This is a genomic window from Rhizobium redzepovicii (assembly GCF_019793435.1).
Lineage (GTDB): Bacteria > Pseudomonadota > Alphaproteobacteria > Rhizobiales > Rhizobiaceae > Rhizobium > Rhizobium redzepovicii.
This window is the reverse complement of the sequence record NZ_JAILYH010000008.1, coordinates 227,810-328,856: the sequence shown is the minus strand read 5'-3', so window position 1 is coordinate 328,856 and position 101,047 is coordinate 227,810. Positions and strand designations below refer to the sequence as shown.

Here is a 101,047-nt window from a genome sequence, read left to right as displayed (position 1 = left end):
ACCTTCGGCGCTGTGAAATAAGATAAAGGGAGACAAACATGGGCAGCATTACCCTTCAGAAGGTTTCCAAGGTCTTCGGCGAAGCCAAGGTCATCCCTTCGATCGATCTCGATATCAAGGACGGCGAATTCGTCGTCTTCGTCGGCCCGTCGGGCTGCGGCAAGTCCACGCTGCTTAGGTTGATCGCCGGTCTCGAGGATGTCTCCGGCGGCAAGATCGTCATCGACGGCAGGGACGCCACCGAAAAGGCGCCGTCGGAGCGCGGCCTGGCTATGGTGTTCCAGTCCTATGCGCTCTATCCGCATATGAGCGTGCGCAACAACATCGCCTTTCCGCTGAAGATGGCGGGCGTCGACAAGGCTGAGATCGACCGCAAGGTGACGGATGCCGCCCGGGTGCTGAACCTTACCGATTATCTGGAGCGCAAGCCGCGCCAGCTGTCCGGCGGCCAGCGCCAGCGCGTGGCGATCGGCCGCGCCATCGTGCGCCAGCCTTCGGCCTTCCTGTTCGACGAACCGCTGTCGAACCTCGACGCAGCGCTGCGTGTCAACATGCGTCTCGAAATCAGCGAGCTGCACCAGCAGCTGAAGACGACGATGGTCTACGTCACCCACGACCAGGTCGAGGCGATGACCATGGCCGACAAGATCGTCGTCTTGAACAGGGGCAATATCGAGCAGGTCGGCTCGCCGCTCGAACTCTACAGCCGCCCCCGCAACCTCTTCGTCGCCGGCTTCATCGGTTCGCCGAAGATGAACTTCATAACGGGCCAGAACGCCGCACAGCTCGGCGCCCATACGATCGGCATCCGCCCCGAGCACATGCTGTTGTCGATGGAGAGCGGCGACTGGAAGGGTAGGGTCGTGGTCGCCGAGCATCTCGGATCCGACACTTTCCTGCATATCGATGCCGACGGCATCGGCATGGTGACGGCGCGCGGCAGCGGTGATTTTGCCGCCAAGGCTGGAGACACGGTCTATCTGACGCCGGACCGTTCGCGTATTCACAAATTCAACGAGGGCGGCCTTGCCATCTGAGGCAGGCCGCCGGCTGGGGGCAGGCATGCGAGCCGGGCGATGGCGCCCGGCCGTTTCGGCAAGACCTTCAAGAGGACTGAAACATGACGTGCAAACTATCGCTGGCAACGCTTTCCGACGCGGCGCGCACCGCCGCCGTCCCTGGATATGACAGGGCGTCGCTGAAAGCCGGCATCGTGCACTTCGGCGTCGGCAATTTCCATCGCGCCCATCAGGCGGTCTATCTTGACGACCTCTTCAACTCAAACGCGGATCACGACTGGGCGATCGTCGGCGCCGGTGTGCTGCCGTCGGATGCGTCCATGCGCGAAAAGCTTGCAGCCCAGGATTTTCTGACGACGGTGGTCGAGCAGGACAACAACAAGACGGCGGCGCGCGTCACCGCGCCGATGATCGACATCCTGCCGGTCGGCGATCCCGCCGCGATCATCGCCAAGCTCGCCGATCCCGATATCCGCATCGTTTCGATGACGATCACCGAGGGCGGTTATTTCATCGATGCATCGGGCACATTCAATCCGGCCCATCCGGCAATCGCCGCTGACGGAAACAGCCCCGACGCGCCGAAGACGGTGTTCGGCCTGATCGTCGCCGGCCTGAAGGTGCGCAAGGCTAGGGGTATCGGTCCTTTCACCGTCATGTCCTGCGACAACATTCCCCACAACGGCATCGTCACCGCCAATGCCGTGGTCGGCACGGCGGCATTGTCGGATCCCGGCTTTGCCGAGTGGATCCGGGCGAATGTCGCCTTTCCGAATGCGATGGTCGACCGCATCACGCCGGCAACCGGCCAGCGGGAGATCGATTTCCTCAAGGACAATTTCGAGATCGAGGACAATTGGCCAGTCTATTGCGAGGAATTCAAGCAATGGGTGCTCGAGGACAAGTTCACCGCCGGCCGGCCGGCGCTGGAAAAGGTCGGCGTGACCTTCGTTCCCGATGTCACGCCCTATGAGCATATGAAGATCCGCATCCTCAACGGCGGGCATGCGGCGATCGCCTATCCGGCGGCGCTGATGGACATTCATTTCGTTCATGATTCCATGGAAGATCCTTTGATTCGCGCCTTCCTCGCCAAGCTCGAGAAAGACGAGATCATCCCGATCGTGCCGCCGGTGCCGAACACGTCGCTCACGGATTATTTCGCGCTGATCGAACATCGGCTGCTCAATCCGAAGATTGCCGACACCATTCCGCGGTTGGCCCAGGACGGCTCCAACCGCCAGCCGAAATTCATCCTGCCATCGACGCTCGACAATCTCAACCAGGGCCGGGATGTCGTCGGGCTGGCACTGGTCTCGGCGCTCTGGTGCCGCTATTTCGCCGGCAAGAGCGACAGCGGCAAGGATATCGTCTTCAACGACGCCAGCGCCGAGCGCCTGCATGCGGCGGCGCTGAAGGCAAAAGACGATCCGTCGGCTTTCCTCGCCTTCGACGATATTTTCGGCGCGGTGGCGAAATCCGAACTTTTCCGCAAGCGTTTCGCCCATGCTCTCAAAACTCTGTGGGAAAAGGGCACGCGGGAGACGCTGCAGCTCTATCTCGACGGCAAGCTCGCAGTGTAGGGAATCCGGATGACGGCATTCATTGCCGCCGTCCATCCGGCCTTGCAAGGAAGCGGGACGGTCGTGCGTCCGAAATTGAACTCAGGTTGGGTCCTCCATGGCTGACGCTGAACCACAGCTGATCATCTTTGATTGCGACGGTGTGCTCGTCGACAGCGAGCCGATCTCGATTAGCGTGCTGGTCGGGGCGATGAACGATCTCGGCGTCTCGATCACCGAGGACCAGGCCTATGAGCGCTTTCTCGGCCGCAGTCTGTCGACGATGGTCGACACGCTGGATACCGAATTCAACGTCCATGCCGGCGAGGAATTCCTCGAGCGCATCCGCACCGATCTCTACGCCCGTTTTCGCACTGAATTGAAGCCGATCGACGGTATCGCCGCAGCAATCGATGGGCTCGGCGTTCGCTGCTGCGTTGCCTCCTCAAGCCAGATGGAGCGGATCCGGCTGTCGCTGTCCGTCACCGGGCTGCTCGGCAGGCTGCCCGACATCTTTAGTGCGACGATGGTCAAGCGCGGCAAACCGGCGCCCGATCTTTTCCTGCATGCGGCGCGTGAAATGCGGGTGGAACCTGCACATTGCATTGTCGTCGAGGACAGCCCGGCCGGCGTTGCCGCCGCCAAGGCGGCGGGGATGACGGTGTTTGCCTTCACCGGCGGATCGCATGCCAACTTCGCCGGCTATCGCGCCGAACTCGACCGGCTTTCGCCGGAAGTGGTGTTTGACGCCATGCCTGAATTGATACACCTTGTCCGCAACCATAAGCTGGACGGGATCAAGATTTGATGCGGGATCATGTGGTTGCGGTGGATGTCGGCACCGGCAGTGCGCGCGCCGGCGTCTTCGATGCCCGTGGCCGCTTGCTCGCCAAGGCCGAACATCCGATCGTGATGAACCGGCCGCGCGAAAATCATGCCGAACACGATTCCGAAGACATCTGGTCCGCCGCCTGCACGGCGGTGCGTAGCGCCATGGAGCAATCCGGCATCGCAGCAGCCTCGGTCGGCGCGATCGGCTTCGACGCCACCTGTTCGCTTGTCGTCCGCGATGTCGAGGGCCATCAGCTCAGCGTTTCCACCGGCGGCGAGAGGCGGTTCGACACGATCGTCTGGCTCGATCACCGGGCGCTGAAGGAAGCCGATTTCTGCACGGCGACGGAGCACGCTGTGCTCGAACATTCCGGGCTTGTCATGTCGCCCGAAATGGAGATGCCAAAGCTGATGTGGCTGAAGAAGAAGCTGCCCTCCACATGGGAAAAGGCCGGCTACTTCTTCGATCTCGCCGATTTCATGACGTGGAAATCGACCGGATCGGCTGCCCGGTCGCGCTGTACGCTGACTGCGAAATGGAACTATCTCGCCCATCTCGAAAAGGGCTGGCAGCAGGATTTCCTGGAGCGGATCGGTCTCGAGGATCTTCAGGCGCGCGGCCAGCTGCCGGATGAGACTGTGCCGGTCGGCGGCAGCGTCGGCCGGCTGACACCTGGTGCGGCAGAGGCGCTGGGGCTGACCACGGACTGCCATGTCTCGGCTGGGATGATCGACGCCTATGCCGGCGCGCTCGGTGCACTCGGCGGGTATGCCGCCGATCCTGCTAAGCGCGAACACCAATTGGCGCTGATCGCCGGCACGTCGAGCTGCATTGTCACCTTCTCCAGGGAACGCAAGCCGAGCCATGGCATGTGGGGGCCCTATTACGAGGCGGTCTTTCCACAATCCTGGCTGGTGGAGGCCGGGCAATCGGCGACCGGTGCGCTGCTCGACCACATCGTGCGCATGCATGCCGCCGGCGGCGAGCCGACGGCGGCGCTGCATCAGAGGATCGTCGCACGCATTGCCGAATTGCGGGCCGAGGAAGGTGATGCCTTCGGGGGCCGCATTTTCGTGCTGCCGGATTTCCATGGCAATCGCTCGCCGCTTGCCGATCCGCATGCCGTCGGCGTGGTCAGCGGGCTGAGCCTCGATACATCCTTCGATGGCCTCTGCACGCTCTACTGGCGCACTGCGGTAGCGATTGCGCTCGGGATCCGCCATATCCTCGAAATGATGAAGGAATACGGCTACGTGCCCGATACGCTGCATATTGCCGGCGGGCATGTGAAGAACCCGGTGCTGATGGAGCTCTACAGCGATGCCACCGGCTGCAAGGTCGTGGTGCCGAAGATGAACGAGGCGGTGCTGCTCGGCACGGCGATCGCCGCATCTGTCGCCTGCGGCTTGCACGGGAATTTAGCGGCGGCTGGCGAGGCGATGTATCCGGGCGGCGACGTTCGGCTTCCCGACAAGGGAAAACAGGCGCTCTACGACCGCGACTACCGCCGCCTTCTCGCCATGCACAGGCATCGCGCCGAGCTGGAAACGATGCAATAACGGTTCAGTGGTTGGCCGTCTCGCCAAGGACTGTCGCAAATTCCAGCATGCGGCGGCGGCGAAGGGCCGCCTCTTCGCCGACTTCGAGGATCACGGATTCCGACAGGCAATCAAGCAGCGCGATCAGTGGCGGTAGATTGTCGAGGTCGGGCGCGCGGGCAGGCGGCAAGGGCAGCATGACGTTCGACTGATCCGCCATCCAGTCCGCCTGCTGCGGTGAAATGAGCACGACCTTATAACCGTAGCGCCGCGCCGTCCTGGCAAGCAGCCGCGCCTTGGCGAAGCGGCGACAGTCGATGATGACGAGCAGCGCGTCGTCGACCGCCAGCCGGGCGAAGAGTTCGGCAAAACGATTGTCGGCACCGTCAAGCGTGCGCACGCCGTCGCGGGCTTGCGTCAGCCGCTGGCAGAAATGATGGGCAAGGCTTGCAAGCCGGGCATGTGTGGCGATCGACACTTCGCGGGCAGTGCTGATCAGGCTGACGGCTTCGGACCAATGCGGCTGCGCCGTCAGATGGTAGATATGGTGGAGCGCCTGAATCTGTTCGGCAACCAGCACGGCGAGCGGTTTGCCCTCGGCGGCGTCCTGATGCAGCTCGCTCATGGCGCTTTGCAATTGCGCCGGCGATGTCGTCACGGTCTCGCGAATCTCGACTTTGACACTATCCAATCCCTGATAGCCGAGCGCGCGCAGGAAGCGCCCGACGGTCATCGGCGAGAGATCCAGCCGGTCGGCGACAGACGCAGCCGTCTCGAAAGGCAGGTCGTTCAGATGTTCGGTGAAATATTTCGCGATACGGCGTTCGGCCGGAGTACCGTTTTTTGCGTATTGCCTGAGTTTTTGCACAAAGTCTTCCACGTCAGCCTCCCCCGTTTTTCCTTAGAGGCGTTCCGCGGATGCGCTGTTGCGACCCCTTGTCTTTGCAACTATTTCGGAAGCTGCTTCTCAGGCCCATGCATATTCAGATACGTGACAATACTATATTAGCATTTAATTTTCGACAAGTTTTCTATTACCGCCTGCAATTTTATTCTCTCTTGTGGGTGGCATCAATCTTTCCTACATCTTCGGCGCAACCGGAGAAAGCTGAGACATGATCCTTGACGCCGCTCGACAATCGCTGACCAATTTGTTCGCGCCGGAAACACGTTCGGTCTTCTGGAAAGTGCTCGGGCTGACGATTCTCGTGCTGGTCGGTCTATGGTTCGCGCTGCGCGGGGCCTTCATGGCCTTCCTCTTTCCCTGGTTCACCAGCTTCTTTCCCGATGTGCCGGATTGGGCCGGGTGGCTCGCCCTGATTTTCGCAATCCTTGCCGGTATCGGTCTTGCGCTGATGCTGGCATTGCTGCTGTCGCCGGTCACGGCGCTGATCGCCGGCCTGTTCCTCGACGATGTCGCCGATGTCATCGAAAAACGCGATTATCCCAAGGACGCGGCGGGGACCGCCATGCCGCTCGGCCCGGCGATGGCAAGCTCGATCAAATTCCTCGGCGTGGTGATCCTCGGCAATATCGTCGCCTTGCTGCTGCTGTTCATCCCCGGCGTCAATCTGGTCGCCTTCTTTCTGGTGAACGGCTATCTGCTCGGACGGGAATTTTTCGAATTCGCCGCCATGCGCTTCCGGTCGCCTGAGGAGGCGCGGCTCTTCCGCGCCAAACACGCCTCCACCGTATTTCTTGGCGGGCTGGTGATCGCGCTTTTTCTGGCGATCCCCTTCGTCAACCTTCTGACCCCGCTGTTTGCCGCCGGCATGATGGTGCATCTGCACAAGATGATTTCCGCCCGCGACGCGGGTTTTCGGGCGTGAGGTTAGCCGGGCAGGACGGCGACCTGCTCTACTCGACGGCCTCGCCGATCACCTGCGGCGGTAGTTCGACGAGCGGCGCCGGCACATCCCAACTCTTTTCCGGCGACTTGCAGAGATCGGCGATGACGCAGCGTTCGCATTCGGGGCGGCGCGCCTTGCAGGTGTAGCGGCCGTGCAGGATCAGCCAGTGATGGGCATGGTAGAGGTAATGTTGCGGGATCACCTTCATCAGCCGCGCCTCGACTTCGTCGGGCGTCTTGCCGGGGGCAAGCTTGATGCGATTGGCAATTCGGAAGATATGGGTGTCGACGGCCATCGTCGCCTGGCCGAAGGCCATGGAGAGCACGACATTGGCGGTCTTGCGGCCGACGCCCGGCAATTTCACCAGTTCGTCGCGTGTCTCCGGCACCTTGCCGGCGAAATCATCGACCAGCATCTGCGAGAGGGCGATGACGTTTTTCGCCTTGTTGCGATAGAGGCCGATCGTCCTGATATAGTCGCGCAACCGCTCCTCGCCAAGTTCGAGCATCTTTTCCGGCGTATCGGCAACCTTGAAGAGGGCGCGGGTCGCCTTGTTGACGCCGACATCGGTTGCCTGCGCCGACAGTGCGACGGCGACGACGAGGGTGAAGGGATTGCTATGCTCGAGTTCGCCCCTCGGCTCCGGCCGCTGCACCGAGAAGCGGTGGAAGATCTCCTCACGCTCGGCGAGCGAATAGGCGGTCTTCACCGTCGCCGCCGGTTTGCGGCGAGCGATCACATTCGAGTTTTGCGACGGTCTGGTAACGGATTTGAGTTTCGGATTCGCCATGGTGAATCTATACTCAGCAGCCATGATGGAAAGCAACGCCGACAGCCTCAACGAGCAGCCTGTTTTCGCTGCCGAGCTTTTCCCCCACCGATCGCTCGGCCGCCGGGGCTTCCGGGTGCTGCTGATCCTGTCCGGCGCCGTCTGCTTCCTCTATGGGATGTTCTTCATCGCGACCGGCGCCTGGCCGATCGGCTTTTTCTTCGGGCTGGATTTCGCATTGCTTTACGGCGCCTTCTGGCTGAACTACCGCTCCGGACGAGCGCGCGAGGAGATCACGGTGTCGCGTACCGACGTATCGGTACGCAAGTTTGCGCCATCGGGGCGGATGGTGGAGCACCATTTCAATCCGTTCTGGACGCGCTTCCTCGTTCGCCGGCATCAGGAGATCGGTATTCTCTCGATGCAGATCTTCGGCGAGGGTCGGCGCACCGATATCGGCTCGTTCCTCAACCCCGATGATCGTGAAAGCTTCGCCAAGGCCTTCAAGGGGGCGCTGGCCACGGTCAAGCAGCGTATCTGAACTTACCTCGCGGTGCGCAAGAAACGGGTGGTTTGCGAACAGCCAATTGATTATCTCCTTACGACAAGGAGAAAGACGATGAATATGATTGCGAACCTGCAGACAGACATAACGCCTGACGGCCCTGACTATGACATTGTCCGCCGGGTGATCGAACTCATCACCGAGGATTATCGCGACCAGCCTTCGCTGGAGGCGATCGCGGCGCGGCTCAACCAGTCGCCGACACAGCTGCAGAAGACCTTCACCCGCTGGGCCGGCCTGTCGCCCAAGGGCTTCCTGCAGGCAGTGACGCTCGACCACGCCAAGCGGCTGCTGCGCAAGGAAGACATGCCGCTGCTGGAGACCTCGATCGAGGTCGGCCTCTCCGGCCCGAGCCGGCTGCACGATCTTTTCGTAACCCATGAGGCGATGTCGCCTGGCGAATGGAAGGCGAAGGGCGGCGGTCTTACCATCCGCTACGGCTTCCACATCTGCCCTTTCGGCATCGCGCTGATCATGGTCACCGACCGCGGCCTTGCCGGCCTTGCCTTCAGCGATTCCGGCGACGAGAAAGCCTGCCTCGAGGATATGACCTGCCGTTGGCCGAATGCCCAATATGTCGAGGACCTGCAGGCGACGGTTCCCTATGCCGCCCGCATCTTCGAGCCCGGCAAATGGTCCTCGGAACAGCCGCTGCGGGTCGTGCTGATCGGCACGGATTTCCAGGTCAGCGTCTGGCAAAGTCTGATGAAAATCCCGTTCGGCAAGGCGGTTACCTATTCCGATATCGCCAAGGATATCGGCCGGCCGACGGCGCAGCGCGCCGTGGGGGCGGCGGTCGGGGCGAACCCGATCTCCTTCGTGGTGCCTTGCCATCGGGCGGTTGGCAAGAATGGCGCGCTGACCGGCTACCATTGGGGCTTGACCCGCAAGCGGGCGATGCTTGGCTGGGAGTCGGCGCACGCCTGATAGCAGGGTCCGGAGGATGGGGACCTAGCAGCAACGCGTTCGTCGCTTGTCGCTCCGACCGTTCGCTCCCGGCGTCGCTCACCCCACATCGCCTCGCTATCGCTCCGGCACTTCTCCCCGCTGGGGAGAAGAGGCAGCCGGAGATGTGTCGGCTAATTCCAGCAGCGCCCGTGCCGCGCTTTCATCGGTGATCAGCGTGTTGCAGCCGATGCGCTTGATCGTCGCGCGGATGGCGACGGCGCGGTGGGCGCCGCCGGAGGAGAGCACGATATGCTTGGCCTCCTTCAGCGTGTCGAGATCGACGGACATGACGCGCCGATTGATCGAGTGGTCGACCGAATTGCCGTCCTTGTCGAGAAAGTTGAACATGGTGTCGCAGACGCAGCCGGCAGCGATCAGCTCCCGCAGCTCGGCCTTCGAGATCCAGCCCTCCGACAGCGAGGTCGAATGCGGGCCGATATCGCCGCAGCTGACAATCGCCAGATCGAGGCTCTCGGCCAGACGGTAGATCGTATCCAGCCCGCATTTCTCGATCAGATTGCGCTTGGTCTCGACGGAATCGACGAGAAGCGGCGCCAAGAACATATAACATTCGGCGCCGAGCTGATTGGCCAGCCGCCATGTGTAATCGATCGGGTTCGTCTGGTGCACGGCGACGATGCCGCCGAGCAGCGAGACGACCTTGCAATTGGCGCGGCGCGGCGGCCGGAAGCTTGACAGCGAGGCGGTCATGGTTCGGCCCCAGCCGACGCCGATCGTATAGTCGTCCGGAATGGCTTCGGAGAGAAACTGGCCAAGCGCCAACCCGACATTCTTTGCCAGCGAATTGACGTCACTGCCGACCGGTGACGGCACGACGATTGCCTCGTCAAGGCCATAGGCGCGCTCCAGTCTCACCGAAAGCTCGACGCAGTCGCCGATTGAATCGTTGATCCAGATCTGGACTTCGCTACGCTTCATCGCTTCGTCGAGCAGGCGGATCACGGTGGTACGGCTGATGCCGAGCTGTTCGGCGACGTCCTTCTGGGTCAGACCCTCATTATAATAGAGCCATGCAGCCCTCAGCCGCAGCGAGGATGCTTCCGAAAAGGCCGTGTGCGTGCCGCGTTTAAGCTTGACCACATCTCCTCCGCACAATTCCTGCCCTGAATCCCTCACGAGATGAAAGGTCGCAGCGATACGCTTGTGCCTGGATAATGACGGGCGTGACACTTATGTCAATTGAAATGCACAAATGTCCTTGACTTTTCCCTGGCCGGATGGCGATAGTCCTGACGATAAAAGTCGTTCTGTCCGTCCGAGGAGGACATAGTGCGGGCATGCCGAAAGTCACGACCGGCCTTCCAGCCGCAGGCGGTATCGCTTACGTTCGGCGTGCGGTTTGCCCGGGAACAGGGCTACTTTGCTTCACGTTTATGAATCATCCGTGACGGATGCGCGCATTCTCGCCTGCAGCATGCAGACAATCTGTCGGTAGATCACCTTTGCCGGGCGGAACTCGCGCCGGTCGCAGCCCAAGTTCAACAAGGATTATTGACCATGACATCCAAGCTTGACCAACTCCGCGAGATTACCACTGTCGTCGCCGATACCGGCGATATCGAAGCCGTCGCCCGACTGAAGCCTGTGGATTGCACGACGAACCCGAGCATCGTGCTGAAGGCTCTGGGCACGCCGATGTTTGCCGATGCCATCAAGGAAGCCATCGCCTGGGGCAAGAAGCAGGGCGGCAATTCCGAAGCCGTTTCTTCCGCTGTCGCCGATCGCCTCGCCATCTCCGTCGGCGCAGCCCTGGTGAAGCTCGTCCCGGGCCGTGTCTCGACCGAAGTCGACGCCGATCTTTCGTTCGATACCGAGGCTTCGCTTGCCAAGGCGCGATCGATCATCGCCGCCTACAAGGAACGCGGCATCGATCAGGACCGCATTCTCATCAAGCTCGCTTCCACCTGGGAAGGCATCCGCGCCGCTGAGGTGCTGCAAAAAGAAGGCATCGACTGCAATCTGACGCTGCTCTTCAGCAAGGCCCAGGCAATCGCCTGCGCCGACGCCAAGGTGTTCCTGATCTCGCCCTTCGTCGGCCGCATCCTCGACTGGTACAAGAAATCAACGGGCAAGGACTACACCGCCGAGGAAGATCCGGGCGTCATCTCCGTCCGTGAAATCTACAATTACTACAAGGCGAACGATATCAAGACGATCGTCATGGGCGCCTCCTTCCGCAGCGCCGGCGAAATCGAAGCGCTTGCCGGTTGCGACCGCCTGACCATCAGCCCGAACCTGCTCGACGAACTCGCCAAGGATGAAGGCAAGCTGGAGCGCAAGCTTTCGCCGGAAGGCCGCAAGCCGGATCCGAAGGTTTCTGTCGACGAGAAGACCTTCCGCTGGATGATGAACGAAGATGCGATGGCGACGGAAAAACTCGCCGAAGGCATCCGCGCTTTCGCCAAGGATCTCGGAACGTTGCGCACCATGGTGCAGAAGGAACTGCAGCTCGCAGCCGCCTGATAGGGCGCGGGATGCAATCGAAGGCGCGGCTGCCGGCTGGCAGGCGCGCCTTTTTCGTGCTGTTATCAAGGACATATGCTGTCGGAGACTGGTATGGCGGATGAGGTACGGGCAAATTCGCTTGCAGTATTTGCCTACAAGCATGCGAGCTTCATCATATCAGTCCTTGCCGGACTGGTGGTCTTCTTGGCTGTGACCTCGCGCGACGTCAGCGCCGGCAACATCCTGTTCGGCTGGAATGTCAGCGCCGGCGTTTTTGTCGTGCTCAGCTGGCGCAAGATGCTGCGGGCGACAGTCGAAAGTATCCGGAAAAAGGCCGAGGATCTCGATTTTTCCGATACGGTTCTTTTGGCTCTTTCGATCGGCGCAGCCCTTGCCAGCATCGCCGGCATCGGCCTCGAGCTTCATTCCATCAAGGAAGCGGCGCCCGACGCGGCGCTGGCACGGGCAGGTGCTGCGGTGCTGACGATCCTGATCTCCTGGATGTTTCTGCATACGCTCTTCACCATCCACTACGCCCATTATTTCTATGGCGGGACAGACGGGGAGGGCGGCCTGAAGTTTCCTGATGGGATCGAAGAGCCCGGCTACTGGGATTTTCTCTATTTCTCTTTCACCATCGGCGTTGCCGCGCAGACGGCGGATGTCGCGGTCAGCTCGACCAGCATGCGTAAGCTGACCTTGCTGCATGCCGTGTTGTCGTTCCTTTTCAATACGACGATCCTGGCGCTGGCGATCAATGTCGGTGCGAGCCTGCTTTAGCTCATTGTATTGATGCATATCGTTATCCCCGAACCGCTGCACACTTCTGCACACTTCGGGGCGACATGCATTAACCCTTTGCCGCTGCCCTGAAGAGGGTCTCGAACTCGGCCAGATCGCCTGCAGCCACATCCGAAATCGCCCAGAACACCAACCCTCCGTCCGACCATTGCTTGATGTTGTAGCCGTCATCCACCGTCGTCGTCTGGGTGGCCGCGGCCGCCGGCCAGATGAACAGGTTGATGATATGGCCGTGGCGTCGGTAGACGAGAGCAGCAACGGCGCGATCACCGATGTAGTCGACACGTCCGCCGATCAGCGGAAAACCGCCCTTGGCGAGATCGCTGACCGGTGGTGAAAAATCGATCTTGCCGTTGAACCACGGTTTTACCGTGTGCTGATCCGAGGTCAGCACGTCGGTCAGATGATCGGCCATCATCGACCTGACATGGCTAGCCATGATCTGGTCCTGCAAAAGCAAGGCCGGCGACGGTGCGTTGATGAACAGGAAGGCGCCTGCTCCCAGCGCCGCGAGCGAAGGCACGAAGCTCCATTGCCGGAGGAAATCCAGCGTGCGCCGCCAGACTGGCGCTTGGCGCCGGAGCGGCAGGCCGGATGCGGCTGCCTGTTCGAAAGACAGCATTGACAGCACTTGCGAGCGCAGCGCCTCCGGCAGTTTCCATTTGATGCCATCCTGATCGATGATCTTTCTCACGGCACGAACCTTTTCCATCTCCGCCCTGCAATTCGCGCAGCTGGCAAGATGAGCCTCGAATTGCGCTGTATGGACGGAATCGAGTTCGTTATCGACAAAGCCGTGCAGCATGATGCGCCATTCCGGGCAGTCTTTCTCCTGGGCTTCACTCATGGTGCCGTCTCTCTTTTGCTGCATGCATCCCAGGCTTCGCCAAATTCACGGCGCGCCCTGGCAAGCCGCGACATGACCGTGCCGATCGGCGCATCGATGATCTCGGCGATCTGTCGGTAGGAAAGATCTTCAAGCTCGCGCAAGACAAGGATTTCCCGCATCGCCTCCGGAAGCCGGCTGATGACAGCGCGTACGCACTGCTGTTCGCTTCGTCGGATCGTCGCAGTCTCCGGCGAATCCTCCTCCGAGGCGATCTGGTATTCGCTGCCTTCGTCGAGGTCAGCATAGCCGTCATTGCCCAAAGACTGCTCGAACCGCGCTTTGCGGCGATCCTGCTGGCGCCAGACATGACAGCAGTTCCTGACAATGGCAAAGAGCCAGGCGCGCGGGTCGCCGCCACGATAGGTTTCGAAATTGCGATAGGCGCGCAGAAAGGCTTCCTGGACAATATCCTGCGCGGCATCAGCATCGCGGCTGAGGAAGCGGGCAAAATTATAAGCCGCATCAAGATGGGGAACGATGATGTCCTGAAAGGGCTGCATGAATTCATGCTGCACGCTCGTCTCGGTTGCCGAAGCGCCCCGATCGCTGCGCGATTTATCCGAGACCATGAAATGGAACAGCCACGCCGCACCGCCGAGAAAGACGGCCAGCGGTGATCGTGGAATGCGGGCTGCCGGCGCATGCCGGGCCAGCAGCAAATCGGTCGGTCCGAGAGGATAGGTGATCTGGATGTTTGTCATCATTCTCCCCGCCTCAACAGCAGCCGAATTCGGGCGTCGGACCCGCAGGCATGCAATGCGGCCCCTTGCGGTCTAGACCGATCGGCAAGCGGTTTTATTCCATGTCGACGCCAGTTTTTTGCATGCAGGCGGGCGTCAGTCGTGCGCGATAGAAATAGAACAACATTTTCAACAGCTTGAAGAAAATACTCCCGAGATTGGGAATAAGTGCGCCGTGCCGGCGATCTAGTTCGGCAGCGAGGACATCTGAACAATCCAGTCTTCGCCACCAGAAATGCCATCAACGAGAGGAGGCATAATCATGTTTACCATGTCACGTCGCGCCGTCCTGGGATCGGCTGCCGCGGCGGCTGCATTCGGTCTGTCGTCGAACCTCGAATTCGTCATGCCGGCGCTCGCCGCAACGCCGCTGGAGCCGATGGTCGGCTTCTACAAATACACGATCGGGGATGTCGAAGTCACGGCGATCTATGACGGCATCTGGAAAAAGCCGCATGACCCGACTTTCATCAAGAACGCTTCGATCGAGGACACCAAGGAGGCGCTTTCCAAGGCTGGGCTCACGACCGAATTCATGCCGATTCCGCTGACAGTGGTCGTCCTGAAGCTCGGCGACCGTCTGATCATGATGGACGCGGGCTCGGGCGTCGGTCAATGGCAGGCAAATGCCACGCATCTGCCGGCGAACATGGCGGCCGCCGGCATCGACTACAAGAAGATCGACACGATCATGCTCTCGCATTTCCATCCGGACCATGTCTGGGGGCTGATGGAAAAGGGAACGAACGATCCAGTCTTCCCGAACGCCGAACTCATCGTCAACGCCGTCGAATACAGTTGGTGGACCGAGCCCGGCCGGGTCGAGAAGCTTGCGGAGGGCCGCAGACCGGCCGGCAAACGCATCGCCGAGGTTTTTCCGACATGGAAGAACTGGAAGCAGGTTGACGACGGGGCCGAGGTTGCACCGGGAGTGCTTCTTCTCGCTGCGCCCGGCCACACGCCTGGCCATTCGGCCTATCTTGTCACCTCCGGCAACAAGCAACTGCTTGTCTCGGCCGACATCATGTATGTGCCGGCCCTGCTTGCGCCGCATCCCGAATGGCAAGGCAGCTACGACCAGGACGGGCCGATGGCCGTCGGCACGCGCCGGCGCCTGATCGACCGCATCATCGCCGACAATATCGCGATCTGCGGCTCGCATTTCCCTTTCCCCGGCTCGGGCAGGTTCGTCAAGGACGGAAATGCCTATGGCTTTACACCGACAGTCCAGGCCTGAAAGGCCGAAAGGAGACCATCATGAAATATGCAATTCTCGGATTCATCTGGCTTTGTGCCATATGCGCGGGCTTTTCCGCGGTGACGGCGCTTCCCGCCTTTGCCGTCGACAATATGGAATCGACGGACGCTCCCGACCTGTCGTCGGTGCGCGCCAAGATCGATACCAAGGATTACGACGGCGCCCTGGCAGAGCTTCGCGGCCTTGCCGAGGACAACCAGCAGGCGGATGTCTATAATCTGATGGGATATACGCTGCGCAAGACGGGCGACTACAAAACGTCCCTGACCTACTACACCAAGGCACTGGAGCTTCAGCCCGATCACAAGGCAGCGCGTGAATATCTCGGCGAACTCTATATCGAGACAGGCGAGATGACGAAGGCCGAGGAGCAGGTGTCATCATTGAAGCAACTTTGCCCGAGCGGCTGCGAAGAACTCGAAGACCTGCAAAAGGCCATTGCGGCCAAGGGCGGCAAATGACGAGCATATGAACGCAAGAGCAGGCGGCACGACCGCCTGCCCGTCTCAAACCGGAGGATATGATGGAAAGCGCCTCAAGCCGGCCCGGACTGGCCGATCTCATTCTTCTCCTCGGCAGGCTTCTGCTGTCACTGATCTTTCTGCATGAAGCCTGGTCGCTCGCGACGGATATCACCGCGACCGTCGATACTTTCGCAAAACTCGGGCTCTCGGCGCCGGTTGCCTTCGCCACCATCGCCCTTCAAATCGGTGCCGGCCTGTCCATTGCGACAGGCTTTCTCTGCCGGCTTGGCGCCTTGGCGCTGGCGTTCTTCTGCCTGGCGACCGCCTTGCTCTTCCACACCAATCTTGCGAGCCAGAACGAGCTTCTGCATTTCGAGAAGGACCTGGCGATTGCCGGCGGCATGTTCGTCCTGGCGGCGTCGGGCGCAGGATCGATATCGATCGACAATCTGCTGCGAAAGCGAACAAATGGACTGCATCCCTGGCTGCGCGCGGTGCTGTAGTCGAGGCTCTGCGAGCATCCTGCGGCGCAATAAAATCGAATAAAACCGAACAAACGGCGGCATCGTTGCGGCTACACTTATGGCGACAGGTCAGGAGTGTGCCAGTGATGCCTTCCGCGCAAAACAAACAGCAAAAGCCAACTCTCGTCTTTCTGGGAAAGGGCGCTGCAACGATATCGTCTCGAAATTGAATGCGAACGGATATGCCGCGGTTGCTGTATCGGCGCCAAGACTCTTCGACGTCTTGCGATCCGACGGCATATTTCTGCTATGTTGCGCAGCTTCGGCCGAACATGACTGATAAAAGCGGTCGCGTCCCCCAGTTGAAATAGACCGCAGGCTCGAAAAGCGGATGTGCAAAACAGTCAAGGAGTGTCCGCCAGAAGGCCGGGTATACGACGACAGGCACTATCCCGCCAGAGGCGCGTCAGTAGGCTCGCGGCGGCAAGCGCAAGTCATACGATCTTGCTGTCTCAAGCTGCCGCCCATCCATCTCTCCCCAAATCCTGTGTTTGGGGGAATCTAGAAGACCGCCTGGCCGGCCATCAGCGCGAGAACCAGGAAGATCAGGAAGATCACCAGCGCGATGCCGAAGAGAACGCGGGCGATCGTCGCCGTGGCTGCCGAGACGCCGGAGAAACCGAAAAAGCCGGCGATGATCGAAATTACGAAAAATATCAGAGCCCATTTCAGCATGACGTCATCCTTTGCGGTTGCCTGAGAAAGACGCTGCAACGGGCAATTTGTTCCGGATCGTTTGGAATGGAATGACGTTCTCTCCCTAAAGCGCGCCGCATCGAATTCGATTCATGCGACGCGCTTTAGTCCTCTGTTTTTATGCATGTCGTTATTTCCCGGAACCGCTGCACACTTCCGGGCGACATGCATTGGGAATACGGGTCTTTTCAAAGCCTGTCCGATCTGTTTGAAGAGACTGTCGATTGCCCCGTCGATGAAAGCTCGATCACCATGCCAGCTTTTCTGGATCAGCATACGTTTTCCGCCTATTTCGAAGTGATCATGATCAATCTCCTGCTGTCGGGAGACAATGTCATCGTCATCGGCATGGCTGCCGCCGGCCTCGTCAGCGAGCTGCGCGGCAAGGCGATCGCCGTCGGTATCGCGGCGGCCGCCGTCATCCGCATTGTCTTCGCGGTCATCGCCGCCAAGCTTCTGGCGATTACCGGCATCACGCTCGCCGGCGGCCTGATGCTGCTCTGGATCTGCTGGACGATGGGCCGCGAGCTCATTTCGGAGGGCGCGGAGGGGGCTCATGCCGGCGAAGCCGTCGTGCATATCAAGCCGAAACTCTTCCGGCAGGCGATTGGCCAGATCATCTTCGCCGACGTCTCGATGTCGCTCGACAATGTGCTCGCCGTCGCCGGGGCGGCCAAGGACAATATGAGCGCGCTGATCTTCGGGCTGATCCTCTCGGTGCTATTGATGGGCGTCGCGTCGAATTTCGTCGCCAGGCTGCTCAACTGCTATCGGTGGATCGGTTGGTTCGGCCTTGCGATCATCGTCTATGTCGCGATCGACATGATCTGGAGCGGCGGCGGTCAATTGCTGGCGCTTTATAACCACACAGCCTGAGATCCGCCGGGGCGAACCAATGCAGAACGCCCATCTCCGCCGGCAACGACGGATCGTGGGGTCTGGGTTTCCCTCCGAATCCTGTTCTAAATTAAAGAGTTAGAGCATGATGTCATGAGAAACATCATGCTCTAACGAAGGTCAGCCGTGATTGATCATCACATGGCGCACGGCGGTGTAATCCTCCAGCGCGTAGGTCGACATGTCCTTGCCGTAGCCCGATTGTTTCAGACCGCCATGCGGCATTTCGTTGACCAGCATGAAATGCGTGTTGATCCAGGTGCAGCCATATTGCAGCCGGGCGGCCGTCTTCATGCCGCGGCCAATATCCTTGGTCCAGACCGAGGAGGCGAGGCCGTAATCGCTGTCGTTTGCCCAGGCGACGGCATCGTCGGCATCGGAAAAGCGGGTGACCGAGACGACCGGGCCGAAGACCTCGCGGCGGACGATCTCGTCGTCCTGCAGGGCGCCAGCAATGACCGTCGGGGTGAAGAAGAAGCCCTTGTCGCCCGAGACCTTGCCGCCGGTGGTGACCTCCATGTGCTTGTGCTCGGAAGCGCGGGCGACGAAGCTTTCGACGCGGTCGCGCTGGCGCCTGGAGATCAGCGGACCGATCTCGTTTTGAGTATCGTCGGCCTGGTTGAAGCGGATGCTCGATACCGCCGAGGAAAGATCGGCGACGAAATTGTCGTAGACCCTGGCATCGGCATAGATGCGGCAGGCGGCCGTGCAGTCCTGGCCGGCATTGTAATAGCCGAAGGTGCGGATGCCTGACACGACGGCGTCGATATCGGCATCGTCGAAGACGATGACGGGGGCCTTGCCGCCGAGTTCCAGGTGGGTGCGCTTGACCGTCTTGGCGGCAGCCTGCAGCACCTTTTTGCCGGTGGCGACATCGCCCGTGATCGAGACCATGCCGATCTTGGCATGATTGATCAGCGCGTTGCCGACGCTCTCGCCGCGGCCGAGGATGACGTTGACGACGCCTTCGGGCAGGATTTCGGAAAGCAGCTTGGCCATCTTCAGTGCCGTCAGCGGCGTCTGCTCCGAGGGCTTGAAGACGACGGTATTGCCGCCGGCGATCGCCGGGGCCAGCTTCCAGGCCATCATCATCAGCGGATAGTTCCACGGCGCGATCGAGCCAACGATGCCGATCGGATCGCGACGGATCATCGAGGTGTGACCGGGCAGATATTCGCCGGCGGCCGGTGCGTGCAGATTGCGCACGGCGCCGGCGAAGAAGCGATAACAATCGACGATAGCCGGAATTTCATCGTTGAGCACTGAATTGATCGGTTTGCCGCAGTTCAGCGCCTCCAGCGTGGCGAAGCCGGCGGCATCCTTTTCGATGGCGTCGGCGATCTTCAGGAGGTAGCCGGAACGTTCGCCCGGCGTCGTCTGCGACCAGCTCCTGAAGGCTTTTTCGGCGGCATCGACGGCGGCGTCGACCTGGGAGAGCGAGGCCTCGGGAAGGTCGATCACCGTCTCGCCGGTCTTCGGGTTCAGGATGTGCTCTTCCGTCTCCGTGCCGTTTTCGAAGCGGGAACCGATCAGCATCTGCGTATCCATGATGTTCTCCCTGTTATTTGCCAGCGCCGGCAATCTGGTCGCCGTCGCGGGTGAGGTAATAGGCTGCCAGGATCGGCAGAAAGGTGACGAGCACCACGAGCATGGCGACCACATTGGTGACGGGCCGCTGGCGCGGGCGGATGAGCTCTTCGAGCATCCAGATCGGCAGAGTCGATTGCTGGCCCCCAGTGAAGGTGGTGACGATGACCTCGTCGAAGGACAATGCGAAAGCCAGCATGCCGCCAGCGAGAAGGGCGGTGCCGATATTCGGCAGGATGACATGGCGGAAGGTCTGGAAGCCGTCGGCGCCGAGATCCATCGACGCCTCGATCAGCGAGCCGGAGGTGCGCCGGAAGCGGGCGACCGCATTGTTGTAGACGACGACCACGCAGAAGGTGGCGTGGCCGAGCACGATGGTCCAGACCGAAAAGGGGATGTCGAACAGACTGAAGGCGGAGCGCAGCGCAATGCCGGTGATGATGCCGGGAAGCGCGATCGGCAGGATGACCAGCAGTGAGATCGCCTCGCGGCCGAAGAACTTCGTCTGGCTGACGGCAGCCGCGCAGAGTGTGCCGAGGATGAGCGCGATCGCGCTGGCGATGACGGCGACCTGCACGGAAAGGCCAAGCGCCGACCAGACGTCCGGCCGATTCCAGGCGACAGCGAACCATTGCAGCGTCAGGCCGGGCGGCGGCCATTGATAGCTCTTCTCCTCGATGGTGAAGGCATAGACGAAGATCAGCAGGATCGGCAGGTGCAGGAAGAGCAGCCCGCCGGTGGCAGCGATCTTCAAGGGCAGCGGCGATCTCTTGAGGTCAGAGCGCATCGAAGGCCCCCAGCTTTTTGGCGAGCGACAGGTAAAGCGCCATGATGACGATCGGCACGACGGAGAAGGCGGCAGCGAGCGGCACGTTGCCGGCGGTTCCCTGCTGGGCGTAGACGGCCTGGCCGATGAACAGCCTGGACGAGCCGATGATCTGCGGGATGATGTAGTCGCCCAATGTCAGCGAGAAGGTGAAGATCGAACCGGCGACGATGCCGGGCAGCGCCAAGGGCAGCAGCACGGTGCGGAAGGTCTGGCGCGGCGTGGCGCCGAGATCGGCCGAGGCCTCGATCAGGTTGCCTGGCACACGTTCGAGGGCCGCCTGCGTCGGCAGGATCATATAGGGAAGCCAGATGTAGACGAAGACGATGAAGGTGCCAAGGTAGCTCACCGAGAGCGAATTGCCGCCGACGACGGGCAGATTGAGGATGCCGTCGAGCAGCCAGGAGAGATGTAGCCTCTCGAAGATCCAGGTGAGGATGCCTTCCTTGGCGAGGATCAGCTTCCAGGCGTACACCTTGACGAGATAGCTCGACCAGAGCGGCAACATGACGCCGAGATAGAAGAGTACCTTCCATTTGCCTTGCGCATAACGTGCCGCGTAATAGGCGATCGGAAAGGCGATCAGTGCGGAAGCGATGGTGACGAGCGCGGCCATCACGACCGTGCGGATGATGATGTCGAAATTCGTCGGGCTCAGCAACTGGGCGTAGGTCGAGAGTGTGAATTCGTAATTTACCAGGCCGGAAAAATCGTCGATCGAAAAGAAGCTCTGCAAGAGCAGGGCGATCAGCGAGCCGATGTAGATGATGCCGAGCCAGAGCAGCGGCGGCGTCAGCATCAGGAAAAGCAACAACTTCGGGTGCCGCCAGAAGACATCCGACATCCGGCCGAAGAAACCGCTGCGGCCGGGAAGGATCGATGTCTTGGCGTTGGAGATGGTGAGCGCTGTCATGCCGCATCGTCCATGTAATGGATATCGGCAGGCTGCCAGGCGAGGCGGATACCGGTGCCGACATCAGGCACAGGCGCGCCAGCCGGCAGCATCACATGCAGCCGGCTGCCCCTGAGATCGACGCCGAGACGGGTGGCGGCACCGAGGAAACTCGCATGTTCGACTGTGGCCTCGATGCCGTCGCCTGCCAGGCGGATCGCTTCGGGCCGCAAGCTCGCCCAGCGTTTCTCGCCGCCGAGCGCGGCCATCAGCTCCGGCGCGATAACATTCGAGGAGCCGACGAAATCGGCGACGAAGCGGGTCTTCGGGCGGCGGTAGATATCCTGCGGCGTGCCTTCCTGGACGATGTTGCCATTGTTGAAGACGGCGACACGATCGGCCATGGACAATGCTTCGCCCTGATCATGCGTCACGAAGACGAAGGTGATGCCGAGCGCGCGCTGCAGGCTCTTCAACTCCTCCTGCATCTGCTCGCGCAGTTTCAGGTCCAGCGCGCCGAGCGGCTCGTCGAGCAGCAGCACCTTCGGCTTGTTGACGAGGGCGCGGGCGAGTGCCACGCGCTGCCGCTGGCCGCCGGACAGCTGACCGGGGCGGCGTGCGCCATAGCCCGGCAGCTTGACAAGCTCCAGGGCATCGCCCGCCGCCTTCATCCGCTCCGCCTTGCCGACGCCCTTGACCATCAGCCCGTAGGCGACATTGTCGAGAATGTTCAGATGCGGGAAGAGCGCGTAGTCCTGGAACACAGTGTTGACGTTGCGGCGATAGGGCGGAACGCCGTCGGCCGTCTCGCCGAAGATCTGGATATGGCCGGCACTCGGCTGCTCGAAGCCGGCGATCAATCTCAGGCACGTCGTCTTGCCGGAGCCGGACGGACCGAGCATGGCGAAGAATTCGCCCGGCGCGATCTCGAGATCGACGCCGTCGACGGCGCGAACCTGGCCAAAATGGCGCGATACCTGCTGGAAGCGGACGGCTGACGTCATTGGGAGCTCCGGGCCTTTCATGTTCATAGAGGGCTTTGGTCTTGGCCAGTGAAGACCCCGCCCCAAACCCCTCCCCACAAGGGGGAGGGGCTTAACCTGCCGTACCGTTTCGCAAATACCTTGGTGTTTCGGCAGGATTCGGCGGTGCCACTTGTCGCCCCTCCCGCTTGTGGGGAGGGGTTCGGGGCGGGGTCTTCAACCACACAAGCTGACCTGGCTATTACCGTCCGCCAATCACGCCAATATAATCCGACACCCAGCGATGATAGGGCACGCATTCGCTCTGTGTCGCGCATTTGGCGACCGGGGTTTTCCAGAACTTGATCTTGTCGAAGTGATCGAAGCCGTTGGTGGCGCAGCCGGCGTCGCCCATCAATTCGTTGCCCTTGCAGGCGGCGGGAACCGAGGGGACAGCGCCGAACCAGGCGGCGGCGTCGCCCTGGACCTTGGCCTGCAGCGAATGTTCCATCCACATATAGGCGCAGTTCGGGTGTTCGCTGTCGGCGTGCAGCATGGTGGTGTCGGCCCAGCCGGTGACGCCTTCATCCGGGAAGGTGGAGGCGATCTTCTGCTTGTCGGCCTGCAGCAGGTTCACCTGGAAGGGCCAGGAACCGGAAGCGACGACGCCTTCGTTCTTGAAGTCGTCGATCTGGATCATTGCATCGTGCCAGTAGCGGGAGACGAGCTTGCGCTGGCCGCGCAGCAGGTCGAGGGCCGCCTTGTACTGGTCTTCGGTCAGTTCGTAAGGATCCTTGATGCCCAGATCCGGCTTGTGGGCCATCAGATAGAGGGCGGCGTCGGCGAGATAGATCGCGCCGTCATAGGCCTGGACGCGGCCCTTGTTCGACTTGCCGTCCGGCAGGGTCTGCTCCTCGAAGACGACGTTCCAGCTGGTCGGCGCCTTGTCCTTGAAGGCGTCGGTATTATACATCAGCACATTCGGCCCCCAGAGATAGGGCACGCCGTAATGCACGTCGCCGACCGTATACCACGGGCCTTTCTGCAGGCGCTCGTCGACGGTCTTGAAGCTCGGGATCAGATCGGTGTTGATCGGCTGGACACGTTTGCCGGCGATGAGGCGCAGCGATGCGTCGCCCGATGCCGTGACAAGGTCGAAGCCGCCCTCGTTCATCAGCGATACCATTTCATCCGAGGTGGCGGCGGTCTTGACGGAGACCTTGCAGCCCGTCTCCTTTTCGAAATCGGTGACCCAGTCATAGTTCTTGTCGGTCTCGCCGCGTTCGATATAGCCGGCCCAGGCGACGATGCTGACTGCTCCTTCGCCCTTGCCGAGCGCCTTCAGCGGTTCGGCGGCGATCACCTGTGTCGCGAAGCTCAGGCAGGCGAGTCCTGCCGTGCAGGATTTCAAGAGATGCGTCATCATCAGTCTCCCGGTCTGGTGCCACTTTCCGTGGCGGTTTGTTCCCTAGGAAGAAGGTGAGCCGAAAAAACCGCTTTCGCAAATTCATTTATCAGAAAGGCGTTATCGGAAATTCCGATATCAGCGGATGCGGCCGGAGCGGAGACTCTCGGCGATGCCGACGAAATCGCGTGCGGCCTGCGGCAGGCTGGAGCCCTTGCGCCAGACCATGCCGACCTGGACGACCGGCAACGATCCGGAGACGTCGCGGCTTTCGATCCGGTCGCCTTCGAGCGACCACGGGCGGTAGACGAGATCGGGCAGCAGCGCCACGCCGGCGCCTGTGGCAACCAGGCTGCGCACCGCTTCCACCGAGCGGGTGCGGAAGGCGACGTGCGGGCGGGCGCCGAGGGCCGAAAGCAGCTTGCCGGTATTCTCCTCGATTTCGTCGACCGTCAGCATGATCAGCGGTTCGCGGGCGATGTCGGCGACCGAGATGATGTCGGCCGATACCAGCGGATGGCCCATCGGCAGCCAGAGCCGATAGGGCGAGGTTTCGAGGATCTCGGCCTGCAGCGCCATGCGGTCGCGCAGGTTCGAGATCACCATGACGGCGACGTCGAGTTCGCCGCCGACCAGGAGATGTTCGAGGTACCCGCCATTATCCTCGATGGCGCTGACCTCGATGCCCGGGCAGGCGCGCCGGTATCGCGCGAGGAGGTCGGAGAGCACATAGCCGGCGACAAGCGAGGTGACGCCGATGTTCAGCGTGCCGGAAAGCGCGCTTTGCTGGCCGGAAAAGCTGGTGCGCGCATCGGAGACGGAGGCCAGAATCTTCGTCGCGTGACGCAGGAACTGGTGGCCGTTATGGGTGATCGTCAGGCCGCGCGGATGGCGCTCGAAGAGCGCAACGCCGAGGTCGGTTTCAAGCTCTTTCAGCGCCTCCGTCACCGAGGATTGCGAGATCGACAGGTTCTGCGCGGCGCGCGTTACCGAGCCCTGTTCGGCGACGGCGACAAAATATTGAACCTGGCGAAGCGTGAAGGCCATCAGCGTTTAGAGCATGGCGAAACAGGCCGTGGCAAGCGGCTGAAAAAAGCGGACCTTTTTTGGTCTTTTCTCAAAATGGCGCAGGCTTCGCACCCTCACTTAAACTTTCGGAAACGTCATTTCCTTAGCATTATCAGCACTTGTCCTGCGTTGGAGTTTCAGATGGCGGAGCAGTTGGCGTGAAGGCCTTACTGCGCATGTTCCGGCCTTCCCGGAAATTGGCAATCATCATCGGTGGAGTCGCTCTTCTGGCGGGCGTTTCCGGCGGCGCGGCCGTCTATGTCGGCAAGGACAGGCTGATCGGTGCCGCCGGTGGCGGCTACGGACTCGAATGCAGCGACGTCAATCTGGTGACGATCCGGAAGCAGAACCACATCTGGGTGCGCAAATACATCAAGACCGAACCGACCGACGGGATGACCCGCGTCAGGACAGCGCTTCGTGTCGCCCAGGCGGTTTATGCCGCGCAGAAACCGGATCTGGTCCAGGTGGTCGTGCTCGACGAGAACGGCCCGACATTGCGCGCCGACATTCGCGGCCGGGCAATCGGCGCCGATGTCGTCTATATCCCGCATCCCGACAAGACCGTTCCCGGCCTCGACGACAAGTCCTATACCGCGCGCTACTATGACGGCAGGGCCAGTGAAAACGGGCTGTTCTTCGGCGAGCGGATCGATCTGCCGGTGGATGAGATCGCTATGATCAGCGCCGGTTTCAAGGATCCCGAGGATTGCGTCGACCCGGTCGCCGTCGGCTCGACCAAGAGTGAGGAAAATGGCAAGAAGGCCGCAGGCGGCGCGCATGGCGCAGCACCGGCCGCCGAAAGCGAAACGGTGCCGACCGCCGAGGGCGCCGGCACCGATGTGGTGGCCGAGGCACCGGCTGAAGAACCGCCGGCGGAAGCGCCAAAGACCCACTGAACGAGAGGCATAGAGCGGTTTAGCTTTTCACGGAAGCGCAGAACCGCTCTAAGCTTTTATTTTAACGCAATTCCGGACGGATAACCGCTTCGCACTTTTCCTGGAATTGCTCTAAAAAGCGGAGCGCCGGTCGGCACTCCGCTTATTTTGTTTTGACGTTTATTCCCGTCAGTCGGCCTTGTTGCGGCGGGCTGGGAAGAGGATGACGTCGCGGATCGACGGGGCGTTGGTCAAAAGCATGATCAGGCGGTCGACGCCGATGCCGAGGCCGCCCGCCGGGGGCATGCCCTGGTCGATCGCGTCGAGGAATTCCTCGTCCAGCTGCTTTTCCTTTTCGCCGCGGGCATGGGCCTGTTCGAGCTGCTCGACCATGCGGCGGCGCTGCTCTTCGGGATCGTTGAGCTCGGAGAAGGCGTTGCCGAGTTCCCAGGCGTTGCAATAGGTCTCGAAGCGCTCGACCAGGCGCGGCTCGCCCGGCACTTCCTTGGCGAAGGGCGAGATGTCCTTCGGGAAATGCGTGACATGGGACGGCTGGATCAGTGTGGATTCAACCTTTTCCTCGAAGATGAAGGCAAGGCACTCGCCCCAGGTCCAATCCTTCTCGACCGCGAAGCCGACAGCCTTGGCAGCAGTGCGTGCTTCCTCGTCGGTTTTGATCGCAAGGAAATCGATGCCGGTCGCTTGCTTGACGGCGTCAGGCATCGGCACGCGCTTGAACGGACCCTTGAAGGACAGCTGCTTGTCGCCGAAATCGAATTCGGCGGTGCCATGAATGGAGAGCGCCAGGGTTTCGAACAGCCGCTCGACGAGGTCCATCATGTCCTCGTAATCGGCATAGGCCCAATAACACTCCATCATCGTGAATTCGGGATTGTGCCGGGTGGAGACGCCTTCGTTGCGGAAGTTGCGGTTGATCTCGAAGACCTTGTCGGTGAGGCCGGAGACCAGCGTGCGCTTCAGGAACAGTTCCGGCGCGATGCGCAGATACATGTCGAGCTTTAGCGTGTTGTGATGCGTCTTGAACGGCTCGGCGGTGGCGCCGCCATAGATCGATTGCAGCATCGGCGTCTCGACTTCCATGAAGCCGTCATTCTCCATGAAGCGGCGGATGCCGGAGACGATCTTCGAGCGCTGCTGGAAGCGAAGCTTCGAATCCTCGTTGGTCATGATGTCGAGATGGCGCTTGCGATAACGCAGCTCGATGTCGGAGAGGCCGTGCCATTTCTCGGGCATCGGCAGCAGCGACTTGGTCAGCATCTCGATCTTCTGGGCGTTGATCGTCAGCTCGCCGCGCTTGGTGCGGCGCACGATGCCGGTGACGCCGATGATGTCGCCGATGTCGATCATCGGCAGCAAAGCGCGGGCTTCCTCGCCGGTGACGTCCTTGTGCGAGAAGATCTGGATCTTGCCGGAGGCGTCATGAATATCCATGAACATGCCGGAGTTGCGCGAGGAATAGACGCGGCCGGCGACAGTGACGACATCCTGCGTCTCGACGTCGGGTTCCAGAGATTCGTACTTGGCGCCAAGCTCGGCATTGGTCAGCGTCCGGTGGAAATGCGCCGGATAGACGTCGCCGATCTGCTCGCGCAGCAGCTTCAGCTTCTGGGCGCGCACCTCAGTCACGTCGGAGGAAAGGGTGTTTTCGGTCTTGTCGTTCATGTCATTCGCCTCATCGATGCGGCACGAATTCTAAATCAATGCTTCCGCGGTTCGAAGCGCGGCGGCTGGCTCGGCCTGACCCTCCCCACAAGGGGGAGGGCTTCGGCTGTCATTTCGAGCCGACGAGGGCGGCGACGGCCTGGGATGCGAGCTTCAGGCGCTGGCGCACGACGGAGCGGCCGAGGATCGCCATGGAATCGAAGAGCGGCAGCGAACGCGACGAGCCTGACACGGCGACGAAGAGCGGCGAAACCACGACCTTCAGCTTCTTGCCCATGCGGTCGGCAACGGCGCGCAGCTCCGCCTCGATCGTCTCGACATTCCATTCCAGGATCTTTTCCAGATCCGGCTGAACGGTGTTGAGGATCTCCAGGATCTCTTCCGGCGGAGACTTGATCTTGGCGAAGTCGGACGGCTGCAGGCCGAGATCGGACTTCAGCAGGAAACCGGCGAGATCGGGCAGCTCGCCGAGCTTGGAAATGCGCGTCTGCGACAGGCGGAGACCCGCCTTCAGGCGGTCGTTTTCCATCGCCCAGCTGAGCACCCGCGCCTGGAATTCCTCTTCGGACAGTTTCTCGCGGATCCAGCGGCCGTTCAGCCAGTCGAGCTTCTGGATATCGAAGATCGCGCCGGCCTTGGAAAGGTTCTCCGGGTCGAACTTTTCCGACAGCTCGTCCATCGTAAGCAGCTCTTCGCCTTCGGCGATCTGGATGAAGAACAGGCCGAGGAAGTTCATCAGCGCCTCGGGGATATAACCGAGCGCCGAATAATAGGAGATCGAGGTCGGGTTCTTGCGCTTCGACAGCTTGGACTTGTCGGCATTGCGCATCAGCGACAGATGCATGAAGACCGGCTGGTCCCAGCCGAAATAGCGATAGAGCAGGATGTGCTTCGGCACCGAAGCCAGCCATTCCTCGCCGCGCGCCACATGGGTGATCTTCATCAGATGGTCGTCGATGACGTTGGCCATGTGATAGGTCGGCATGCCGTCGGCCTTGATCAGCACCTGCATGTCGACGGAATCCCAGGGGATGGAGACATCGCCGTAGACGCCGTCGGTGAAGTCGCAGGAGCCTTCAGCCGGGATCTTCATGCGGATGACGGTCGTCTCGCCGGCTGCCATGCGCGAGGTCACTTCCTCGGCCGTCAGGCTGAGGCAGAGGCCGTCATATTTCGGCGGCTTGCCGGCGGCGCGCTGCGCCTCGCGCATCTGTTCTAGACGCGCGGGCGTGCAGAAACAGCGGAAGGCGTGGCCCTTGTCCAGCAGTTCCTCAGCGTAAGGCTGGTACATCGGCTTGCGGTCGGACTGGCGATAGGGACCGTAGGGACCGCCGATATCAGGGCCTTCCTTCCATTCCAGCCCGCACCATTTCAGGGCATCCAATACCTTTGTCTCGAATTCCGGGGTCGAGCGCGTCGCGTCGGTATCCTCGATGCGCAGGATGAACTCGCCGCCGTGCTTCTTGGCGAAAAGGTAGTTGAAGAGAGCGATGTAAGCGGTGCCGACATGCGGCTCGCCGGTCGGCGAGGGAGCGATGCGGACGCGGACGCCGGAAGTTGTCATTGGTATGGCCCGTCAATGAACGCCGGACGGCTTTCCGGGGAAAGCGACGTGCGGCCGAAGGATGCAGATATCTTCATCGGCAAACCGGCCGAAAAAGGGCATGCGCCCGCACTATCCGCCGATCGTCCGTTCGGCTGGCCTTAGGCCATATTCAACCGGGCGCGTCAAGAAAAACCACGTCTGCAAAGGCCCGGGGCAGTGAGGACGGTGCGCCGGTTGCGACGCGCCGTCCCGCTTCCGTCTCAGTGGGCGCCGTCGCGTTTCTGCTTGCGGGCGTTGCGCGCGATCATGTTCAGCACCTCGACCGCTGCCGAGAAGGCCATGGCGGCGTAGATGTAGCCCTTCGGCACATGGAAGCCCATGCCTTCGGCGATCAGCGTCGTGCCGATCATCAGCAGGAAGGCGAGCGCCAGCATGACGATCGTCGGGTTCCGCTCGATGAAGTTGGCAAGCGGGTTTGCGGCCACCAGCATGACGGTGACGGCGGCGATGACGGCGATCACCATGATCGGCAGATGCGGGGTCATGCCGACGGCGGTGATGATGCTGTCGACGGAGAAGACAAGATCGAGCAGCAGGATCTGGCCGATTGCCGATGCGAAGCCGGTTGTGACGGATTTCGCGATGAAATCCTCCTGATGGTCCACGGGGTCGACGGTGTGGTGAATTTCCTTGGTGGCTTTCCAGACGAGGAACAGGCCGCCGGCGATCAGGATCAGGTCCTTCCAGGAGAAGCCGTGTCCGAAGGCCTCGAACAACGGTTCGGTCAGTTGCACGATCCAGGCGACGGTGCCGAGCAGTCCCAGGCGCATGACCAGCGCCAGACCGATGCCGATCTTGCGGGCCTTCTCCCGGTGCTCGGGCGGCAGTTTGTTGGTGAGAATGGAAATGAAGATCAGATTGTCGATCCCGAGAACGACTTCCATCACCACCAGCGTGATGAGCGCCACCCAGGCGGCCGGATCCTGAATGAGCGTCATGATTTCCTGCATCAGCGTATACCTCTTTGCGTCACATGATGAATGACGCGCGCAATGTAATGTCGGCGGCCTGCCACGCAAGCGTCGCAAGGGGGTATACGAGATCGATGTGACTTTTATTCCCTAGAAGAGGATGATGTCGTCCGAAAACCGCTCACACTTTCCGGCATCATGCTCTGATCGGCAGCCAGATTTCGGTGACGCCCATGCCGGTATAGGGGTCGAAGCGCTCGTCGTAGCGTTCGAACATGTCGGGGGTCTCGCCATGCTCCAGGCCGGAGGTCGGCCACCATGTGCCGAAAATCCGGTGCATGGTCGCGGGGATGCCGGAGACATGGCCGCGATGGGTGAAGACGACGTAGCGCTGGCCCGGAAGCTTGAGCGTTGCAAAATCCGCCGGCAGATCACCGGCATCGGAGATTTCGGCCGCGGCCATATAGCGGAATTTCTCCGCTTCGCCGTCGATATGCGTGCAGATGCCGTAGGCGACGTTGCCTTTCTGGCCCGAAATATGGCCGAAATGGGCATTGAACTTCTGCCAGAGCGAGGGAATGGCGGCATTGCCGCCATAGGGGTAGATCTCCTGCAGGCCGGCAAAGAGCATCGGCTGAAGGGTTTCGAAGCGGGGCGGTTCGAGGTTGTTGAGGTGGGCGGGGTCCATTCTGATCGGCTCCAGCAAGACAAGGTTACGGGCGTGCCCCTGCCGGCGCACCGCATCCGGCGTCATGCCGAACTGGTCGCGGAAGGCACGGGTGAAGGCTTCGTGCGAGCCGTAGCCCGAGCAAAGCGCAACCTCGAGAATGGTGGATGAGCCGCCGACAAGCGCCGGCAAGGCGCGGCTGAGGCGCCGTCCTCTGATATAGCCGCTGATCGAGTGGCCGGTGACGAGCCCGAAGACGCGTGACAGGTGGTAACGCGACAATCCGGCTGCTTCCGATATCTCTTCCAGCGATAGATCGCTTTCGAAATGGCTCTCTATGAACCATATCGCCCGTGCGATGGCGCTCATCCTTACTCCCCTTGTTACCGCTTCTTTCTTAGAGAAATGCCGGCAGCCGGGTTTGATCGTAGTTGCGGAGTTTCGGCCGGTCGGCAGCGGCCGTCAAGGATGCGGTCAGGCGCTCTCGTGCCGGCGCGCGCCGTAGGCGGCCATGAAGACCCGGATCGCGCCGCGGATGACGCGCTCGATTTCGTCGCGATGCGGCGGCTCTTCCATGCTTCCGAACAGGCGGAGCTTGAAGAAACTGCCGCTGGCAAGGTCGAGAAACTGGCCGGCAGCCAGATCGATATCGTCGATCTCGAGCCTGCCTTCGGTGATCTGCCGTTCGAGGAAATCGCGCATGATGGTGCGCAGGTTTTCCGGGCCTTTGAAGAAGCGTTGACAGAGCACCGGCATGCGGTCGCGCACGCCAAGAACGGTGCGCATCGCGTTGATGACCTTTTCATCGGTCATATGGGTGACGAAGCTTATGCCGAATTCGTACAGGCCGGCTTCGGGATCGTCATGTTCGGCAAGGGCTGTCCGTACGGTCGCCACGAAGGCGGCGCGCTCGGCCTCGATCATCGCCGAAAACAGTTCTTCCTTGTTGGTGAAATAGACGTAGAGGGTGCCCTTGGAGACGCCGGCCTCGCGCGTCACGTCGTTCATGCTGGCGGCGTCGAAGCCCATCTTCATGAAGACACGCTTGGCGCCGGCGAGAATCTGCTGGCGCTTGGCCGGGTCTTCGCCCGCGGCAAACCTGCCTCCGCCAACGGGAGGGCTGAAGACGGCGGCGTGGTCGGGTTTCAACGTCATATCTCTATTAACCGTGTTCACGGTTTCGCATTTTCTTTAAAGAAATCGAACCGATTGGTTCTATACATCTTGATATGACGATAAAACAGGTTTAAGTCAACTGAACCGAACCGTTCAGTTCGATTATTTACTCCAAGATCGGTAAAGTGGTCATGTCGAGCAACCAGAAAAGCAACGTCGCGCGGATTGTCAGCGAAAACGCCGAAGCCGAAGAGGCAAAGGCCGAAGTCGCTACCGTTGCCGAAGCTCCGATGGCGGAAGCCCTGGAAAAGCCGTCTGCCCCCGCGCAGTCGGCGCCGGCTTCAGCTCCGGTCGCTGCACCTGCAGCTCCGAAGAAGCGCCGCAGCCCGGTACTGCCGATCGTCGTGCTCGCCATTCTGGCGGGTGGCGGCTGGTATGGTTACGAATGGTGGACGAACGGCCGCTTCATGGTGTCGACCGACGACGCCTATATCGAGGGCGATATCGCAACGATTTCGCCGAAGGTCACGGGCTACGTCGCGAAGGTGAATGTGGTCGCCAACCAGGAAGTCAAAGCGGGCGACGTGCTTGCCACGCTTGATAACGGCGACTATCAGAACGCCCTCGATCAGGCGCAGGCCCAGATCGCCACCGAACAGCTTTCGCTGCAGCGCATCGACGCGCAGATCGAAGGCGCCAATGCCAGCCTCGTACAGGCGCGGGCGCAAAAGGTGGCACTCGAAGCGGCCGTTCGCGGTGCCGAGATTACCCAGAAGCGCCAGAGCGAGCTGCAGGCGAAGTCGGTCGGCACTGCCGCCGATCTCGACAATGCCAATATCGCGCTCGACCAGGCCAAGGCCAATCTTGCCGGCGGCGATGCCAATATCACCGCCGCGCAGGCCAACATCACCATCCTTCAGGCGCAGCGCAAGGAGGCCGAAGGTTCGGTTCGGTCGCTGGAAATTTCGCGCGACAAGGCCGCCCGTGACCTCTCCTTCACCGTGCTTAAGGCGCCCTATGACGGTATCGTCGGCAACCGCTCGGTCCAGGAAGGCGATCTCGTTTCGCCCGGCCAACGCCTGATGGCGCTCGTTCCGGTGCGTGAGCTCTATATCGACGCCAACTTCAAGGAAACGCAGATCCAGCATCTGGTTGCGGGCTCGAAGGTCAACGTCCATGTCGATGCCTATAGCGACCATCCTGTCGTCGGTACCGTCGAATCGATCTCGCCGGCGTCCGGCTCGGTGTTCTCACTGCTGCCGCCGGAAAATGCGACGGGCAATTTCACCAAGGTGATACAACGCGTGCCGGTGCGCATCGCGCTACCGCAGGACGCGCTCGACAGCGGGCGTCTGCGCGCGGGCCTCAGCGTCGTCGTCGACGTCGATACCCGCACGGCGCCGAGCAAGTGAGCCTGTAGACAAGGCGGAGGTTCTCCGATGGCCGGAAGCGCGACAGCAACAGCGGGAACGATTCCGGCAGCGCCTGCCCACGCCGACGAGCGCATGGATCCGAGGAAGCTCATCGCCTTCTTCGCGATGGTGCTCGGCATGTTCATGTCGATCCTCGACATTCAGATCGTCTCGGCCTCGCTCGCCGAAATCCAGGCTGGCCTTTCGGCCGGCAGCGACGAGGTCGGCTGGGTGCAGACGGCCTATCTGATCGCTGAGGTGATCATGATCCCGCTTTCGGGCACGCTGGCGCGGATCATTTCGACGCGTTATCTTTTCGCGATCTCGGCCGCCGGTTTCACCATGGCGAGCGCGCTCGCCGCGACGGCGACCAATATCGACCAGATGATCGTCTACCGCGCCATTCAAGGCTTCATCGGCGGCGGCATGATCCCGTCGGTGTTCGCGGCCGCCTTCACCATCTTCCCGGCGTCGAAGCGCAGCATCGTTTCGCCGATCATCGGCCTGATCGCGACGCTGGCGCCGACCATCGGCCCGACGGTCGGCGGTTATCTTAGCCACGCTTTCTCCTGGCACTGGCTGTTCCTCGTCAATATCGTTCCCGGCATCATCGTTACCATCGTCACCTGGAACTTCATCGATTTCGACAAGCCGGAACTGTCGCTCTTCAAGAAGTTCGACTGGTGGGGACTGATCTCGATGGGCATCTTCCTGGGCACGATGGAATATGTGCTCGAAGAGGGCAATTCGAACGACTGGTTCAACGACAGTTCCATCGCAATTGCCGCCGTCGCCTCGGGCGTTGGAGCCATCATCTTCTTCTATCGCGCCTTCACGGTGGAGTTCCCCGTCGTCGATCTCAAGGCCTTTGCGAACCGGAATTTCTCCTTCGGCTCGATCTTCTCCTTCGTCATGGGTATCGGCCTCTATGGTCTCACCTATATTTACCCGGTCTATCTCGGCCGCATCCGCGGCTATGATTCGCTGATGATCGGCCAGACGATGTTCGTCTCCGGGCTTGCGATGTTCTTCACCGCACCGATCGCCGGCCGGCTGTCGACGAAGATGGACCTGCGCCTGATGATGGTGATCGGTTTCATCAGCTTTGCCGCCGGCACATACATCATGATCCACCTGACGGCGGATTGGGATTTTTACGAACTGTTCATCCCGCAGATCCTGCGCGGTTTCGGGCTGATGATGTGCATGGTGCCGATCAACAACATCGCGCTCGGCACGATGCCGCCCTCGCGCATCCGCGGCGCATCCGGCCTGTTCAACCTGACCAGAAACCTCGGCGGCGCCGTCGGCCTTGCTGTGATCAACACCGTGCTCACCAACCGGCAGGACGTGCATTACGAGCGCCTGCGGGAAAATATGGACTGGGGCAATCCGGCGGCGATCGACCAGATGAACAATATGACCGCCAATTTCAACACATACGGCATGGATGGCGCCTCGGTTGCGATCAAGCAGATGGTCGGCCTCGCCACCAAGCAGGCGGTGATCCTGTCCTTCAGCGACGTGTTCCTGATCCTGACCGCGCTTTTCGTTGCGATGATCTTCGGTGTCGCGATGATCAAGAAACCCGCACCGCAAGGTGGGGGAGGCGGTGGCGGCCACTGACCTCCGGCCTGCCGCCCCATGGAAAGGTCCTCTCCGGAGGACCTTTTTATTTGCCGTTTTCCAGCCCTTATGTCATCAGCATGTAATCCTCGGTCGGCTTGGTCCCAAGCAGACGGCCGGCGGGAAAAACAGTGCGCCAATCGGCCTGTTCGATTTTTTGATTTACGTACATCAAGTTTGGCGCTAATGGTCTCGTCAGGAGGAATGATGAGGCCAACAGTTCACGATATCGCAGCCGCCGCCGGGGTCAGCCTTGCGACTGTCGACCGGGTTCTCAACCAGCGCCCGGGCGTGCGTCACGTCACGCGGGAGAAGGTCGAGACCGCAATCCGCGACCTCGGTTATATCAGGGACGTGGCCGCCGCAAATCTTGCCAAGGGGCGCACCTATCCGCTGGTCTTTATCCTGCCCGCCAGCGACAATTCCTTCATGCATGGGCTGAATGCCGAGATCCGGCAGGCGGTTCTGCGCTCGCCGGCCGAGCGCACCGATATCCGCATCATCGAGGTGCCGGCCTTCGATCCGGCCGCCCTGGTCTCCGTGCTCGAAGGGCTTTCCCGGGAAAAGCCTTGCGGCATCGCGATGGTCGCGACCGATGCGCCTGAAGTGCGCGCCGTCGTCGACAGACTGGTGCGCGAGCGCTTTCCCATCGTCACCCTGGTTTCCGATCTCACCGGGTCGCTTCGCCATCATTATGCCGGCGTCGACAATATCGCGGCCGGCCGGACGGCGGCGCGTCTGCTCGGCCGATTTCTCGGGCCGCGAAAGGGTGAGATCGCCGTGCTCGCCGGCTCCATGCTGGTGCGCGACCATCGCGAGCGGCTGGAAGGTTTTGCCGCTGTGATGGCAGAAGAATTTCCCGATCTTGCGATCCTGCCGGTTCTCGAAGGCCGCGACGACCCCGAGGTCGCCCACAGGCTGGTTGCCGATGCACTCGGGAATGCCGGCATCGTCGGCATCTACAGCCTCGGCGCCGGCAATCGCGGCCTCATTCGGGCGCTGAAGGAGAAGGCTGCCGACCGGACGCTGACCGTGGTTGCCCACGAACTGACCGCACATACGCGCGCAGCGCTCATCGACAACACGATCGATGCGATCCTCAACCAGGACGCCGGCCATGAAGTGCGCAGCGCCATCCGCATATTGAAAGCCAAAGCGGACGGCCTTGCCGTCATCGCAGCGCAGGAGCGCATCCGCCTCGACATATTCCTGAAGGACAATCTGCCGTAACGGCAAAGGAGAATACCCCATGTATCTCGGTCTCGATCTCGGAACCTCCGGCGTCAAGGCGATGCTGATCGACGGCGATCAGAAGATCGTCGGCTCGGCCAATGGTTCGCTCGACGTCTCGCGCCCGCATTCCGGCTGGTCGGAGCAGGAGCCGTCCCACTGGGTGCGTGCCACCGAAGAGGCCGTCGCCGGCCTGAAGGCGAAACATCCGAAAGAGCTTGCCACGGTCAAGGGCATCGGCCTTTCCGGCCAGATGCACGGGGCGACGCTCATCGATGCCGCCGACAAGGTGCTTCGCCCCTGCATCCTCTGGAACGACACGCGCAGCCACGTCGAGGCTGTAGCCCTCGATGCCGATCCGCGCTTCCGCGCGCTGACCGGCAACATCGTCTTCCCCGGCTTCACGGCGCCGAAACTCGCCTGGGTCAGGAAGCATGAGCCTGAGGTTTTCGCGAAGGTCGCCAAGGTGCTCTTGCCGAAGGACTATCTGCGCCTTTGGCTGACCGGCGACTATATCTCCGAAATGTCGGATTCGGCCGGCACCTCCTGGCTCGACACCGGCAAACGCGCCTGGTCGTCCGACTTGCTCGCTGCCACCGATCTTTCCGAGGAGCAGATGCCGGCGCTTGTCGAAGGCACCGAGCAAGCTGGTCAGTTGCGGGCAGAACTTGCGGCGCAATGGGGCATATCCGGCAATGTCGTCGTGGCCGGCGGCGCCGGCGACAATGCTGCCTCGGCCTGCGGCATGGGCACGGTCAGCGATGGCGCTGCCTTCGTTTCGCTCGGCACGTCAGGTGTGCTTTTTGCCGCCAACGGCTCCTATCTGCCGAAGCCGGAAAGTGCTGTGCATGCCTTCTGCCACGCGCTGCCGAACACCTGGCACCAGATGGGCGTCATCCTCTCGGCCACCGATGCGCTCAACTGGCATTCCGGGGTGACCGGCAAGTCGGCGGCCGATCTCACTGGCGAACTCGGCGAGACGCTGAAGGCGCCGACCGGCGTCACCTTCCTGCCCTATCTTTCCGGCGAGCGCACGCCGCACAATGATGCCGTCATCCGCGGCGCCTTCATCGGCCTCGAACATGAAAGCAGTCGTGCCGTTCTCACCCAGGCGGTGCTCGAAGGCGTGGCCTTTGCCATCCGCGACAATCTCGAAGCGCTGCGTTCGGCCGGCACCGGCATCTCCCGCGTCACGGCGATCGGCGGCGGTTCGCGCTCGCATTACTGGCTGGCGTCGATCGCGACTGCGCTCGGCGTCCCGGTCGACCTGCCCGCCGATGGCGATTTCGGCGCGGCCTTCGGCGCCGCGCGCCTCGGCCTGATTGCTGCGACGGGTGCCGATCCGATTGCCGTCTGCACGCCGCCGGTGACATCAGGCACGATCGAGCCGGTGTCGGCGCTGAGCGGCGCTTACGAGGATGCCTTTAGGCGCTATCGCGCACTCTATCCGGCGATCAAGTCGCTGGCGCATTGAGAACTGGCCGGCGGCCCCTCATCCGCCTGCCGGCACCTTCTCCCCGCTGGGAGAAGAGATTCGCGGCGGCGCCTCAGTTCCCTTCGCACGTGGGGAGAAGGCTCGGATGAGGGGCCGGATGGCACAACCGATAAGACTGAATTACGAACCCCAAGGAGACCAAGATGAGCACCGGATTTTTCGGCGATATCCAGAAAGTAAAATACGAAGGCCCCGACAGCACCAATCCGCTGGCCTTCCGCTACTACCAGCCTGATGAAATCGTCATGGGCAAGCGCATGGAAGACCATTTGCGCTTTGCGGTGGCCTATTGGCACACCTTCACCTGGCCGGGCGGCGATCCCTTCGGCGGCCAGACCTTCCTGCGTCCCTGGTTCGAGGACACGATGAAGGCCGCCAAGCTCAAGGCCGACGTCGCCTTCGAATTCTTCTCGCTGCTTGGCTCGCCCTACTACTGCTTCCATGATGCCGACGTGCGTCCAGAGGGCAGAAATTTCGCCGAGAACACCAAAAACCTCAATGAGATCGTCGACTACTTCGCCGAAAAGCAGGCCGCGACCGGCACCAAGCTGCTCTGGGGCACGGCGAACCTCTTCTCCAACCGCCGCTATATGTCGGGCGCGGCGACCAACCCCGATCCCGATGTCTTCGCTTTCGCAGCGGCGACCGTGAAGACGTGCATCGACGCGACGCAGAAGCTCGGCGGTGAGAACTATGTGCTCTGGGGCGGCCGCGAAGGTTACGAGACGCTGCTCAACACCGATCTCAAGCGGGAGCTCGACCAGCTCGGGCGCTTCCTCAACCTCGTCGTCGAATACAAGCACAAGATCGGCTACAAGGGCACGATCCTGATCGAGCCGAAGCCGCAGGAGCCGACGAAGCACCAGTATGATTACGACGTCGCGACCGTCTACGGCTTCCTCAAGAAGCACGGCCTCGAAAACGAGGTGAAGCTCAATATCGAGCAAGGCCATGCGATCCTGGCCGGCCACTCCTTCGAGCACGAGCTGGCGCTTGCCAATGCGCTTGGCATCTTCGGCTCGATCGACATGAACCGCAACGACTACCAGTCCGGCTGGGATACCGACCAGTTCCCGAACAATGTTCCCGAAATGGCGCTTGCCTACTACCACGTTCTGGCAGGCGGCGGCTTCAAGACCGGCGGCACCAACTTCGACTCGAAGCTTCGCCGCCAGTCGCTCGACCCGGCGGATTTGCTGATCGGTCATATCGGCGGCATGGATTGCTGCGCCCGCGGCCTGAAGGCCGCCGCCAGGATGATCGAGGACAAGGCTCTGTCACAGCCGCTCGCCGATCGTTATGCCGGCTGGGAAACGGCTGAAGCGCAGAAGCTCTTCCGCGGCGAATATTCGCTGGATGAGATCACGAACTGGGTCGAGACCAAGGACGTCAACCCGCAGCCGAGATCCGGCAAGCAGGAACTGCTCGAAAACGTCGTCAACCGTTACGTCTGATCACGCGTGCCGGCGGTCATCGGCCGCCGGCGCAATTTTTTGTCGCCGGCTATATCTCTGTTCAGCGCTTCAACCAGTTGCGCGATGGTGCGGAGACGGAGTTTCGAACCACCAGATCCGGCCGCAGCAGGATTTCCGTCTCGGTCGGCCGGCCATCGGACAAGAGCTCCAGCAGCAGCGCCATCGCCTGTTTGCCGATTGCCGTTCGCGGCTGGCGGATGGTCGTCAGCGGCGGGGATATGAAGACGGCCTGCGGCACGTCGTCGAAACCGGTCACCGAGAAGTCCCTTGGAATGTCATAACCTCGCGCGCCGAGGCCGACCATGACGCCGATCGCCGTCTGATCGTTCACGCACATGAAAGCGGTGGGAAGCGTGTCGCGCATGAAAAGCTGCTCCACAGCATGCCGGCCGCTTTCGATCGTGCCGTCGCCTTCGAGCACGATCCTCAGATCGGGCGGGATGCCGGCGGCATCGAGACCGGCATCGTAGCCCATGCGGCGCCTGATATAGGCAAGCCGGGTGCGGGAATCACCGATGAAGGCGATCTTGCGATGACCTTCGGCCAATAGCAGGTCCACCGCCTTTCGCGCCCCCTCGGTATCGTCGACGCCGACATAGGGAATACCGCCGTTGAAGACGGGCTCGAAAACACCGACACTCGGCGGCAGCCGCGCCGTCATCGTCTGATGCCCGAAGGGCAGGATGCCGGTGAACAGGATCAGCCCGGCAGCTTGGTTGGAATTCAAGAATTTGAGATATTCGAGCCCGCGCTGGGCGTCGTTCTGCGTGTGGCCGATCAGGATACCGTAGCCATGCGCGCGCGCCTCGTTTTCCAGCCCGACGAGAATGTTGGAGAAATTGGGGTCGCCGATGTCGGGCGCCACCACGAGGATCATGTTGGAACGGCCGAGCCTCAGGCTGCGGGCCATGGCATTGGTGGTATAGCCGGTGACGGCGATCGCCTGGTTGACCTTGAGTCTGGTGGAGTTGGCGACCTTCTCCGGCATATGGATCGCCCGGGACACCGTCGCGATGGAGACCTCGGCGATCCGGGCGACGTCTTCGATTGTTGCGGGTGTGGAATTCGACACTGAGCTCTGCCTTGGGCTGTCTTCGCCGCGACACTACACAGACTTGTCGACAGGTCAAAGGCAGGCTTCAACGGATCTGCGTAAATCCACCATGTAAACCTTTACATGCCAGATGTAAAGGTTTACATAAACTTCAATGCGGACGGGAGCCGCAGCGCACAGCACCCGAAAACAGCAAGCGGTTTTCAGAATGGGAATGTGCGCTAGTTCAAGGTGATGGAGCGGCGCCGGCAGGTTCTGCCGGATGCAAGGCGCTCTTGGGGGAGGGCATAATGACCGTGGAGATCGCCGACACCGCACCCGTGGTGCTGTCCGCCAGGCGTATATGCAAATCCTTCAGCGGCGTGCAGGTGCTTTTCAGCGTCAATTTCGATCTCCGCGCCGGCGAAATCCATGCGTTGATGGGTGAAAACGGCGCCGGCAAATCCACGCTCGTCAAGGTGTTGTCCGGTTTCGAGCAGCCGAGTTCCGGTGAGATCCTGCTTGACGGCAAGCCCGTCGTTCTGCCGCCGAATGGCGCCGCCGAGGCGCTCGGCATCGTCATCATTCACCAGGAATTCAACCTCGCCGAACATCTGACCGTGACGGAGAGCCTCTTCCTCGGACGCGAAGTCACACGCTTCGGCGTGCTCGACCGCAAATATATGCGCTCGGAGACACGCAAAGTTCTCGATGTGCTCGGTTCGCATGTCGATGAAAATGCGCTGATCAGCACGCTGTCCATCGCCGACAAGCAGATGGTCGAAATCGCCAAGGCCATCAGCCGCGACGCGCGGGTCGTGTTCATGGATGAGCCGACCGCAGTCTTGTCGCGGGAAGAGACCAATATGCTGTTCAAGCAGGTCCGCAAGCTGCGCGATCAGGGCACCAGCTTCGTCTTCGTTTCGCATAAGCTCGATGAAGTGATGGAATTGACCGATCGTGTCACGGTGCTGCGCGACGGCCAATGGATCAAGACGTCGCCGACATCCATTCTGGACGGGGAATCGATTGCGCAGCTGATGGTCGGTCGCGAACTTTCCAGCCTTTATCCCGCCAAGGTCGAGCCGGATGTCGACGAGGAGATCGTCTTGAGCGTCGCCTCGGTGTCGACGGGTTATGTCAAAGATGCGAGTTTCGAGGTGCGCAAGGGCGAGATCATCGGTTTTTCCGGCATGATCGGCTCCGGCCGCACCGAGCTGATGGAAGCGATCGCCGGGTTGCGGACCCGTCTCGAGGGCGAGGTGGTGATCAAAGGGGCCGCCGTTCCCTCCGGCGACGTGCATGCCGCCAATCGCTGCGGCCTCGCCTATATGACCAAGGATCGCAAGTCGAAGGGCCTGCTGCTGCGTTCCGGCATGGTCACCAATCTGACGCTGCAATCGCTCGGAAGGCATTCTCGCCGAGGGTATCTCAGCCCCGGCAGCGAAGCGGCCGCGATGGCAAAGGCCAAGCGGCGCTTCGACATCCGGGTTCGCGACGGCAATATCGTCGCCGGCCGGATGTCCGGCGGAAACCAGCAGAAGCTGCTGCTGGCCAAGGTCATGGAGACCGAGCCCGACATCATCATCATCGACGAGCCGACGCGCGGCATCGATGTCGGCACCAAGCAGCAGATCTATCATTTCATCTCGGCGCTGGCCCGGGACGGCCGGTCGATCATCATCGTCTCGTCGGAGATGCCCGAGGTCATCGGGCTTTGCACGCGGGTCGTGGTGATGCGCGAAGGGCATATCGTCGGCGTACTCGAAGGGGACGAGATCTCCGAGCAGGAGATCATGCGTTATGCCGCCGGGCTGAAGAGGAAAGCGGCGGCCTGAGCGCCGCAGCGGACAGATAAGATGCCCAGAAAGAATGGGGCGGGAGGTTGGTTTTGGAAATGAGTGTCAACGAGGAGACCAGGGAAATCCGGCGCCGATCCTGGCGGGATGTCGATCTGCGTGCGGTCGCGCCTTTCGTCGCCCTGGCGCTGCTTCTGATCGTCGGAGCCCTGGTCAATCCCAATTTTATCGGCATCACCAATCTTGCCAATGTCGCGACGCGCAGCGCCTTCATCGCCATCATCGCGGTCGGCGCGACTTTCGTGATCTCGGCCGGTGATCTCGACCTGTCGGTGGGTTCGATGGTGGCCTTCGTCGCCAGCCTGATGATCCTGCTGATGAACTCTGGCGCCATCGAAAACCCCGCTCTGATGCTGACGGTCGCAGTCGTCTTCACGCTGGTCGCCGGCGCGCTTTGCGGCCTGGCGAATGGCCTGATCACCACGGTGGGCAAGATCGAACCCTTCATCGCGACGCTCGGCACGATGGGCATCTATCGCGGCCTGACGACATGGCTGTCGCAGGGCGGCGCGATCACGCTTCGCTCCGCCGATATCCAGACGCTCTATCGTCCCGCTTATTTCGGCACCATCGCCGGAGTGCCGATCCCGATCGTGGTGATCCTGGCGGTGACGGCGGTTGCGGCCTTCATTCTCTACCGCACCCGCTACGGGCGCCATGTCGTCGCTGTCGGGTCGAACAGCGATGTCGCCCGTTATTCCGGCATCGCGGTCAATCGTGTGCGGACGATCGCCTTCGTTATCCAGGGCCTGTGCGTCGCCATTGCCGTGCTGCTCTATGTTCCCCGTCTCGGCTCGACCTCGGCGACGACAGGCATCCTGTGGGAGCTGCAGGCGATCACGGCGGTCGTGGTCGGCGGCACGGCGCTGAAGGGCGGCGCCGGCAGGGTCTGGGGCACGATCTGCGGCGCCTTCATTCTCGAGCTCGTCGGCAACATCATGCTGCTTTCGAATTTCATCAGCGAGTACCTGATCGGCGCCATCCAGGGTGCGATCATCATCATCGCCATGTTCGTGCAGCGCTCGCTGGTGCGCAAATCATGAATTGCCCCGGTTTGCATTGATCGGGCTCAGGATTGACCGGACTTACAGGGCGTCCGGTCCCGATATGGAAAAGTCCCTGAAATTATTGGGAGGAAATGGCATGCGTAAATTGATGTTGGGCCTGGCGGTTGCGGCGGTGACGTTCGCCGGCGCCGCTCACGCCGAGGATAAGAAATTCACGATCGGTGTGTCCATTCCGGCCGCCGACCACGGCTGGACGTCGGGCGTGGTCTTCCATGCCGAACGTGTCGCCAAGCTGCTGATGGCCGAACATCCCGGTCTCAACGTCATCGTCAAGACCTCGCCGGACGCTGCCAGCCAGGCAAATGCCGTGCAGGATCTCGACACGCAGGGCATCGACGCCCTGGTCATCCTGCCGTCGGATCCGGATCCGCTCGTCAACGCCATCAAGGAAGTCAAGGGCAAGGGCAAGTTCGTCGCGCTCGTCGACCGCGCGCCGTCGAGCAACGACAACTCCGTGCGCGACCTCTATGTCGCCGGCAACAATCCGGCGCTCGGCGAAGTCGCCGGCAAGTACATCAAGGACACCACGCCGGATGCCGAAGTCGTCATTATCCGCGGTCTGCCGATCCCAATCGACCAGCAGCGCCAGGACGGCTTCGACAAGGGCATTGCCGGATCGAAGGTCAAGGTTCTCGACCGCCAGTACGGCAACTGGAACCGCGACGATGCCTTCAAGGTCATGCAGGACTACCTGACCAAGTATCAGAAGATCGACGTCGTCTGGTGCCAGGACGATGACATGGCCGTCGGCGTTCTGCAGGCCATCGAGCAGGCCAAGCGCACCGACATCAAATATGTCGTCGCCGGCGCCGGCTCCAAGGACATGGTCAAGAAGGTCATGGACGGCGACAAGATGATCCCGGTCGACGTTCTCTATCCGCCGGCAATGGTCGGCACGGCCATGGAACTGACGGCGGCCGCCCTCTACGATCAGGTCCCGGTTCACGGCAGCTACATCCTCGACGCGACGCTCGTGACCAAGGACAATGCCAAGGACTTCTACTTCCCGGATTCTCCGTTCTGATCCATCGGCTGGTGATATGCGCCCATTCGAAAGGATGGGCGCATTTTATGCTTCCATATATGTACGCAGCTGAAAATGCTGCACGTACCTCTTGCCCGCCAAAGCCCAGCATGATTAGCTCGCAGCCGTATCGCATCCGGCCTTGCGCCAAAACGCGAGCTGAGGCGAGGAGGCGCCTTGCGCCCGCCAAATTGCGTGCTACAACACTTCAGAAACGTTTACGGTCGATATTCAGGGAGGAATCTGACATGAAGACGATCAAGGGCCCCGGCCTTTTCCTTGGCCAGTTCGCGGGCGATGCCGCGCCTTTCAATTCCTGGGACGCGATCACCAAATGGGCGGCCGACATCGGTTACAAAGGCGTCCAGGTGCCGACCTGGGCGAGCCAGTTGATCGATCTGAAGAAGGCTGCGACCTCCAAGGATTATTGCGACGAATTCGCCGGCAAGGCCCGCGAAAACGGCATCGAGATCACCGAACTCTCCACCCATCTGCAGGGTCAGCTCGTCGCCGTTCATCCGGCCTATGACGAAGCCTTCGACGGGTTTGCTGCTCCTGAGGTGCGCGGCAATCCCAAGGCCCGTCAGGAATGGGCGGTCGAGCAGGTCAAGATGGCGCTGACGGCATCGAAGAACCTCGGCCTGAAGGCGCATGCGACCTTTTCCGGCGCGCTCGCCTGGCCGTTCATCTATCCCTGGCCGCAGCGTCCCGCCGGCCTGGTCGAAACCGCCTTCGACGAACTTGCCCGCCGCTGGACGCCGATTCTCAACCATGCCGACGAAAACGGCATCGACGTCTGCTACGAGATCCATCCGGGTGAAGACCTGCATGACGGCATCACCTTCGAGATGTTCCTGGAGCGCGTGAAGAACCATCCGCGCGCCAACATGCTCTACGATCCCTCGCACTACGTCCTGCAGTGCCTCGATTATCTGGACAACATCGACATCTACAAGGACCGCATCAAGATGTTCCACGTCAAGGATGCGGAGTTCAACCCGACCGGACGCCAGGGCGTCTACGGCGGCTATCAGGGCTGGGTGGAACGGGCCGGCCGCTTCCGCTCGCTCGGCGACGGCCAGGTTGATTTCGGCGCGGTGTTCTCGAAGATGACGGCCAATAATTTCGACGGCTGGGCCGTGGTCGAATGGGAATGCGCGCTGAAACATCCGGAAGACGGCGCTCGCGAAGGGGCCGAATTCGTTGCCGCCCATATCATCCGCGTCACCGAGAAAGCCTTCGACGATTTCGCCGGCAGCGGCACGGATCAGGCGGCCAATCGGCGGATGCTGGGACTCTGAGACACAAGGCGTGCCGCGAGGACTGGCTGCCCCTCACCCTAACCCTCTCCCCGTTATGACGGGAGAGGGGACCTGCCCCACGAGATGTTGGAGTGGGACGGAGGCGGCGCGACATATCCCTTCTTCCCGCTGGCGGGGGTCTGAAAGACGGGTCGAGACCCGTGGCTCGACCCAGGCAAAGGTGGCGGCAGCCGGATGAGGGGCGCATCCGCACCAAGTTAAATTCCAGGAGGACAAGAATGGCAATCGAAGCATCATCCGAACAGACCCGTGAGCCGCGCATCCGGCTCGGCATGGTGGGCGGCGGCGCCGGCGCGTTCATCGGTGCGGTGCACCGGATCGCGGCGCGCATCGACGATCAGTACGATCTCATCGCCGGCGCGCTGTCGTCGACGCCTGAAAAGGCGGTTCAGTCGGGCCGCGATCTCGGCCTCGATCCGTCGCGGACCTATTCCAGCTACCGCGAGATGGCGATCCGCGAGGCGAAGCTGAAGAACGGCATCGAGGCGGTAGCGATCGTCACGCCGAACCATGTGCATTACGACGCCGCCAAGGAATTCCTGAAGCGCGGCATCCATGTCATCTGCGACAAGCCGCTGACATCGAACCTTTCCGATGCGAAGAAGCTGAAGAAGATCGCCGACGACAGCGGCGCGCTCTTCGTGCTGACGCATAATTACACCGGTTATCCGATGGTCCGCCAGGCACGCGAGATGATCGCCAATGGTGAACTCGGCGATATCAGGGTCGTCCAGGCTGAATATCCGCAGGACTGGCTGACCGAGGCGGTTGAACAGACCGGCCAGAAGCAAGCCGCCTGGCGCACCGATCCGGCACAATCCGGCGTCGGTGGCTCGACAGGCGATATCGGCACCCATGCCTATAATCTCGCCGCCTTCATATCCGGACTGGAACTCGACAGCCTCGCTGCCGATCTCGACAGCTTTGTCCCCGGCCGCCGGCTGGATGACAATGCCCATGTCATGCTGCGCTTCAAGGCAAAGGGTTCGGAGAAGCCGGCTAAGGGCATGCTCTGGTGCAGCCAGGTGGCGCCCGGCCATGAGAACGGCCTGATGGTGCGCGTCTACGGCAGCAAGGGCGGCCTGGAATGGACCCAGAAGGATCCGAACTATCTCTGGTACACGCCATTCGGCGAGCCGAAACGGCTAATCACCCGGGGCGGCGCCGGTTCGGGCGCGGCTGCCGGCCGCGTCACGCGCGTGCCGTCTGGACATCCGGAGGGTTATCTCGAGGCCTTTGCGACGATTTACACGGAAGCCGCGCATGCGATCAATGCCCGTAAGAAGGGCAAGACCGTCGACAAGGCGGTGGTCTATCCCACCGTCGATGACGGCGTGAAGGGGGTGGCCTTCGTCGAGGCTTGCGTCGCGTCCTCGAAGAAAAACGGCGCATGGGTCAAGGTCTGACCTTACCGATCCGCATCGCCCAATGAAAAACGCCGAGGTGGGCTTAAAAGTCGCCTCGGCGTTTTGTTTATAGTGATCAGGCAGCAGCGGTACGGCCGCGCTTCAGCAGGTTGTCAACGCTGAGCGGTCCGGCGCCTGCCGCCACCAGATACAGAAAGACGAAGCAGAACAGGATCGCCGCGACGCCGCCGTTCTGTGCAGGGTAGATGCCCTTCGAGGCATGCCCGATGAAATAGGCGAAAGCCATCAGGCCCGAGAGCACGAAGGCTGCGATCCGGGTCTGGAATCCGACCAGAACCAGGAAGCCTAGGGTGAGTTCGATCAGCCCGGCAATCCACGAGAGCGAGCCTGCGGGCGGCACGCTGGCAGCGGCCGGAAAATGCAGAATCTTCTGCGTTCCGTAGCTGAACAGCACAAGTGACGAGACGATGCGCAGCAGGCTCAGCAGATGGGGCTGCAACAGATGGATCGAAGACAGCATCGGATTCCTTTCATGTTTTGCGATGTCTTGTTTGCGATGTCTTGGCGGTGTCCGCGATCGCCGGCCCGACATCAAGTCACGACTGGTGACATTCGCGTTATGAGGGCAGTCGCGTTCCACTCCCCGGCCTGTACTTTGCTTTCCGGCTTGGCTAAATCCGAGCCCGGACGATCCATTCACACGCTGAGAAATGGGATTTACAGATGATCGATGCGAAGACGCTTGCAAGCCGCCTTCCCGGCGATTTCACCTTCGGCGTCGCCACCGCCGCCTTCCAGATCGAAGGTGCTGTTAAGGCCGACGGGCGCAAGCCATCCATCTGGGATGCTTTCTGCAATATGCCCGGCCGAGTTTATAATCGCGATAATGGCGACGTCGCCTGCGACCACTATAACCGGCTGGAGCAGGATCTCGATCTTATCAAGGATATGGGTGTCGAAGCCTACCGCTTCTCGATCGCCTGGCCGCGCATCATCCCCGACGGCACGGGTGCGGTGAACGAGGCCGGGCTCGATTTCTACGACCGGCTGGTCGACGGCTGCAAGGCGCGCGGGATCAGGACCTTTGCCACGCTCTATCACTGGGACCTGCCGCTGCTGCTGGCCGGCGACGGCGGCTGGACGGCGCGCTCGACCGCCTATGCCTTTCAGCGCTACGCCAAGACGGTGATGAACCGGCTTGGCGATCGTCTCGACGCCGTCGCGACCTTCAATGAGCCGTGGTGCATCGTCTGGCTGAGCCACCTCTATGGCATCCATGCGCCGGGCGAGCGCAATATGCAGGCCGCCCTTCACGCCATGCACTACATGAACCTCGCCCACGGTCTCGGCGTCGAGGCGATCCGCTCGGAAGCCCCTGCGGTGCCCGTCGGGCTCGTGCTCAACGCCGCCTCGATCATCCCCGGCTCCGAGAGCCCGGCCGATCTTGCCGCCGCCGAACGCGCGCATCAGTTCCACAACGGGGCCTTCTTTGATCCCGTCTTCAAGGGTGAATATCCGAAGGAATTCGTCGAGGCGCTCGGTGAGCGCATGCCTGTCATCGAGGACGGCGACATGATGCTGATCAGCCAGAAACTCGACTGGTGGGGTCTGAATTACTACACGCCCGAGCGCGTCACCGACGATGCCGAACGCAACGGTGATTTCCCCTGGACGGTGAAAGCGCCGCCGGCAAGCGACGTCAAAACCGATATCGGTTGGGAAATCTATGCGCCGGGATTGAAGCTGCTGGTCGAGGACCTTTACCGTCGCTACGAACTGCCGGAATGCTACATCACCGAGAACGGCGCCTGCGACAACACCGGTATCGTCGACGGCGAAGTCGACGATACCATGCGTCTCGATTATCTCGGCGACCATCTCGATGTCGTGGCGGGCCTCATCAAGGACGGTTATCCCATGCGCGGCTATTTCGCCTGGAGCCTGATGGATAATTTCGAATGGGCGGAAGGCTACCGCATGCGTTTCGGCCTCGTCCATGTCGATTATCAGACCCAGTTGCGCACGGTGAAGAAGAGCGGCAAGTGGTATCGCGAACTCGCAGCACAATTCCCGAAGGGCAATCACAAGGCGGGTTTGTGGGACAGCTGACCTTGTTTCTCTCATTTTCCGCATCGGCAGGCAAAGAAATGGGCCCTCGCAAATCTTCAACAGTTGGTTGCTTAAACGTTTTTGAACTCTTGGCTGGCAAAGTCAGACGGTCAGGGAGCCGTGATGCAGACAGCCGGAAAGTCGCAGAGCAAGGGTTTGGGAGTAGGCCGTCACATCACCGTTACGGGGGTGCTTTTCTCCTTTGCCGTCATCGTTGCAATCGTCACCGTCATGGTGCTGACGGCGCTCGAGCGCGTGGCCGAAAATGCCAATCTCCTCGATGACGAGCGCTCGCGCGAAACGACGATCGGGGCGTTGAAGACTTTCGAGGACCAGCTCGGCGCGACGCTCGACGATTACGCCGCCTGGGACGATGCTGCCGTCAACGTCTATTCGCCCGACGGCATGGCCTGGACGGTGAGCAATTACGGCGAGATGTCGGTCAACAGCTCGCTTTTTGACATGGCGATTGTCATCGATGACGGGAAGAAGCCGATCATGGCCTATCGCGACGGCAAGCCGATGGAGGATCCGCTTGCGGATTTCTTCGCGCCGTCGCTCTGGACCCTGTTCGACGCGGCCAAGGCGGCCGACCCGGCCGGGACTCCCCAGGCAGTCGGCTTCGTCACCACCAAACGCGGTGTTGCTGCTGTCGGCGTCGCCCTGGTGCGGAAAAAATCCGGTGCGCTGGATGCGCCTGCCGGCCAGCATCGCTATCTCGTCTTCGCCCGCCATCTCGACAATGACCGGGTGACCGCGCTCGGCCAGACCTATGTCATCGGTGGGCTGAGGCTGGCGCCGGCGAGCTTCGAGGCCGATTATTTTGTGCCGATCGTCGATCCGACGGGGGCAACGCTTCAAAAGCTTGTCTGGACCTCGCGTTCGCCGGGTGATGTCGGCTACGCACAGGTGCGACCGATGGTCCTGCAGGCGCTCGGCCTTGTCGGGCTGTTCTTCGTGGTGCTGCTGGTCATCGGCTGGTTCACCGGCCGCCGGCTGAAGGCCGATGAAAACAGCGCCCGCGAGGAGACGCTGCGCGACCGGCTGAGCGGCCTTTCCAATCGCGACGGTCTTGGGCTTGCCGTCGACCGTTTCGTCGTCGAGGCGCGCCAGACCAAACGCAACGTGCTGCTCCTCTATCTCGACCTCGACGGCTTCAAGGAAGTCAATGACAGTTATGGCCACGGCACCGGCGATCAGTTGATTCGCGCGGTCGCGGCCGGTCTCGACGTGCTTATTCCGCAAGGCGCGGTTCTTGCTCGCATCGGCGGCGATGAATTTGCGATCGCCTTTCTCTCGGATGGCGAGAATGCCGCGGCCCTGCAACTTGCCGAGCAGATCCTTGATTTTCTGGTCGAGCCGCTGGAGATCGGTCGCCGCGTCGTTGTTGTCGGGGCCAGCATTGGCATCGCCATGTCGCCCGCCGGCACCATCGGCCGGGAGGAGCTGGTGCGCCGCTCCGACCTTGCCATGTACAAGGCGAAGGAAGCCGGCCGTGCGCGCATGACGCTTTACGATCCGTCGATGGATGCCGACCGGGAGCAGCGCAATGCGCTGGAACTCGACCTCAGGATGGCCATCGAAAGCGGTGATCTAACGCTCGCCTACCAGCCGCTGATCGATGCGGCCTCGTATGCGCCGACCGGCGTCGAGGCGCTGGTGCGCTGGAACCGTCCGGGTCATGGCCCTATCTCGCCCGAGGTGTTCATCCCGATCGCCGAGACCAGCGGCCTCATCGAATCGCTCGGCCTGTTCGTACTGCGCAAGGCCTGCGAAACAGCCAAGCAATGGCCGGAACTCAACGTTTCGGTCAACGTCTCCCCTGGCCAGTTCCGCAATCCCGCTTTTGCCGATTATGTGCGCTACGTGTTGAAGCAGACGGAGGTCGAGGCCGCCCGCATCACGCTCGAGATCACCGAAGGCTACATGATCCAGAATCCGCAGCGCACCCGCCAGTCGATCGAACGGCTGAAGGCGCTGGGGGTCAAGGTGGCGCTCGACGATTTCGGCTCCGGCTTCTCGTCAATCGGTTACCTCAGGCAGTTCGGCTTCGACCGCATCAAGATCGACCGCTCGCTGGTCATGGGGGTCAATGAGGACAAGCGCCAGCGCGAGATGCTGCAGGCGACCGTGGCGCTTGCCCGCTCTCTCGACATTCCGGTGACCGCCGAGGGCATCGAGACCGAGGAGCAGGCAATCGCCATGCGCCTGTTCGGCTGCGATTGCCTGCAGGGTTATCTGTTCGGAAAACCGATGACCGCCGATCTGATCACCGAGATGCTGCACGCGCGGCATACAGCCGAACCGGAAGGCCGGCGCCGTCTCGGCGCAGCCTGACGGGCGCTGGGAGATTTTCCTAACACGCGGCTGATCCGGAAAGGATACTGACTCAGCTGCCGATATGCCGCTGGCCGCGTTTCCTCGCGAGGGCGATCTGGTGCTGCCGCTGACGGTAGCGCAGCCGATCCTCTTCGGTGCGGGTGTGGTAGCAATGGCTGCAGGAAACGCCTTCCTCGTAGAGCGCCGAGGTGATTTCTTCCGCGGTGATCGGGTTGCGGCAAGCATGGCATAGCCGGTGTTCGCCTTCCTTCAGCCCGTGCTCGACGGAGACGCGCTCGTCGAAAACGAAGCAGGCGCCGTCCCAGAGGCTTTCCTCCTGCGGCACTTCTTCGAGATATTTCAGGATGCCGCCCTTCAAATGATAGACTTCGTCGAAGCCCTCGGCCTTCATGAAGGCGGTGGCCTTCTCGCAGCGTATGCCGCCGGTGCAGTACATGGCGATCTTGGGCTTGTTGTGCAGGCCGGAATTGTTGCGCACCCAATCGGGAAATTGGCGGAAGGTCTTCGTCTTCGGGTCGAGCGCGCCGCGAAAGGTGCCGATTGCCGTCTCGTAATCGTTGCGGGTGTCGATGACGATCGTATCGGGATCGGAAATCAGCGCGTTCCAGTCCTGAGGCGCCACATAGGTGCCAACCACTTTGTTGGGGTCGATATCCTCGACGCCCATGGTAACGATCTCTTTCTTCAGCTTAACCTTCATGCGCAGGAAAGGCATTTTCGAGGCGCGGCTTTCCTTATGCTCCAGACCCAAGAATTCCGGCTGGGTCCGCAGAAAGGAGAGCACGGCGGCAACACCGGCATCCGGGCCGGCGATCGTGCCGTTGATGCCCTCATGTGCCAGAAGCAGAGTTCCCTTGACGCCGCTCTCCTCGCAAAGCGCCTGCAGCGGGCCTTGCAGGCTCTCAAAGCGCGGCACGGATACGAAATGGTAGAGTGCGGCCACGAGGAACGGGCTGGTGTGTGTTAGGCTGTCGGTCATGGGGGCGGAAATACAGAAAATCGGCGGATCGTGCAATTGCCTTCACGGGTGGCCGCTTTGGCGGATGAGCGATTGATGCAGGTCGCCGGGAAGTGTGCAGCGGTTCTCGAATAACGACATGCATCAAAACAAGAGCTAAAGCGCGTCGCATGAATCAAGTTTGATGCGACGCGCTTTAGGCTTTCGCCTGCCATTCGGAAAACGGCCGCACGCCAAAGCTTGGGTCCGGAGTGTCGTCGAGGATGCTGATGAACTCGATGGAGTGTCCGTCGGGATCCTTGAAATAGATAGACAACGCCGGCATCCAGCCGAGAACCACCGGCTCCGTCGCTGGCTCACCGGTAAAGCCAAGAGGCTCCACCCCCTTTTCCTTGAGGCGGGCGGGCGCCTGCAGCACCCCGTCGGCGGTCATGCGGAAGGCGATGTGCAGCCGCATGTTCAGCGGTCCGGTTCCGGCTTCCCAAAGGCCGAGCATGCCGGTCTTCCGGTCGTCCACCCAGAGGAAAGCGACTTTGCGCTCCTCGAAGGAGGCCGCCGGTTCGAGCCCGACGATATCGCGGTAGAAGTCCGTGGAGGTTTGGAGATTGGCAACGGTCAGATGGGTCTCGTAGAGCCCGAGCAGCTTCGGCATCGCGGTATTTTCGGCGGTCATTTCTTCCTCGCGGGTCAGATCTAGGCTTTCTCGACCGCCGGAGGCTAGGACCTCAAGATTGGTTGAGGTCAATAGTTCTTGTTGAAATATTTCAGAGGCGTTGGCGCCATAGGGATGCCGCCTTAGCTCCCGGCCGTCAGCCAGAGAAGCTCGATGCGCTGTGCTTCCTCGTCGGGATCATCGGCGAAGACGGTTTCGGCTTTGACAAGCGCTTGCCGCCGGTCTTCCTGCTGGCGGAAGATGATGGCGTCGAGCAGATGGGCTAGGTCGTCATTACGGGTGAAGAGCTGCGGCTCGGCCTCGACCAGTTCGGAGAGCACGGCAAGATCATGGATATGGCCGAGATCCTCGACGAGTTCCTTGGCCGCGTCGCGCTTGGCCTTCATCGCCCCGGGCCAAACATCGCGCAACAGGCTATGATAGAGCCGATAGTCGTAGGTGCGTTTGCGCAGCTTGTGGAAGTCGTCGGCAGATGCCTCGCCATGGCAGGCAGCAAGCGCCGCATTCGCCTTTCGTGCGATGCGGCGCCAGCTCTTCGCCAGCTTGCGGGCATTCTTGCGGTGGCGGCCATTGAACGAGACGCCATCCAGGGCGGCGGACGCCTCCTTCAGAACGTCGGTGGTTTCCGCCAAGCGCTGTTTAAGGCCGCTTTCGGCCTGCGCCATCCAGTCACGGCGGCCTTCAAGCACGGTGATGATGCGGCCGAGTGCCTCGCTCTCTTCTTTCTCGCGGGCAGTCCGCTGCAGATATTGCGCCGTGCCGATGAGGGCGTTGGCATCGCGGATCGCCGAAAGCGAACGGGCGGCATCGCGCAGCCTGGCATTTTCGCGATCCTGGAAATCCGGCGCCTCGCGGGCCACGAGCCGGTAGAGCGAGCGCAATCGTTTCAGGTTCTTACGGAAGGAATGGATCGCCTCATGGGCGCCGTCCGGCTGTTCTTCGATCAGTGCGATCGCATCGTCCAGCTGCTCTTTCGCGGCGCTGCGGAATTCACTGGTGAAATCAGCCTTAGGCCGAATGCGGTAGGCCATGCCTGTCGTGCCCATATTCTGTGGCAAGGGCCTGGTTGGAATAGCGGAAATCGCCGGTTACTTCGCGGCCGAGCCAAGCGGGCAGCGCTGGATCGTCTGTCTCTGCGGTCATCTCGACCTCGGCAATCACAAGGCCGCGATGTTCGCCGGCAAAGACGTCGACCTCCCAGACGAAACCCTCATACGGAACACGGTAGCGCGTCTTCTCGATGACGATGCCGATCGCGTTCTGCAACAGTTCCTCGGCATCGGCGATCGGGATGTCGTATTCGAATTCGTCACGAGTGATGGCGCTGCGGCCGATCTTGATCGTCAGTCTCGCCTTCCTGCTATCGAGGATACGCACCCGGACGGAACGATCGTCCATGGAGGCGATATAGCCCTGCTTCAGTGCAGACTTCGTCTCGACGGCGGAACGCCATCCATCGCTGCGTACGAGGAACTTCCGCTCGATCTCTTTCGCCATACCGGTGAACCTTTTGTGACGATGCCGCACGGTAGCCCACTTTCCCGGGATTTCATACCCACCCTGTCTTAGGAATTGGTTTTATCTCGACAAGGTTCCATTAGGACGTTATTCGGGGTCGAATTCAATCGTTTCAAGGAAGTCGCACGGCTATGGGCGAGAAAACAGAAAAGCTCCTTTCCATCCTGAAACTCCAGCCGGTCGTTCCGGTCCTGATCGTCGACGATGCCAAGTCGGCCGTAATGCTGGCCCGCGCGCTTGTCGCGGGCGGTCTGAAGGCGATCGAGATCACCATGCGCACGCCGGCGGCACTCGATGCCGTGCGCGCCGTCGCCGCCGAGGTCGAGGGCGCCGAAGTTGGTGCCGGCACGATCCTGAACGCCGCCCATTGGGAAGCCGCCGTCGAGGCCGGCTCGAAATTCATCGTCAGCCCGGGCACGACGCAGGAACTGCTCGATGCCGCAGCCGATTCCGATGTGCCGCTGCTTCCCGGTGCTGCGACCGCCAGCGAGGTCATGGCTTTGCGCGAAGAAGGCTATCAGGTGCTGAAGTTCTTCCCGGCAGAGCAGGCTGGCGGCGCCGCTCTGCTCAAGGCGCTCTCCTCGCCGCTGGCCGGCACGCTGTTTTGCCCGACCGGCGGCATTTCGCTGAAGAACGCCAATGACTATCTGTCGCTGCCGAACGTCATCTGCGTCGGCGGCTCCTGGGTGGCGCCGAAGGAACTGGTCGCGGCCGGCGACTGGGCGGGGATCACCAGGCTCGCAGCAGAGGCTGCGGCGCTGAAGGCCTGAGTTTGGGGCAGGGGATGAGCCTCACGGCACAATTCCCCCTCCTCTGTTTGTATTCCAACCGTCGCAAACCTATGTAGTCCTCCAGCTAACAGGGAGACGACGAGGAATGTTCGACGCGAAGAAGCTTCTCGACCAGTTCTTGGGTTCGCAGGTGCCGGGCCTTGGTGGCTCGGTCCGCGACAGGGCGGGCGAGGCCATGCAGACGGCAAAGAACAATCCGATGAAGACCGGTGCGATCGCAGCCGCGCTTCTCGGCACCAAGACCGGCCGGAGTATTGCTGGCAACGCCCTGGCGATCGGCGGTCTTGCCGCTATCGCCGGCCTCGGCTACCAGGCCTACAAAAATTACCAGGCAGGGCAGGCGCCAGCAGCCCCTTCGGATGCACCCTCGGCCAACAATCCGGTTCTCCTGCCACCGCCTGTCGAATCCGGCTTCGGGCCGGCCTCGCCGGCCGGCAGCAATGAGTTTGTGCTGGTGCTGATCCGCGCGATGATCGCTGCCGCCAAGGCCGACGGTCATATCGACGATGCCGAACGGGCCCTTATCATGGACAAGGTCAAGGCCGCCGATGTCAGCGGCGAGGCTGCGGCCTTCATTGAACGCGAACTCGCTTCGCCGACCGATCTCGATGCACTGGTCGCCGCCGCGACGACGGAAGAACAGCGCGTCGAACTCTATACCGCCTCGCGGCTCACCATCGAGCCGGATTCGCGGGCCGAGCGTGGTTATCTCGATCTGCTTGCCGGCAGGCTCGGCCTTGCCGACCAGCTGGTCGATCATATCGAGGCGACGGTGTCCTCCGCAAAAGTTACCTTGTCACAGTAACATCTAGGCCGGTTGCCTTTGTCGGGCGGCTGGCCTATCCACTCCTGGACAAGGGGAGTGAACATGCGCGATCTTGCAAATTTCAAGGGCTGCCCGGCGCCGAAGCCGGTGACGCTGAAAGGCCGTTTCGTCACCGTCGAACCTTATCGGCGCGCCGAGCATCTCGAGGCGCTGTGGGACGGGCTTGGCGGCATGGGCATCAACCCGCTGCTTCTCTATTTCGCGCAGGACGATTTCTCCGGGATCGAGGATTTCGCCAACTGGCTGGAAACCGTCTACACCAAGTCCGGCTGGCTCACCCATATCTTCCGTGACAACGCCACCGGCAAAATTGTGGGCATGGCGAACTACATGCGCGCCGACCCGGCAAACGGCGTCGTCGAGATCGGCGGGGTGGCGCATGGTGCGGAGATGAAGCGTTCGCCGCTTTCGACCGAGGCGCATTACCTGATGGCCAAGCACGTTTTCGAGGAGCTCGGCTACCGCCGCTACGAATGGAAATGCGACAATAAGAACGAGGCGAGCAAGACGACGGCGGCGCGCTACGGCTTCAGCTTCGAAGGGGTCTTCCGCCAGCACATGATCGCCAAGCACCGCAACCGCGACACCGCCTGGTTCTCGATGATCGATGCCGAATGGCCGCTGCTCAACGATGCCTTCGAGGCCTGGCTTTCGCCGGAGAATTTCGATGCCGCCGGCAATCAGATCCGCCGTCTGCAGGATATTCGCGCCGATCTGGAAAAGGAAAGGCTCGCGTGAGCCCCGAGAGCCGCTCGCAGGCAATCGCCGCCGCCATCATCCTGCTCGGCGCCGGCCTCGTCCTCTATTTCCTGCCGACCATCGTTTTATGGATCGGCAATTTCTCGCCGGTGCTGGGGATCGCCGTCGGCGTCTGCCTGATCATGGCGTTTTTCGCGGTTTTCTGGCTGCGGGCGCGCTATCAGCGCAGCAAGGGGAAGTAGCCTATCCCTGCAGCGACGCTCCGAGGAGCAGGGTCCCGATCACGATAACCAGCACGGCGCCGAGGATTTCGATGGCGTTGCCGATCCAGACAGAGGCGGTTGAGCCGCGTCCGGATAGGCGGACGGCGGCACTCTTGGCGGTGACGGCAAGGGTGGCCAGCAGGGAAACGGTGATCGCGGTGCCGAGCGACATGGCGGCAACCGACAGCACGCCCCCGAGATAGAGCCCGTTCAGCAGCGAAAAGGTCATGACCAGCAATGCGCCGGAGCAGGGGCGAAGGCCGACGGCGACGATCGCCGACCATGCCTCGCGGGCACTGAACCTGTCGCCGGCAAGCAGGGCGGGATCCGGCACATGAGCATTGCCGCAGGTCTCGCAGGCCATGCCGGGAACAAAGGTATGGCTGGCTTCGACAGCCTGCGCCTTGCCGTTGAACGCATAGGTCTGGCGTTCGGCGGCATTGTCCTTCCAGTCGAGCATCATGCTGACCGGACCGGCTGACGCCGCCATCAGCCGGCGGTGCGGCATGTTGCCGAGCATCGAGCGCAGTTTGCGGAACAGCAGCCAGCCGCCGAACAGGATGACCATGACGAAGCTTGCGATCTCCATCGCATGGGTCGCCGCCGTCAGCGTGATGCCGGTGCCGCGCAGCACCAGCCAGGCGCCGCCGACCAGCGCCACCGCCACCACGCCTTGGATAAAGGCCGAGATGAAGGAAATCACCACGCCGCGCTTCAGCTCGATCTCGTTGGCGATCATGTAGGAGGAAATGACCGCCTTGCCGTGACCGGGGCCGGCGGCATGGAAGACGCCATAGGCGAAGGACAGGCCGATCAGCGAGGCCAGTTGCCACGGATCCTCACGCATCGCCTTCAAGGCATCGGTCAGCGCCCGGTAGAAGGCCTGTTGCTCGTAATTCACATAGAGCAAAAGCGGTGCGAGCGGCCCGCCGGTCGGCTGGAAGCTCGGTTCCGCCGTGCCGATGCCGAGCGGCGATTGCGCATGGGCGAGGGTTGCCGCAGCCAGAAGCGCCAAGACCGAGGCGGCAAGGATGAACGGCAGGCGTTTCGTCAGCATGTGACCTCCAGCCGGGTGGCGAAGAGTTTGGACATGTTGGTGCCGGTGGGATCATTGAAGAAGGCGTCGGTCAGCGACTGCTTGTTCTGCGAGATCACCTGGTCGGCATCCGGCCGCACCACCTGATGCTTGCAGGCCTTGAAGCCGTCGCCGACGATTGCCAGTTCGTTGTCGGTGGGAAAGTCGATCGAGGTATACAGCGTCGGGTCGTAGACGCCGAAGCTGAGCCTGCCTTTCAGCGGCATCTTCTCCACCGGCTTGACCGCGAAGAACATCAGCAGCTGGCCATCCTTGTAGTCGACGTGGATGATGTCTGGCTTCTGAACGGTGACGTTCTTCCCGTCGATGGTCAGGTTCATGTAGTAATCATATTCGGCAAGCGACTGCTTTACCGTTTTTCCGACCTCGGCGAGCTCGTTCGGCTCCAGCTTTAGATCGGTGTTCTTGTCGAAATCCATGACGACCGAGGAGGAGAAAACCTCGTCGAAACGCCAGACATTGCGCAGTTCCTCGACGCTGCCATCCTTGCCGGCCACGACCTCGAGGCGCGCCTCCACGAAGATGTGCGGATGGGCAAGGGCGGCGGCCGGCGCCAGCGAAACAAGCGCGGCCATCAGTATCGTCGAATATCTCATTTGTTCCGCTGCCCTGTTCGGTGACCCTGACTTCTTGCCAGAAATTGGGACGGAATTGGGACCGGATTCCGCATTGGATTCAGAGAGCCGTGGGTTTGCGCGGGGCGCGATGTCGCAGCCGCAAGAGCGACGTTACGGATGTTTCTTGAACCAGTTGTTGAGATAATCGACGAAGATCCTCACCTTGGCCGGTAGGTAGCGGCGGTGCGGATAGACGGCATAGATGCCGCGGTCGGTCGGGAGATAATCATTGAACAGCGTCACCAGCTCGCCGCTCTCGATCGGCTTGCGGGCGATGAAATCTGGGATGAGGGCGATGCCGATGCCGGCGAGGGCTGCGCGCAAAGTCGCATGCGGACTGTTCACCTCCATCGGGCCGGAGACGGCGACGGTGAATGAGGTGTTGTCGGGATTGTGGAAGCGGATGCTCGCCTGGGTGCGCGAATTGGTATCGACGATGAAAGGGACGTTGGAAATGTCACTCGGATGGGCAAGATCGGGATGGCGTTCGAGGAAATCCGGGGTGGCGCAGAGGTGGACGCGAAAATCGGAGATTTTGCGGGCGATCATGCCGGAATCTTCGAGCTTGCTGATGCGAATCGCCACGTCGAAGCCTTCCTCGATCAGGTCGACAAACCGGTCGTCGGCGGCGATCTCCAGCGAAAGATCCGGGTTCTCCCTGGAGAAATCGATCAGCGACTGGCCGACATCGGCATCGACGAAAGTGCGGGGCACGGATATGCGCAGCCGTCCCTTCAGCTGCGCATTGTTTTCACGCACGAGGTCGGCAAGGTTATCGATCTCCTTGAGGATATCGGAGGCGCTACGGTAATAGGTGTGGCCGGCCTCGGTCATGGAGAACTGCCGGGTGGTGCGGTTGAGCAGCAGGGCGCCGAGTTCATCTTCCAGCTCGCGCACATATTTGGAGAGCAGCGCCTTGGAGCGGCCGGTGCGCCTGGCGGCGGCGGAAAAGCCTTCGGCCTCGACGACATCGATGAAGGCGCGTATGCGGGTCAAGGTATCCATGGCCATCCCTTAAACTGTTTCGGAATGTTGAACAAATCGGCTCCTCCTGTTCAATTATTTTTTTGACCCCAAGATCAAAAAAAACGCTTGATTATGAAGGCGAATATTCTTATTTCCACCTCAGCCCAAAGTCGCACGTGCCCATGGGTGTCCGCCGAACCCTCGAATTGGTGAGGAAATCGGTAAGGTACCTGGAATTAACCCCTCCAGTCGCTATTCCGGCCAACCGGAAAATGCGAGGACGCCTGAAGCAACGACGGTGCGGGCCTTTTTGTTCTCTCCCTGCTTTCCATCAGCGGGGGTTACTGAAGAGGCACACCATCATTGCCGGAAGTGCGGTTGGGATTCTCCCTCCAATCCATGGCAGACAAAGCCGAACTTACACCGCATCGCGGCGTTGGTTCACTATCTGCGCATCGAGCGCTTGCTATGGTTCCGGGGTCTCCACCGGCTGGTTCCAATGCGAGTTCTCGTATGCCCTTTGTCCTCCGGCTGATGCCGGAGCTCTGGAATTGGAAGAGGGAACGATATGACCACCCAGCGCATCCGCGACTTTCTCGCAACCCGACGTCCCGACGGTCCCTGCCTCGTGGTTGACCTCGATGTCGTTCGCGATAATTTCCATGCCTTCCGTCACGCCATGCCGGACAGCGCCATCTACTATGCCGTCAAGGCCAACCCGGCCCCTGAGGTGCTGAAGCTGCTCGCAGGGCTCGGCTCCAATTTCGATTGCGCATCCGTTGCCGAAATCGAAATGGCGCTGGAAGCCGGTGCGACCGCCGCACGCATCTCCTTTGGCAACACGATCAAGAAGGAACGCGACGTTGCCCGCGCGCACGCGCTCGGCGTCAGCCTCTTTGCCGTCGACAGCCACGAGGAAGTCGAGAAGATCTCGCGCGCCGCACCCGGCGCCCGCGTCTTCTGCCGCGTGCTCACCGATGGCGAAGGCGCCGAATGGCCGCTGTCGCGCAAGTTCGGCTGCGTTCCGCAGATGGCCGTCGACGTTCTCGTCTACGCCCATCAGCTCGGCCTTCAGTCCTATGGCGTCTCGTTCCATGTCGGTTCGCAGATGACCAAGGTCGATGCCTGGGATTCGGCGCTCGCCGATGCCAAGCGCGTCTTCGTATCGCTTGCCAAGCAGGGCATCCACCTGCAGATGGTCAACATGGGCGGCGGCTTCCCGACCAAGTATCTGCGCGACGTTCCGTCCGCAGAAGCTTACGGCAAGTCGATCTACCAGGCGCTGCGCACGCATTTCGGCAACCAGATCCCGCAGACGATCATCGAGCCGGGCCGCGGCATGGTCGGCAATGCCGGCGTGATCAAGGCGGAAGTCGTGCTGATTTCGAAGAAGTCGGACAATGACGATGCCCGCTGGGTCTTTCTCGACATCGGCAAGTTCGGCGGTCTCGCCGAGACGATGGACGAAGCCATCCGCTATCCGATCCGCACGGAGCACGACGGCGACGAGATGGAGCCCTGCGTCATCGCCGGCCCGACCTGCGATTCGGCCGATGTGCTTTACGAGAAGAACCTCTATCCGCTGCCGATCTCCCTTTCGATCGGCGACGAGGTCCTGATCGAAGGCACCGGCGCCTATACGACGACCTATTCGGCGGTCGCTTTCAACGGTTTCGAGCCGCTGAAGGCTTACGTCATCTAAGGTCGTTTCCGCCGGCCCCGTAACCAGGCGGGGCGGCAATTTCACAATTTTCGTTCATCGCCGCTGATAACGGTATTGGGTACGGGAGGCCAAGATGGCCGCTGTTCTTGATTCTGTCCGCGCATTCTTTGCGCCTACCACTTTCGCCATCGACGCCGAAAATCCGTCTGACGTCGTTGCCCGTGAAAACCTGCTCGACCGGGTCATGGGGCCTGACCGCCGCAAGAAGTCGTCGGAGAAGATCCGCCGTAACCGTGTTCCGGCCGAGGGGCTGGCGCTCGTCGCGCGCGATCGCGACGGTCATGTCATCGGCTCGGTACGGCTCTGGAACATCGAGGCCGGCGTCAATGACGAGGGCACACCGATTGATGCGCTGCTGCTCGGTCCGCTCGCCGTCGCGCCGCATCTTGGCGGCAAGGGCATCGGCTCGGCGCTGATGCGCGCGGCGATCCTCGAAGCCAAGAAACGCGGGCATGGCGCCGTCCTGCTCGTCGGCGACGCCGCCTATTACGAGCGTTTCGGCTTTTTTGCCGAGAAGGCCCGCCATCTTGTCATGCCAGGCCCGTTCGAACGCTCGCGCTTTCTGGCGCTCGAGCTCACGGAAGGCTGGCTTGACGGCGCGGCCGGCATGATCGTCCCCTCGGGACGCATGCTGGCCGGCGCGCCGCTTCGCCGCGCCGCCTAGCAATCGGCCGGCCGGGGTTGAACGTCCTTACCCCGGCCGGCAATATCCGCGCCGCTTGACCATGGAGGCAGGCGGGCCTGCCGTGGTTGCGGCGCGGATTGTTTTTTCGGGTGGCGGGTGGATTCACCGGGATGCCTCACGCACTTAAAGCGCGTCGCGTCAAACTTGATTCATGCGACGCGCTTTAGCTCTTTGTTTCTACGCATATCGTTGCCGGAAAACGGCTGCACACTTTTGCGCGACATGCTTTAGCAACACAATCGCGTGAAATGTACTGCCGGCCCGCGACCATGCCAGGCTGATATCCTATCTTGCGCTGCATGATCCGCGTTCTCTCTCTTCTGGTTCTCTTCAGTTTGCCGCTTGCCGCGACGATGCCGGCCGCTGCCCAGAGCACGGCCCGCACCTTCACGGGGCTTAATCCCCTTCTCGATCGGGCGGCTGGTGACCCGGCGATGCGGCCTCTCAAGACGGTGATCGTCGCACGCGGCGGACGGTTGCTCGCCGAACGCGGCTTCCACGGCCATTCGCCGTCGGAATCCACCAATATCAAATCCGCTTCGAAGTCGGTCATTTCGGCGCTGGTCGGTATTGCCATCGGCAAGGGCCTGCTGGCAGGCCCCGATCAGAAGATCGCGCCGATCCTGAAGGCCGATCTCCCCGCGGCGCCGGATCCGCGCATCAACGATATCACCATCGGTCATCTTCTCTCCATGCAGGCCGGGCTCGATCGCATGTCGGGCCCGAATTACGGCCGCTGGGTCTCCTCGCGCAACTGGGTGCGTTTTGCGCTCTCCCAGCCTTTCGTCGATCAGCCCGGCGGGGACATGCTCTATTCCACCGCATCCACGCATCTGCTGTCGGCCATTCTCACCAGGGTTAGCCGGCGGTCGACGCTGGCGCTCGCGCGTGAATGGTTCGGCCCGGTCGACGGTTTCCGCATCGGCGCATGGGAGCGCGATCCGCAGGGCATCTATCTCGGCGGCAATCAGATGGCGATGAGCGCCCGGTCCCTGCTTGCCTTCGGCGAACTCTACCGCAATGGAGGGCGCACTCGGGAAGGGGAGCAGGTCGTGCCTGCCGACTGGATTTCCCAGTCGTGGCAGCACCACACAAACTCGCATTTTTCCGGCGACGAATATGGCTATGGCTGGTTCACTCGGCAGATCGGCGGTGAACAGGTGCATTTCGCCTGGGGTTATGGCGGGCAGATGCTCTACATCGTCCCGTCGCTGGATCTGACGGTCGTCATGACGTCGGAGGAAAGCGGCCCCTCGGCGCGAAACGGATACCGGGATCTGTTGCACACCCTGTTGGCAGATATCATCGGCACGGTGCGGGCCGCCTGAAAAAACGGTGATCGTTAAATTTCTAGCGAAGCCCCCAATCAAACCGCAAAACGCTTGCTGTATGGTCCGCGAGAATTTCGGGAAAGCGTCATGCTGCTGGATCTCAGGACGATCTATTTCATTGTTGCCGTGAGCTGCTTCGTGCTGGGCATCCTCCAGCTCGCAGCCTATGCGACCGGCCGCTTCGAGAGATGGCCGCTCTGGTGGGGCTTGAGCAACCTGCTTGTCGGCGTCGGTTCCTTCCTCGTCGCGCTGCGCAACCTCGTTCCCTATTCGGTTTCGGTCGACGGCGGCAATATCGTGACCATTGCCGGCTACATGCTGATGTTCTTCGCGGTGCGGGTCTTTGCCGGCCGGGCCCTTGACCAGCGCTATTTCTGGCTGGTCATCCTTCTCGTCAGCGTGCCTGTCGCACTTATTGTCAGCGATCCCTCGGCGGTGTCGGCGAGGCTCCTCTATGTCTCCGTCATCTGCTGCCTCTGCGATCTTGCCGTCGCAAGGGAGGCAATCGGTATTGCCCGGCGTGAGAAGCTTTATTCGGCCGGCCTGCTCGTCGGCCTCTATGTCTGCACTGCGATGATCTTTGCGGCGCGCAGCGTTCTTGCGGCGACCGGCGAGATCGGCGGGCCGGATCCTTTCGGCGGCAGTGTGGCCCATAGCTGGATGGCGGTATCGGCGGTCGCATTCATCATGCTGCGCAGCATGGCTATGGTGCTGATGGCCGCCGAGCGCAGTCGAAATCAGCTGACCGAACTCGCCCACCACGATCCGCTGACCGGCGCGCTCAATCGCGGCGGCCTTGCCCAGCGCCTGCCGGCCCTCGGTTCTCAGCCGGTATCGCTGCTGATCATCGATATCGATCACTTTAAGCAGTTGAACGACCGGCATGGCCACGCCGCCGGCGACGATATCCTGCGGCTTTTCGCCAGCGTCTCGCGAGGCATCATGTCCTCCCACGATCTGCTCGCCCGTCAAGGCGGGGACGAGTTCCTGGCGGTGCTGAAAAACATTTCCCGGGAAGAGGCGGTGGCAATTGCCGAGCACATCCGTCTTGCCTTTGCCGCGGCCGTTATGCAGCGGCCGGATCTGGCCGTCTTTCCGACGCTGAGCATCGGCGTCGCCACGCGTGGGGAAAGCGGTGGAGATTTTGAACAGCTGGTAAAGAAGGCGGATGAGGCGCTCTATCGGTCGAAGCGCGAAGGCCGCAACCGGGTCGAAGCCTTCGGAGAAAATCAGCAGGCCGCGTAACGGACGGGGTTTGTTTTACGCAATTCCGGACGCAAAACCGCTTCACGCTTTTGCTGGAATGGCTCTAAATATTCTGGTCCATCGTCTCGGCGGGGATTTCGTCGGCGCGGTGGACACGCACCAGCGTTGCCGGCACGCCGGCGACCGTGCAATGTTCGGGAACCGGCTTCAACACGACGCTGCCAGCAGCAATCTTGCTGAAGGCGCCGATTTCGATATTGCCAAGGATTTTGGCGCCGGCGCCGATCATCACGCCATGGCGGATCTTCGGATGGCGGTCGCCGGTTTCCTTGCCAGTGCCGCCGAGCGTGACATTCTGCAGGATCGAGACTTCATCCTCGATCACCGCCGTTTCACCGATGACGATGCCCGAGCCGTGGTCGAGCATGATGGAGGCGCCGATCCGTGCGGCCGGATGGATATCCGGGCCGAAGACCAGCGAGGCGAGATTGGCGAGCCAGGTGGCGATCTCCGAGCGGCCGGCATTCCAGAGCGCGTGGGCGATGCGGTGCGTCTGCAGTGCATGAAACCCCTTGAGGTTCAGGAGCGCGTGAAGAAATGTCGTGCAGGCCGGGTCGCGTTGGCGCACGGCGACGAGATCGGCCTCGATCGCCCGCATGATATCGTCGTTGAGGGTGGACAGGATGAGATCGAACAGATCTCCGGTTTCCACCTGCGTCCCAGCAAGCCGTGCGGCGAGCACGTGGGCGATGATCTCATTGCTGCCGGAGGTGGCCGTTATCTGCGCGGCGAGCAGCCGTTGCAGGATCGGTTCGCGCGCGGCAAGCTCGATTGCCTCGGCGCGGATCACCGCCCAGACGAATGCATTGTCCAAGGACTGCGGCTGTTGCTCGGCCAGACCAAGGCCGGTCGATTTCGGCATTCCTGCTTCCTCTGCGACTGCGCAGCCAATACCTGCGCGGATTTATGTTTTGCCCGGGCAAGGCTTTAGACAAGCCCTGATTTTAGCCGCCAGATGGTCGCAGGCCAGGCGTCAACTCCGGAAGCCGACGCCAATGATAGCGCACATCAGCTTCTTTTTCCTCATTGTCGGCGCCGTCGGTCTCTTCCTCGATGGAAAAACCGTGCCGCTCGTAGAAAGCGCGGGCGCCGATATTGCGTTGGAACGTCCAGAGCCTGATTTCATCCATCTCCTCCTTGGCGCAGCCAAGAAGCAGGGAGCCGATGCCCATGCCCTGGAAGTCAGGCAGAACGTAAAGCTGCTCTATCCAGTCGTCGCCATAGGCGATGATGCCGACCAGCCGGTTTCCCATGGCGGCGCCGAGGATCGTGCAATTCGGCAGCAGATGCATACGCCAGTAATGCTCTTCTTCACCAGGTGTATGCAGATCCGGCAGCCAGGGCAGCCGCTGCCACAGCGCCACGCGCCTGATCGTTGCGGCCGCCTGCATGTGGTCGGCGCCGAGCGCCACGATTTCCGCTTCCGTCACGATGTCGTCCTGGCCAGCAATAAGGCTCAAGCCGAAATATCGATGACGCCGCAATCGCCGGCTTCGGAGGCGAAGGCGAGCAGCTTGCCGTTTTTGCTCCAGCTCATCGCCGTGACCGCGCCCTTGCCGGGGCGGCGCAGCAGCGCCTCCTTGCTGTCGGCGATGCGCACGGCGAGGATCATGCCGTCGATGAAGCCGATGGCGAGGATATCTTCGAGCGGATGGAACTTCACCGCGGTCGCCATGATGTTGGCGCGGGTGCCGAGCTCGAGCGGCGCCTTGCCCATCGGCCCGTCCTTGCCCTGGAAGGGCCAGACGATCGCCGCCGGCGCGCCTGACGAAGCGAGCCATTTGCCCTTGACCGACCAGGAGAGTGATTTCACTTTGGTGGGGTAACCGGTCATGCGCATGTGGCGGGCTTCAGCGCCGGGCTTGCTGTCGAGTTTCCAGCCGTGCAGCGCGTTTTCCTGCATGGAGGTGACGAGGAAATTGCCATCGGGCGAGAAGGTGACGCCGGTATGCGCACCCTTCCATTCGAGGTCGATCGGCTTGGCGTTCATACCGATCCAGTGCAGCGACACGCCGTTATAGCGCGCGGCTGCGATGCGCAGGCCCTTCGGCGCGAAGGCAAGGCCTTCGACCGTGCGCTCCTCGGCAAATTCCTTGGTCGTGCCGTCAGCAAGGCGCACGAGCGAACTCTTGCCGTAGGAATAGGCAATGGCGCCTTGCGGGCCGGCCGCGACCTGCGAGATCCACTTGCGCGGCGCGCTGGCGAGTTCGCTGACGCTGCCGTCGGCTGAGATGCGCAGCACCTTGCCATCCTCGCCGCCCGAGATCAGGCTCTCGCTATAGGGATCGCGGATGGCGGTGAGCATGCCTTGGTGGGCTTCTGAAACCCTGTCGCTGCCATCCAGCCGGTGAAACGTGCCGTTGGCGCTGGCAAAGAAGGGGACATCACCTAAAAATTCGACGGCCAGAACGTGGCCGTCGAGATCAAGCGGTGCAACTGTCGGCATCAGGCGGCTGCCTCGCAGGCCTTAAAGGAGGCTTCGAGCTTCTCGCGGTCGAGATCGCGGCCGATGAAGACGAGACGGCTTTCATGCTTCTCGCCGTCCTTCCACGGCCGCTGGTGATCGCCCTCGATGATCATGTGCACGCCCTGGACGACGTAACGCTCGGGATCGTCCTTGAAGGCGATGATGCCCTTGAGGCGGAGAATGTTCGGCCCCTGCGTCTGGGTGATCTTTTGGATCCAGGGGAAGAAGCGCTCCGGGTTCATCTGACCGCCGCGCAGCGATACCGATTGCACCGTCACATCATGGATCGCCGACATGGCACCATGTTGATGGGCGCCATGGTGATGATGCTCGTGCCCGTGGTGATCATGCTCATGATCATGATGGTGGTGGTCGTGATCGCAATCCGGGCCGCAGATATGGTCGTCATGGCCATGCTCAAGGAAATGCGGATCGTTTTCCAGCGCGCGCTCCAGGTTGAAGGCGCCCTGATCGAGCACGCGGGCGAGGTCGACGCCGGAGCGGCTGGTCTTGTAGACACGCGCGGCCGGGTTGATGGCGCGGACGATGTCTTCGATCACATCGAGCTCTTCCGGGGTCACCAGGTCGCTCTTGTTGATGACGACGACGTCGGCGAAGGCGATCTGGTCTTCCGCCTCGCGGCTGTCCTTCAGCCGCAGCGGCAGGTGCTTGGCGTCGACAAGGGCGATGACCGCGTCGAGCTCGGTCTTGGCGCGCACGTCATCGTCCATGAAGAAGGTCTGGGCGACCGGTACCGGATCGGCAAGGCCCGTGGTTTCGACGATGATGCCGTCGAAGCGACCGGGACGGCGCATCAGGCCTTCGACGACACGGATCAGGTCGCCGCGCACCGTGCAACAGACGCAGCCATTGTTCATCTCGTAGATTTCTTCGTCCGACTCGACGATCAGGTCGTTGTCGATGCCGATTTCGCCGAACTCATTGACGATGACCGCATATTTCTTGCCGTGATTTTCGGAAAGGATGCGGTTGAGCAATGTCGTCTTGCCGGCGCCGAGATAACCGGTGAGCACGGTGACGGGAATGGGCTTCTGCGTGGAGATCGCGTCGGTCATGAGAACCTCTAGGATTAGGCGTGCGGCCGAGCCGTTTGGATCGGCTGCTTCAAACGGTTGGTCTCATATAATGGCATGGGCGCGGCAGTTCAAAGGGTTTTATAATGTTATAAGATCACATCGTCTGCACCGCTCGGATGCCGATCTTTACCGGAACTGCGTGATGTCGAAGGCGTCGACATCACGCAGCAATTCCACTAGTCCTTTCACCGCATGGGCAATCAGCGCTTCGCCCTTTTCAGCCGTCGCAGCCGCGGCGTTTCCTGCCGCGCCCTGGGGATTGAGATCCGACATCTTCCAGCCGAAAGCATGCGGCCCGTAGGCGCGCAGATGCTTGAAGCGCCCGGTAAATTCGCTTTGTCGGGAAGGGAAGTCCGCCGCCTTCGCCATATCGACCATGTCGGGATGAAGCGCCAGCATCACCGAGGTCTCGATGTCGCCGCCATGGATGCCGATCGCCTTTTCCTCCGGCGGGATCAGGCCATCGGGCAGACCGAAGCGGGTCCAGCTTGTCGCCACGGCAAGCATGGCGAAGCGGATCCGTGCCTCGGTGGCGACGATCGTCATCAGGGGCGAATTGCCGCCATGGGCGTTCAGCATCACCAGTTTGCGGATATCCTGCTCGGCCAGGCGCTCGGCGATGCCGAGCCAGCGGTCGACCGCTTCGTCGAACGCGAGCGTCTTCGTTCCTTCAACATCCATGTGCTCTATGGAATAGCCGACAGATTCGGCGCGCAGGAAGGTGACCGGCAGGCCGGCTGATAAGGCCGCCTTCAATCGTCCGGCAATGCCTTCCGCAATCAGGGTGTCGGTTTCGAAGGGCAGGTGCGGGCCGTGCTGTTCGTAAGCGCCGAGCGGCAGTACGGCGATCGGGCGGCGCCCGCCGCGGGCGGAGACCGGGTCGCTATCGTCGAAGCGGGGCGAAGGCGTCATCATCCGGTCGTTGCCTCTTGTTTATGACGAGATCCTGGGCAATGTCATATCGCAGCGGCGCCAGCGCTTAAAGATCAAAGGGATGGCTATGGGAAAGAAGCATAAGGACGGTAAGAAGAACAAGTCCAAGAAGAAGGATCAGACCGAGTATACGCTCGTCGACCTTTCGCCGGCGCTAACCCAGGCGGCTCGTTCCATGCGCACGGTGCTCTCTCGCAACCTGCTCGAAAGCGGCCTCTATGCCGGCCAGGACGGTGTCATCCTCTCGCTTGCTGAGAGCGACGGCATGACGGCCGGCGGGCTTGCGCAAAAGCTCGGCGTCAAGGCGCCGACGATGACGCGCACGATCGGCCGCATGGAGGCGCAAGGTTTTCTCGAGCGCAAACCCGATGCCGAGGATGCGCGCCTTACCAAGGTCTATCTCACCGAGCTCGGGCGCGGCAGCGTGCAGGGGATAGAAATGGCGGCCTCGGCCTGCGACAGGCTGGCGACGCAGGCATTCTCCGAAAAGGAAATCCGCAATCTCGTCCGGCTGCTAAAGGCGATCGACGGCAATCTGCAGGCCGAAGCCCTTCATATCGAAGAACCGGACGAAGACTGAAAATACCCTGAAAGACGAATTGCTTCCGCCGGTTAAATCTTTTAATTAAACATTTTAAGGGGGCCGCGCCGGTTAGCCGGCGTGGTCTTGCTGTCTTGCGTGCTGCCTGGAGGAGGACACGTGGTCCAGAAGATCAAGCTTTCCACAATTGCCGAAACACTCGGCATTTCAACGGCGACGGTATCGCTTGCCTTACGCGACAGCCCGCTCGTCGCCGGCAATACCCGGGAAAAGATCAAAGAACAGGCGCGCGCGCTCGGCTATATCTACAATCGCCGCGCCGCCAGCCTTCGCACTTCGCGCTCCGGCATCATCGGCGTCGTCGTGCATGACATCATGAACCCGTTCTACGGGGAAATCCTGAAGGCGATCGAAAGCGAACTCGATCGCAGCCGCCACACCTTCATCCTTTCCAACCATTACGACAATGTCGAAAAGCAGCGCACCTTCATCGAGACGCTTCTGCAGCTCGGCGGCGACGGCGTCATCATGTCGCCGGCGATCGGCACGCCGCCTGAGGACGTGCAACTGGCGGAAGAAAACGGCATGCCGGCGATCTTGGTCGCCCGTTCGATGGAGGGCCAGGACCTGCCGACCTATCGCGGCGACGACAGTTACGGCATCTCGCTTGCCACCAACCACCTGATCGGCCTCGGCCACCGCTCGATCGCTATGATCGGCGGTACGGATCAGACATCCACCGGCCGCGACCGCTATCAGGGTTATGTGAACGCGCTGCGCAAGGCCGGCATCGAGGTCGATCCGAACCTGCGCATCCCCGGCCCGCGCTCGAAACAGGGCGGCTTCGAGGCGGCGGTGCATTTCCTGTCGCTGCCGCAGAAGCCGACGGCCGCCGTCTGCTGGAACGATCTGGTGGCGATCGGGTTGATGAACGGGATTGCCCGTGCCGGCCTAGTGCCGGGACGCGATATTTCCGTCACCGGTTACGACGACCTCGAGGAGGCGTCGATCGCCACGCCAGCGCTGACGACCGTCTGGAACGGCCAGACCGAGGTCGGGCGCCTGGCGGCCCGGGCGCTGCTCGACCGCCTTGCCGGTAGCCACGAGCCTGACGGCATGCATCTGATCAAACCGGAAATGCGCATCCGCCAGTCGACCAGTCCTCATCGGCCCCGCGCCTGAATCAAGACCGTATCCAAGAGGAAAAGCCATGTCCCGCATCGCCATTCTCGTTCCTGGGAAGATACACGAGCGTGTTCTCGAAAGTTTGAAGGATCGTTTTGACATCATCGCCGTCGCGCGCGAGGAAAAGCTTGCGCTCGACGCCGAGACCGCCGGCCGCATCCGCGGCGTCGCTGTCTCCGGCGCTTTCCCGGGTGCGTGGATGGACCAGCTGCCTGCTGTCGAGGTGATTGCCAGTTTCGGCGTCGGCTATGACGGCATGGATGTGAAGCGCGCCGCCGAAAAGGGCATCGTCGTCACCAATACGCCTGATGTGCTGAACGACGAAGTCGCCGATACGGCGATCGGCCTGCTGTTGAACACGATCCGCGAATTGCCGCGGGCCGAGGCGTGGCTGCGCGCCGGCAACTGGAAGCCGGGCGCGACCTATCCGCTGTCGCGCTTCTCGCTCAAGGGCCGCCATATCGGGCTCTACGGCCTTGGCCGCATCGGGCTCGAAATCGCCAAGCGGCTGGAGCCGTTCAAGGTGAAGATCAGCTATCACACGCGCTCGCGCCATGCCGATGCACCCTATGATTATCACCCGACGCTGAAGGGGCTGGCGGAAGCGGCGGATACGCTGATCGCCATCGTTCCGAAGACGCCGCAGACCCATAAGACGATCGATGCCGATATTCTGGCAGCCCTTGGTCCTGACGGTATTCTCGTCAATGTCGGCCGCGGCTGGACGGTGGACGAGGAGGCGCTGAGTGCAGCCCTTGCTTCCGGCGCGCTCGGTGCCGCCGGTCTCGACGTCTTCTATGACGAGCCGACCGTGCCGGTCGGCCTGCTGGAACCGGCCAATGCGGTGCTCCTGCCGCACGTCGCCTCCGCCTCGGTGCCGACCCGCAACGCCATGGCCGATCTCGTCGCCGACAATCTCATCGCCTGGTTCGAGAAGGGTGCGGCGCTGACGCCGGTACCGGAGACGCCGCAGAAGGCCTAGGCGCGGGGCGCGCCGTTCCAGGAGCGATCAGGAGCCTCACCTGATGTCAATCGACTGTTCCTCGATGATATGTTGCCCGACACGAACCCTTCGGCTACATTCCTGCCGATTTTTACAACTTAAGTTCGTAGCTTTCCGGGCGGCTTGAAGCCGAACCGTAAGGCTAGCCGAACAAAAAGGATTGACGGCATGTCGGAGCCAAGCACGCCGAACACCGCGACTCGCGAGACGAGCCCGCGTCTGACGCCTACGCTTTCAACCGGCAATCTGCCCGCCGTCGTGACGGTCGTTCTTCCGCTTGAAAAGGCAGGCGAGGTCAGCGATCTCGCAGAGCGGTTCAGGCTGGCGACCGTAGAGCCGCATGGTCTGATCACCTTCGGCCAGGAGGCTATCGGCGGTTTTGGCGCCAAGCTCGATGCCATCCTTTCGCAGATCACCAATGCGCAGTCGCCGGTGCTGTTCGAATTATTCCGGACGATCCGGGATGGCGTCAACGATGCCGATCTGAAGGGGCTCGAGGCAAGCATCCGGGAGAAGTTGAAGGGCAGCTTCCTCGAACGTTTGCTAATGGCAGTGGGTCTCGGTGATCCCGCCAAGCGCCTCAAGGCGGTGACTGACGAGGTTCGCGGCATGCTACAAAGCAAGGCCAAGTCCCTCGGCGATCTCGTCAGGCCGATGGAGGTGCAGATCGAGGAGGAGAGTGGCAAGCTCATCCTCGATGTGTCGCGCATGAGTACGCTGGCGCAGGGGTATCGCGATACGATCGTGTCTCTCGGCGTCTTCGTCGAGGCCGGCCGCCGTATCGTCGCCGATGCCGGCCGCGAACTTGACCGGTTGACCAAAGAGGCGGCCTCCGGCGATCCGCTCAAGGTGCAGGAAGCCCGCGATTTCTCGCAGAAGCTCGACATCTTCCAGAACCGGGTCCTCGTTCTTGAAACCGCCTATGCCAAGGCTCCGGCTGATCTCGATTCGATCGGGATTGCACGCGGTGCTGCGCTCGCGACCCTTGCGGATACTGTCACCTCGGCCAATGCGGAATTCAACGACATCAAGTCGGTCCTCATTCGGCTGCACGCACTCTTCCAGATGCAGTCGATCCAGCAGATGAACGCCATGCGGCGCGAACTGCGCGCATCGCTTCAGCAATATGGATCGCAGGTGCTCGAGGATGTCTCGGTCAATGCAGTCAAAGCCGCCGGCGAGACCCGGCTTGCCGATGCCGATCTGGTGCTTAGCACCGCCCAGCGGCTGCGCGATATCGCCGACAAGGTGGTCGCCGAAGGCGAGCGAAACAAGGAGCGTTATGCTGCCGCCCGCGTCAAGCTCGAGCAAGCGCGACAAATCGTGACCGATCGCCCGATCTGAGATTTCAGGAGAACCACAGCGCATGGCAACCTTCAAGCTCAACAAGGGTCAGTCATTTCAGATCCAGAAGGAAATCCAGCTCGTCCATTCGGGACTTGTCTGGGATCCGCCCGAAGGTTCAGGCCCGGCCTTCGATCTCGACGTGCATTGTTTTGCGCTGGTCCATCCGGGCGGCGATGCCAACCGTGCGCGACTCTACAATGAAGGCTCGCATGCGCTGTGTTATGCTTTCGTGCGCAGTTCCGGCAATCCGGAAGGCTCGCTCATCAAGAACGCTGACGGCTCCTTCCAGACGGATGACGGCTCGATGTGGCACGAACGTGACGACCGGACCGGACGTGGCGGCCTGATAAAAAGGTCGGAGCCGGACGATGACGGTGACGAAGACGGCCATGGCGGCGGTCACCACGATGAGGGGTTCCGCGAGGAGTTCAAGATCGTGCTGGCGAAGCTGCCGGCGGAGGTCTCGGAGCTTGCCGTCTGGGCGACGATCCATGATGCGGAACGTAAGAGACAAGACTTCGGCAAGGTCAAGAACGCTTATATCGAAGTTTGCGATGCGATGGACGACGAGCTTTGCCGCTACCAGCTTACGGCCGAGTTTGCCGGCAAGACGACGATACAGGTGGCTTCCTTTCTCAAGCAGGCGGATGGATCCTGGCGATTCCATGCCGTCGGCGCGGGATCGAATGCCGGACTTGGCGACGTCATTCAAGCCTATTTCGGCTGAACGGGAGCCTCACTTGACAAGAGGCAAGGCAGATGGACCACCGGAAAAGGAGCCGGACCGGTTGCCAAAGGTGCTTTTTCCGGAAAGCGCATCGCCTGACGTTGCCGGTCCTTCCCGGCCGCCTGCCGAACCGAGAATCCTGTTTGGTTCGCCACAAGCCCCGACACCCAAAGGCGACACACCGCGCGTTCTTGCGGCCGGCGAAGTTCGCCGGCGCATTGCCTGCAGCGTCGAGGCGCTTCTGGAGATCGACGCCAACGCTGCGGCATCGCTTGCGTCAATGGCGTTGCGCATCGTTGACGGGGCCAATCTCGACGACCATCATTTCGACGACGTCTTGCGCTTCGGCGCCAGCCTCCAGACAGAGCATGGCAGGCTTGCCGAAAGCGAACTTGCCCTTGTCGACAGCGAAGTGTTGGCGCGCGGAAAGCGCCTGAGTGCCGAGTTGCTCCAGCGTCTCGGCGAGCTCGACCCTGACCGCGTCTTTGCCGTTCGCGGCGGCGTTCTGAGGGCGATCAAAGCGCTGGCGGCGCCGCGCGATCCTGCCGGCCTGTTTTCGCAGCTTTACCCTGAAGTGCAGGCCTTGGCGAAAGAGCTCGATGCGCTTGCTCCCGAGATTGTCACCATCGCGAAAGGGTTGCGCGCCGTCGGCAAAGGCTATGCGACGCTCGACCGCAATCTGGCGGCCCATATCCTGGCGGGGCGCTTCCTCGTTCATTACGTCAGCGCGCTCCAACTGTCCGATCACGAGCGGCAGGCCCATTACGCCTCGCAAGCCGAAGCGATCGAAACGAGGACTGTCAGTCTCGCGGCCACGAAAGCCACGATCGAGGTGAGCACGCGGACCGTTGCTGCCGTTGCACGACACGTCGATGCATTGGGACACGCTGCACAAGGCCTGTTGCAGGAGGAGCTGCCGGCGTGGCATGCGGCCTATTCCGCGGCGCTGACGGCGGCGCGAACCGCTCTATCACCATCGCAGGCCGGCGCCGGAGCGCCGTTGCGCGGCATTCACGCGCGTATTCTAGGAAAACTCAAATCGGAGGGATGACCCATGACGACATTCAAGCTGCACAAGCCCGAGGAAGAAGTTCGCCGCGTCGGCTTCGTCCTTCAGAAACAGGGCATTCACGAGCGTATTCCGGCGCAGGTCGGCCTCAACATCGATGTCTCGGGCTCGATGAGCGACCTTTTCAAATCCGGCGCGGTACAGGCGGCGCTCGAGCGTATTCTTCCCGTCGCTCTTTATTTCGATGATGACGGGCGTATCGATACCTGGGTGTTCTCCAATCAGGAGAAGATGGCATCGCTCGCGCCGGCTACCGCGAAAAATTACGAAGGTTACGTCGAGCGCGAGATCATCAGCAATAATAAGCTGAAAACCGTGCTCTGGGGTGGCACCGATTATGGCCCAGTCATCCGCTCGAACCTGATGACATATGGTTTGATGGAAGAGGAGGCGGCTGGCGGTCTGCTCGGCATGATCTTCGGCATGAGCCGCGATACGTTCGGCGAGGAGACACGTTCGGGTATTCCGGCGATCAACTATTTCCTGACGGATGGCGAGAATGCCGACCGGGATGCGGCCTGGACGCTGCTACAGAAGGCCGAGCGCGCCGAATCGCAGATCTACTACGTCATGGTCGGCGTTGGCGACGAACGCTTCGACTTCCTGCGTAGCGCGGCAGAGCAATTTCCGAATGTCGGCTTCGTCAGCGTCAAGGATCTTGGGGAGTTCGTCGGCAGCGACGATGCCTATGAGAAACTGCTGCCGGCGGAGCTCTGCACCTGGCTCAAGCATGAGCATGATGACGAGGACGAAGATCACCATTGATCGACGCAGTTCAACGCCCGGCGGGTCTGGTGGCTCGCCGGCATTGCGCCGTCACGCGATCGCCTGCGCGGGGATGACCGGCAGCTTGGCAGCGGCATAGGCGCGGACGGCGTCGCCGAAAGCGGCGAACAGCTGGTTCGAGGACTTGTCGGTTTCAGCCCAATATTCCGGATGCCATTGCACGCCGACAGCGAAAGCCTTGGCGTCGATAACGGAAACGGCCTCCACCGTGCCGTCCTCGGCGACCGCTTCCACCTGCAGGCGTGGGGCGGTCCTGGCGATCGCCTGCCGATGCAGCGAATTCACGCGGACCTCTCCGGGGCCGAGAATGCTTGCGATGCAGGAGCCTTCCTTGACGTGGACGCTTTGGCGAATCGCATACATGCCGTCGCGGTCGACACCGTCCGGTCGGCGATGGTCCCAAATGCCGGGCTGCTCCTGGATCTCGCTTGCCAGCGAACCGCCGAGCGCGACGTTCAGCTCCTGGATGCCGCGGCAGATGGCGAGCAGTGGGATGGCGCAGTCGAGGGCGCGGCGGATCAGCGGCAGGCTGGTGGCGTCTCGGGCGGGGTCGAAGGGGCCGTCCTTGTCATTGGCCTCGGCACCATAGAGCGAGGGGTGCACGTTGCTGGCCGAGCCGGAAACGAGGAGGCCGTCGACGCGGTCGAGGATCGCGTCGGTATCGTAGCCTGCCTCGAAAGCGGGGATGATGAAGGCCATGACGCCGGCCGCATTCAAGGCGGCACGCAGATATTGATGCTGCACGGCATGCCAGGTCGCGCCGTCAAAGCTGCGGATATCGGCAGGAATGGCAACGATCGGTTTCGTCATATCAACCCCGGTAAAAATCTTTCAGCACAGCGTTTCTGGCGCCAGAACGGCCCTTAAGTCAACGCTTGGCCGTGTCAGGTGGCCAAAATACGGCCGAAGCAGCCCCCTGGCTCCCGGCTTCGCTGCTAAGCCGCTGATTTTGATAGGCGCACTCGTATTCGCTAGTTGCCGTCTTGATGCCAAAGGCTAATAGACTAAAGCTTGAATCGCGGCCCCCGCCATGCTTAGGTTTGCGCCGGCTGCGGGTGGGGTGAAGATTGGCCGCGCAGTGCCATCCATACGGGAGGTTTTTGATGGATCGTCGTTCGTTTTTCAAGAAGGCGGGAACCGCCAGCGCCGGCGCGGTCGCCGCAACGGCATTGGCAGCGCCTGCGATCGCGCAGGAGAATCCAAAGATCGCGTGGCGTATGACGTCGTCGTTTCCGAAGAGCTTGGATACGATCTATGGCGGTGCCGAGGATATCGCCAAGCATGTCGCCGCTGCGACAGACGGCAATTTCACGATCCAGCCTTTCGCGGCTGGTGAAATCGTGCCCGGCCTGCAGGCCGTCGATGCGGTGGCCGCCGGCACGGTTGAGGCAGCCCACACGACCTCCTATTATTTCGTCGGCAAGGACCCGACCTATGCCATCGGAACGGCCATTCCGTTTGGCCTGAACAGCCGCCTGACCAATGCCTGGTTTTACGAGGGCAATGGCAACAAGCTGATGAATGAATTTTATGCCACACAGGGCATGTATGCGCTGCCTGCCGGCAATACCGGTGCGCAGATGGGCGGCTGGTTCCGCAAGGAAATCAATACGCTCGATGACCTCAAGGGCGTCAAGATGCGCATCGCCGGCCTTGCCGGCCGCGTCATGGAGAAGGTCGGCGTCATCCCGCAGCAGATTGCCGGCGGCGACATATATCCGGCGCTGGAAAAAGGCACGATCGATGCGGCCGAATTCGTCGGCCCCTATGACGACCTGAAGCTCGGCTTCCACAAGGTGGCGAAGTACTACTACTATCCGGGCTGGTGGGAAGGCGGCCCGACGGTGCATGGCTTCTTCAACCTTGAAAAATGGAGCAACCTGCCGAAGCATTATCAGGCAGCGCTGACTGATGCCTGCGCCTTCGCCAACACCAACATGCTGGCAAAGTACGACTCGAAGAACCCGACCGCGCTGAAGCAGCTCGTTGCGGAAGGTGCGACGCTGCGCCCGTTTAGCCAGGAGATCATGGAAGCCTGCTTCCAGGCGGCGACCGGCATCTACAGCGAAATCTCGGGCACCAACCAGTATTTCAAGAAGATCTACGACGACCAGACCGCCTTCAAGCGGGACGCCTATCTCTGGATGCAGCTTTCGGAATACACTTTCGATACGTTCATGATGATCCAGCAGCGGGCAGGAAAGCTCTGAGGGCTTCCATCGGCACACGACACCAACGCATACATAACCCCGGATCGCTTGATCCGGGGTTTTGTTTTGGCTCTTATTTGGCGGGGTTATTTGGCCGGTGGCGGCGGCGCTCCCGGCAAGCCGAGTGGGGGCAGGGTCAGGCCGGGGATCTGCGGCGAGCCGTTGCCGCCGCCGATCGGGGGAAGGCCGAGCTGGCCGCCGAAGCCCGGGACTTCGATCTTGATCGAGTTCGGGTCGACCTTCGGGCCGTGATCCAGCCAATAGGTCACCGATTGCGGCCAGAAGATCACGATCGCCACCAGGATCAGCTGCATGCCGACCCAGGGGAGGGCGCCCATGTAGATATCCGAGGTCTTGACGTCCTTGCTGGCGATCGAGCGCAGGTAGAACAGCGCGAAGCCGAAGGGCGGGTGCATGAAGCTCGTCTGCATGTTGACGCAGATCAGCACGCCGAACCAGATCAGGTCGATGCCGAGATGCGAGGCGACGGGGGCGAGCATCGGGATGACAATGAAAGCGATCTCGAAGAAATCGAGGAAGAAGGCGAGCACGAAGATGAAGATGTTGACGAAGATCAGGAAGCCGACCGGCCCGCCGGGAATGCCCGACAGCATGTGCTCGATCCAGCGCGAGCCATCCATGCCCTGGAAGACCAGGCTGAAACAGGTGGAGCCGATCAGGATCATCACCACCATTGAGGTGATGTGGGTGGTCGATGTCATCGCCTCGCGGATCAGCGGCCAGGTGAGGCGGCGATTCATGGCGGCGAGCGCCATGGCGCCGACGACACCCAGCGCACCGGCTTCCGTCGGCGTTGCAAGGCCCATGAAGATCGTGCCGAGCACCAGGAAGATCAGCACGATCGAGGGCACCATGCCCATCAGCACTTTGGCGAGCAGCGCCCAGTTGAAGTCGCCGCGCACCTCCTTTGGCAGCGGCGGCATCGATTTCGGCCGGAAGATCGACATCACCAGGATGAAGAGCACGAAGATCGACACCTGCAGGATCGAGGGGCCGATCGCGCCGAGATACATGTCGCCGACCGACCTGCCGAGTTGGTCGGCGAGTACGACGAGTACGAGCGAGGGCGGGATCACCTGGGTGATGGTGCCGGAGGCGGCGATGACGCCGGTGGCAAGGCGAGGGCTGTAGCCGTAGCGCAGCATGATCGGCAGCGAGATCACGCCCATGGTGATGACGGAAGCGGCCACCGTGCCGGTGATCGCGCCGAGGACCGCGCCGACGAGGATGACGGCATAGGCAAGGCCGCCGGGTATGCCGCCGAAGAGTTTGCCGGTGCCTTCGAGCAGGTCTTCGGCCAGCCCGCAGCGCTCCAGCACCGCCCCCATGAAGGTGAAGAAGGGGATGGCGAGCAGTAGGTCGTTGGAAAGGATGCCGAAGAAGCGAAGCGGCAGCGCCTGCAGGAAGACTTCGCCGAAATGGCCGGTGACGATGCCGATGATGCCGAAAAACAGGCCGACGGCGGCCAGCGAGAAGGCGACCGGAAAGCCGTAGAGCATGAAGATGACCATGCCCAGGAACATCGCCGGCGGGATGATACCGAAATCAAACAAATCCGTTTCTCCCCGGGAGCGCTATTGCAGCGGCTTTTCGTATGTCGTGTCGATCTGGATGTGGCCGGTCAGGGCGGCGATCCGCTTGATCAGCTCGGAAATGCCCTGAAGGGAGAGCAATGCGAAACCGGCGACCAGGATCAGCTTGACGGGCCAGCGGATCAGCCCGCCGGCATTGCCCGATATTTCTCCCTGCTGGTAGGACAGCGTGAAGAAGGGCCAGCAGATCCAGGTGAGGAAGACGCAAACCGGGATCAGAAAGACGATGAGGCCGACGATGTCGATCCAGATCTTCGCTTTGTCGGACACGGAACCATAGATCAGGTCGACGCGGACATGCTCATTGTTGCGCAACGCATGCGAGGCGCCGAGCATGACGACGAAGGCGAAGAGATACCATTGGATCTCGAGCCAGCCGTTCGAACTGTAGTTGAAGGCGTAGCGGACGATGGCGTTTCCGGCGCTGATCAGACAGCAGAACAGCACCATGTATTCGGAAAGTTTGCCCATGATCCGACTGACCGAATCGATCAGCCGGCTTGCCGCCAGAAGTCCCGACATTCGTTTCCCTTGTTCTTGTCCTGCCGTTTCTCCGGCAGCTTTCCCTCTTGCAATCGATGTAGACCACGGCCTTCGAAATTGGAAGGATAAATGCCGCGGCTTGGAGTATAGTCTTAGATGCGCTGACCGGACCGTGTGACCATATAATAATTAGACAACCCTGGCGTGGATAAAAAATTTCAATAATCTCGCCAAGAGGCTGCATTGACGCGTGTAAGCTGTAGGGTTCATCCTCTGGTTTTAGAAAATTTGACCAAATGTTTGATTCCATTGAAATCAATTTTTAAAGGGTTGGGCTTAGAATTCCCGCGCACAGGGAAAGTGTGGATGAAGCCAGATAACCCGAACAGGGTCCCTTTAGATGTGTATCTGTCGTTTGTGAGTTCCCTGTCCGGGAACCGCATGACGCTTCTTGCTGGCGTGATCGTGCACGTCGCGACATGCCTGGCCGTCGCCGCCAAGACCCAATCCTTCGTCTACATCCTGCTGGCCGCCGCCTTCCTCCTGGTCTTCTGCGTCCGCATGTTTGTCTTCCGGCGGTTCGACCAGGTCGACAAGGAGCGCCTGTCGCACGCCGGGATCGAGCGTTGGGAGCGGATCCTGGTTGCCGGTGCGGCCTGCACCACCGCTCTGCTCGGCCTCGCCAGCGGCTACGCCATCTTCGTCGTGCACGATTCCTTTGCCGAGCTTGCCTGCATTGCCGTCACCATGGCGACCATGGTTTCCGTCGTCGGCCGCAACTACGGTTCGCGCCTGGCGGTCGACCTGCAGACCTTCTCCTGCTGTCTGCCGATGATCGTCTGCAGCCTGATGGCGCTGGACTTCTATCGTGGCCTGCTGTCGATCTTCCTCATTCCCTTCTGGCTGACGACGCGGGCCATGGCGAACGGCGTGCGCGAGTTCCTTTATGAGAATGTCATCGCGCGCCGGGAAATCACCATCATCGCCGACCGTTTCGATACGGCGCTGAACAATATGCCGCATGGCCTCGTCATGGTCGATGCCGAAAACCGGATCCAGGTCGTCAATCGCAAGGCCTGCGAGCTTCTGAAGATCGGCGCGCCGGAGCGGTTAAAGGACCGCGACCTCGGCGCCGTCCTGCGTTACGGCGCGCGCTACAGCTTCATGGACGCCTCGCAGCCGGAGCTCATCCTGCGTCAGCTCACCCAGGTCGCCGAAGGTAACCTGTCGCGCACGCTCGTTCATTTTCCCGAGGGCCTGTCGCTGGAATTCTCCGCCAGCCGGAGAGCCGATGGCGGCGCCGTACTGATCTTCGAAGACGTGTCGAGCCGTGTCAAGGCGGAGCAGAAGATCATGCATATGGTCCGCTTCGATGCGCTGACCGGTCTGCCGAACCGGGAATATTTCGGGCAGCTGGTGCAGGACTATCTCGCCAAACATCAGAGGAAGTCCGGGCCGCTCGGCTTCATGGTTCTCGATATCGACGAATTCAAACATGTCAACGACATGCGCGGCCATGTCACCGGCGACCATCTGCTCTGCGCTATCGCCGCCCGCATCAAGCAGGCTTCCGGCAACGCCATTCTCGGCCGGCTGATGGGCGACCAGTTCATCCTGTTCTTCCCGCATGCGAAGGAGCCGGCCTCGCTCGACATCGAGATCCGCCGCGTACACGCGGCGATCCAGGGTCATTATGAGGTCGATGAGCTGACCTTCCTCGTTTCGCTCAGCGCAGGTTACGCCATCCTCGAAAGCACTGCCTTCGCGATGGACGAATGGAGCGTCAAGGCGGATCTTGCCCTGTTCGAAAGCAAGTCGCGCTTCAAGGGCGGCATATCAGGCTTCGAGCGGGAGATGGACGGCCGCTACATCGAACAGCAGAAGCTGAAAGCGGATCTGCGTGACGCGGTTTCCGCGCAGGCGCTGCATCTGGTCTTCCAGCCGATGTTCCGGGCCGACGGTTCACGAATCGAATGCGCCGAGGCCTTGGCGCGCTGGGTGCATCCGGAGAAGGGATCGATCCCGCCCGATGTCTTCATCCGGCTTGCCGAGGATATGGGCATCATCTCCGACATCACCCGCTTCGTCCTGTTCAAGGCCTGCAGCGAATGCATGAACTGGCCGGACCATATCGCGGTCTCGGTCAACCTCTCGGCTCGGGACCTCAGGGATGCCGACATCCTCCAGCTGGTCGCCGACGCGCTTGCTCATTCCGGCCTCGATGCGGCGCGGCTGCATCTCGAAGTCACAGAAAGCTGTCTGATCGACGAGCCGGCGGCCGTGCGTGCCATCCTGGCGGAGCTCAGGGCCCGCGGCATCACCATCGCCATCGACGATTTCGGGACCGGCTTCTCCAGTCTCAGCTATCTCGACACGCTGCCGCTTGATATCGTCAAGATCGACCGCTCCTTCGTCCGCAATATCGTCGAGGATACCCGCCGCCTCAAGCTGCTGCGCGGCACGGTCCATCTCGCCCGTGAACTGGGGCTGAAGATCGTCATCGAGGGTGTCGAGACCGAAGAGCAGCTCGCCCTGCTCAACAAACACCGCAGCACCGATCTGGTGCAAGGCTATGTTTTCTCTCAGCCGGTGCCTTCCCAGAATATCCCGCTCTTGCAGCAGGGCATCGGCCGCCGACCCGTTCAACGCCGACGCAACAAGGTCGCCTGAGCGCTCCGCTACGGCCGCTTTTCCACTGACACTCCTCCGCGCCGTTAACCTTAATACTTTATAAACGGGCCGAATTATCGGATTTCCTTGCCTAAATCTCGCCGGCATATGATTAATGATCCGTTAACGAGCGGATCGAGAGAATGTCAGAGACACTGTTCAAGCGTAGCGATTTCAGCGCGAAAATTTTGGAAGTTTTGGATCATGTCGAGTATCGTCGCGTCGAAAGCAGCGAAGACATGGAGCAGGTGGAACGCCTGCGCTACAAGGCCTATAAGGCTCACGACGTGCTCGCGCTCGCCCCGAAAGGGCTGCTGGACGATAGCGATTTCGACAGTCACGCCTATATCTTCGGCCTGTACTATTATGGGGAATTGGTCAGCACCATCCGGGTTCATTATGTGACACCGGAGCATCGCCTCAGCCAATCCGGCGGCGCCTTTCCGGAGGCGATGGATGAGCTTCTGGATGCGGGGCTGACACTGATCGATCCGGCGCGTTTCGCCGCCGACCCCGAGCTCACCACCGATCTGCCGTGGGTTCCCTATCTGACGCTGCGGCCGACCATCGTGGCAGCGGCGTATTTCCGCGCGGACCGCGTTCTTCAGTTTGTCCGGCCGCCGCATGCGGCCTTCTACAAGCGCGTCTTCTATGCCGATACGGTCGTGCCCGGCCGGCTGGCGAAGAATTACGGCATCGACATGACGCTGATGGCGACGAATGTGATCGAGGTCGGGCGCAAGCTGCTGACGCGCTATCCCTTCTTCATTTCCAGCGCCAGCGAGCAGCGCATGATGTTTTCACGCAATCCCAACGACACCTTGCCGCCGCTCACCATCATTCCGACAGCGCGCTTCGTGCCGCAAGGCGAACTCGGCACCGACCTGCCGCTCTGATTTCTGTTCTCTCACCGAGAGAGCATCAGAGTGAGAACAATGAGGGGCGACGACACTATCCGCAGTCGTCGTCCCTCATGCTTTTTTCGCCTGGGAATAGGTGGTTTTGAAGCCTAAAAGCGCGTCGCATCAAATCTGATTCATGCGACGCGCTTTAGCCCTTTGTTTTGATGCATGTCGTTCTTCCGGAACCGCTGCACACTTCCGGGCGACATGCATGAGCTGCGGCATTCTCATGGATTGCGCTTTCGGCTGTCATTGTGTAATTCCTGCAAGCAGGGATTTCCCTCGCCAGCCGAGGGAATCAGGCAGCGCAGAGGCATTTCAGGGAGACGATATTTTTATGGCCGAACATCATACCGGACCGGTCGAGACCGGCGCGCCGATGGATTACAAAGAACATGAAAAGACCTACGACATGTTCATCACTGCCACCAAATACGGCTCGATGCTTCTCATCGTCCTCCTGCTTGCGATGACCGCCGGTTTCTTTGGCGGCGCTGGCCTTCTCGGCGGCCTCCTCGTCTTCATCATTCTACTCGCTGTCGGCGTCTTCCTGTTCCGCTGAGCGCGGCAAAAGGGAGGGCTTCGCCGAAGCTTTGTGACTGAAGCGCGTTGCGATCTTTCAGATTGGCTCTTCGCGCTTCAGGTCTTTATTTTCTCGCATATCGTTATCGCAGGGCTGCCAGACAGTTTTGCACGACATGCTTTAGGTGCTTGGCCTGCGCAGGGAAGCCTGCGGCGGTCTGGCTGACCCGGAGGAGGGGGCAGTTGGGCAATATCGTTTTCGTTGCAAGGGAAATTGCGGGCGAGGAGACGCGTGTCGCGGCCTCCGCCGAGACCGTGAAAAAAATGAAGAGTTTCGGCTTCGACGTCGTCGTCGAAGCCGGTGCCGGTGCGGCGTCGCGCGTTCCAGACGGAGAGTTCGAGGCAGCCGGCGCCAGGATCGGCAGTTCTGCCGATGCAGCCTCCGCCGACGTCGTGCTGAAGGTGCGCCGCCCGACCGCACAGGAAATTACAGGCTATAAAAGCGGCGCCGTGGTCATCGCCATCATGGATCCCTATGGCAATGACGAAGCGATCGCCGCTCTTGCCAGCGCCGGTCTTTCGGCTTTTGCGATGGAACTGATGCCGCGCATTACCCGCGCCCAGTCCATGGATGTGCTGTCGTCCCAGGCCAATCTCGCCGGCTATCAGGCCGTCATCGAGGCGGCGGCGGTTTATGACCGTGCCATGCCGATGATGATGACGGCTGCCGGCACCGTGCCGGCCGCCAAGGTCTTCGTCATGGGTGCCGGCGTCGCCGGTCTTCAGGCGATCGCCACGGCGCGGCGCCTGGGTGCTGCGGTTTCGGCCACCGACGTACGCCCGGCCGCCAAGGAGCAAGTCGCCTCGCTCGGCGCCAAGTTCATCGCCGTCGAGGATGAGGAGTTCAAGGCGGCGGAAACGGCCGGGGGTTACGCCAAGGAAATGTCCGCCGACTATCAGGCAAAGCAGGCAGCGCTGGTGGCCGAACATATCGCCAAGCAGGATATCGTCATCACCACCGCGCTGATCCCCGGCCGCGCGGCGCCTCGGCTCGTTTCGCGCGCCATGCTCGCTGCGATGAAACCCGGCGCGGTCGCCGTCGACCTTGCGGTCGAGCGCGGCGGCAATATCGAGGGCGTCGTTGCCGGCGAGATCGCCGATGTCGACGGCGTCAAGGTGATCGGTTTTGCCAACATGCCGGGCCGGGTCGCGGCCAGCGCTTCGGCGCTCTACGCCAAGAACCTCGTCACCTTCCTCGAGACCATGGTCAACAAGGAGGGCCGGAGCGTGGTCGTCAACCTCGACGACGAACTCGTCAAGGCGACGATGCTGACCTATGCCGGCGACGTGGTGCATCCCGCCTTCGGCGGCGCGAAGAAGGGAGATCTCTGATGGCCAGTGAAGCAATGGACAAAGCGCTGGAGCAGCTCGACCAGGCGGTCACCGCTGTCGTCACGGCGGCGGCCCATGCACCGGAAGCGGCCAGCGCTGCGACCGGCGGGGCGATCGATCCCTTCGTCTTCCAGCTGGCGATCTTCGTCTTGTCGATCTTCGTCGGTTATTACGTCGTATGGTCGGTGACGCCGGCGCTGCATACGCCCCTGATGGCTGTTACCAATGCGATCTCCTCCGTCATCGTCGTCGGCGCGCTTCTGGCGGTCGGCATCTCGACAAGCGGGCTTGCGACCGGCTTCGGCTTCGTCGCCCTCGTGCTCGTCTCGGTGAACATTTTCGGCGGTTTCCTCGTGACGCAGCGAATGCTCTCGATGTACCGCAAGAAAGACCGGTGAGGAACCGATGACCAATATCGCAGCCTTCCTCTACCTCGTCTCCGGCGTTCTCTTCATCCTGGCGCTTCGGGGTCTCTCGCATCCAGCCACCAGCCGCAAGGGCAATCTCTACGGCATGATCGGCATGGGGATCGCCATCCTGACGACGCCGGTGCTGGCGACGCCGAATTTCGGCGGTTTCGTGCTGATCATCCTCGGCCTTGCCATCGGCGGCAGCGTCGGCGCCTATGTCGCCCGCACCATCGCCATGACCTCGATGCCCCAGCTCGTTGCCGGTTTCCATTCGCTGGTCGGTCTCGCGGCCGTCTTGGTCGCGGCCTCGGCGCTCTATACCCCCGCCTCCTTCGGCATCGGCGAAATCGGCCAGATTCACACCGAAGCGCGGGTCGAAATGGCGCTCGGCGTCGCCATCGGTGCGCTGACCTTCACCGGTTCGATCATCGCCTTCCTGAAACTTGACGGGCGCATGTCCGGCAAGCCGATCATGCTGCCTTACCGGCATGTGATCAATGCGGCGCTGCTGGTGCTGATCGTGCTGTTCATCATCGGGTTGGCCGCCACCGAAAGCCATTTCGATTTCTGGGCCGTGGTGGCGCTGTCGCTGGCGCTCGGCGTTCTGTTGATCGTGCCGATCGGCGGCGCCGATATGCCCGTCGTCGTCTCGATGCTGAATTCCTATTCCGGCTGGGCTGCGGCCGGCATCGGCTTCACGCTCGGCAATCTCGCACTGATCATCACCGGCGCGCTTGTCGGTTCGTCCGGCGCGATCCTCTCCTACATCATGTGCAAGGGCATGAACCGTTCCTTCGTCTCGGTCATCCTCGGCGGTTTCGGCGGCGAGACGGCGTCCAGCGGCCCCGACACCTCAGACAAGACGGTCAAGCTCGGCTCGGCCGAGGATGCGGCCTATCTGATGGCCAATGCATCGAAGGTCATCATCGTGCCGGGATACGGTATGGCGGTCGCCCAGGCCCAGCATGCGCTGCGCGAACTCGCCGACAATCTGAAGAAGAACGGTGTCGAAGTGAAATATGCGATCCATCCGGTCGCCGGCCGCATGCCCGGCCATATGAACGTGCTGCTCGCCGAAGCCAATGTTCCCTACGACGAGGTCTTCGAGCTCGAGGACATCAATTCGGAATTTGCCCAGGCCGACGTCGCCTATGTCATCGGCGCCAACGACGTCACCAATCCGGCGGCGCGCGACGACAAGACCTCGCCGATCTACGGCATGCCGATCCTCGACGTCGACCGGGCAAAGACCTGCCTTTTCGTCAAGCGCTCGCTCGGCTCCGGTTATGCCGGCATCGACAATACGCTGTTCTATAAGGACGGCACGATGATGCTGCTCGGTGACGCGAAGAAGATGACCGAGGATATCAACAAGGCGATTTCGCATTGATCACCTCAGAACAGCCGCCCCTCGGGCGGCTGTTCCGTTCAGGTCGGACGGGGCCGCTTTGCTCAGGTCTCGCCCGGCACCAGCGTCATCTTTTCGACGCCGATGGCGAGATTCAGCCCTTCCTGCGCCTGGACATTCAGCGGCTGCAGCATGAAAGCTTTGTTGGTGCCCCCGGCAATCACCTTGGCTCCGGCCCCTGCACCGACGCTCGCATCCGCACCGATACCGTAATATTCGCCGGCCAGCGCGAATTGCGGTATATCCGTGCCGGTTTTCGCCAGCACCTGCCAGATCATCACGCTCTTGCCGGTCTGGCCGATGTCGAGACCGAACTTCTCGATTTTGCCGGCATAGACCGCTTTGGCGCCGCCTGACGCCGGCGTATAGGTGCAGATCAGGTTCTTCTGCGAGGTAATGATCAGGCCCTGGCCACCATCCGATCCGCAGACCAGGCGGCCAAGCGTCACATAACTTTCCGCGCCCGCCTGATCTGCCCAGGCAGCGGCCGTCAGAGCCGCGGCGGCGATGATCGTTTGCTTGAACATGGTCTTTCTCCTTGGGAACGACCTGTTCGAAACGGGTAGGGGTGGCGATTGTTCCTGACTTGGATGTTTAGTCCCGTTCCAGCATGGCGCGCTGCGCCGTCAGCACCCACAACAGGCCCTCGGGCCGGAAATCGACCTGCACCGTGCCGCGGAAGGCGGAGGCGGCATGGGCCTTGATAACGGTCGTGCCGAAACCTGAGCGGGTTGGCTCTGCCACAGGCGGGCCGCCGCGTTCCTCCCAGGTGAAGCGGAGCAGGGCATCCGGCTTGTCTTCCTCCCTGACATCGCGCCATTCGAAGCGGACACGGCCTTGCGGGACGGAAAGCGCACCGTATTTGACCGAATTGGTGGCGAGTTCATGCAGGGCAAGGCCGAGATTCTGCACCGCATCCGGCTTCAGCACGAAATCTTCGCCGGTGATTTCAATCTGTTCGCGCGATTGCGGGAAGGCCTGCAGGTGGATGTCGACGACCCGCCGCAGCGACACGCCTCCCCATTGCTCGCTGGTCAGCAGCTCGATCGAACGTCCCAGCCCCTCGAGGCGGTCGGCGACGGCGGCCTGGAAGGTCTCGACGCTGTCGGCCTGTTTGGCGAGCTGGCGCATCATCGCCTGGGCAAGCGTCAGAAGGTTTTTGGTGCGGTGGACAAGTTCGTGCATGACGAAGCGCAGCCGGTCCTCGGTCTGGCTGCGATCGAAGGAGGCGTTCGAAAGCGCGATCGCCACCTGGTTCGCCTCGATGACGCTGGTCTCGACCGGCGAGACAATATGGCCTTCGCCCATGCGGTTGGCCATTTCAGCAATATCGCGGATGGTGGTGCGTACCTGCCGTGCGACGGCATAGGCGCCGAGCACGGCGACGAGCACCAAGGCTACGCCGCCGATGATGAGGAAACGCCAGGTGCTGAGGATCGAAGCCTGGGCGATCGGTCCCCAGATCACCGTTTTCCACGACCAGCCGGGAATCCTGGCATAGCCAAGCAGCATGTGCGGCAGGATCTTCTCGTCCTGGAAGACGCCGCGTGACGCGGTGAATGCCGGCAGGATGCGCGGATCGAAGAGCGTGCCGGGTTCGAGATTGGCGGGGCCGGCACCAGCGACCACATGGCCGCTTTGATCGATGATTGCGGCCGACCAGCCGGGGGCAAGGCCCTCGGTCGTCACGAGCTTGCCCAAATCCTTGGCATCCTGGGTGATGATGAGGGCTGCGACGGGATCGTCTGCCCGCGGCAGGGTGACGTTATAGACCCATTCGCCGCTGGTCCGGCCGCGGAAGACGTCCGATGCCTCGATGCGACCGGAGGCCATGACCGCTTCGAGGGCGGGCAGGTTCGCCGTCTTGCCAAGCGGCGTGCCGAACGCCCGGCGCGTATTTAACAACTGCTGACCGGTGCGATCGACGGCGATGACGAACAGCGTATTGTCTCTGAGGGCCGTTTCCGTGCGCTCGTGGAAGGCGGCGAGATTGCCGTTTTCGAGCTCCGGCGAGCTCGAAAGCAGCCGCAGCGTCGTTGCCATATCCTGAAGCTGACGGTCGATTATGCGCGAAAGCGCAAGCGCATCCTGGGCCGTCTCGCGCCGCAGCGTCGAACGCTGGTTGTCCTCAAGCTGCAGCAGAAGCAGTGTTACAAAGGCGAAGATGGGCAGCGCAATCGCCACCGCCATGGCGACGAGATAGGTGCCGATGGAGGCCTTGGGAAAGAACAACGCGACGATCTTCATCTGTTTCGCCACGTCCCATGCGCTGGCCGGCAAGGGTTTTTGCGAGCGGTCAGGAAAGCAAAGATCCGCATCTCTCGCAAGCCGCCCTCAAACTGTTTCGAACACCTGATAGCAAGCTATCGAAGCAGCGCCATGTTAGGGGGAGCAAGAGCAGGTTGCAACATACTATGATATGTCATCGAGGACGACATATCGTGCGGCGGCCGATATTTCGGCCGCCCAACTGATGTCCTTAGCCGGCTGAGGCGCCGACGCGAGCAAGGCCGTCGCGAGCCGGCTGATATTTGGGATCGAGGCCAACGGCGTGGCGATAGGACCGGGCGGCCTTCGCCTTGTCGCCGCGCCGCTCGTAAACCAGCGCCTGGTTGGCCCAAGATTCGGCGATGTTGCCGTTAAGTTCGATCGCATGGTTGAAATCGGCAAAGGCGTTATCGTTGTCGTTCAGCGCGATATAGGAAATGCCGCGGCCGTTATAGGGCTCGGGCGAATTCGGCGCGAGCGAGATCGCCTTCGAGAAATCGTCGATCGCCTTATCCTGCTGATTGCGCTTCTGATAGATCAGGCCACGATTGTGATAGGCGCGGCCATCGGTGGTGCCAAGCTGGATCGCCTTGTCGAAATCGTTGAAGGCCTGGTCGTCCTGGCCGGCCATGCGATAGACGTTGCCGCGGCCGATATAGGCGACGTCGTAGCTCGGATTGATCTGCAGCGCGGCATTGTAATCGCTGATCGCCTGGGCCTGCTGGCCCATGTTGCGATAGACTAGGGCGCGGTTGGCATAGGCCTGGAAAAACCGCGGATTGATCTGCAATGCGGTGTTGAAATCGTTCAGCGCCTGGCGGAACTGGCCGCCGCGGCCATAGGCGGAACCGCGGACGTTGTAGCCTTCCGGATCCTTGGGATTGGCGTTGATGACCGCCGTCAGAGAGGCGATATTCTCTTCCGAACCCTGCGCCTTGTCGATGCGGATCACGGCATCAGTTGTGTTTGTCGTCTCACAGCCGGCAAGGCCGAACATTGCCGCCAGCGCCAAAGCGGGCAGGAATGCGGTTTTCTGCAGGCGCCAGGCGCGGGACGGATTGAAGGTGTTGACAGCCATTCGGGCTCGCTTTCCCCATGCGGCATACCCGATACTGGGATATGCGATCTTCAGCGGCAAACTAAAAAAGGCGGTGGCGAACCCATCGCCCCCGCCACAATGCATCTGAAAACGTCGAAAAAACGACGGCAACGCTCAGCGTGCGACCAGACCTTCTCGCTGGGCGCGCTTACGGGCCAGCTTGCGAACGCGACGAACAGCTTCGGCCTTTTCGCGAGCACGCTTCTGCGACGGCTTCTCGTAGTAGTCGCGCATCTTCATTTCGCGGAAAATGCCTTCGCGCTGCATCTTCTTCTTGAGAGCGCGGAGAGCCTGATCGACATTGTTATCGCGGACAAGTACCTGCACGAGAATCACGTTCCTTTGGTTGGTTGATGCCGGCGGCGGCGCAGCGCCAGGGGCAAAAATATAACGTTCGCGCGGCCGCAGCCTTGCGATTGGTGATGCGGGATATCAGATCGGGTATAGGAAGTCCAGATGCATATGGAAAGCAGGTGGAAAAATCACGCTTGCCCCTGTCCGGTCACGATCCGGCTGCCCCGGGCGCGGTTTCATCAAGCGCGGCGATCGCCTCCTTGAGAGCCGTCCTGACCCGGAGGCGGTCGGCCGGCTCCAGCCTGCTCATATCCAGATGCAGGTCGAGGCCGGCGAGGTGTTCGCTGAGCACGCGGCTCTTGTGGTCCGCTCCGAGGGTCAGGCCATCCACCGCATAGGGCACGATCTCGCGCTGGATGCCCTTCATGGTGATTGGTGGCAGTGGGTGGGCGTCGACGATCTCGTTCACCAGCGCATAGGTTTCGTAGCTGATGACGATTTCTCCTCCCTGGGCGATCGATTGCAGCCGGGCTGCAAGATTGGCCTCCGCCCCGATGATCGTATAGTCCATGCGGTCGCTGCTGCCGAAATTGCCGACGTTGCAATAACCGCTATTGATCCCCATGCGGACGACGAAAGGCTCTTCGGTGCCGTTTCTGCGCCATCTGTCCTTGAGTTCGCCGAGACGGCGCTGCATGTCGACGGCCATGCGCAGACAGGCTTTGGCGTCTTCCTCCGGACCTTTGGTTTCCGGGTCGCCGAAAAACACCAGCATGGCGTCACCGATGAACTTGTCCACCGTGCCGCCATGTTCCAGGGCAATGTTCGACATCTCAGTCAGATATTCGTTGAGCATCGCCGTCAGCGCTTCCGGCTGCAGGCGCTCGGTGGTGGCGGTGAAATCCTTGATGTCGGAAAAGAAGATCGTCAGGCGTTTGCGCTCGGTATGGACGACGACATCCTTCTGCCCGCTGAAGATGCTTTTGTAGATCTGCGGCGAGAGATAGCGCGAAATCTTCAGGGAAACGCTGGCCAGAAACTCGTTTGCCGTTTCCAGATCCCGGTTGGCGCTATGGATCGCGCGCGCCTGCTGCCGCTGGAGGAGAATGAAGCTGATGCCGATGATGGCAACGAACAAAAAATAGCATAGCAGGTATTTGAAGGCGAAGATGTTGCTCGCATAGGGCTGCCGGATGATGACTTCCTGAATGCCGCGCACATCGCCCACTTTCCAATCGGTCTTCGGGCTTTCGGGATGGGTATTGTGGCAGGCAACACAAGCCTGGCCCATGACGACGGGGGTGATGAAGCGCAAGGTATCAGTCAATCCGACGCGGGTGAGATCGTTCAGCGTCTGCTGCGGATTGGCGCGCAGTGCGGCGAGTGCTTTGCTCTCGAATTCGTCGAGTTCGTGGGAGGCACGGCTCTTGAACGGCAGGTCGGAGACGAAACGGTAGGTGATATTGGCCTGCTGCTCCTTGATGACATCGCCGAGCTCCAGGGAAAGCGTCGCCGGCAGCGGGATGGCGCCAGGAATATTCGCGTAGTTGTGGGAGACGACCGTGCCTTCGGTCAGGCCGCTGGCATGCGCGGCGAGGACGCGCCCGACGACATTGGCGGAATAATAGGAACGGATACTCGAGATCAGCGAGCTCATGTCGCGTGCCTGACGCTGCAGGGTATTTCCCGAGAGGTCGCTGATATCGAGCCAGACGGCCAGCGGCAGTCCTGCGAGCATTGCCAGCACGACGGCAATCAGCCAGTAGCCGCTCCGACGCGCGGCGGTTTCGGAAATCACGGCGACCCCTCGTTCTTCTCTGGAAGGCATTCGACTTTCGATCGCTACAAGAACATTTCGCCGGCTGCCCGGCAAGATCGAAGCCCTGCCATATAGCCAAAAGCCGGCCTAATCTGGATAGCGCGGCCCATCGAAAGAGAGGATCCGGACGGCATGTGCGAATGGCGTTTAGACCGAAAGCGGCGTAGCCTGCGGCAGGTGCAGGCCGTTTCTGCGGGCCGTGGAGGGACACCGGTGAGATCATGACGCGCGTCCAGCAAATCGGTGTCGTTATCGGCCTCGCGATCGTGGCTCTGCTCACGATCCTGCGGGCCGACGATCCCGGGATTTTCAAGCTAATCCGCGGCGTGACCTTCGATGAATATCAGCGGCTCGTTCCGAGGACCTTCGAGCCGATGCCGGTTCGCGTGGTCGACATAGACGAGACATCCTTACGCGAATTCGGCCAATGGCCCTGGCCGCGGGACCGGATGGCGCTGCTGGTGGACCGGCTTTCCGCGATGGGCGCTTCGGCTATCGCCTTCGATATTCTTTTTGCCGAGCCGGACCGGCTGTCGCCGCGCAACGTTGTCGCCGAGGTCGAAGGCGTCGATCCTTCGCTGGCCGAGAAACTGCCTGACAATGATGAGATATTCGCCCGCGCGATTGCCGAGAAGCCCGTCGTGCTCGGCTTCGGCCTTTCCAACGTAGGCAATTACCGGCCGCCTGTGAAGGCGGGTTTTGCCTTCACAGGCGAAAGCCCCGTTTCCGCGCCGCCCTATCTCGGCGCCTCAACACCGCTCAGGCCGCAATTGGAGGCGAATGCGGCGGGGCTCGGCCATATCAGCCTTAACCCCGGCAATCCTTCGCCGGTGGTGCGGGCGGTTCCGCTGTTTTTGACCGACGGAGAGCAGCTCTATCCAAATCTCGCCATCGAGGCGCTGCGCGTTGCGCAGGGGGCGTCGACCTATGTGCTGTCGGGCGCGCCAGATCGCGCCGGCATCATGACATCGGCGAAGATCGGCGATTTCGTCGTGCCGCTGACGGCGGCGGGCGAACTCTGGCTCTATGTCAGCCCCGATCGGGCCGAGCGGTACATATCCGCCCGGCAGGTGCTTGCGGCCGAAGGGGCCTCTCCCGAGGTTGCGGCTGCCATTAACGGCAGCATCGTCTTCGTCGGCACATCGGCCGCCGGCCTGCAGGACATCCGCGTCACGGCGCTCGGCGAGAACGTTCCCGGCGTGTCGCTGCATGCCCAGGCCGTCGAGCAGATCCTGTCCGGCCATTTCCTGTCGCGGCCTGACTGGGCGGACGGGCTGGAAATCCTGACGATTGCCGTGCTCGGAAGCCTGCTCGTCGTCGTGACGACCTTCGTCAGTCCCGCCGTCGCGCTGATCTGCGGCCTGCTGATCACGGCGATGGCGCTCGTAGCCTCCTGGTCGTCGTTTCTGTATGCCGGGCTTCTTTTCGATCCGCTGGCGCCGATCGTCAGCGGATCGATCATCCATTTTGCCGCAACCTCGTTCAAAATCCTGGTGATCGACCGGGAGCGGCGGGCAGTGCGGCGCGCCTTCGGGCATTATCTTTCGCCATCGCTGCTCCATCGTATCGAGCATACCCGTGATCCTTTACGCCTCGGCGGCGACGACCGCGAACTGACGGTCATGTTCGTCGATGTCCGAAACTTCACCGAGATCAGCGAGCGGCTGGCGCCGACGGATGTCGTGGCCTTCCTGAACACGCTGCTCGATGCGCTGAGCCGCCACGTGGTGGCCAATGAAGGCACGCTCGACAAGTTCATCGGCGATTCGATCATGGCGTTCTGGAATGCGCCCGTCGATGTGGCCGATCATGAAACCAAGGCGGTTCGCGCAGCACTTGCCATGCGCGAGACGCTCGCCGAATTGAACGCCGGCGACGCTTTCGGCTTCGGACCCGGACAGCAGGTCGGGATCGGGATCGGCATCCATACCGGCCTTGCCTGCGTCGGCAATATGGGCGCCAAGACGCGCTTCAACTATTCGGCGGTCGGCGATGCCGTCAATGTCGCGGCGCGCCTGGAATCATGCTGCAAGGAAGTCGGTTTCGATATTCTGATATCCGACAGTACGGCAAGGTCGGTGCGGGGCATGGCGCTGCTCGAGGCCGGCGCCATTCCGCTCAAAGGAAAGAGCAGCCGAACGCAGATCCTTGCCGTCGTCGGCGACGAACGGGTTGCCGCATCGGCCGAATTTTCAGCCCTTGTCGTTACCCACCAGCAGCTGATGCAGGCCCTGCTTGCGCATTCGAAGAACACCCGCAAGCTCATCGGCACGGCAAAGCTCAGGGCGGCGGGAGTGATCGACGGCCTGGCGGAATTCTATCAGCGGGTATCCGGCAGGACCGATCATTTTCGCGAGGCGAATGATCGATTCGAGAAGAGCGCGGCCGACTGAACGGGTCAGCGGTTGTGATTGAAACCGTCGCGCCTGTTGTGGTGCCGATCCTTGTCGTGATCACGATCGCCATCGTGGTCGCGATCGTGTTCTTGATGATCCCGGTCATTTCCGTGATGCTGGTTGTGGTGGCCGGTCCGGTCGTGATCATCATGCCCGTCATGCTTGTCGGGACGATCCGGCTTATCATGATGCGGCCTGTCGTGATCTGGCCTGTCGTGATGGGGCCTGTCATGATGCGGTTTGTCGTGATGCGGCATGTCCGGCTTGTTCGGCCGCTCCTTCTTCGGCTCGGCCCGCCTCTGAGGCGGATCCTGCCTTTGCGGAACAGGTGTAATCGCCGGCGGAGGCGGTTTTCTATCTTTTCTTTCCGGCGCGGCCGACGCCATATTGCAGCCGCCGATCATGCCAATGCCGCCTGAAAGCCGCTGATTGCCGGAGAGAAAGGGCAGCGCGCGGGGATTTCCGAGCGTATCGAGAATGCTGGGATCGACCCGGCGCGCCGCCGACATATTGCCATTCGGCTTGGCGACCACGCAATCGCAGCGCTGCTGCAATTGCCGGCAGCCGCCCGGGCCGCAAAACCGGGCCGCGCCATTCAGCAAGACGACGGCGGTCGTGCCATCGGGGCCGACATAGAAATCGAAAGCGGTGCCGCGCACGCCGATCGTGCCGGCGGGCGTCAGGATCTGGTAGGCGGAGGAATTGGAGTTGCCGCTTACCCAGCGGAACGTCCCCTTTGCCGCTCTGATGGTCAGCTTCTTCACCGATTGGGAATCATCGAAGACATATTTGTCGATCACGACCGACGAGCCCCAGCCCACCGCGAGTTTCGTGCCGTCACGAAACAGGAATTGGCCAAGCCCCGATGGGGATGTCTTGATGCGTTCGTTGCGATGGACGCTGCTGTCGACTTCGATTGGGCCGCTCTGTCCCGTCACCTCCGTCTTGATGACGACAGCTTGGCCGACTGGCTCGGCGGCGAGAGCCGGCTGCGCGACGGCAACCACAATGCAAAGTGCTTGGAGTAATGAACGCCGACCCCACATGATACACGGACCCCGGAAACACGGGGAGAATTAACATTTTAGTAACTGCTTGTCTTCTCGCCCACTTGGGCTACGACCGGGCGGCGGCCCCTGGGAAAGGCCGATTTTGCCTCGTCCTGCCGAACGGCCTCGGAAGCAGCGGACGATGTCGCGCGAATACTGCGCAGTTTTCGGCATCATGTCGCTGAGTGTCAAAAGCAAAGCGCTCGACTGTCGCAAAAGAACCGTTGTGCCGCATTTGGATTTGCGATTTGTATGGGCGCGGAGAACAGCCCTTTCCCATAGGAGAACAAGGCGGATGCGGAAATATTCGGTTTTTGCCGTGGCGAGGGAGGCCCTTCGGGGCCATAAGGGCTGGGAGAAGCAGTGGACTTCGCCTGAGCCGCGCGCCGAATACGACGTCGTCATCATCGGCGCCGGTGGTCATGGGCTGGGTGCAGCCTATTACCTCGCCAAGGAGCACGGCATTACCAATGTGGCGGTGATCGAAAAAGGCTGGCTTGGCGGCGGCAATACCGGGCGCAACACCACCATCATCCGCTCGAACTATCTCTATGAAGAGAGCATGCACATCTACGAGCATTCGATGAAGCTCTGGGAAGGGCTTTCTCAGGAGCTCAACTACAATGTGATGTATTCGCCGCGCGGCGTGATGATGCTCTCGCACAATATTCACGACCAGCAGTCGTTCAAGCGGCATATCCATGCCAACCGGCTCTACGGCATCGACAATGAATGGCTGACGCCGGAGCAGGCCAAGGCTTATTGCCCGCCGCTCGACATTTCGGCGAGCGCCCGCTACCCGATCAACGGCGCGGCGCTGCAGCGGCGCGGCGGCACGGCGCGGCACGACGCGGTTGCCTGGGGCTATGCCCGCGCCGCCTCGGACCGCGGGGTGCACATCATCCAGAATTGCGAAGTGACCGGCATCCGCCGCGGCCCCGATGGACGCGTGACCGGGGTCGAGACCTCGCGCGGCTTCATCGGCGCCAAAAAGGTCGCCGTGTCGGCCGCCGGCCATACGTCGACCATCATGAAGATGGCCGATGTGCGTGTGCCGCTGCAATCGAGCCCGCTGCAGGCGCTGGTCTCCGAGCCGCTGAAGCCGATCTTTCCGTGCGTCGTCATGTCGAACACGGTGCATGCCTATATCTCCCAGTCCGACAAGGGAGAGCTCGTCATCGGCGCCGGCACCGACCAGTACAACTCATACTCCCAGACCGGCGGGCTGCAGATCATCACGCACACGCTCGATGCCATCTGCGAGCTCTTCCCGATGTTCCGGCGCGTCAAGATGATGCGGCAATGGGGCGGCATCGTCGACAATACGCCGGATCGTTCGGCGATCCAGTCGAAGACGCCGGTTCCCGGGCTCTACGTCAATTGCGGCTGGGGCACCGGCGGCTTCAAGGCGACGCCGGGCTCGGCCAATCTCTTCGCGCACCTGATTGCCCGCGACGAGCCGCACAAGTTCAATGCCGGGCTGACGCTGGAGCGTTTCCGCAGCGGCCGGCTGATCGACGAGGCGGCGGCCGCGGCGGTGGCGCACTGATGATGAATGCTATTTGGATGTTCGCACCTTTCGTCGCTCACCCCCTCATCCGCCTTTCAGGCGCCTTCTCCCCATTGAGGAGAAGGGGAGGAGAAGGAAATCACACATGCTGCTGATCCATTGCCCCTACTGTCAGGAAGAGCGCTCGGAGCTTGAATTCCGCGGCGCCGGTGACGCGCATATCGTGCGGCCTGCCGATATCGCCTCGGTTTCGGACGAGGAATTCGAGGCCTATTTCTTTCTGCGCGACAATCCGAAAGGCCTGATCTTCGAACGCTGGCGGCACATCCATGGGTGCGGGCGCTTCTTCAACGCGGCGCGCGATACGGTAAGCGACAAGTTCATCGTGACCTACAAGGCGGGTGAGCCGAAGCCTGAGATTGGCGCGGCGGCCGAGAAGCACGCGCCAGTCGAGACATATGAAGCCGTGGAAGGAGAGGCGCAATGAGCGGCGTGAACCGTATCGTCGGCAAGGGGCGCCTAACGCCGGCCAAAACCGCGCGCTTCAGCTTCGACGGCGAGACCTATACCGCGCTGGAAGGCGATACCGTCGCCTCGGCGCTGATCGCCCACGGTGTGCATCTTTTGGGACGTTCGTTCAAATACCACCGGGCTCGCGGTATTCTGTCGGCCGGCGCCGAAGAGCCGAACGCGCTGATCGACGTCGCCCGCGACAAGGCGCGCAAGCAGCCGAACGTGCGCGCCACCGTGCAGGAAGTCTTCGACGGCATGATCGTCAACTCGCAGAATCGCTGGCCCTCGCTCGCCTTCGACGTCGGCGCGGTCAACAATCTGATGTCGCCGTTCTTCGCCGCCGGCTTCTACTACAAGACCTTCATGTGGCCGCGTGCCGCCTGGAAAAGCGTCTACGAACCGCTCATCCGTCGCGCCGCCGGCCTCGGTGTCGCGCCGACGGAAGAAGATCCGGATCATTATGCCAGCCGTTATGCCCATTGCGACGTGCTGGTGGTCGGCGCCGGCGTTGCCGGACTTTCGGCGGCCTTGGCCGCGGCCGGGACCGGTGCCAAGGTGATCCTCTGCGATGAGCAGGCGGAAGTCGGCGGCGCATTGCGCTACGATGCTGGCGTGACGATCGACGGCCAAGAGGGTTATGCCTGGGCGCAGAAGGCCGTGGCGCGGCTGAAGGCGATGGACAACGTCGAAGTGCTGGTCCGCACGACCGCCTTCGGCTACTACAACCACAATTTCGTCGGTCTCGCCGAGCGCGTGACCGATCATATCGCCAAGCCTTCTCAAGATCTGCCGCGCGAGCGGCTCTGGCAGGTGCGGGCCAAGCGAGTAATCCTCGCCAACGGCGCGATCGAGCGGCATATGGTATTTCCGAACAACGACCGGCCGGGCATCATGCTGGCTTCGGCGGCGCGGATGTATCTCAATCACTACGGCGTCGCCGTCGGAACCAAGGTCGGCATCTATACGGCGCATGACTCGGCCTATGAGGCGGCTTTCGATCTGAAACGATCAGGTGTTTCGGTCGCTGCCATCGTCGATTGCAGGCAGGCGCCGGGAGCGGCGGTGCTGGAAGAGGCACGTGCGCTCGGCATCGACGTCCTGACCGGGCAGTCGGTGATCAACACGGCGGGGCGGCTGCGCATCTCGTCGATGACGGTGGCGCGCAACGGCGGCGGTTCGCCGCGCAAGATCGCAGTCGATGCTTTGCTGGTTTCGGCCGGCTGGACGCCATCGGTGCATCTGTTCTCGCAGTCACGCGGCAAAGTGGCCTTCGATGCCGAAAGTCAGCGTTTCCTGCCTGGCTCCTATGCACAGGACTGCCTTTCGGTCGGCGCCTGCAACGGCACCGACGATCTGCAGCGGACGATCGAAGAATCGCTTGCCGCGGGCGAGCTGATGGCGCAGGCCACCGGCAGAAGCAGCGGCGAGAAGATCGCCATTTCGGCCGAGCAGGCCTATGACTGGACGGGCGGCATGATCGGTGCTGCCGAAGGCGCCGGCCCGAAGACCAACGCCAAGGCCTTCATCGATTTCCAGCACGACGTCTGCGCCAAGGATATCCGTCTTGCCGTGCGCGAGGGCATGCATTCGATCGAGCACATCAAGCGCTTCACGACCAACGGCATGGCCTCGGACCAGGGCAAGCTTTCCAACATGCACGGCCTGGCGATCGCCGCCGAAATGCTTGGCAAGGAAATCCCGCAGGTCGGTCTCACCACCTTCCGCGCGCCCTATACACCGGTTACCTACGGCACGCTGATCGGCCATTCGCGCGGAGAGCTGTTCGACCCGACGCGCAAGACGCCGCTGCACAACTGGGAAGAAGCGCATGGCGCCGTCTTCGAGGATGTCGGTAACTGGAAGCGTGCCTGGTTCTATCCGCGGGCGGGTGAGAGCATGCACCAGGCGGTCGCCCGCGAATGCCGCACAGCCCGAGAGTCGGCCGGTATTTTCGACGCTTCGACGCTCGGCAAGATCGAGGTGGTGGGGCCGGATGCGGCGAAGTTCCTCAACCTTATCTATACCAATGCCTGGGACACGCTGAAGCCGGGCAAGGCCCGCTACGGCATCATGACCCGCGAAGACGGCTTCGTTTATGACGACGGCGTCGTCGGGCGCCTGGCCGAGGACCGTTTCCATGTGACGACGACGACCGGCGGCGCGCCGCGCGTTCTTCACCACATGGAAGATTATCTGCAGACGGAATTCCCGGATCTGAAGGTGTGGCTGACCTCGGTGACCGAGCAATGGGCGGTGATTGCCGTGCAGGGCCCGAAGGCGCGCGAGATCGTCGCGCCCCTCGTCGAAGGGCTCGACCTCTCGAACGAGGCCTTCCCGCATATGAGCGTTGCCGAGTGCACGGTCTGCGGCGTGCCGGCGCGGCTGTTCCGCGTCTCCTTCACCGGCGAAATCGGTTTCGAAATCAACGTGCCCGCCGATTATGGCCAGTCGGTGCTCGAAGCCGTCTGGGCCAATGCCGAGCCGCTTGGCGCCTGCGTCTACGGCACAGAGACGATGCACGTGCTGCGCGCCGAGAAGGGCTACATCATCGTCGGCCAGGATACTGACGGCACGGTTACCCCGGATGACGCGGGCGTTGCCTGGGCCGTTTCGAAGAAGAAGAAGGACTTTGTCGGCATTCGCGGCCTGCAGCGGCCGGATCTCGTCAAGGAAGGGCGCAAGCAGCTCGTCGGCCTTGTCACCAAGGATCCGAAGCTGGTGCTCGAGGAAGGCGCGCAGGTCGTCGCCAACCCGAACGAGCCCAAGCCGATGACAATGCTCGGACACGTCACCTCGTCCTACTGGTCGGAAAACTGCGGCCGGTCGATCGCTTTCGCGCTTGTCGCCGGCGGTCGGGCGAGGATGGGCGAAACGCTCTACGTGCCGATGGCGGACCGGACGATCGCCGTCGAGGTGACGGATCTGGTATTCTTTGACAAGGAAGGAGGCCGCATCCATGGCTGATGTCGCAATTCGCAAACCGGCGCTTGCCGGCCGTCTCGGCGGCTCCGCAACAGTACGGCTGACGACGGCGCCGGCAGCGAGTCGTGTGGCGCTACGCGCCCCGGCGGAATCGCTTGCAGCACTTTCCTCCGCGCTCGGTCTGTCCGTGCCGACCGCCCCGAAAACATCGGGCCGGGCCGG

General features: G+C 61.6%; 93 protein-coding genes (1 of these 93 only partly in view). 53 read left to right on the top strand and 40 right to left on the bottom strand.

Features of this window, described 5'->3' with window-relative positions; genetic code table 11:
* Positions 1–38 precede the first annotated feature (38 nt).
* The 4 genes from K6N12_RS15500 to K6N12_RS15485 all read left to right on the top strand — a co-directional run bounded on the left by K6N12_RS15500 (position 39) and on the right by K6N12_RS15485 (position 4,972).
* Positions 39–1,037 carry an ABC transporter ATP-binding protein gene (locus K6N12_RS15500; RefSeq protein ID WP_131711056.1) on the top strand — a complete coding sequence of 333 codons (999 nt, stop codon included), beginning with the start codon at positions 39–41 and terminating at the stop codon, positions 1,035–1,037.
* Positions 1,038–1,120: 83 nt separating this feature from the next.
* Positions 1,121–2,602 (top strand): mannitol dehydrogenase family protein, encoded by a 1,482-nt coding sequence (locus K6N12_RS15495; protein WP_097630115.1) that lies wholly within the window; start codon positions 1,121–1,123, stop codon positions 2,600–2,602.
* 97 nt (positions 2,603–2,699) lie between these two features.
* A complete protein-coding gene (locus K6N12_RS15490) occupies positions 2,700–3,389 on the top strand; it encodes an HAD family hydrolase (RefSeq protein WP_097628656.1) in 690 nt (229 codons plus the stop codon).
* On the top strand, positions 3,389–4,972 hold the full coding sequence (locus tag K6N12_RS15485) for an FGGY-family carbohydrate kinase (protein ID WP_097628657.1): 1,584 nt from the start codon (positions 3,389–3,391) through the stop codon (positions 4,970–4,972). The genes K6N12_RS15490 and K6N12_RS15485 overlap by 1 nt, the downstream gene beginning before the upstream one ends.
* A 4-nt stretch (positions 4,973–4,976) precedes the next feature.
* On the opposite strand, the gene K6N12_RS15480 is transcribed toward K6N12_RS15485, so the two are convergent.
* Positions 4,977–5,831: a MurR/RpiR family transcriptional regulator gene (locus K6N12_RS15480; protein ID WP_097628658.1), complete on the bottom strand. Its 855-nt coding sequence runs from the start codon at positions 5,829–5,831 to the stop codon at positions 4,977–4,979.
* Positions 5,832–6,066: 235 nt separating this feature from the next.
* Between K6N12_RS15480 and K6N12_RS15475 the strand changes: the two genes are divergently transcribed.
* The gene (locus tag K6N12_RS15475) at positions 6,067–6,780 is read left to right on the top strand and encodes a sulfate transporter family protein (protein ID WP_097628659.1); all 714 of its coding nucleotides are present in this window, start codon (positions 6,067–6,069) and stop codon (positions 6,778–6,780) included.
* Positions 6,781–6,808: 28 nt separating this feature from the next.
* On the opposite strand, the gene nth is transcribed toward K6N12_RS15475, so the two are convergent.
* Positions 6,809–7,615: an endonuclease III gene (nth, locus tag K6N12_RS15470; RefSeq protein WP_179867169.1), complete on the bottom strand. Its 807-nt coding sequence runs from the start codon at positions 7,613–7,615 to the stop codon at positions 6,809–6,811.
* On the opposite strand from nth, the gene K6N12_RS15465 reads away from it, so the two are divergent.
* A complete protein-coding gene (locus K6N12_RS15465) occupies positions 7,614–8,111 on the top strand; it encodes a DUF2244 domain-containing protein (RefSeq protein ID WP_037073447.1) in 498 nt (165 codons plus the stop codon). The two genes, nth and K6N12_RS15465, sit on opposite strands and share 2 nt — an antisense overlap.
* 78 nt (positions 8,112–8,189) lie before the next feature.
* Positions 8,190–9,062 (top strand): methylated-DNA--[protein]-cysteine S-methyltransferase, encoded by an 873-nt coding sequence (locus K6N12_RS15460; protein ID WP_088937521.1) that lies wholly within the window; start codon positions 8,190–8,192, stop codon positions 9,060–9,062.
* A gap of 96 nt (positions 9,063–9,158) precedes the next feature.
* Here the strand turns inward: K6N12_RS15460 and K6N12_RS15455 are convergent, their stop codons facing one another.
* Complete coding sequence (locus tag K6N12_RS15455) at positions 9,159–10,184, bottom strand: sugar-binding transcriptional regulator (protein WP_097628661.1); 1,026 nt, start codon at positions 10,182–10,184, stop codon at positions 9,159–9,161.
* Positions 10,185–10,601: 417 nt separating this feature from the next.
* Here K6N12_RS15455 and tal point away from each other — a divergent pair, with 417 nt between their 5' ends.
* Entirely contained in the window at positions 10,602–11,567 is a 966-nt protein-coding gene (tal, locus tag K6N12_RS15450) for a transaldolase (RefSeq protein WP_097628662.1), read from the top strand.
* A 93-nt stretch (positions 11,568–11,660) separates the two neighbouring features.
* Entirely contained in the window at positions 11,661–12,329 is a 669-nt protein-coding gene (locus K6N12_RS15445; protein ID WP_097628663.1) for a DUF1345 domain-containing protein, read from the top strand.
* Positions 12,330–12,399: 70 nt separating this feature from the next.
* On the opposite strand, the gene K6N12_RS15440 is transcribed toward K6N12_RS15445, so the two are convergent.
* Complete coding sequence (locus K6N12_RS15440; RefSeq protein WP_097628664.1) at positions 12,400–13,197, bottom strand: anti-sigma factor family protein; 798 nt, start codon at positions 13,195–13,197, stop codon at positions 12,400–12,402.
* Positions 13,194–13,943, bottom strand: a complete 750-nt coding sequence (locus tag K6N12_RS15435; protein ID WP_222148839.1) for a sigma-70 family RNA polymerase sigma factor — start codon at positions 13,941–13,943, stop codon at positions 13,194–13,196. The genes K6N12_RS15440 and K6N12_RS15435 overlap by 4 nt, the downstream gene beginning before the upstream one ends.
* A gap of 298 nt (positions 13,944–14,241) precedes the next feature.
* Here K6N12_RS15435 and K6N12_RS15430 point away from each other — a divergent pair, with 298 nt between their 5' ends.
* The 3 genes from K6N12_RS15430 to K6N12_RS15420 are packed head-to-tail and all read left to right on the top strand — an operon-like array spanning position 14,242 to position 16,204.
* Positions 14,242–15,216: an MBL fold metallo-hydrolase gene (locus K6N12_RS15430; protein WP_097628666.1), complete on the top strand. Its 975-nt coding sequence runs from the start codon at positions 14,242–14,244 to the stop codon at positions 15,214–15,216.
* A 20-nt stretch (positions 15,217–15,236) separates the two neighbouring features.
* Positions 15,237–15,698, top strand: a complete 462-nt coding sequence (locus tag K6N12_RS15425; protein WP_097628667.1) for a tetratricopeptide repeat protein — start codon at positions 15,237–15,239, stop codon at positions 15,696–15,698.
* A gap of 59 nt (positions 15,699–15,757) precedes the next feature.
* Positions 15,758–16,204 (top strand): DoxX family protein, encoded by a 447-nt coding sequence (locus K6N12_RS15420; protein ID WP_165503906.1) that lies wholly within the window; start codon positions 15,758–15,760, stop codon positions 16,202–16,204.
* A gap of 522 nt (positions 16,205–16,726) precedes the next feature.
* Here K6N12_RS15420 and K6N12_RS15415 read toward each other — a convergent pair.
* Positions 16,727–16,900 (bottom strand): DUF1328 domain-containing protein, encoded by a 174-nt coding sequence (locus tag K6N12_RS15415; protein ID WP_003590176.1) that lies wholly within the window; start codon positions 16,898–16,900, stop codon positions 16,727–16,729.
* Positions 16,901–17,173: 273 nt separating this feature from the next.
* On the opposite strand from K6N12_RS15415, the gene K6N12_RS15410 reads away from it, so the two are divergent.
* Positions 17,174–17,797, top strand: a complete 624-nt coding sequence (locus K6N12_RS15410) for a YjbE family putative metal transport protein (RefSeq protein ID WP_097628790.1) — start codon at positions 17,174–17,176, stop codon at positions 17,795–17,797.
* A 141-nt stretch (positions 17,798–17,938) separates the two neighbouring features.
* Here K6N12_RS15410 and K6N12_RS15405 read toward each other — a convergent pair whose 3' ends face one another.
* The 6 genes from K6N12_RS15405 to K6N12_RS15380 all read right to left on the bottom strand — a co-directional run bounded on the left by K6N12_RS15405 (position 17,939) and on the right by K6N12_RS15380 (position 24,537).
* Complete coding sequence (locus K6N12_RS15405) at positions 17,939–19,366, bottom strand: gamma-aminobutyraldehyde dehydrogenase (protein ID WP_097628669.1); 1,428 nt, start codon at positions 19,364–19,366, stop codon at positions 17,939–17,941.
* Between the two features lie 13 nt (positions 19,367–19,379).
* Complete coding sequence (locus K6N12_RS15400; RefSeq protein WP_097628670.1) at positions 19,380–20,192, bottom strand: ABC transporter permease; 813 nt, start codon at positions 20,190–20,192, stop codon at positions 19,380–19,382.
* Positions 20,182–21,144, bottom strand: a complete 963-nt coding sequence (locus tag K6N12_RS15395) for an ABC transporter permease (protein ID WP_097628671.1) — start codon at positions 21,142–21,144, stop codon at positions 20,182–20,184. Before K6N12_RS15395 ends, K6N12_RS15400 begins: the two co-directional genes overlap by 11 nt.
* On the bottom strand, positions 21,141–22,127 hold the full coding sequence (locus K6N12_RS15390) for an ABC transporter ATP-binding protein (protein WP_097628672.1): 987 nt from the start codon (positions 22,125–22,127) through the stop codon (positions 21,141–21,143). The genes K6N12_RS15395 and K6N12_RS15390 overlap by 4 nt, the downstream gene beginning before the upstream one ends.
* Positions 22,128–22,347: 220 nt before the next feature.
* Entirely contained in the window at positions 22,348–23,508 is a 1,161-nt protein-coding gene (locus tag K6N12_RS15385) for an ABC transporter substrate-binding protein (protein ID WP_097628673.1), read from the bottom strand.
* A 120-nt stretch (positions 23,509–23,628) separates the two neighbouring features.
* The gene (locus tag K6N12_RS15380; RefSeq protein ID WP_017995223.1) at positions 23,629–24,537 is read right to left on the bottom strand and encodes a LysR family transcriptional regulator; all 909 of its coding nucleotides are present in this window, start codon (positions 24,535–24,537) and stop codon (positions 23,629–23,631) included.
* A gap of 179 nt (positions 24,538–24,716) precedes the next feature.
* Here K6N12_RS15380 and K6N12_RS15375 point away from each other — a divergent pair, with 179 nt between their 5' ends.
* Complete coding sequence (locus K6N12_RS15375) at positions 24,717–25,457, top strand: hypothetical protein (RefSeq protein ID WP_097628674.1); 741 nt, start codon at positions 24,717–24,719, stop codon at positions 25,455–25,457.
* Positions 25,458–25,625: 168 nt separating this feature from the next.
* On the opposite strand, the gene lysS is transcribed toward K6N12_RS15375, so the two are convergent.
* From lysS to K6N12_RS15350, 5 genes are all read right to left on the bottom strand, one after another.
* Positions 25,626–27,119, bottom strand: a complete 1,494-nt coding sequence (gene lysS / locus K6N12_RS15370; protein WP_097628675.1) for a lysine--tRNA ligase — start codon at positions 27,117–27,119, stop codon at positions 25,626–25,628.
* Positions 27,120–27,228: 109 nt separating this feature from the next.
* Positions 27,229–28,683, bottom strand: coding sequence for a glutamate--tRNA ligase (gene gltX, locus K6N12_RS15365; RefSeq protein WP_097628676.1), 1,455 nt, complete (start codon positions 28,681–28,683; stop codon positions 27,229–27,231).
* A 242-nt stretch (positions 28,684–28,925) separates the two neighbouring features.
* Entirely contained in the window at positions 28,926–29,675 is a 750-nt protein-coding gene (locus K6N12_RS15360; protein ID WP_097628677.1) for a TerC family protein, read from the bottom strand.
* A 157-nt stretch (positions 29,676–29,832) separates the two neighbouring features.
* Entirely contained in the window at positions 29,833–30,672 is an 840-nt protein-coding gene (locus K6N12_RS15355; RefSeq protein WP_097628678.1) for an AraC family transcriptional regulator, read from the bottom strand.
* A gap of 105 nt (positions 30,673–30,777) precedes the next feature.
* The gene (locus K6N12_RS15350) at positions 30,778–31,458 is read right to left on the bottom strand and encodes a TetR/AcrR family transcriptional regulator (RefSeq protein WP_097628679.1); all 681 of its coding nucleotides are present in this window, start codon (positions 31,456–31,458) and stop codon (positions 30,778–30,780) included.
* 152 nt (positions 31,459–31,610) lie between these two features.
* Here K6N12_RS15350 and K6N12_RS15345 point away from each other — a divergent pair, with 152 nt between their 5' ends.
* The 5 genes from K6N12_RS15345 to xylA all read left to right on the top strand — a co-directional run bounded on the left by K6N12_RS15345 (position 31,611) and on the right by xylA (position 38,636).
* The gene (locus K6N12_RS15345; RefSeq protein WP_097628680.1) at positions 31,611–32,831 is read left to right on the top strand and encodes an HlyD family secretion protein; all 1,221 of its coding nucleotides are present in this window, start codon (positions 31,611–31,613) and stop codon (positions 32,829–32,831) included.
* Positions 32,832–32,858: 27 nt separating this feature from the next.
* Positions 32,859–34,457, top strand: a complete 1,599-nt coding sequence (locus K6N12_RS15340; RefSeq protein ID WP_097628681.1) for a DHA2 family efflux MFS transporter permease subunit — start codon at positions 32,859–32,861, stop codon at positions 34,455–34,457.
* Positions 34,458–34,664: 207 nt separating this feature from the next.
* Positions 34,665–35,687, top strand: a complete 1,023-nt coding sequence (locus tag K6N12_RS15335; RefSeq protein ID WP_097628682.1) for a LacI family DNA-binding transcriptional regulator — start codon at positions 34,665–34,667, stop codon at positions 35,685–35,687.
* A gap of 19 nt (positions 35,688–35,706) precedes the next feature.
* Positions 35,707–37,161 carry a xylulokinase gene (gene xylB / locus K6N12_RS15330; protein WP_097628683.1) on the top strand — a complete coding sequence of 485 codons (1,455 nt, stop codon included), beginning with the start codon at positions 35,707–35,709 and terminating at the stop codon, positions 37,159–37,161.
* Positions 37,162–37,325: 164 nt separating this feature from the next.
* Entirely contained in the window at positions 37,326–38,636 is a 1,311-nt protein-coding gene (gene xylA / locus K6N12_RS15325; protein ID WP_097628684.1) for a xylose isomerase, read from the top strand.
* Positions 38,637–38,697: 61 nt separating this feature from the next.
* Here xylA and K6N12_RS15320 read toward each other — a convergent pair whose 3' ends face one another.
* Positions 38,698–39,729, bottom strand: a complete 1,032-nt coding sequence (locus K6N12_RS15320; protein ID WP_097628685.1) for a LacI family DNA-binding transcriptional regulator — start codon at positions 39,727–39,729, stop codon at positions 38,698–38,700.
* Positions 39,730–40,001: 272 nt separating this feature from the next.
* Between K6N12_RS15320 and K6N12_RS15315 the strand changes: the two genes are divergently transcribed.
* The 5 genes from K6N12_RS15315 (at position 40,002) to K6N12_RS15295 (ending at position 46,368) form a co-directional block, all read left to right on the top strand.
* Entirely contained in the window at positions 40,002–41,528 is a 1,527-nt protein-coding gene (locus K6N12_RS15315; RefSeq protein WP_097628686.1) for a sugar ABC transporter ATP-binding protein, read from the top strand.
* Between the two features lie 59 nt (positions 41,529–41,587).
* Positions 41,588–42,592, top strand: a complete 1,005-nt coding sequence (locus K6N12_RS15310; protein ID WP_003590206.1) for an ABC transporter permease — start codon at positions 41,588–41,590, stop codon at positions 42,590–42,592.
* A 100-nt stretch (positions 42,593–42,692) separates the two neighbouring features.
* A complete protein-coding gene (locus K6N12_RS15305) occupies positions 42,693–43,640 on the top strand; it encodes a substrate-binding domain-containing protein (protein WP_003590207.1) in 948 nt (315 codons plus the stop codon).
* Between the two features lie 248 nt (positions 43,641–43,888).
* On the top strand, positions 43,889–44,941 hold the full coding sequence (locus K6N12_RS15300) for a sugar phosphate isomerase/epimerase family protein (RefSeq protein WP_003566650.1): 1,053 nt from the start codon (positions 43,889–43,891) through the stop codon (positions 44,939–44,941).
* A gap of 239 nt (positions 44,942–45,180) precedes the next feature.
* Positions 45,181–46,368, top strand: coding sequence for a Gfo/Idh/MocA family protein (locus K6N12_RS15295; RefSeq protein WP_097628687.1), 1,188 nt, complete (start codon positions 45,181–45,183; stop codon positions 46,366–46,368).
* Between the two features lie 76 nt (positions 46,369–46,444).
* Here the strand turns inward: K6N12_RS15295 and K6N12_RS15290 are convergent, their stop codons facing one another.
* Entirely contained in the window at positions 46,445–46,849 is a 405-nt protein-coding gene (locus K6N12_RS15290; protein ID WP_097628688.1) for a DoxX family protein, read from the bottom strand.
* Positions 46,850–47,052: 203 nt separating this feature from the next.
* On the opposite strand from K6N12_RS15290, the gene K6N12_RS15285 reads away from it, so the two are divergent.
* Both K6N12_RS15285 and K6N12_RS15280 read left to right on the top strand, forming a co-directional pair.
* A complete protein-coding gene (locus K6N12_RS15285) occupies positions 47,053–48,438 on the top strand; it encodes a GH1 family beta-glucosidase (RefSeq protein ID WP_097628689.1) in 1,386 nt (461 codons plus the stop codon).
* A gap of 123 nt (positions 48,439–48,561) precedes the next feature.
* Complete coding sequence (locus tag K6N12_RS15280) at positions 48,562–50,775, top strand: putative bifunctional diguanylate cyclase/phosphodiesterase (RefSeq protein WP_097628690.1); 2,214 nt, start codon at positions 48,562–48,564, stop codon at positions 50,773–50,775.
* Positions 50,776–50,827: 52 nt separating this feature from the next.
* Here K6N12_RS15280 and trhO read toward each other — a convergent pair whose 3' ends face one another.
* The 4 genes from trhO to K6N12_RS15260 all read right to left on the bottom strand — a co-directional run bounded on the left by trhO (position 50,828) and on the right by K6N12_RS15260 (position 53,906).
* Positions 50,828–51,757 carry an oxygen-dependent tRNA uridine(34) hydroxylase TrhO gene (gene trhO / locus K6N12_RS15275; protein WP_097628791.1) on the bottom strand — a complete coding sequence of 310 codons (930 nt, stop codon included), beginning with the start codon at positions 51,755–51,757 and terminating at the stop codon, positions 50,828–50,830.
* A 175-nt stretch (positions 51,758–51,932) separates the two neighbouring features.
* Complete coding sequence (locus tag K6N12_RS15270) at positions 51,933–52,409, bottom strand: VOC family protein (RefSeq protein WP_097628691.1); 477 nt, start codon at positions 52,407–52,409, stop codon at positions 51,933–51,935.
* A gap of 122 nt (positions 52,410–52,531) precedes the next feature.
* Positions 52,532–53,440, bottom strand: a complete 909-nt coding sequence (locus K6N12_RS15265; RefSeq protein WP_097628792.1) for a CHAD domain-containing protein — start codon at positions 53,438–53,440, stop codon at positions 52,532–52,534.
* A complete protein-coding gene (locus K6N12_RS15260; RefSeq protein WP_097628692.1) occupies positions 53,418–53,906 on the bottom strand; it encodes a CYTH domain-containing protein in 489 nt (162 codons plus the stop codon). Before K6N12_RS15260 ends, K6N12_RS15265 begins: the two co-directional genes overlap by 23 nt.
* A gap of 152 nt (positions 53,907–54,058) precedes the next feature.
* Between K6N12_RS15260 and K6N12_RS15255 the strand changes: the two genes are divergently transcribed.
* The 4 genes from K6N12_RS15255 (at position 54,059) to K6N12_RS15240 (ending at position 56,485) form a co-directional block, all read left to right on the top strand.
* Positions 54,059–54,697: a 2-dehydro-3-deoxy-phosphogluconate aldolase gene (locus tag K6N12_RS15255; protein ID WP_097628693.1), complete on the top strand. Its 639-nt coding sequence runs from the start codon at positions 54,059–54,061 to the stop codon at positions 54,695–54,697.
* Positions 54,698–54,803: 106 nt separating this feature from the next.
* The gene (locus K6N12_RS15250) at positions 54,804–55,523 is read left to right on the top strand and encodes a tellurite resistance TerB family protein (protein WP_097628694.1); all 720 of its coding nucleotides are present in this window, start codon (positions 54,804–54,806) and stop codon (positions 55,521–55,523) included.
* A gap of 63 nt (positions 55,524–55,586) precedes the next feature.
* Complete coding sequence (locus K6N12_RS15245; RefSeq protein ID WP_097628695.1) at positions 55,587–56,282, top strand: GNAT family N-acetyltransferase; 696 nt, start codon at positions 55,587–55,589, stop codon at positions 56,280–56,282.
* Positions 56,279–56,485 (top strand): hypothetical protein, encoded by a 207-nt coding sequence (locus K6N12_RS15240; protein ID WP_003590224.1) that lies wholly within the window; start codon positions 56,279–56,281, stop codon positions 56,483–56,485. Before K6N12_RS15245 ends, K6N12_RS15240 begins: the two co-directional genes overlap by 4 nt.
* Position 56,486: 1 nt before the next feature.
* Here the strand turns inward: K6N12_RS15240 and K6N12_RS15235 are convergent, their stop codons facing one another.
* The 3 genes from K6N12_RS15235 to K6N12_RS15225 all read right to left on the bottom strand — a co-directional run bounded on the left by K6N12_RS15235 (position 56,487) and on the right by K6N12_RS15225 (position 59,224).
* Complete coding sequence (locus tag K6N12_RS15235) at positions 56,487–57,563, bottom strand: nickel/cobalt transporter (RefSeq protein ID WP_097628696.1); 1,077 nt, start codon at positions 57,561–57,563, stop codon at positions 56,487–56,489.
* Positions 57,557–58,198, bottom strand: a complete 642-nt coding sequence (locus K6N12_RS15230; protein WP_131711054.1) for a DUF1007 family protein — start codon at positions 58,196–58,198, stop codon at positions 57,557–57,559. The genes K6N12_RS15235 and K6N12_RS15230 overlap by 7 nt, the downstream gene beginning before the upstream one ends.
* A 132-nt stretch (positions 58,199–58,330) precedes the next feature.
* Positions 58,331–59,224 carry a LysR family transcriptional regulator gene (locus K6N12_RS15225; protein ID WP_097628793.1) on the bottom strand — a complete coding sequence of 298 codons (894 nt, stop codon included), beginning with the start codon at positions 59,222–59,224 and terminating at the stop codon, positions 58,331–58,333.
* 529 nt (positions 59,225–59,753) lie between these two features.
* Between K6N12_RS15225 and odc2 the strand changes: the two genes are divergently transcribed.
* The 4 genes from odc2 to K6N12_RS15205 all read left to right on the top strand — a co-directional run bounded on the left by odc2 (position 59,754) and on the right by K6N12_RS15205 (position 64,169).
* Positions 59,754–60,887 carry an ornithine/lysine decarboxylase gene (gene odc2 / locus K6N12_RS15220; RefSeq protein ID WP_038691369.1) on the top strand — a complete coding sequence of 378 codons (1,134 nt, stop codon included), beginning with the start codon at positions 59,754–59,756 and terminating at the stop codon, positions 60,885–60,887.
* A gap of 94 nt (positions 60,888–60,981) precedes the next feature.
* On the top strand, positions 60,982–61,572 hold the full coding sequence (locus K6N12_RS15215) for a GNAT family N-acetyltransferase (RefSeq protein WP_097628698.1): 591 nt from the start codon (positions 60,982–60,984) through the stop codon (positions 61,570–61,572).
* A gap of 320 nt (positions 61,573–61,892) precedes the next feature.
* A complete protein-coding gene (locus K6N12_RS15210; protein ID WP_165503907.1) occupies positions 61,893–62,921 on the top strand; it encodes a serine hydrolase domain-containing protein in 1,029 nt (342 codons plus the stop codon).
* A gap of 90 nt (positions 62,922–63,011) precedes the next feature.
* Positions 63,012–64,169, top strand: coding sequence for a GGDEF domain-containing protein (locus K6N12_RS15205; protein ID WP_097628700.1), 1,158 nt, complete (start codon positions 63,012–63,014; stop codon positions 64,167–64,169).
* Between the two features lie 64 nt (positions 64,170–64,233).
* Here the strand turns inward: K6N12_RS15205 and cysE are convergent, their stop codons facing one another.
* The 5 genes from cysE to K6N12_RS15180 all read right to left on the bottom strand — a co-directional run bounded on the left by cysE (position 64,234) and on the right by K6N12_RS15180 (position 68,669).
* The gene (gene cysE, locus K6N12_RS15200; protein ID WP_097628701.1) at positions 64,234–65,052 is read right to left on the bottom strand and encodes a serine O-acetyltransferase; all 819 of its coding nucleotides are present in this window, start codon (positions 65,050–65,052) and stop codon (positions 64,234–64,236) included.
* Between the two features lie 82 nt (positions 65,053–65,134).
* On the bottom strand, positions 65,135–65,581 hold the full coding sequence (locus K6N12_RS15195; RefSeq protein WP_097628794.1) for a GNAT family N-acetyltransferase: 447 nt from the start codon (positions 65,579–65,581) through the stop codon (positions 65,135–65,137).
* 65 nt (positions 65,582–65,646) lie between these two features.
* Positions 65,647–66,636 carry a WD40 repeat domain-containing protein gene (locus K6N12_RS15190; protein ID WP_097628702.1) on the bottom strand — a complete coding sequence of 330 codons (990 nt, stop codon included), beginning with the start codon at positions 66,634–66,636 and terminating at the stop codon, positions 65,647–65,649.
* Positions 66,636–67,733 carry a CobW family GTP-binding protein gene (locus tag K6N12_RS15185; protein ID WP_097628703.1) on the bottom strand — a complete coding sequence of 366 codons (1,098 nt, stop codon included), beginning with the start codon at positions 67,731–67,733 and terminating at the stop codon, positions 66,636–66,638. The genes K6N12_RS15190 and K6N12_RS15185 overlap by 1 nt, the downstream gene beginning before the upstream one ends.
* 147 nt (positions 67,734–67,880) lie before the next feature.
* Positions 67,881–68,669: a creatininase family protein gene (locus tag K6N12_RS15180; RefSeq protein ID WP_097628704.1), complete on the bottom strand. Its 789-nt coding sequence runs from the start codon at positions 68,667–68,669 to the stop codon at positions 67,881–67,883.
* An 85-nt stretch (positions 68,670–68,754) separates the two neighbouring features.
* Between K6N12_RS15180 and K6N12_RS15175 the strand changes: the two genes are divergently transcribed.
* From K6N12_RS15175 to K6N12_RS15145, 7 genes are all read left to right on the top strand, one after another.
* Positions 68,755–69,267, top strand: coding sequence for a MarR family winged helix-turn-helix transcriptional regulator (locus tag K6N12_RS15175; RefSeq protein ID WP_003590237.1), 513 nt, complete (start codon positions 68,755–68,757; stop codon positions 69,265–69,267).
* A gap of 120 nt (positions 69,268–69,387) precedes the next feature.
* Positions 69,388–70,410 carry a LacI family DNA-binding transcriptional regulator gene (locus tag K6N12_RS15170; RefSeq protein WP_003590238.1) on the top strand — a complete coding sequence of 341 codons (1,023 nt, stop codon included), beginning with the start codon at positions 69,388–69,390 and terminating at the stop codon, positions 70,408–70,410.
* A 28-nt stretch (positions 70,411–70,438) separates the two neighbouring features.
* The gene (locus tag K6N12_RS15165; protein ID WP_097628705.1) at positions 70,439–71,395 is read left to right on the top strand and encodes a 2-hydroxyacid dehydrogenase; all 957 of its coding nucleotides are present in this window, start codon (positions 70,439–70,441) and stop codon (positions 71,393–71,395) included.
* 189 nt (positions 71,396–71,584) lie between these two features.
* Positions 71,585–72,760 carry a toxic anion resistance protein gene (locus K6N12_RS15160; RefSeq protein ID WP_097628706.1) on the top strand — a complete coding sequence of 392 codons (1,176 nt, stop codon included), beginning with the start codon at positions 71,585–71,587 and terminating at the stop codon, positions 72,758–72,760.
* A gap of 22 nt (positions 72,761–72,782) precedes the next feature.
* Entirely contained in the window at positions 72,783–73,490 is a 708-nt protein-coding gene (locus tag K6N12_RS15155; RefSeq protein ID WP_097628707.1) for a TerD family protein, read from the top strand.
* Positions 73,491–73,560: 70 nt separating this feature from the next.
* Positions 73,561–74,541: a hypothetical protein gene (locus tag K6N12_RS15150; RefSeq protein WP_239620449.1), complete on the top strand. Its 981-nt coding sequence runs from the start codon at positions 73,561–73,563 to the stop codon at positions 74,539–74,541.
* A gap of 3 nt (positions 74,542–74,544) precedes the next feature.
* Entirely contained in the window at positions 74,545–75,324 is a 780-nt protein-coding gene (locus K6N12_RS15145; RefSeq protein ID WP_097628709.1) for a VWA domain-containing protein, read from the top strand.
* A gap of 51 nt (positions 75,325–75,375) precedes the next feature.
* Here K6N12_RS15145 and K6N12_RS15140 read toward each other — a convergent pair whose 3' ends face one another.
* The gene (locus K6N12_RS15140) at positions 75,376–76,155 is read right to left on the bottom strand and encodes a gamma-glutamyl-gamma-aminobutyrate hydrolase family protein (protein WP_097628710.1); all 780 of its coding nucleotides are present in this window, start codon (positions 76,153–76,155) and stop codon (positions 75,376–75,378) included.
* Positions 76,156–76,448: 293 nt separating this feature from the next.
* Between K6N12_RS15140 and K6N12_RS15135 the strand changes: the two genes are divergently transcribed.
* Positions 76,449–77,555: a TRAP transporter substrate-binding protein gene (locus K6N12_RS15135; protein WP_097628711.1), complete on the top strand. Its 1,107-nt coding sequence runs from the start codon at positions 76,449–76,451 to the stop codon at positions 77,553–77,555.
* A gap of 86 nt (positions 77,556–77,641) precedes the next feature.
* Here the strand turns inward: K6N12_RS15135 and K6N12_RS15130 are convergent, their stop codons facing one another.
* Both K6N12_RS15130 and K6N12_RS15125 read right to left on the bottom strand, forming a co-directional pair.
* Positions 77,642–79,129 (bottom strand): TRAP transporter large permease, encoded by a 1,488-nt coding sequence (locus tag K6N12_RS15130; RefSeq protein ID WP_097628712.1) that lies wholly within the window; start codon positions 79,127–79,129, stop codon positions 77,642–77,644.
* A gap of 21 nt (positions 79,130–79,150) precedes the next feature.
* Entirely contained in the window at positions 79,151–79,690 is a 540-nt protein-coding gene (locus K6N12_RS15125; RefSeq protein WP_097628713.1) for a TRAP transporter small permease subunit, read from the bottom strand.
* Positions 79,691–80,017: 327 nt separating this feature from the next.
* On the opposite strand from K6N12_RS15125, the gene K6N12_RS15120 reads away from it, so the two are divergent.
* From K6N12_RS15120 to K6N12_RS15095, 6 genes are all read left to right on the top strand, one after another.
* Complete coding sequence (locus K6N12_RS15120) at positions 80,018–82,321, top strand: putative bifunctional diguanylate cyclase/phosphodiesterase (RefSeq protein WP_097628714.1); 2,304 nt, start codon at positions 80,018–80,020, stop codon at positions 82,319–82,321.
* 143 nt (positions 82,322–82,464) lie between these two features.
* Complete coding sequence (locus K6N12_RS15115) at positions 82,465–83,217, top strand: N-acyl amino acid synthase FeeM domain-containing protein (RefSeq protein WP_097628715.1); 753 nt, start codon at positions 82,465–82,467, stop codon at positions 83,215–83,217.
* Positions 83,218–83,560: 343 nt separating this feature from the next.
* Entirely contained in the window at positions 83,561–83,785 is a 225-nt protein-coding gene (locus K6N12_RS15110) for an aa3-type cytochrome c oxidase subunit IV (RefSeq protein WP_003590250.1), read from the top strand.
* A 203-nt stretch (positions 83,786–83,988) separates the two neighbouring features.
* A complete protein-coding gene (locus K6N12_RS15105) occupies positions 83,989–85,137 on the top strand; it encodes a Re/Si-specific NAD(P)(+) transhydrogenase subunit alpha (RefSeq protein WP_222148838.1) in 1,149 nt (382 codons plus the stop codon).
* Complete coding sequence (locus tag K6N12_RS15100; protein ID WP_003590253.1) at positions 85,137–85,535, top strand: proton-translocating transhydrogenase family protein; 399 nt, start codon at positions 85,137–85,139, stop codon at positions 85,533–85,535. The genes K6N12_RS15105 and K6N12_RS15100 overlap by 1 nt, the downstream gene beginning before the upstream one ends.
* Before the next feature lie 7 nt (positions 85,536–85,542).
* Positions 85,543–86,937, top strand: coding sequence for an NAD(P)(+) transhydrogenase (Re/Si-specific) subunit beta (locus K6N12_RS15095; protein ID WP_097628717.1), 1,395 nt, complete (start codon positions 85,543–85,545; stop codon positions 86,935–86,937).
* 62 nt (positions 86,938–86,999) lie between these two features.
* Here K6N12_RS15095 and K6N12_RS15090 read toward each other — a convergent pair whose 3' ends face one another.
* From K6N12_RS15090 to K6N12_RS15070, 5 genes are all read right to left on the bottom strand, one after another.
* Complete coding sequence (locus tag K6N12_RS15090) at positions 87,000–87,482, bottom strand: DUF992 domain-containing protein (RefSeq protein ID WP_097628718.1); 483 nt, start codon at positions 87,480–87,482, stop codon at positions 87,000–87,002.
* 67 nt (positions 87,483–87,549) lie between these two features.
* Positions 87,550–89,202, bottom strand: a complete 1,653-nt coding sequence (locus K6N12_RS15085; protein WP_097628719.1) for a sensor histidine kinase — start codon at positions 89,200–89,202, stop codon at positions 87,550–87,552.
* 232 nt (positions 89,203–89,434) lie between these two features.
* Positions 89,435–90,301, bottom strand: coding sequence for a tetratricopeptide repeat protein (locus K6N12_RS15080; protein WP_097628720.1), 867 nt, complete (start codon positions 90,299–90,301; stop codon positions 89,435–89,437).
* A 135-nt stretch (positions 90,302–90,436) separates the two neighbouring features.
* Entirely contained in the window at positions 90,437–90,649 is a 213-nt protein-coding gene (gene rpsU / locus K6N12_RS15075) for a 30S ribosomal protein S21 (RefSeq protein WP_003585885.1), read from the bottom strand.
* A gap of 175 nt (positions 90,650–90,824) precedes the next feature.
* A complete protein-coding gene (locus K6N12_RS15070; protein WP_097628721.1) occupies positions 90,825–92,444 on the bottom strand; it encodes an adenylate/guanylate cyclase domain-containing protein in 1,620 nt (539 codons plus the stop codon).
* 212 nt (positions 92,445–92,656) lie between these two features.
* On the opposite strand from K6N12_RS15070, the gene K6N12_RS15065 reads away from it, so the two are divergent.
* Positions 92,657–94,828 carry a CHASE2 domain-containing protein gene (locus tag K6N12_RS15065; protein WP_097628722.1) on the top strand — a complete coding sequence of 724 codons (2,172 nt, stop codon included), beginning with the start codon at positions 92,657–92,659 and terminating at the stop codon, positions 94,826–94,828.
* A gap of 5 nt (positions 94,829–94,833) precedes the next feature.
* Here K6N12_RS15065 and K6N12_RS15060 read toward each other — a convergent pair whose 3' ends face one another.
* Positions 94,834–95,877: a FecR family protein gene (locus tag K6N12_RS15060; RefSeq protein WP_097628723.1), complete on the bottom strand. Its 1,044-nt coding sequence runs from the start codon at positions 95,875–95,877 to the stop codon at positions 94,834–94,836.
* 298 nt (positions 95,878–96,175) lie between these two features.
* Between K6N12_RS15060 and K6N12_RS15055 the strand changes: the two genes are divergently transcribed.
* The 4 genes from K6N12_RS15055 to K6N12_RS15040 all read left to right on the top strand — a co-directional run.
* Complete coding sequence (locus K6N12_RS15055; protein ID WP_049734738.1) at positions 96,176–97,429, top strand: sarcosine oxidase subunit beta family protein; 1,254 nt, start codon at positions 96,176–96,178, stop codon at positions 97,427–97,429.
* Positions 97,430–97,535: 106 nt separating this feature from the next.
* Positions 97,536–97,877 carry a sarcosine oxidase subunit delta gene (locus K6N12_RS15050; protein ID WP_049734737.1) on the top strand — a complete coding sequence of 114 codons (342 nt, stop codon included), beginning with the start codon at positions 97,536–97,538 and terminating at the stop codon, positions 97,875–97,877.
* Entirely contained in the window at positions 97,874–100,867 is a 2,994-nt protein-coding gene (locus tag K6N12_RS15045; RefSeq protein ID WP_097628724.1) for a sarcosine oxidase subunit alpha, read from the top strand. Before K6N12_RS15050 ends, K6N12_RS15045 begins: the two co-directional genes overlap by 4 nt.
* Positions 100,860–101,047, top strand: the start of a protein-coding gene (locus K6N12_RS15040; RefSeq protein WP_097628725.1) for a sarcosine oxidase subunit gamma. The gene runs 361 nt beyond the window's last position; 188 of the gene's 549 nt are visible here — the first part of the coding sequence; the start codon lies at positions 100,860–100,862; its stop codon lies off the right edge, out of view. Before K6N12_RS15045 ends, K6N12_RS15040 begins: the two co-directional genes overlap by 8 nt.

Coding starts and splice junctions, on each gene's coding strand:
- K6N12_RS15500 (WP_131711056.1), top strand. CDS start 39: ATGGGCAGCATTACCCTTCAGAAGGTTTCCAAGGTCTTCGGCGAAGCC.
- K6N12_RS15495 (WP_097630115.1), top strand. CDS start 1,121: ATGACGTGCAAACTATCGCTGGCAACGCTTTCCGACGCGGCGCGCACC.
- K6N12_RS15490 (WP_097628656.1), top strand. CDS start 2,700: ATGGCTGACGCTGAACCACAGCTGATCATCTTTGATTGCGACGGTGTG.
- K6N12_RS15485 (WP_097628657.1), top strand. CDS start 3,389: ATGCGGGATCATGTGGTTGCGGTGGATGTCGGCACCGGCAGTGCGCGC.
- K6N12_RS15475 (WP_097628659.1), top strand. CDS start 6,067: ATGATCCTTGACGCCGCTCGACAATCGCTGACCAATTTGTTCGCGCCG.
- K6N12_RS15465 (WP_037073447.1), top strand. CDS start 7,614: ATGATGGAAAGCAACGCCGACAGCCTCAACGAGCAGCCTGTTTTCGCT.
- nth (WP_179867169.1), bottom strand. CDS start 7,615: ATGGCTGCTGAGTATAGATTCACCATGGCGAATCCGAAACTCAAATCC.
- K6N12_RS15460 (WP_088937521.1), top strand. CDS start 8,190: ATGAATATGATTGCGAACCTGCAGACAGACATAACGCCTGACGGCCCT.
- tal (WP_097628662.1), top strand. CDS start 10,602: ATGACATCCAAGCTTGACCAACTCCGCGAGATTACCACTGTCGTCGCC.
- K6N12_RS15445 (WP_097628663.1), top strand. CDS start 11,661: ATGGCGGATGAGGTACGGGCAAATTCGCTTGCAGTATTTGCCTACAAG.
- K6N12_RS15440 (WP_097628664.1), bottom strand. CDS start 13,197: ATGAGTGAAGCCCAGGAGAAAGACTGCCCGGAATGGCGCATCATGCTG.
- K6N12_RS15435 (WP_222148839.1), bottom strand. CDS start 13,943: ATGATGACAAACATCCAGATCACCTATCCTCTCGGACCGACCGATTTG.
- K6N12_RS15430 (WP_097628666.1), top strand. CDS start 14,242: ATGTTTACCATGTCACGTCGCGCCGTCCTGGGATCGGCTGCCGCGGCG.
- K6N12_RS15425 (WP_097628667.1), top strand. CDS start 15,237: ATGAAATATGCAATTCTCGGATTCATCTGGCTTTGTGCCATATGCGCG.
- K6N12_RS15420 (WP_165503906.1), top strand. CDS start 15,758: ATGATGGAAAGCGCCTCAAGCCGGCCCGGACTGGCCGATCTCATTCTT.
- K6N12_RS15415 (WP_003590176.1), bottom strand. CDS start 16,900: ATGCTGAAATGGGCTCTGATATTTTTCGTAATTTCGATCATCGCCGGC.
- K6N12_RS15410 (WP_097628790.1), top strand. CDS start 17,174: ATGCCAGCTTTTCTGGATCAGCATACGTTTTCCGCCTATTTCGAAGTG.
- K6N12_RS15405 (WP_097628669.1), bottom strand. CDS start 19,366: ATGGATACGCAGATGCTGATCGGTTCCCGCTTCGAAAACGGCACGGAG.
- K6N12_RS15400 (WP_097628670.1), bottom strand. CDS start 20,192: ATGCGCTCTGACCTCAAGAGATCGCCGCTGCCCTTGAAGATCGCTGCC.
- K6N12_RS15395 (WP_097628671.1), bottom strand. CDS start 21,144: ATGACAGCGCTCACCATCTCCAACGCCAAGACATCGATCCTTCCCGGC.
- K6N12_RS15390 (WP_097628672.1), bottom strand. CDS start 22,127: ATGACGTCAGCCGTCCGCTTCCAGCAGGTATCGCGCCATTTTGGCCAG.
- K6N12_RS15385 (WP_097628673.1), bottom strand. CDS start 23,508: ATGACGCATCTCTTGAAATCCTGCACGGCAGGACTCGCCTGCCTGAGC.
- K6N12_RS15380 (WP_017995223.1), bottom strand. CDS start 24,537: ATGGCCTTCACGCTTCGCCAGGTTCAATATTTTGTCGCCGTCGCCGAA.
- lysS (WP_097628675.1), bottom strand. CDS start 27,119: ATGAACGACAAGACCGAAAACACCCTTTCCTCCGACGTGACTGAGGTG.
- gltX (WP_097628676.1), bottom strand. CDS start 28,683: ATGACAACTTCCGGCGTCCGCGTCCGCATCGCTCCCTCGCCGACCGGC.
- K6N12_RS15360 (WP_097628677.1), bottom strand. CDS start 29,675: ATGCAGGAAATCATGACGCTCATTCAGGATCCGGCCGCCTGGGTGGCG.
- K6N12_RS15355 (WP_097628678.1), bottom strand. CDS start 30,672: ATGAGCGCCATCGCACGGGCGATATGGTTCATAGAGAGCCATTTCGAA.
- K6N12_RS15350 (WP_097628679.1), bottom strand. CDS start 31,458: ATGACGTTGAAACCCGACCACGCCGCCGTCTTCAGCCCTCCCGTTGGC.
- K6N12_RS15345 (WP_097628680.1), top strand. CDS start 31,611: ATGTCGAGCAACCAGAAAAGCAACGTCGCGCGGATTGTCAGCGAAAAC.
- K6N12_RS15340 (WP_097628681.1), top strand. CDS start 32,859: ATGGCCGGAAGCGCGACAGCAACAGCGGGAACGATTCCGGCAGCGCCT.
- K6N12_RS15335 (WP_097628682.1), top strand. CDS start 34,665: ATGAGGCCAACAGTTCACGATATCGCAGCCGCCGCCGGGGTCAGCCTT.
- xylB (WP_097628683.1), top strand. CDS start 35,707: ATGTATCTCGGTCTCGATCTCGGAACCTCCGGCGTCAAGGCGATGCTG.
- xylA (WP_097628684.1), top strand. CDS start 37,326: ATGAGCACCGGATTTTTCGGCGATATCCAGAAAGTAAAATACGAAGGC.
- K6N12_RS15315 (WP_097628686.1), top strand. CDS start 40,002: ATGACCGTGGAGATCGCCGACACCGCACCCGTGGTGCTGTCCGCCAGG.
- K6N12_RS15310 (WP_003590206.1), top strand. CDS start 41,588: ATGAGTGTCAACGAGGAGACCAGGGAAATCCGGCGCCGATCCTGGCGG.
- K6N12_RS15305 (WP_003590207.1), top strand. CDS start 42,693: ATGCGTAAATTGATGTTGGGCCTGGCGGTTGCGGCGGTGACGTTCGCC.
- K6N12_RS15300 (WP_003566650.1), top strand. CDS start 43,889: ATGAAGACGATCAAGGGCCCCGGCCTTTTCCTTGGCCAGTTCGCGGGC.
- K6N12_RS15295 (WP_097628687.1), top strand. CDS start 45,181: ATGGCAATCGAAGCATCATCCGAACAGACCCGTGAGCCGCGCATCCGG.
- K6N12_RS15290 (WP_097628688.1), bottom strand. CDS start 46,849: ATGCTGTCTTCGATCCATCTGTTGCAGCCCCATCTGCTGAGCCTGCTG.
- K6N12_RS15285 (WP_097628689.1), top strand. CDS start 47,053: ATGATCGATGCGAAGACGCTTGCAAGCCGCCTTCCCGGCGATTTCACC.
- K6N12_RS15280 (WP_097628690.1), top strand. CDS start 48,562: ATGCAGACAGCCGGAAAGTCGCAGAGCAAGGGTTTGGGAGTAGGCCGT.
- trhO (WP_097628791.1), bottom strand. CDS start 51,757: ATGACCGACAGCCTAACACACACCAGCCCGTTCCTCGTGGCCGCACTC.
- K6N12_RS15270 (WP_097628691.1), bottom strand. CDS start 52,409: ATGACCGCCGAAAATACCGCGATGCCGAAGCTGCTCGGGCTCTACGAG.
- K6N12_RS15265 (WP_097628792.1), bottom strand. CDS start 53,440: ATGGCCTACCGCATTCGGCCTAAGGCTGATTTCACCAGTGAATTCCGC.
- K6N12_RS15260 (WP_097628692.1), bottom strand. CDS start 53,906: ATGGCGAAAGAGATCGAGCGGAAGTTCCTCGTACGCAGCGATGGATGG.
- K6N12_RS15255 (WP_097628693.1), top strand. CDS start 54,059: ATGGGCGAGAAAACAGAAAAGCTCCTTTCCATCCTGAAACTCCAGCCG.
- K6N12_RS15250 (WP_097628694.1), top strand. CDS start 54,804: ATGTTCGACGCGAAGAAGCTTCTCGACCAGTTCTTGGGTTCGCAGGTG.
- K6N12_RS15245 (WP_097628695.1), top strand. CDS start 55,587: ATGCGCGATCTTGCAAATTTCAAGGGCTGCCCGGCGCCGAAGCCGGTG.
- K6N12_RS15235 (WP_097628696.1), bottom strand. CDS start 57,563: ATGCTGACGAAACGCCTGCCGTTCATCCTTGCCGCCTCGGTCTTGGCG.
- K6N12_RS15230 (WP_131711054.1), bottom strand. CDS start 58,198: ATGAGATATTCGACGATACTGATGGCCGCGCTTGTTTCGCTGGCGCCG.
- K6N12_RS15225 (WP_097628793.1), bottom strand. CDS start 59,224: ATGGATACCTTGACCCGCATACGCGCCTTCATCGATGTCGTCGAGGCC.
- odc2 (WP_038691369.1), top strand. CDS start 59,754: ATGACCACCCAGCGCATCCGCGACTTTCTCGCAACCCGACGTCCCGAC.
- K6N12_RS15215 (WP_097628698.1), top strand. CDS start 60,982: ATGGCCGCTGTTCTTGATTCTGTCCGCGCATTCTTTGCGCCTACCACT.
- K6N12_RS15210 (WP_165503907.1), top strand. CDS start 61,893: ATGATCCGCGTTCTCTCTCTTCTGGTTCTCTTCAGTTTGCCGCTTGCC.
- K6N12_RS15205 (WP_097628700.1), top strand. CDS start 63,012: ATGCTGCTGGATCTCAGGACGATCTATTTCATTGTTGCCGTGAGCTGC.
- cysE (WP_097628701.1), bottom strand. CDS start 65,052: ATGCCGAAATCGACCGGCCTTGGTCTGGCCGAGCAACAGCCGCAGTCC.
- K6N12_RS15195 (WP_097628794.1), bottom strand. CDS start 65,581: ATGCAGGCGGCCGCAACGATCAGGCGCGTGGCGCTGTGGCAGCGGCTG.
- K6N12_RS15190 (WP_097628702.1), bottom strand. CDS start 66,636: ATGCCGACAGTTGCACCGCTTGATCTCGACGGCCACGTTCTGGCCGTC.
- K6N12_RS15185 (WP_097628703.1), bottom strand. CDS start 67,733: ATGACCGACGCGATCTCCACGCAGAAGCCCATTCCCGTCACCGTGCTC.
- K6N12_RS15180 (WP_097628704.1), bottom strand. CDS start 68,669: ATGATGACGCCTTCGCCCCGCTTCGACGATAGCGACCCGGTCTCCGCC.
- K6N12_RS15175 (WP_003590237.1), top strand. CDS start 68,755: ATGGGAAAGAAGCATAAGGACGGTAAGAAGAACAAGTCCAAGAAGAAG.
- K6N12_RS15165 (WP_097628705.1), top strand. CDS start 70,439: ATGTCCCGCATCGCCATTCTCGTTCCTGGGAAGATACACGAGCGTGTT.
- K6N12_RS15160 (WP_097628706.1), top strand. CDS start 71,585: ATGTCGGAGCCAAGCACGCCGAACACCGCGACTCGCGAGACGAGCCCG.
- K6N12_RS15155 (WP_097628707.1), top strand. CDS start 72,783: ATGGCAACCTTCAAGCTCAACAAGGGTCAGTCATTTCAGATCCAGAAG.
- K6N12_RS15145 (WP_097628709.1), top strand. CDS start 74,545: ATGACGACATTCAAGCTGCACAAGCCCGAGGAAGAAGTTCGCCGCGTC.
- K6N12_RS15140 (WP_097628710.1), bottom strand. CDS start 76,155: ATGACGAAACCGATCGTTGCCATTCCTGCCGATATCCGCAGCTTTGAC.
- K6N12_RS15135 (WP_097628711.1), top strand. CDS start 76,449: ATGGATCGTCGTTCGTTTTTCAAGAAGGCGGGAACCGCCAGCGCCGGC.
- K6N12_RS15125 (WP_097628713.1), bottom strand. CDS start 79,690: ATGTCGGGACTTCTGGCGGCAAGCCGGCTGATCGATTCGGTCAGTCGG.
- K6N12_RS15120 (WP_097628714.1), top strand. CDS start 80,018: ATGAAGCCAGATAACCCGAACAGGGTCCCTTTAGATGTGTATCTGTCG.
- K6N12_RS15115 (WP_097628715.1), top strand. CDS start 82,465: ATGTCAGAGACACTGTTCAAGCGTAGCGATTTCAGCGCGAAAATTTTG.
- K6N12_RS15110 (WP_003590250.1), top strand. CDS start 83,561: ATGGCCGAACATCATACCGGACCGGTCGAGACCGGCGCGCCGATGGAT.
- K6N12_RS15100 (WP_003590253.1), top strand. CDS start 85,137: ATGGCCAGTGAAGCAATGGACAAAGCGCTGGAGCAGCTCGACCAGGCG.
- K6N12_RS15095 (WP_097628717.1), top strand. CDS start 85,543: ATGACCAATATCGCAGCCTTCCTCTACCTCGTCTCCGGCGTTCTCTTC.
- K6N12_RS15090 (WP_097628718.1), bottom strand. CDS start 87,482: ATGTTCAAGCAAACGATCATCGCCGCCGCGGCTCTGACGGCCGCTGCC.
- K6N12_RS15085 (WP_097628719.1), bottom strand. CDS start 89,202: ATGAAGATCGTCGCGTTGTTCTTTCCCAAGGCCTCCATCGGCACCTAT.
- K6N12_RS15080 (WP_097628720.1), bottom strand. CDS start 90,301: ATGGCTGTCAACACCTTCAATCCGTCCCGCGCCTGGCGCCTGCAGAAA.
- K6N12_RS15070 (WP_097628721.1), bottom strand. CDS start 92,444: ATGCCTTCCAGAGAAGAACGAGGGGTCGCCGTGATTTCCGAAACCGCC.
- K6N12_RS15065 (WP_097628722.1), top strand. CDS start 92,657: ATGACGCGCGTCCAGCAAATCGGTGTCGTTATCGGCCTCGCGATCGTG.
- K6N12_RS15060 (WP_097628723.1), bottom strand. CDS start 95,877: ATGTGGGGTCGGCGTTCATTACTCCAAGCACTTTGCATTGTGGTTGCC.
- K6N12_RS15055 (WP_049734738.1), top strand. CDS start 96,176: ATGCGGAAATATTCGGTTTTTGCCGTGGCGAGGGAGGCCCTTCGGGGC.
- K6N12_RS15050 (WP_049734737.1), top strand. CDS start 97,536: ATGCTGCTGATCCATTGCCCCTACTGTCAGGAAGAGCGCTCGGAGCTT.
- K6N12_RS15045 (WP_097628724.1), top strand. CDS start 97,874: ATGAGCGGCGTGAACCGTATCGTCGGCAAGGGGCGCCTAACGCCGGCC.